The following is a 115,343-nucleotide window of genomic DNA, read 5'->3' on the forward strand; positions in this document are numbered from 1 at the left end:
AACGCCCGGTTACATTCCGAACCCGGAAGCTAAGCCTCACAGCGCCGATGGTACTGCAGGGGGGACCCTGTGGGAGAGTAGGACGCCGCCGAACTCCTTTTAATAGAGCTGGTCCCTGAACTTCGGTTCAGGGACCAGCTCTTTTTTGTTTTCTGTCACTTGCCGTTCACGTTGCGCAGCCAACATCCGCGTCATGGGGACAGTTGCAATGTTGCGCGCCGCCGGCGTCGGTACCGGTGACGAAGTCGTCGTGCCGGCCTACGGCAACACCGAAGTGACCGAAGCCGTGACCCTCACCGGAGCGGTGCCCGTCTTCGCCGACATAGAGCCCACCACGTACTGCCTCGACCCCGCCGCCGTCGCCGCCGCGGTCACCCCGCGCACCGCCGCCGTCGTCGTCGTGCACCGCTTCGGCAACCAGGCCGACGTGCGGCGGCTGAGAGACGTAGGACAGCGGCACGGGCTGCTCGTCCTGGAGCAAGGAGAGTCCGACGCCACGTACGACGGGCTGTCGCGCCGACGGCAGCATGCCGCCTACCTCAGCGGACGGCTCAACGGTGTCGTGACGCCCGACGGCGGCGAAGGACACAGCTACGAGCAGTACGTCGTGCGGGTGCCCGGGAACGGGCGGCCCGACCGGGACGCGTTCGCACGTGCCGTACGGGCCAAGGGCGTCGACTGCCACGTGCCGGTGAAGACGCCCGTCCACCGTCTGCCGCGGTTCTGGCGCGACGTGCGGTTGCCCGAGACCGAACGGGCCGCGGACGAGACGCTGGCACTTCCCGTCGAGGCCTCCATGACGCGGCGTGAACTCCAGCGCGTCGTATCCGCGTGCAATGCGCTCGGTGGGCTTCTCCAGCCGGCCTTCTGAGCTCTATTCGGCCTCCCTGGTGTGGGAATCGAAGAACTCCCACATCACGTCGGTCGCGTTGACGCCCGCCGTCGGATCGGACATTCCTCCACCCGCCCCCTCCGGCCAGGAGTGGCCCATGCCGGGCAGTCGGTAGACGACCACCTCCGAGCCGTCTCGGCACTTGGCCCGGGTCTTCCTGATGGTGGTCCCCTGAAACTTGTCGGGGCTTCCCGCCGTGCAGGACAGGCGTTTCTGCCAGGTCTTGATGCCCTTGTCCAACGCGGTGAAGTTCTGGTCCGCGCCGCCGAGGAAAGTGATCACCGAGACCGGGGTCTTCGGCTCGTAGGAGGCCTTTGCTGCGTCCGGGCCGAGGAATCCGCCGCTGACCGGGGCTATGGCCGCGAATGTGTCAGGGAGTTCGACGGCGAGCTTGTACGCCATGTCGCCGCCGTTGGAGATGCCCGTGGCGTAGAGGCGGTCCGGGTCGGCGTTCCAGGTGCGGGCCAGCCGCTTCGTGATCGTACGGATGAACCCCACGTCGTCTTCCGTGCCGCAGCAGAGCATCGCGTTGAAGCCCTTGTCGAGGCCGTCCGGATAGGCGACAAGGAAGTTCTCGTCATCCGCTTTCGCGTTGAGGCCGCTGATGACTGCCGCGACTCTGCCGTCTCCCGGATACGGGTGCATCGCGACGACGAGCGGGAGGCTTTCGGTACGGGAGAAGCCGGGTGGGGCGTGAACGGTGTAGACGCGCTTCTCGCCTCTCCAGGAGAGCGTGACCTTCTGGTCGCCCGCGCGCGGGCGCTCCGCGGACGGCGGCTTCCTGGCGGGAGTCCCGTTCGAGGCCTTGTCGTTGCCCGATCCGCAGGCAGCAAGGGGGAGGAGCATGGCGATGAAGGCGAGACGACGGGCGTACCGCGCATGCGTACCGCGTTGGGTCGGCATGGGCGCAGAGTGGCAGCGTCGGAAGGGGCGGTCCAGAGGAAGGGCGGTTCGGGGCACCTTCGATTTCAGGTATGATCTATTCCGTTGCCGCGGGGAAAACCCCCGAAGGGCAGCAGGCCCCTATAGCTCAGTCGGTAGAGCGTCTCCATGGTAAGGAGAAGGTCAGCGGTTCGATTCCGCTTGGGGGCTCAAGCAGTAAAGGCCTCCGCCCAGTTGGGCGGAGGCCTTTTGCGTATCCGGAGTTGTCGGGAGCGGCCGGGGCACCGTGCGGTGCCCCGGGGCGTCAGTCCTTCTGCAGGCCGGGGACCCGCATCGCGAGAATTGCCATGTCGTCCGACGGCGCGTCCGTCGCGAAGCGCTCCACCGCGCGCATGATGCGGGCCGCGACCGCGCCGGCCGTCAGACCCGTGCAGGTCGTGAGGACGTCGGCCAGACCGTCGTCGCCGAGCATGCGCGTGCCCTCGCGACGCTCGGTCACCCCGTCGGTGACGCACAGCAGGACGTCGCCGGGGTCGAGCGTCGCCGTCTGCTCGTACAGCTCGAGGTCGTCCATGACGCCGAGCAGGGGCTGCGGCTCCGCGTACGGCTCGACCGTGCCGTCCTGGCGCAGGCGCAGCGGCAGCGGATGGCCGGCGCACACGATCTTCAGGACAGCCGAGCCGTCCTCCTGCGGCCACAACTCGCCGTACAGGAGCGTCAGGAAGCGGCTGCGGGCTCCCTCGTCGAGGATCGCGGCATTGAGGCGTTCGAGGACCGCCGGGCCGCCGAAGCCCTCACGGGCGAGCAGGCGCAGGGCGTGCCGGGCCAGGCCCGTGACGGCCGCGGCCTCCGGGCCGGTACCGCAGACGTCGCCGATCGCGAAGCCGTATGCCCCGTCGCGGATCGGGAAGAGGTCGTAGAAGTCACCGCCGACTTCGTTGCCCTCGCCTGCCGCGCGGTAGATGACATCGACCTCGACGCCCGGCACCTGCGGCAGCCCCGGCGGCAGCAGGCTGCGCTGGAGGGACTGGCTGATCGCCATGCGCTCCGAGTAGAGGCGGGCGTTGTCGAGGGCGAGAGCCGCCCGGCGGGAAAGATCTTCGGCCAATTCCAGGATCTCTTGGCGGAAGTGCTCGTCGGCGGGCTTGCCGAGGGTGAGCATGCCGATCACGCGGTTGCGGGCGACCAGCGGGAGGACCACGGTCTCGCCGCCCACCGCCGAAGCGGTGGAGAGCGTCGTGCCGATGCCCGAGCCGAGGCCCGGGGTCTCGCCCAGGCCCAGGTTGCGCATGGACGTGCGCAGGGCGGCCTGGTGGGCGGCTTCGGAGGGGGCCGCCCAGATACGGGCGCCGGGGGTGGGCACCGGGTCCGGCGGGGCGATCTTGGAGAGGAGGGCCTTGAGCCCGTCGATGCGCTCCTCGTCCTCGTGCAGGACGTACGACAGGTAGGGCTCGGCCGACTGGTCCGCGATGGTGTAGACGGCGCACCAGGTGGCGAGTGTGGGGACCGTCATCTGGGCCATGAGGGCCAGCGTCTGGTCGCGGTCGAGGGTGCCCGCCAGAAGGTCGGAGGCCTCGACGAGGAACGAGAGGGAACCGCGGCGGAGCCTTTCCAGCTCGCCGAGGCGGGCGGATTCCACGGCCAGGGCGATGCGGTCGGCGGCGAACTGGAGGCGCAGGGCCTCCTCGTTCGAGTACCGCCCCGCTGCCTCGGCGGCGACGCCCAGAGAGCCCGTGAGGCGGCCCTCCACCTTCAGCGGAACGGTGACCACGGAGCGCATGCCGGTGCCGGAGAGCAGGGGGACCGCGCCGGGCACCACCGTGAGGTCCTCGTGGACGGCCGGCATGCGGGCGGAGCCGTAGCGTCCGGGGGCCGACTCGACCTGGACGCGGGCGAAGCGCTGACGGGCCGAGGGGAGGCCCGTGGAGGCACGTACTTCGAGCTCGGTCTCGTCGTCGGTGGCCAGGAGCAGGAACGCCGCGTCGCCGTCGAGCATGTCGCGGGCGCGCTCCACGGTGCGCTGCAGCAGGCCGTCGAGGTCGTCCGGAGCGGGGGAGCCGATGAACACCTCGAAGGGGTCCGCGGCGTGCGGCTCGCTGAGGGAGCCGGGCTCGGGGGCCGTGCCCCGCAGCGGGGTCTGGAGGACGGCGCGCTCGTCGTCGCGTACGAGGAGACAGACCGTGGAGGGTTCGCCGTCGGCGTCGCGCACGCGCAGGTGCGAGGCGTAGACGGGGATCACGCGGCCGTGGGCGTTGCGGACGCCGTAGCTGCCCTCCCAGCGGGAGAGCTGGAGGGCCTCGGCGATGCCGGTGCTGGTGCCCGGGGTGTGCGGCCAGGCCGCGAGGTCGTTGAGCGGCTTGCCCATGACCTGCTCGGCCACGTACCCGAAGAGATCCTCGGCGTCCTCGTTCCAGGCGGAGATGGCGCCCAGGCGGTCGATCTGGATGACGGCGACGCGGACCCTGCCGTCGGCGATGGGCAGCAGGTCGGCCGGGAGCGAGGGCCCCGCGGCGCGGGTGCCGACGGAACGCTGGGGCAGGTCGAGCTGGAACCAGACCAGTTTGTGCGTGGGGGTGTAGTCGACGCCCCAGCGGGTGGCCAGCGCGGCACAGAGCTGGAGGCCGCGGCCGCCCTCGCGGTCGGGGCTGCCCATGTTCACGGAGGACTGCTGGAGCGGGATCTCGCGTTCCGGATAGCGGTCGGAGACCTCGATGCGGACGGCGTCCTCGCTGCGCAGGCACTCGACGTCGGCGGCCGTGCCGGCGTGCACCACGGCGTTGGTGACCAGCTCGCTGGTGAGGACGACGGCGTCGTCGATGACGTCGGAGAACCCCCACCCCTGGAGGGTGTCGCGCACGAAGGAGCGGGCCGTCGCGACGGAACGTCCGACGGGTTCGAAGGTGGCAGCCGCGCGCGCGGTGATCACAGCACTCCTCGTACGAGTATCGACGGCGTCGACAGCGGCAACTGTCTCGACGCCCAGTTCTCCCGAACCCATGGTGCGGCCGCCCCTCCGATGCCCGCTTGTGTTTCGTGTACCACCGCCCAGGCCGGGCAGGACCGGGGTGGTTGGACAGCCGGATGCAAGGTTACTTACCTTCGCCGTCCATGCTGATGCCGGTCGTCAGTGTTTCCGCCCGGAGGGTGTGCGGACGGTGTGCGAAGCTGCCGAACTGTTATGGCCTGGTTCGGCCATGGTGAAACACTGGGCAAGCTTCATGGAGACAGGGCAGAACAACCCGAGCAGTACCGGTCGACCCTTGCGGGAGGGACACAGTGGAGTCTGGCGCAGCGACGCGGGGCACTAAGACGCGCGCGAAAGACGGACAGTCCCTGAGTAAACAGCGCAAACCGCGCAATGGGACGACGGCGTCCGTCGATGCGGCGGCTCTGAACAGGCTGCTCGCGGCCCTGGTGGCGATGCGGGACGGCAATTTCCGCAAGCGGCTGACGGTCTCCGGTGACGATGTGATGTCGGAGATCGCCGCCGTCTTCAACGAGGTGGCTGACCGGAATCTGCATCTGACCGGAGAGCTGTCGCGGGTGCGGCGCATGGTCGGACGTGAGGGAAAACTCACGGAACGGCTGGAGAGCGGCGCGAGCGAAGGATCGTGGGCGGCCGCGATCGACGCGTCGAACGCGCTTGTCGACGATCTTGTACGTCCGGTCTCCGAGGTCGGCCGGGTCCTGTCCGCGGTGGCGGACGGCGACCTGGAGCAGCGCATGGAACTGCGGGCGCAGGGGGCCGACGGAAACGGGCACCCGCTGCGCGGTGAGTTCCTGAAGGTGGGGCGGACGGTCAACAACCTCGTCGACCAGCTCTCCACCTTCACGGACGAGGTCACGCGCGTGGCCAGCGAGGTCGGCACCGAGGGCAAGCTCGGCGGACAGGCCCGGGTGCGCGGTATGTCCGGTTCGTGGAAGGACCTCACGGACTCCGTGAACACCATGGCGTACCGCCTGACCGCTCAGGTGCGGGACATCGCCCTGGTGACGACGGCGGTGGCCAAGGGCGACCTGTCACGGAAGGTCACCGTGCATGTCGCGGGCGAGATGCTGGAGTTGAAGAACACCGTCAATACGATGGTGGACCAGCTCTCGTCGTTCTCCTCGGAAGTGACGCGCGTCGCCCGCGAGGTCGGCACGGAGGGCGAGCTCGGCGGCCAGGCGCAGGTGCCGGGTGTGGCGGGTGTGTGGAAGGACCTCACCGATTCGGTGAACCTCATGGCCGGCAACCTCACCGCCCAGGTGCGTGGCATCGCCGAGGTCACGACGGCGGTCGCCAACGGTGATCTGTCCCGGAAGGTGACGGTGAGCGCGCGCGGCGAGGTCGCCCAGCTCGCCGAGACCATCAACCAGATGACCGAGACGCTGCGCACGTTCGCGGACGAGGTCACGCGCGTGGCGAACGAGGTCGGCGCGGAGGGGCAGCTCGGCGGGCAGGCCAATGTGCCGGGCGCCGCCGGTACGTGGAAGGACCTGACGGACTCGGTCAATACGGTCTTCCGCAACCTCACCACGCAGGTGCGGGACATCGCGACGGTGACGACCGCGGTGGCGAACGGCGATCTGTCGCAGAAGGTCACCGTCGATGTCGCGGGCGAGATGCTCGAGCTGAAGAACACCGTGAACACGATGGTCGACCAGCTCTCGGCCTTCGGCTCCGAAGTGACGCGTGTGGCGCGGGAGATCGGTGTCGAGGGCGAGCTGGGCGGCCAGGCGCAGGTGCAGGGCGCGGCCGGCACGTGGAAGGACCTGACGGACTCCGTCAACACCGCTTTCCGCAACCTGACCGGGCAGGTCCGCAACATCGCGCAGGTGACGACGGCGGTCGCGAACGGTGACCTGTCGCAGAAGGTCACCGTGGACGTCTCCGGTGAGATGCTCCAGCTGAAGAACACCGTGAACACGATGGTGGACCAGCTGTCGTCGTTCGCCGACCAGGTCACGCGGATGGCGCGCGACGTGGGCACGGAGGGGCGCCTCGGCGGCCAGGCCCGCGTGGACGGCGTGAGCGGCACCTGGAAGGACCTCACGGACTCCGTCAACTTCATGGCGGGGAACCTGACGTCGCAGGTGCGTCAGATCGCGCAGGTGACGACGGCCGTGGCGCGCGGCGACCTCTCCCAGAAGATCGAGGTCGACGCCCGCGGCGAGATCCTGGAGCTGAAGAACACCATCAACACGATGGTCGACCAGCTGTCCGCCTTCGCGGACCAGGTGACCCGGGTGGCCCGCGAGGTGGGCACCGAGGGACGCCTCGGCGGTCAGGCGCAGGTGCCCGGCGTGGCCGGTGTGTGGCGTGATCTGACGGATTCCGTGAACGGCATGGCCGGGAACCTCACCGCGCAGGTCCGCAACATCGCTCAGGTCGCGACGGCGGTGGCCCGCGGTGACCTGTCCCAGAAGATCGACGTGGACGCGCGCGGCGAGATCCTGGAGCTGAAGAACACCCTGAACACGATGGTGGACCAGCTGTCCGCCTTCGCCGAGCAGGTCACCCGGGTCTCCCGCGAGGTGGGCACGGACGGCATCCTCGGCGGCCAGGCCGAGGTCCAGGGGGTCTCGGGCACCTGGAAGGACCTCACGCAGTCCGTGAACGGCATGGCGAACAACCTCACCCTTCAGGTGCGGAACATCGCCGAGGTCACGACGGCCGTCGCCATGGGCGACCTCTCCAAGAAGATCACCGTCGACGCGAAGGGCGAGATCCTCGAACTCGTCACGACCGTCAACACGATGGTCGACCAGCTCTCCTCGTTCGCGGAGCAGGTCACGCGCGTGGCCCGCGAGGTGGGCACCGAGGGGCAGCTGGGCGGTCAGGCGCGGGTGCCGGGCGTCACCGGCATCTGGAAGGACCTGAGCGACAACGTCAACCTGATGGCCAACAATCTGACCAGCCAGGTGCGGAACATCTCCCAGGTCTCGGCGGCGGTCGCCAACGGCGACCTGACCAAGAAGGTGACGGTCGAGGCGCGCGGCGAGGTCGCGCAGCTCGCCGACACGGTCAACACCATGGTGACGACGCTGAGTTCGTTCGCCGACGAGGTCACGCGTGTGGCCCGTGAGGTGGGCACCGACGGCATCCTGGGCGGGCAGGCGCGGGTGCCGGGCGTCTCCGGTACGTGGAAGGACCTCACCGAGTCCGTGAACTCGATGGCGTCCAACCTGACCGGCCAGGTCCGCAACATCGCGATGGTCACCACCGCGATCGCCAAGGGCGACCTGACCAAGAAGATCGACATCGACGCCCGGGGCGAGATCCTGGAGCTCAAGACGACCATCAACACGATGGTCGACCAGCTGTCGTCCTTCGCCGAGCAGGTCACCCGCGTCGCCCGCGAGGTGGGCACGGAGGGCCAGTTGGGCGGCCAGGCACGCGTGCGGGACGTCGACGGCACGTGGCGCGACCTCACCGAGTCCGTGAACGAGATGGCGGGGAACCTGACCCGTCAGGTGCGCGCCATCGCGAAGGTCGCCACCGCGGTGACCCGCGGCGATCTGAACCTGAAGATCGAGGTCGACGCGGCCGGCGAGATCCAGGTCCTCCAGGACAACATCAACACCATGATCGCGAACCTGCGCGACACGACGCTGGCCAACAAGGAACAGGACTGGCTCAAGGGCAACCTGGCGCGGATCTCCGGCCTCATGCAGGGCCGCCGCGACCTGGAGGACGTCGCCTCGCTGATCATGAGCGAGCTCACGCCGGTCGTCTCCGCGCAGCACGGCGCGTTCTTCCTGGCGATGCCCACGGACGACGGGCAGGATCTCGGGGGCGATCACGAGGACGGGTACGAGCTGCGCATGCTCGGCAGCTACGGCTACTCGATGGGGTCCATGCCGACGTCCTTCCGGCCCGGTGAGACGCTCATCGGGACGGCCGCCAAGGAGCGGCGCACCATTTTGGTGGAGAACGCGCCGTCCGGGTACCTGCGGATCGCGTCCGGCCTGGGGGAGGCGCCGCCCGCGCAGGTCATCGTGTTGCCGGTGCTCTTCGAAGGGACCGTGCTCGGCGTGATCGAGCTGGCCGCCTTCCAGCCCTTCACGCAGATCCAGAAGGACTTCCTCAGCCAGATCGCCGAGATGATCGCGACGAGCGTCAACACCATCAGCGTCAACACCAAGACCGAGGTGCTGCTCAAGCAGTCGCAGGAGCTGACCGAGCAACTGCGGGAGCGGTCGGCCGAGTTGGAGAACCGGCAGAAGGCCCTTCAGGACTCCAACGCGGAGCTGGAGGAGAAGGCCGAGCTGCTGGCCCAGCAGAACCGCGACATCGAGGTCAAGAACACCGAGATCGAAGAGGCCAGGCAGGTCCTGGAGGAGCGCGCCGAACAGCTCGCCGTCTCCATGCGCTACAAGTCCGAGTTCCTCGCGAACATGTCGCACGAGCTGCGCACGCCGCTCAACTCCCTGCTGATCCTGGCCAAGTTGCTCGCCGACAACGCCGACGCGAACCTCACCCCCAAGCAGGTCGAGTTCGCCGAGACGATCCACGGCGCGGGTTCGGACCTGTTGCAGCTCATCAACGACATCCTCGATCTGTCGAAGGTCGAGGCGGGCAAGATGGACGTCTCCCCGACGCGCATCGCCCTGGTCCAACTCGTCGACTACGTAGAGGCCACTTTCCGGCCGCTCACCGCGGAGAAGGGACTCGACTTCTCCGTACGGGTCTCTCCGGAGCTGCCCGCGACCCTGCACACGGACGAACAGCGCCTGCTCCAGGTGCTGCGCAACCTGCTGTCGAACGCGGTGAAATTCACCGACTCCGGAGCGGTCGAGCTGGTGATCCGGCACGCCAGCAACGACGTGCCCAACGCGATCCGCGAGCAGCTCCTGGAGGCGGGCTCGCTGCGGGACGCGGACGCCGATCTGATCGCCTTCTCGGTGACGGACACCGGCATCGGCATCGCGGCCAGCAAGATGCGCGTCATCTTCGAGGCGTTCAAGCAGGCCGACGGCACGACGAGCAGGAAGTACGGCGGTACGGGCCTCGGCCTGTCCATCAGCCGGGAGATCGCGCGGCTGCTCGGCGGCGAGATCCACGCGCAGAGCGAGCCCGGACGCGGCTCCACGTTCACGCTCTATTTGCCGCTGCACCCGAGCGAACTGCCGCCCCAGGGTTACGCGCAGCTGGCTCCCACTCCTCAGCCGCGGGAGCTGCCCGCTCTGGAGGAGGCCCCCGCGGCCGAGGGCGCCGCACAGCAGGAGGCCGCTCCGGCGCGCCGTGAGGAGCCCCTGGGGTCCTCCGCGCTCTTCCGGCGGCGCCGCCGTCCCGCGCCCGTACAGGAGCCCTCGGCGCTGCCCGGGCAGCCGGCTGGCGGAGCCCAGGAGGAGCAGCGGACGCAGGAGCCGTGGCCGACCGCGGGCCAGGAGACGCCGGTCGCGGCGCGGTCCGGTTTCCACTTCGGCGGCGAGAAGGTGCTGATCGTCGACGACGACATCCGCAACGTCTTCGCGCTCACCAGCGTCCTGGAACAGCACGGTCTCGCGGTGCTGTACGCGGAGAACGGCCGGGAAGGCATCGAAGTGCTGGAACAGCACGACGATGTGACGGTCGTTCTGATGGACATCATGATGCCCGAGATGGACGGGTACGCGACGACGACGGCGATCCGCAGGATGCCGCAGTTCGCCGGGCTCCCGATCATCGCGCTCACCGCGAAGGCGATGAAGGGCGACCGGGAGAAGGCGATCGACTCCGGGGCTTCCGATTACGTCACGAAGCCGGTCGACCCGGATCACCTGTTGTCGGTCATGGAGCAGTGGATGCGCGGCGAGTGACCGAGAACCGGCTTCGTCACACGGAGTTGCTGACAGAGTGTGGCCGAGGTCGTGTAGAACGGCGGTATTCGGGGAACCTTCTGGTCTCCCACCGCGTTTCTGCTACGTGCACAGTGACATCGCGGTGACAGGGTGTGGCGACAGGCGGGGTGCGGCTACCATGACCGGCACAAGGACGGGCGGCGCAAGGGAGTCGTCCCCTGGGGCGGCACCCGGTGTTTCGCCGGGGCGAGGAGGGCGGGCCATGGTGCAGAAGGCCAAGATCCTCCTGGTCGATGACCGGCCGGAGAATCTGCTGGCGCTGGAGGCGATCCTCTCTGCGCTCGATCAGACGCTGGTGCGGGCATCGTCCGGGGAGGAAGCGCTCAAAGCACTACTCACGGACGACTTCGCGGTCATTCTGCTGGACGTCCAGATGCCAGGAATGGACGGTTTCGAAACCGCGGCGCACATCAAGCGGCGGGAGCGGACCCGGGACATCCCGATCATCTTCCTCACCGCGATCAACCACGGGCCGCATCACACCTTCCGCGGGTACGCCGCGGGCGCTGTGGACTACATTTCCAAGCCGTTCGACCCGTGGGTGCTGCGCGCGAAGGTCTCGGTGTTCGTCGAGCTGTACATGAAGAACTGCCAACTGCGGGAGCAGGCGGCTCTGCTGCGTCTCCAGCTGGAGGGCGGCGGCAAGGCGACGGCCGGCGACACGAAGGAGCCCGCGGGGCTGCTCGCCGAGCTGTCGGCGCGGCTCGCCGCGGTCGAGGAGCAGGCCGAGGCGCTGTCCAAACAGCTGGACGACGAGTCGGCGGACGCGGCGGCGGTGGCCACGGCCGCCCATCTCGAACGCAAACTCACCGGTCTGCGGCGGGCTCTTGACGCCCTGGAACCGGGCACCGGCACCGGCGCCCCTTCGGTGCCCTCGCAGAACTGACGCGGCACGAAGCCTCACTGACGAGGTTTCGTGCCGTCGGCATCCGGTGAACCACCGTCAGTTCCAGGCCTCCGCAGAGGCGACACGAACGGGTGAAGCAGTGGGCACACGTGTCCACAGAGGCCCGCACCGGTAACCTCACACCCATGGCCTCACGTCAGTCCGCAGCCAAGAAGACGCCCGCGAAGAAGGCGGCCGCGCCGACGAAGGCTCCGGCGAAGAAGGCCGCCGCCAGACCTCCCGCGAAGAGAACCGCGGCGAAGAAGGCGCCCGCGAAGAAGGCACCGGCCAAAAAGGTCGTCGCCAAGAAGCCCGCACCCAAGCCGGCGCCCAGCCCCACCGGGGGGCTGTACCGGCTCGTGCGCGCCGTCTGGCTCGGCCTGGCGCACGGGGTCGGCGCGATGTTCCGCGGCATAGGACGGGGCGCCAAGGGCCTCGACCCGGCGCACCGCAAGGACGGCCTCGCGCTCCTGCTGCTCGGCATCTCGCTGATCGTCGCAGCGGGCACCTGGTCGAACCTGCGCGGCCCGGTCGGCGACCTCGTCGAGGTCCTGGTGACCGGCGCCTTCGGCCGCCTCGACCTGCTGGTGCCGCTGCTGCTCGGCGCCATCGCCGTACGCCTCATCCGGCACCCGGAGAAGCCCGAGGCGAACGGCCGCATCGTGATCGGCCTGTCCGCCCTCGTCATCGGCGTCCTCGGCCAGGTCCACGTGGCCTGCGGGTCGCCGGCCCGCAGCGACGGCATGCAGGCGATAAGGGACGCCGGCGGTCTCATCGGCTGGGGCGCCTCCACACCCCTGATCTTCACCATGGGCGAGATCCTCGCGGTGCCGCTCCTGGTGCTGCTCACCGTCTTCGGGCTGCTCGTCGTCACCGCGACGCCCGTCAACGCCATCCCGCAGCGGCTGCGGCTGCTCGGCGTGAAGCTCGGCGTGGTCCAGGCGGAGCCCGAGGCCTACGCATACCCGGACGACGACGAGCGGTACGACGAGCAGTGGCGCGAGGCGCTGCCCGCACGCCCCGCGCGCAGGCGCTCCGCCGCCCCCGACGCGTACGACCCCGACCACGCCGAGGAAGAGGCGCTCACCAGGCGCCGCAGGCCGCGCAGGACCCCCGTACAGCCGGACATGGACCGGCCCATGGACGCCGTGGACGTGGCGGCCGCCGCGGCCGCGTCCCTGGACGGCGCGGTGATGCACGGCATGCCGCCCTCGCCGCTGGTCGCCGATCTGACACAGGGCGTCTCCGGGGAGCGCGAGGAACGCGAACAGAGCCGGCAGCGCGAACAGAGCCAGGAGCAGGAGCGCAAGGCACCTGTACCGACCGCGCGCGCCACGGACGCGCCGGTGCCCGGCAAGCTCAAGAAGAAGCCGCAGGCGGCAGCGGACAGCGCCGTCCCCGACCTCACCAAGTCCACGCCCGAGACCCAGCGCGAGCTGCCGCCGCGCGCCGAGCAGCTCCAGCTCTCCGGCGACATCACCTACTCGCTGCCCTCGCTCGACCTCCTGGAGCGCGGCGGCCCCGGCAAGACCCGCAGCGCGGCCAACGACGCGGTCGTGAACTCGCTGACGAACGTCTTCACCGAGTTCAAGGTCGACGCCGCCGTCACCGGCTTCACGCGCGGCCCGACGGTCACGCGCTACGAGATCGAGCTCGGCCCCGCCGTGAAGGTCGAGAAGATCACGGCGCTGGCCAAGAACATCGCGTACGCGGTCGCGTCCCCGGACGTCCGGATCATCTCGCCCATCCCCGGCAAGTCCGCCGTCGGCATCGAGATCCCGAACACCGACCGCGAGATGGTCAACGTGGGAGACGTGCTGCGCCTGGCCGACGCGGCCGAGGACGACCACCCCATGCTCGTCGCGCTCGGCAAGGACGTCGAGGGCGGCTACGTGATGGCCAACATGGCGAAGATGCCGCACATCCTGGTGGCCGGAGCCACCGGATCCGGCAAGTCGTCCTGCATCAACTGCCTGATCACGTCGATCATGATAAGAGCGACGCCCGAGGACGTACGGATGGTCCTCGTGGACCCCAAGCGCGTCGAGCTCACCGCGTACGAAGGCATCCCGCACCTGATCACGCCCATCATCACCAACCCCAAGCGGGCCGCCGAGGCGCTCCAGTGGGTCGTCCGTGAGATGGACCTGCGCTACGACGACCTCGCGGCGTTCGGCTACCGGCACATCGACGACTTCAACCAGGCCGTGCGCGAGGGCAAGCTCAAGACGCCCGAGGGCAGCGAGCGGGAGCTCAAGGCCTACCCGTACCTGCTCGTGATCGTCGACGAGCTCGCCGACCTGATGATGGTCGCGCCGCGCGACGTCGAGGACTCCATCGTGCGCATCACGCAGCTCGCGCGCGCGGCCGGCATCCACCTGGTGCTCGCCACCCAGCGTCCGTCCGTGGACGTCGTGACGGGCCTGATCAAGGCGAACGTGCCCTCGCGGCTCGCGTTCGCGACCTCCTCGCTCGCCGACAGCCGCGTCATCCTCGACCAGCCGGGAGCGGAGAAGCTCATCGGCAAGGGCGACGGCCTCTTCCTGCCGATGGGGGCGAACAAGCCCACCCGTATGCAGGGCGCCTTCGTCACCGAGGACGAGATCCACGCCGTGGTGCGGCACTGCAAGGACCAGATGGCGCCCGTCTTCCGCGACGACGTCACCGTCGGCACCAAGCAGAAGAAGGAGATCGACGAGGACATCGGCGACGACCTCGATCTGCTGTGCCAGGCCGCTGAGCTGGTCGTCTCCACACAGTTCGGGTCCACGTCGATGCTGCAGCGCAAGCTGCGCGTCGGCTTCGCCAAGGCCGGCAGGCTCATGGACCTCATGGAGTCGCGCTCCATCGTGGGGCCCAGCGAGGGCTCGAAGGCACGTGACGTTCTTGTGAAACCTGACGAGCTGGACGGCGTGCTCGCGGTGATCCGCGGGGAGGCTCAACCAGAAGGGTGAGCGAGGCTCACCCGTAAGGGATCGGCAGGCAACCGTTTCTCTTCGGCATACGTCAAGTTGAGGAGAGAAGAGCACGATGTCCCGCCATCAGGATGTCCGGCCATTCTGATGGCGTACAAAGTCCGTCCGCCCGGTTGCCCCACCGTTTCGGGACCCCCCTAAAATGAACCTCCGGCAGGTGGCTACACGCTCGAAAGGCGCCCCCGTGTCCATCGGCAACTCCCCTGAAGAAGACCGACCTTCGGACAACCGCCTCGACCGCACCGACCGTGTCACGGACGAGAGTCCGGCAGACGGGAGCCGGGCAGGCGACCGCCCGGCGGACGACCGCCCGGCCGAGCAGCGGCCCTCGATCGGCCACGTCCTGCAGCAGGCCCGTATCGACTCCGGCCTGACCGTCGACGAAGTGAGCACCTCCACGCGCGTGCGCGTCCCGATCGTGCACGCGATCGAACAGGACGACTTCTCACGCTGCGGCGGCGACGTGTACGCCCGCGGACACATCAGGACGCTGGCCCGCGCCGTCGGCCTCGACCCGACCCCGCTCGTCGCCCAGTACGACGAGGGACACGGCGGCCACCCGCCCGCGCCCACACCGGCGGCGCCCCTCTTCGAGGCCGAGCGCATCCGCTCCGAGCCGCGCCGTCCGAACTGGACCGCGGCCATGGTCGCCGCGATCGTCGCGGTGATCGGTTTCGTCGGTTTCACCGCGTTCAGCGGCGGCGACGACAGCGACGAAGGCTCCAAGTCCGTCGCCGAAGGCGCCACCGCGGCGCCCACCAAGACCAGCGAGAAGCCGAAGCCCAGCAAGCCCGCCGACCCCAAGCCCGACCCCTCCGACAGCGCCATCGCCGGAGTCCCGCGCGACAAGGTCACGGTCAAGGTCCAGGCCGCCGACGGCCGCAGCTGGATCTCGGCCAAGGACCACAACGGACGCACGCTCTTCGACGGCGTCCTGGAGCAGGGCCAGGACAAGACGTTCCAGGACAAGCAGAAGGTCGACCTCGTCCTGGGCGACGCGGGCGCGATCGAGCTGTACGTGAACGGCAAGCAGGTCGAGAACGAATTCGAGCCCGGCCAGGTGGAGCGCCTCACGTACACGAAGGGCGACCCCGAGGTCGGCTGACCGCCCTCCGCGCGCCGCTGACCAGCGGTTCCGTGGGGGACGGAGTGACGGCAGGGTGACGCGCCGACGGCTGCGGGCCGACCGCCGGGTAACCCTGGCGGCGGGGGCCGAGGCGCGGACGAAGTAGTCTTGAGACCATGCCCGAACGCCGCACTGTCGCCCTTGTCACCCTTGGCTGCGCCCGTAACGAGGTGGACTCGGAGGAGCTCGCAGGCCGCTTGGAGGCGGACGGCTGGCAGCTCGTCGAGGACGCCGAGGACGCGGACGTCGCCGTCGTCAACACCTGTGGCTTCGTCGAAGCCGCCAAGAAGGACTCCGTCGACGCCCTCCTCGAAGCCAATGATCTGAAGGGTCACGGCAAGACCCAGGCCGTCGTCGCGGTCGGCTGCATGGCCGAGCGGTACGGCAAGGAGCTCGCCGACGCGCTGCCCGAGGCCGACGGCGTGCTCGGGTTCGACGACTACGCCGACATCTCCGGCCGTCTGCAGACGATCCTCAGCGGCGGCAGCGTCGAGGCCCACACCCCGCGCGACCGGCGCAAGCTGCTGCCGATCAGCCCCGCGGAGCGCCAGGGCGCCCAGGCGGCCGTCGCCCTGCCCGGCCACGGCCCCGCCGAGCCCGCCCCGGCTCCCCAGGACCTCCCCGAGGGCGTCGCGCCCGCGTCCGGACCGCGCGCCCCGCTGCGGCGCCGCCTCGGCACCAACCCCGTCGCCTCCGTGAAGCTGGCCTCCGGCTGCGACCGGCGCTGCTCGTTCTGCGCGATCCCGTCCTTCCGCGGCTCCTTCATCTCGCGCCGCCCCTCCGACGTCCTCGGTGAGACCCGCTGGCTCGCGGAGCAGGGCGTCAAGGAGGTCATGCTCGTCTCCGAGAACAACACCTCGTACGGCAAGGACCTCGGCGACATCCGTCTCCTGGAGACTCTGCTTCCCGAGCTGGCCGCCGTCGACGGCATCGAGCGCGTGCGGGTCAGCTACCTGCAGCCCGCCGAGATGCGCCCCGGCCTCATCGACGTCCTCACGTCGACGGAGAAGATCGCCCCCTACTTCGACCTGTCCTTCCAGCACTCCGCGCCCGGCGTCCTGCGCGCCATGCGGCGCTTCGGCGACACCGACCGCTTCCTGGAGCTCCTGGACACCATCCGGTCCAAGGCGCCGCAGGCCGGCGTCCGGTCCAACTTCATCGTGGGCTTCCCCGGCGAGACCGAGGCGGACCTCGCGGAGCTCGAGCGCTTCCTGACGGGCGCGCGCCTGGACGCCATCGGTGTCTTCGGATACTCCGACGAGGAGGGCACCGAAGCGGCCACGTACGACGCCAAGCTCGACCAGGACGTCGTCGACGCGCGGCTCGCCCACATCTCCCGGCTCGCCGAGGAGCTCACCTCGCAGCGCGCAGACGAGCGGCTCGGCGAGACCGTCGAGGTCCTCGTCGAATCCCTCGACGAGGAGGAGGGCCCCCTCGGCCGGGCCGCGCACCAGGCACCCGAGACGGACGGCCAGATCCGCTTGACGGGCGCCATGGGTGGGGATGCCCTGCAGGTCGGCCGTATGGTCGTGGCAAAGGTCGTCGGCACGGAGGGCGTGGACTTGGTGGCCGAGTGTCTCGAGGAGGCCCGCAGATGACAGGAGTCCCGGCACCCGCGGGCAGCTCCGGCGCTCAGGGCGCTTCGAGCGCCAAGCCGGTGCGCGGCGGGAAGCTGGGCGCCGCGGCGGTCAATCAGGCCAGCCTGTGGAACGTCGCGAACCTGCTGACCATGGTGCGGCTGCTGCTCGTGCCCGGCTTCGTGATGCTGCTGCTCGGCAACGGCGGGTACGACCCGGCCTGGCGCTCGTTCGCCTGGGCCGCCTTCGCCGTCGCCATGATCACCGACCTGTTCGACGGTCATCTGGCGCGCACGTACAACCTGGTCACGGACTTCGGGAAGATCGCCGACCCCATCGCCGACAAGGCGATCATGGGGGCGGCACTGATCTGTCTGTCCTGGCTCGGCGATCTGCCCTGGTGGGTGACCGGCGTGATCCTCGGGCGCGAGCTCGGGATCACGCTGCTGCGGTTCTGGGTGATCCGCTACGGCGTCATTCCGGCCAGTCGCGGCGGGAAGATGAAGACGCTGGCGCAGGGCACGGCGGTCGGGATGTACGTTCTTGCCCTGACCGGGCCGCTCGCGACCCTGCGGTTCTGGGTGATGGCCGTCGCCGTCGTCCTGACCGTGGTGACGGGGCTCGACTATGTGAAGCAGGCCATCGTGCTGCGCAGGCAGGGTAGGGCCGAGGCGCGTGCGGCGGCTGCGGAGTCCGCCCGGGAGGCAGCGAAGTGACGTCCCGCGGGCTCTCGGCCGACGACGTGCCGGCGGCCGGTCTGGTCCGGCTCCTGGCCGCGCGCGGTGAGACGCTTGCCGTGGCCGAGTCGCTGACCGGAGGCCTGGTTGCCGCCGAGATCACGTCGGTACCGGGCGCCTCGAAGGTCTTCCGGGGGTCGGTCACCGCGTACGCCACGGAGCTGAAGCGGGACGTGCTCGGGGTCGACGGCACTCTCCTGGACGAGCGCGGGGCCGTGGATCCCGAGGTCGCGCGGCAGATGGCGGACGGTGTGCGCAAGGTTCTCGGCGCGGACTGGGGCATCGCCACGACCGGGGTCGCCGGGCCCGAACCGCAGGACGGCCGACCGGTCGGGACCGTTTACGTGGCGGTCGCGGGGCCGGATGACGCCGCTGACCGGCCGGATTTCGAAAGCATGCGCGGTTACGCCGTTGGCGGAGCGCATGGGAAAGTCGCCGCTCTGCGGTTGAACGGTGACCGTTCGGAAATCCGTATGGAGAGCGTACGGAGCGTGCTCACGCTGCTTCTCGAGCAGCTGTCCGGAGAACGCTCCGGGAATGGGCGGGCACAGGATACGGAACAGAACGGGGGGAATTGATGTTTGCAGCCCTGAGTGAACACGACATCGCTCCCCGCACGGCCGCCGCGCAAGGCGGTACGGTGGGGCGTGAAGGATGCGGCTACGCGGTCCGAGGAGGGAGCCACCGATGATTCTGCTCCGTCGCCTGCTTGGTGACGTGCTGCGTCGGCAGCGCCAGCGCCAGGGCCGTACTCTGCGCGAAGTCTCCTCGTCCGCCCGAGTCTCGCTCGGCTATCTCTCCGAGGTGGAGCGGGGGCAGAAGGAGGCTTCCTCCGAGCTGCTTTCCGCGATCTGCGACGCGCTTGACGTACGGATGTCCGAGCTCATGCGTGAAGTGAGCGACGAACTGTCGCTCGCCGAGCTGGCTGAGTCTGCAGCAGTCCCGGAACCGGTGCGTGCGCCGGTTCGTTCGATGCTCAATTCCGTGTCCGTGGCCGGCGTGCCACCGGAGCGGGTCACGATCAAGGCACCCGCAGAGGCGGTCGACGTCGTCGCGGCGTGATGCGACGCTGCTCCTGAGCAGCTCTGGGAAGTGTGTGGAAGCCCCGCCCGGGTACCCGGTCGGGGCTTTCGTTTGTTGAGGTAAGCCCGCCTGGCCCCTATACCGGATGGTCTGGGGACAGCCGTTCGCGAATCGACCTATTTGGTCATTTTGTGACATGGTTGGTGGGGATTTACCTCATTCGCTCGTGTGTTGGAGGAGACAGATGTACGTCGTGAAGAGCCCGCTGTCCGATGCGGATCTCAAGGCGGTCTCGGAGGCCCTGCAGGGCGCGCTCGTGGACCTGGTCGACCTGTCGCTGGTCGCGAAGCAGATCCACTGGAATGTGGTCGGCCCGCGCTTCCGCTCCGTGCACCTGCAGCTCGACGAGGTCGTGGACACCGCCAGGCAGCACTCGGACACCGTCGCGGAGCGTGCCTCCACGCTGGGTGTCTCGCCCGACGGGCGTGCGGCGACCGTGTCCCAGAGCAGTGGCATCGGCAAGGTTCCCGAGGGCTGGGTCAAGGACGTGGACGCGGTCGGGACGCTCGTGGACGCGCTCGGCGCGGTGATCACGCGGATGCGTCAGCGCGTCGAGGCGACGGGCGAGGCCGACCCGGTCAGCCAGGACATCTTCATCGGCATCACGGCCGACCTGGAGAAGCACCACTGGATGTTCCAGGCGGAGAACAGCTGACCCCGCGTGTGAGGGTGCTCCCCATGGGGTGGCGTGGCCGTTCGGGCGCCATGGAGCGTGCGGCGGGACAGAGGCTCCCGGCCGCGCTCCAGGCGCCGCCGATACGCCCTCCCATGGGGTGAACCCCGCCGTTTAACGTCGATCTCGCGTTGGGCGGGAGGTGGCATCTGTGGCAGCCGTGAACGGGAAAGCCGTGACATGGCGGGCCGTACGGTGGGTGCCCTTCCTGGCGCTCGGCGTGCTCTGGTGGTGGGGCGTGCTGCGGCTCGCCTTCTCGCCCGACGCGGGAGTTCTCGAGGGAGCGGTCGCGGCCGGCGGATGGGGACTGAGCGTGCTGCCCGTGCACTGCGTGCCCAGGGCCCGCGCGCTGGGCGAGGCGAGGGCGGCCAGGGGAGCGGATCCCGCGCAGTACGCGCGGCGTCCCGACGGGGAATTGCGGTGGCCGGGGGAGCGTACGGCTCTCGCGTGGTGGGGACGGGCGGTCGTGTCGGCGGGGCGGGTGCGGGGGCGCGCTCTCAGGGCGCGGGCTACCAGGGCATGGCGACGCCGCCGTTCGGGCGGAGGATCTGGCCCGTCGTGAAGGACGCGGCGTCCGACGCCAGGTGCAGTACGGCGTGCGCGATGTCGTCCGGTTCGCCCACCCGGCCGAGCGGTGACATGCGCAGCATCGTGCGTTCGGTGTGCGCCTGCTTCTCGGTGTCGAAGCGCGTCGTCATGGGAGTGCGGATCCACCCCGGTGCGACGGCGTTCACACGGATGCCGTGCGGGCCGAGCTCTGTGGCCAGTGTCTTCGAGAGCTGCACGACGGCGGCTTTTGCCGCTCCGTAGCAGAGGAGCCCGGGGGCGCCGGTGTCGACGGCGCCCGACGCCATCGTGATGATGCTGCCGCCCGAGCCTGTGTCGATCATGGCGCGGGCCGCGGCCTGGCAGGCGTACAGGACGCCCTTGAAGTTGATGTTCAGGACGCGGTCGAGGTCTTCGTCGCGTGTCTCCAGGACCGGGCTGCTGTGCATGACGCCGGCTATGGCGGCGAGGATGTCCAGGCGAGGGGTGGCTGCGGTGGCTATGGCCCGGTCGACCTGTGCCCTGTCGGTCACGTCCAAGGGGTACGTGCAGGCGGTGCCGCCCGTCTTGGTGATGAGTGCGGCCGTTTCCTGGAGTCCCTGCTCGTCGCGGTCGGCGCAGTGCACGGCGGCGCCCGCTTCCGCGAGGAGTCGAGCCGTCGCGCGTCCGATGCCGCTGGCGGCGCCGGTGATGAATGCGGTGCGTCCGGTGAGGTCGTACGCCTTGACGGGCATGAGGGGACGGTACGGCGGCGTCTGACGAGGCGTCAACTGGCGTGACGGTGCCGGGTCGTTGGCGGTGTAGGTGTGGTTGGCGGTGCGTGCTGCTGTGGTGCTCGTCAGGGGGCCGGGCCCTGTTGACAGGTGGGGCACCAGTAGGTGGGGCGGTCGCGGGAGCCGTCTCCTTGCTGGGCGCGGCGGATCGGGGTGCCGCAGCGCAGGCAGGGGCGGGGCGCGCGGCCGTAGACGAAGAGGCGCTGGCCCGGTCGGTCGCGGCCCGTGGTGGTGCGGTTGGGCTGGTTCCGGTTCGCTTCCAGGAGCTTCTTGGCCAGGCCCGGCACCCGGGCGGCCGTCTCTTCGGAGAGCTCGCCGACGGGGAGCCAGGGGGTGACGCCGAGTACGAAGCAGATGTCGCTCTTGAACACGTTGCCGATGCCCGCGAGGTTGCGCTGGTCCAGGAGGGCTTCGCCGAGGGCGCGGTCGGGCACCGCCAGGATGTTGCTCAGCGCGCGCTCGGGGTCCCAGTCCGGGCCCAGCAGGTCGGGGCCCAAATGACCCACGGCCTTGTCCTCGTCGGCAGTGCGGAGCAGCTCCAGGACGGGCAGGCGGTAGCCGACGGCGGTGCGCTCGGCGGTGCCGAGGATCGCCCGGATCTGGTACCCGGGGCCGCCGCGCCAGCGCTCCCCGGGGGCGTACAGCTGCCAGGAGCCGTCCATCCGGAGGTGCGAGTGGAGGGTGAGGCCGCCCTCGATGCGGGTGAGGAGGTGCTTTCCGCGCGGGGTGACGTCCAGGACGGTGCGTCCCGTGAGGTCGACCGTCGCGAGTTTGGGGACGCGGAGGTCGGAGCGCGTGATCGTGTGCCCGGCAAGGGCGGCGTGCAGGCGCCGGCACGCCTGGTAGATGGTGTCACCTTCGGGCATGGGTCCAGGGTGGCACGGCGGGCGTGACGGGGGCGCGGGCGGCGGTCGCTCGGGTGATTCCGCACGTGGTTCTCATGCGCGCAGCCGTAGGCCGCGAGGAGTGGCGTGGAAACCGGCTCCCTCCAGGAGGGGCGCGAAGGGGGACGTCAGCGCGGCGGCGCCGTTGACCCGCTCCACCGTGACCGTGCCGAGGGAGCCCGCGCGGGCGGCCCCGGCCAGCGCCTCGGAGGCGGCGTGCAGGCGGGGATCGTCGGCGATCGGAGCGTCCGGGGCGGCGGGCCAGGCGAGGAGCGTCTTGCCGCCGCGCTCCATGTAGAGCGTCAGCTCGCCGTCGACCAGGACGACCAGGGAGCCGGCTTTGCGGCCCGGCTTGTGGCTCGCGCCGTTCGGCGGCTCGGGCCAGGGCAACGCGGCGCCGTACGCGTTGGCGGGGTCGGCGGCGGCGAGGACCACCGCTGCCTGCGCGTCCGAGGGACGTGCGCCGTCCGTGCGGTCGCGGGAGTTCGCGGTGGCACGCAGACGGTCCACCGCGCCGTCCATGGCGAACTGCGCGGCGCCGAGCCCCTCGACCACGTAGCCGCGACGCGCCTGGCCACTGTCCTCGAAGGCCGACAGGACGCGGTACGTCGCCGAGAAGCCGCCCTCGACCCCCTCGGCCGCGACCGCGCCGCGCGTGACGACGCCGTGCCGGTCCAGGAGTGCGCGGGCCAGGGCGTGGGCGCGCAGGGTCGGGTCGGGCTCTCGGGGAGGGAGCAGGGACCAGCGGCCCGCGACGGTGGGCGGGCCGGTGCGCGAGGCGGTGCGAGCGGCTGCGGTGAGGCTTCCGTAGCGCCCGCGCGGGACGCCGCGTTTGGCGCGGTGGGCCGTGGAGCCCGCGGTGCGCCCGGAACCCAGGAGCGAGCGCATCGGGCCGAGCGTGTCGTTCGTGAGCAGACCGGACCAGGACAGCTCCCAGATGGAGTCGGCCAGTTGGGGATCCAGCGCGTCCGGGTGGGTGGTGGCGCGCACTTGGTCGGCGATCTGGCGGAAGAACAGTCCGTACCCTCCGGAGAGGGTGTCCAGGATCGACTGGTGCAGTGCGGTGAGCTCCAGGGGGTGCGGGGGCGGCAACAGCAGGGGCGCGGTGTCCGCCAGGTACAGGGAGACCCAGCCGTCCTTCCCCGGCAGGGAGCCGGCGCCCGCCCAGATGACTTCACCGGCCGCCGTCAGTTCGTCGAGCATGGCCGGGTTGTAGCCCGTCACGCGCGAGGGCAGGACGAGCTTCTCCAGGGCGGAGGCGGGGACCGTGGCGCCCTGGAGCTGCTCGATGGCGCGCACCAGGCCGTCGATACCGCGCAGGCTGTGCTTGCTCAGGTTCTGCCACTGGGGCAGGAACTGGGCCAGGGCGGCGGGCGGCACCGGTTCCAGTTCGTGCCGCAGGGCGGCGAGGGAGCGGCGGCGCAGGCGGCGCAGCACGGCGGCGTCGCACCACTCCTGGCCGATGCCCGCCGGGTGGAACTCTCCCTGCACCACGCGGCCGTTGGCAGCGAGGCGTTGCAGCGCACCCTCGGTGACCGCCGCGCCCAGCCCGAAACGGGCCGCGGCCGCGGCGGACGTGAACGGGCCGTGCGTGCGGGCGAAGCGGGCGAGGAGGTCACCCAGGGGGTCCTTGACGGGCTCCGTGAAGGCCTCCGGGACGCCCACGGGCAGGGCAGTGCCGAGGGCGTCCCGCAGCCGTCCCGCGTCCTCGATGGCCGCCCAGTGCTCGGCGCCCGCGATGCGGACCCGGATCACACGGCGGGCCGCCGCCAGCTCCTGTGCCCAGTCCGGTTCGGCGCCGCGCTCGGTCAGCTCGGCCGCCGTGAGCGGTCCGAGAAGCCGCAGCAGGTCGGCGACGCCTTCGGCGTCCTTGACGCGGCGGTCCTCGGTGCGCCACTGGAGCTCCTGCTCCAGCTCCGCCAGGACGTCGGCGTCGAGCAGTTCGCGCAGCTCCGCCTGGCCGAGGAGCTCCGCGAGCAGCCGCGAGTCCAGGGAGAGGGCTGCCGCGCGCCGCTCGGCGAGGGGGGAGTCGCCCTCGTACAAAAACTGTGCCACGTACCCGAACAGGAGGGAGCGGGCGAAGGGGGAGGGCTCGGGGGTGGTGATCTCGACGAGCCGGACGCGGCGCGACTCGATGTCGCCCATCAGCTCGGTCAGTCCCGGCACGTCGAAGACGTCCTGGAGGCACTCCCTGACCGCTTCCAGGACGATGGGGAAGGAGCCGAACTCGCTCGCCACCTCGAGGAGCTGGGCCGCCCGCTGACGCTGCTGCCACAGAGGCGTGCGCTTGCCGGGGCTGCGGCGCGGCAGCAGCAGCGCGCGGGCGGCGCACTCACGGAAGCGCGAGGCGAACAGCGCCGAGCCGCCCACCTGGTCGGTGACGATCTGGTTGACCTCGCCCTTGTCGAAGGTGACGTCACCGGCGCCCACGGGCGGCTTGTCGGCGTCGTACTCCACAGGGGGAGCGGTGGGCTCCTGGTCGAGCAGGTCGAAGCCCATGAGGTCGGCGTCGGGGAGCCGGAGAACGATGCCGTCGTCGGCGTGCATGACCTGGGCGTCCATGCCGTACCGCTCCGTGAGGCGGGCGCCGAGGGCGAGGGCCCACGGAGCGTGCACCTGGGCTCCGAAGGGGGAGTGCACGACGACCCGCCAGTCGCCCAGCTCGTCGCGGAACCGCTCGACCACGATGGTGCGGTCGTCGGGGATGTGCCCGCAGGCCTCGCGCTGCTCGCGGAGGTACGCCAGGACGTTGTCGGCGGCCCACGTGTCGAGACCGGTGGCGAGGAGGCGCTCGCGCGCGTCCTCCTGCGAGAGCGCCCCGACCTCGCGGAGGAACGCGCCCAGAGCACGGCCCAGTTCCAGCGGGCGGCCCAACTGGTCGCCCTTCCAGAAGGGGAGGCGGCCCGGGACGCCGGGTGCGGGGGAGACGAGGACCCGGTCGCGCGTGATGTCCTCGATGCGCCACGAGCTCGTGCCGAGGGTGAAGACGTCTCCGACCCGCGACTCGTACACCATCTCTTCGTCGAGCTCTCCGACGCGGCCGCCGCCCTTCTTGGGGTCGGCGCCCGCGAGGAACACCCCGAAGAGACCGCGGTCGGGGATCGTGCCCCCGGAAGTGACCGCGAGGCGCTGCGCCCCCGGCCGCCCGGTGACCGTGCCCGCGACGCGGTCCCAGACCACGCGCGGCCGCAGCTCGGCGAAGGCGTCGGAGGGATACCGTCCCGCGAGCATGTCCAGCACGGCGGTGAACGCGGACTCCGGGAGCGAGGCGAAGGACGCCGCGCGACGGACCACCGCCAGCAGGTCGTCGACCTGCCAGGTGTCGAGTGCGACCATCGCGACCAGCTGCTGGGCCAGCACGTCCAGCGGATTGGCCGGGATGCGCAGGGACTCGATGGAGCCGGTCCGCATCCGTTCCGTGACGACCGCGGCCTGCACCAGGTCCCCCCGGTACTTCGGGAAGACGACTCCTGTCGAGACAGCGCCCACCTGGTGGCCCGCGCGGCCCACGCGCTGGAGCCCGGAGGCGACCGACGGCGGCGACTCGACCTGCACGACCAGGTCGACCGCGCCCATGTCGATGCCCAGCTCCAGACTGGACGTGGCGACGACGGCCGGCAGCCTGCCCGCCTTCAGGTCCTCCTCGACCTGCGCACGCTGCTCCTTGGAGACGGACCCGTGGTGGGCGCGCGCCAGGACCGGTGGGGCGCCCTTGGCGGCGCCCGACTCCGCCATCAGCTCCGCGGGGGAGTGGTCCTCGGGCAGTGCCTCGCCCGTCGCCCTCTCGTACGCGATCTCGTTGAGGCGGTTGCACAGGCGCTCGGCGAGACGGCGGGAGTTGGCGAACACGATCGTCGAGCGATGCGCCTGCACGAGGTCGGTGATGCGCTCCTCGACGTGCGGCCAGATCGAAGGGCGCTCCGCCTCGGCCCCCGACCCGTCCCCGGAGTCGCTGACCGGGGATCCGCCCAGCTCCGCGAGGTCCTCGACCGGAACGACCACCGACAGGTCGAACTCCTTGCCGGAGTCCGGCTGGACGATCTCCACCTTGCGCTTCGGGGAAAGATAGCGCGCCACCTCGTCCACCGGGCGCACCGTCGCCGACAGTCCGATGCGCCGCGCGGGCTTGGGCAGCAGCTCGTCGAGCCGCTCCAGGGACAGGGCGAGATGGGCGCCGCGCTTGGTGCCCGCGACCGCGTGCACCTCGTCGAGGATCACCGTCTCGATGCCGGTCAGCGCGTCCCGCGCCGCCGACGTGAGCATTAGGAAGAGCGACTCGGGCGTGGTGATCAGGATGTCCGGCGGGCGGGTCGACAGCGCGCGGCGCTCGGCCGCGGGGGTGTCACCCGAACGGATCCCGACCCGCACCTCCGGCTCGGGCATGCCGAGGCGCACCGCCTCCTGACGGATGCCGGTCAGCGGGCTGCGCAGATTGCGCTCCACGTCCACCGCGAGCGCTTTCAGGGGCGAGATGTACAGCACCCGGCAGCGCTTCTTCGCGTCGGCAGGCGGTGGTGTCGACGCCAGCTGGTCGAGGGCGGCGAGGAACGCGGCCAGGGTCTTCCCGGAGCCCGTGGGCGCGACGACGAGCACGTCCGAGCCCTCGTGGATGGCCTGCCATGCCCCGGCCTGGGCGGACGTGGGCGCGGAGAAGGCCCCCGTGAACCAGCCGCGGGTCGCGGGTGAGAAGCCGTCAAGAGCGCTGGAGGCGCCGGGAGCACTGGACGCGGAGCTGACCATGACCCCATCGTGCACCCCGCCACTGACATCGGCGCCGACCTGCGGAAAAGAGGTGGCGCGTCCGTCGCAGAATGGAGGCGTGGCGGGTTCGGCGGAGCAGGCGCGGCACTGGCGGTACGCGGCGCTGCCCGATGTCGATCTGCTGCGTGCCCGCTACGTCAGCCGGACTTTCGCGCGCCACACCCACGAGCACTTCGTGATCGCGGCGATCGCCGAGGGCGTCGACGTCTTCCACCACAGCGGGGCCGACCGGCACGCAGGGCCGGGCTCCCTGGCCCTGGTCAACCCCGACACCCCGCACACGGGCCGGGCCGGCGACCCCGGGGGCTGGCGCTACGGAGCGGTCTACCCGGCACCGGACGTGGTCGCCGCCATCGCGGCCGAGACGACGGCCCTTCGCGGTACGCCCGGCTTCATCCGTCCTGTCCTCGACGACCCGTACGCCGTGGCGCTCGTGCACCACGTGCTGCGCGCGGCGGAGGAGGGCAACGCGCTCGCCGCCGACACGCTGCTCCGGGTGGCGGTGACCCGGCTGCTGCGGCTCAACGGCGGGCCTCTGCCGCAGCGCACCGTGCGCACGGCGGGCGCCAGGACCGCGGCACGCGCGCGTACCGTCCTGCAGGAGAGCCTCACGGATCCACCGAGCCTGGAGCGGCTCGCCACCGAACTCGGCACGAGCCCCTTCGCGCTGCTGCGTGCCTTCCGGGACGCGTACGGGATGCCGCCGCACGCCTGGCTCACCGACGCGCGCGTGCGCCTGGCCCGCCACCTGCTCGGCGCGGGCACCTCACCCGCCGCCGCGGCCGCCGCGGTGGGCTTCACCGACCAGCCGCACCTCAACCGGCACTTCACGCGCATCGTCGGGGTGCCACCGGGGGCGTACCAACGCGAGCGCAAGAACGTACAAGACCCGGCAGCGGACCTGCTCGTACCGTCCGACGCGTGGCAGAACAGAGGCCCCACACGGGCATAGACCAAGAAGAGCCCTCCCGGGCGGAGGAAGAGTCCTCGCAGGCGGAGACAGAGGCCTCCCCGGTGGAGGAAGAGGCCGCTACGGAGAAGCCCGATACCGCTGTCGTCCGGGACGCGCTCGGTGTCGGCGTCGCCGTCGGACTCTCCGGCTTCGCCTTCGGAGTGACCTCCGCGGGCAGCGGTCTCACCCTGCTCCAGACCTGTGCGCTCAGCCTGCTGGTGTTCACCGGAGCCTCGCAGTTCGCCCTGGTCGGCGCGCTCGCGGGCGGCGGGAACCCGTTCACGGCTGCCGCGGGCGCCTTCTTCCTGGGGGTGCGCAACGCGTTCTACGGGCTCCGCCTCTCCCAGCTGCTCGTCCTGCCGCGCGCGGTACGGCCGTTCGCCGCGCACTGGGTCATCGACGAGACCACCGCCGTCTCGCTCGCCCAGCCCACGCGGCACAGCGCCCGGATCGGCTTCACGGTCACCGGGCTCAGCCTGTACGCCCTGTGGAACGTCACCACCCTGCTCGGAGCCCTGGGCGCAGAGGCGATCGGCGACACCGACGCGTGGGGGCTCGACGCGGCGGGACCCGCGGTCTTCCTGGCGCTGCTCGCACCGATGCTGCGGACTACGACGGAACGCGCCGTCGCCGGCATCGCCGTCCTCCTCGGGCTCGGTCTGCTGCCGGTGCTGCCGGCGGGAGTGCCCGTGCTCGTGGCGGCGCTCGCGGTGCCGATCGTCCTCTACGTAGAAGGCCGACGGGCCCACCACGACGACGCGCGGAGGGAGGACCGTTGAACATATGGATCGCCATCGGAGCGACCGTCGTCGGCTGCTATCTCGTCAAGCTCGCAGGGCTGCTGGTGCCGGCGGGGGCACTGGAACGCCCACGCGTCCGACGGATGGCTGCCCTGCTCCCCGTGGCTCTCCTCGCCGCGCTCACGGCCCAACAGACCTTCGCCGACGGGAGGGTGCTCATTCTTGACGCGAGGGCGGGAGGGCTCGCCGCGGCGGCCGTGGCGCTGCTGCTGCGCGCGCCGTTCCTCGTCGTCATCGCCGCGGCCGTCGCTGTCACGGCGGGGCTACGGGCGCTGACGGGGTGAGGAGGCGAGCCCTGGTGCCCTCTCTCAGGCGATGTCCCGTCCGTACGCCCGGAGCGTGCGCAGCGCCTGGATGGTGACGACGGGCCGCGCCTCCATGGCCGTGCCGGGAGCCCACTGCCGCCAGCGCACCGGCCAGCCGCCGTCCGCCTCCTGGTCCCGCGCCAGGAAGTCGAGGGAGCGTTCCATCTCCGCGTCGGTGAACCACGAGCGCGCGAGCGACTCCGGGACCTTCGCGAAGTCGTGCGGGAAGTGATGTTCCCCCGGTGCGTAGCCGGACCGCACCGGATACGCGTCGAGGTTCTCCGGATCAAGCGCCGCCAGCCGCTGCTCGCGCACGAGGCGACCCAGACGGTCGGCGGCGGCACGCGCGCGTGAGCGGTCGGGTGCACCGTCCAGGAAGGCGACGGCGGCCTGGATCTCGTAGGGATGCGACTTCTCCAGAGATTCGACCGCCGTCCAGCAGAAGTCCGTGGCCCGGAAGAGCCAGGCGTGCCACACCTCGTTGCGGTGCAGCAGACCCACCACGGGGCCGGTGGCGAGCAACTCGCTGGGCGGGTCGTCCACGATCGGCATGAACGGTGCCGAGGGGTAGCCGCGCTGGCTGGGATGGATCGCGGGAAGGGCGCCCTCGGGCGTCGACACCGACGTCAGATAGCGGCACACGCGCTCCACCCGCTGCCCGCCGCAGCGGCGGATCGAGTCCAGGACGTTCAGCGCGTGCCCGGTGTGCAGCGGCTGGCTCACAGGGCCGCGCAGATCGGGCTCGAGCGCGTAGCCGTACCCGCCGTCCGCCGTGGCGTACGAGGTCAGGGCGGTCTCCACCGCGTCCGCGGCCGCGTCGCCGCCCGCGCCGTCGAGGAAGTGGTACGCGAACCGTCGCTGCTCCAGGACGCGCGCGGTGAGCCAGACGAAGCGCTCGGCGCGGGCGAGCGGGGAGAGCGCCGCGTCGGGTGAGGGCACTGCGGGGGATGCTCCGGTTTCGGCCATGCACCGACCGTAGGACGGAAAGCGTTCTCGACGAGGCCCCTGCGCCCGGCTGCACCCTCGGGGGCGTGATACTTGAGTCATGCGGTTGACGGTCTTCTGGCAGCGGATGGCGGCCCACTTCGGTGCGGGGTACGCCGACTCCTTCGCGCGCGATCACGTGATGGCGGAATTGGGCGGCCGTACGGTCCATGAGGCGCTGGAAGCGGGCTGGGAGGCCAAGGACGTCTGGCGTGCGGTGTGCACGGCGATGGACGTACCCGCCGAAAAGCGCTGACCAGGCCGGTTCGGCGGCGCCGGAGGGGATCCACGCACGCGTGGGCCGTCCCAAGCCCGTCCCAAGATGTGGGGGTGGCGTCCGATCGACGCCGACGTGGGCGAGACTTGCCCCGTGGCACCGACAGACGAGACCGCGCAGGTCACCCAGGACACCGCTCCGCCCGGCACGACGCCGCCCGCACAGCCCCCCACGGGGGCCGAGGCAGGGCACGGCGCCCGCATGCCGCGCTGGCTGCCGCGCGCCATGGTTCTCGCCCTCGCGCTCGTCGCGTGCTTCCAGCTGGGCAGTTGGGCGTTCCATCAGCTGACCGGCCTGTTGATCAACGTGTTGATCGCGTTCTTCCTGGCGCTTGCGGTCGAGCCGGCGGTGAGCTGGATGGCCGCGCGCGGGGTGCGCAGGGGCTTCGCCACGTTCCTGGTCTTCCTGGGCGTCGTGATCGCCAGCGCGGGCTTCGTCGCATTGATGGGATCGATGCTCGCGGGCCAGATCGTGGACATGGTCGAGGACTTCCCCGACTACCTGGACAAGGTCATCAGCTGGATCAACCAGACCTTCCACACGGACCTCTCCCGCGTCGAGGTCCAGGACAGCCTGGTCCACTCGGACTGGCTGCAGAAGTACGTACAGAACAGTGCCAGCGGTGTCCTGGACGTCTCCGCGCAGGTGCTGGGCGGTCTCTTCCAGCTCCTGACGATCCTGCTGTTCTCGTTCTACTTCGCGGCCGACGGACCGAGGCTGCGGCGCGCGCTGTGCTCGGTGCTGCCGCCCGCCAAGCAGGCCGAGGTGCTGCGGGCCTGGGAGATCGCGGTCGACAAGACCGGCGGGTACCTCTACTCGCGCGGCCTGATGGCGCTGATCTCCGGGATCGCGCACTACATCCTGCTCCAGGTGCTCGGAGTCCCCTACGCGCCCGTGCTCGCCGTGTGGGTGGGCCTCGTCTCCCAGTTCATCCCCACCATCGGCACGTATCTGGCGGGCGCCCTGCCGATGCTGATCGCCTTCACGGTCGATCCCTGGTACTCGCTCTGGGTGCTGATCTTCGTGGTCGTCTACCAGCAGTTCGAGAACTACGTGCTGCAGCCCAAGCTCACCGCCAAGAGCGTGGACATCCACCCCGCGGTCGCGTTCGGTTCGGTCATCGCGGGCACGGCGCTCCTCGGCGCGGTCGGGGCGCTCATCGCCATCCCCGCCGTCGCGACGCTGCAGGCGTTCCTCGGGGCGTACGTGAAGCGGTACGACGTCACGGACGACCCCCGGGTGCACGGGCACCGGCGCCAGGTCGGAGCACCCCTCCTCGCCCGGATGCGGCGAGCGCTGCGGGGGCCGAACGGGCCGGAGGCCCCGGCGGAACCCGGCGGCTCCTCGCCGAAGCCGGGCAAGCGCCGGTAGGAGAGAACGGACGCCGGGGGAGGAGCGGGCAGAAGCCGGGGAGGCGCCGGCAGGCACCTGCCGACCCCGGCGTGCCACGCTTGACACTAAATTCGAACATCCATTCTCATGGGTGGTCCGGCGGCGATTCTGCGGGGCGGGCGGGGGCATCCTCGGGACGCTCCAGGGGATTTCGGTAGGCGATGGCCTCGAGTTATCCACAGGCTGGACGGGCGTCGGGGCGGATTGTCAGTGGCAGGCGTTAGCGTCTTTGACGTGAAGCGATCGACTCAAGCAAATCGGGTGGAACCCATGGCAGGAACCGACCGCGAGAAGGCGCTCGACGCCGCGCTCGCACAGATTGAACGGCAATTCGGCAAGGGCGCAGTGATGCGCATGGGCGAGCGGCCGAACGAGCCCATCGAGGTCATCCCCACCGGGTCGACCGCGCTCGACGTCGCGCTCGGCGTCGGCGGCATCCCCCGCGGCCGTGTGGTGGAGGTGTACGGCCCGGAGTCCTCCGGTAAGACGACCCTCACCCTCCACGCCGTGGCCAACGCCCAGCGGGCGGGCGGCGCGGTGGCCTTCGTGGACGCGGAGCACGCCCTCGACCCCGAGTACGCGAAGAAGCTCGGCGTCGACATCGACAACCTCATCCTGTCGCAGCCGGACAACGGCGAGCAGGCCCTCGAGATCGTCGACATGCTGGTCCGCTCCGGCGCCCTCGACCTGATCGTCATCGACTCCGTGGCCGCCCTGGTGCCGCGCGCGGAGATCGAGGGCGAGATGGGCGACTCGCACGTGGGTCTGCAGGCCCGCCTGATGAGCCAGGCCCTGCGAAAGATCACCAGCGCGCTCAACCAGTCCAAGACCACCGCGATCTTCATCAACCAGCTGCGCGAGAAGATCGGCGTGATGTTCGGTTCCCCGGAGACCACGACCGGTGGCCGTGCGCTGAAGTTCTACGCGTCGGTGCGCATGGACATCCGCCGCATCGAGACCCTGAAGGACGGCACGGACGCGGTGGGCAACCGCACCCGAGTCAAGGTCGTCAAGAACAAGGTCGCGCCGCCCTTCAAGCAGGCCGAGTTCGACATCCTCTACGGCCAGGGCATCAGCCGTGAGGGCGGTCTGATCGACATGGGCGTCGAGCACGGCTTCGTCCGCAAGGCGGGCGCCTGGTACACGTACGAGGGCGACCAGCTCGGCCAGGGCAAGGAGAACGCCCGCAACTTCCTGAAGGACAACCCCGACCTCGCCAACGAGATCGAGAGGAAGATCAAGGAGAAGCTGGGCGTCGGCGTGAAGCCCGAGGCCCCGACCGAGGAGCCGAGCGCGGGCGCGGCGGACGTGGCCCCGGCTGCCGACGACGCCAAGACGGTGCCCGCTCCGGCGGCCAAGGCCGCCAAGTCCAAGGCCACGGCGGCCAAGAGCTAGTCCGTGACGCGACGAACCGACTGGGCGGACCACACCGCCCCCGAAAGCCGCACCGGCGCTGCCGGGCGGGGCCACGGGGGCGGTGTGGATCAGGATGGCGCGGGCCGGTACGCCGACCGGGGTGACGGTGACGGCTTCCAGGACGGAGAAGGCTTCCAGAAGGGTGGCGACTTTCCGGACGGTGGCGGCTACCGGGACGGAGAAGGTTTCCGCGACGGCGGCGGGCGGAGCCGCGGGCAACGGCGTCGCCGCGGCCGATTCGGGGACTCCGACAGCCCCGACGGCCACCAGGACAGCGGTTCCCCTTCCTCGTCGAGGGCCGAGAAGGGGGAACCGCCCACAGATCCGGCCGAGCGGGCGCGGGCGATCTGCCTGCGCCTCCTCACCGGCACCGCCCGCACGCGCAAGCAGCTCGCCGACGCGCTGCGCAAGCGGGAGATCCCCGACGACGTGGCGGAAGAGGTCCTCTCCCGCTTCGAAGAGGTCGGTCTGATCAACGACAGCGCCTTCGCGGACGCGTGGGTGGAGTCCCGGCACCACGGCCGGGGTCTGGCCCGCCGCGCGCTGGCGCGGGAGCTGCGCACCAAAGGCGTGGAGTCCACGCTGATCGACGAGGCCGTGGGGCAGCTCGACGCGGAGCAGGAAGAGGCGACCGCGCGCGAGCTCGTCGCGCGCAAGCTCCGCTCCACGCGGGGCCTCGACCGCGACAAGCGCCTGCGCCGCCTCGCGGGCATGCTCGCCCGCAAGGGATACGCGGAGGGCATGGCGCTCCGCGTGGTCCGGCAGGCGCTGGAGGAAGAGGGCGAAGACACCGACGACCTGGGGTACGAGGGGTTCTGAGCGGGCCGCTCCCACGGGGGTGGGGCGGCAGCCGGAACGATCCGCGTACCCCGGCTCGCGCTCCGCAGGGTGGGGGTAACCCCCCTGCGGAGACGCCGGGTTGCCGCAGTGCACAGGGACTTGTGCACAGGCGACTGTGTACGCATGGCAGAGGAACCCGGCAGGACCGGCGCGGAACGGCCCGCGATCCGGGTCGACGGCTCGCAAGAGCTGAGTGCGGCCGAGGGCCCGCAAGAGCTGAGTGATCTGCGCGTTCTGAAGGCGCTCGCGCAGCCGCGGCGGCAGCAGATGCTGCAGCACCTCACCGTGCACGGTCCGGCCACCTCCGCGACGCTCGCCAGAGCCCTCGGACTCAACACCGGTGCGACCAGCTACCACCTGCGCGAACTCGCGCGCTACGGCTTCGCCGAGGAGACATGCGGCTCCGGGCACGGACGTGAGCGTTGGTGGCGCGCCGTCCCGGGCGACCGGCGCTTTCCGCCGCGGAGCCGGCAGAGCCCCGAGATGCGGCTCGTCATGGATGAGCTCAACCGCCTCTCGTACGCGGCCGACCTGGAGCTCTTCGCGCAACTGCTGCGGGAGCGCAGCCAGGGACGGGAGCGGCCGGACGATTCCGGCACCGGCACCGGCACCGGCACCGGCACCGGCACCGGCACTGGCACCAGCACCGAGCCCAGCCCCGATGAGTGGGCCGACGCATTGCCCCATTCACGAGGCACGATCCGGCTGACCCTGCCCGAACTCCGCGAGTTCTTCGAGGAGTACATCGCGCTGCTCAACCGCTACAAGCGGTCCGATGCCGACACCCCGGACGGCGCCCGCACCGTCCTCACCCGCTTCCTGGCCTTCCCCACACCCGCAGCCCCCTCTTACAACAACAGAAAAGAGTCCGAGCCCTCATGATGCTGCGCTACGCACTGCAGACCGTCAGGGACCGCAAGGGCGGATTCGTCGGCGCCTTCCTCGCGCTGATGTGCGCCGCGGCCCTCATCACGGCATGCGGCACCCTCCTGGAAACCGGCCTGCGCGGCACGATCAGGACGGAGCGCTACGCCGCGGCCCCGGTGATCGTCTCCGCGGACCAGAACGTGCACCAGACCACGGTCAAGCACAAGAAGGGCAAGACCAAGGTCAAGCACAAGGCGAAACCGATCGCCGAACGCGCATGGCTGCGTGCCGGCGACATCGAGAGCAGGATCAGAGCCGTCCCGGGTGTACGTGCTGTCGTACCCGAACTCACCTTCATCGCCCAGCCGTTGACCCCGGGAGGCGGAAGGGGAGCGGGACCCGCCGACGGCCCCGACACACCCACGTACGGGCACGCCTGGGAGTCCGCCGCCCTCACCCCCTTCCGCCTCGTCGACGGCAAGGCCCCACGGACCTCGCACGATCTCGTCATCGACCGCGGCCTCGCCGATCGCGCAGGGCTGCGGCCCGGCGACCGCCTCACCGTCCAGTCGACGCAGAGCCCGCGCGACTACCGCGTCACCGGAGTGGCCGCGCCCGAGAGCGGCGCGCTGACCCACCAGACCTCGCTCTTCTTCTCCGCCGAGGAGGCCGAACGGCTCGCGGCGCATCCCGGGAAGGTCACCGCCTTCGGCGTCGTACCGGCCGAGGGCACCTCCGTCGCTGATCTCACGAAGGCGGTGGAGCAGGCTGTCGAAGGGACGACGGCGCAGGTCAGTGCTGGGGACGACCGAGGGCCCGTGGAGTTCCTGGACGCGGCGGGAGCGCGCGTCAAGCTCGTCAGCATGGGCGGGGCCATGGGCGGTACTTCCCTCCTCGTCGCCGTCCTCGTGGTGGTCGGCACCTTCGCTCTCTCCATCCAGCAGCGCCACCGTGAACTCGCCCTGCTGCGTGCGGTCGCCGCGACCCCGAAGCAGATCCGCAGGCTTCTCGGGCGAGAGGCAGTGATCGTCGGCACGGTGGCGGGTGCCGTCGGTGCGCTCGCCGGGATCCCGCTCGGAGGCTGGTTGCACGAGCGGTTCGTGGCCATGGGGGCCGTACCCGCCACCCTTGAGCGCACTGTCAGTGTCTTCCCGCCCCTCGTCGCCGTCGGGGCCACCCTGCTGGGAGCCTGGGCCGCCGCTCGCGTCGCCGGGCGCGGGATCGTGAGCATTCGCCCGGCGCAGGCCCTCACGGAGGCGCGGGTCGAGCGGCGGCGGCCCGCCCGGAGCCGGATCGTCGCCGGGCTGGTACTGCTCACCGGCGGCATCGTCCTGGTCGCCGTGCTGAGTGTGCTGCGCACCGAGGCGGCGTCGACCCCCGTGACGTTCCTGACGGTGGTGGTCTTCGCCGGCGCCATCGCACTCCTCGGCCCGTTCGTCGTCCGAGCGGCGGCCGCACTCCTCCGGGGCCCGCTCCGGCTGACCGGCCCCGGCGGCAAGCTCGCCCACGCCAATCTGCGCGGCAACGCGGCCCGCATGGCCGCCGTCGTCACGCCGCTCGCCCTCCTCACCGGCATGGCCTGCACCGTCCTCTTCGTCCAGCCGACCCTCGACGACGCCGCCCGTGCCCAGGCCCGCGACGGCATCCGCGCGAACTGGGTGCTGGCCGCGCAGGGCCCTGGCGTTCCGGCGGAGGCCGCGCGGAAGCTGCGTACGGCCGACGGTGTGGACGCCGCCACCGAAATCGTCCGCACGACGGTGCGTGTGGGGCTCGACAAGTACCCCGCCCAGGGCGTCACCCCTGAGAACCTCGCCCGGACCTGGGACCCGGACGTCACCGCCGGATCGATCCAGGACTTCGGCGCGGAAAGCGTCGCCGTCAGTGAACTGGCCGCCGACCGGCTCGGGCTGAAGCCGGGCAGCACGCTGAAGGCCACCCTGGGAGACGGTACGAAGGCCGAACTCACCGTGCGCGCCATCTACGCACGCGGGCTCGGCTTCGGGGATCTGACCATGGCGCACGATCTGATCGCCCGCCACGTGGACAACCCGCTCGCCGCCACGGTCCTCGTCACGAGCGACCGTACACAGGAACAACTCGCGGCAGTCGTCGACAAGTTCCCCGGCATGCGTGTGCTCACCCCGGCAGCCGCGGACAGCCTCCAGGCACAGAGCCGAAGGACCAACGCCGAGGTGAACCTGCTGGCGATGGGGCTCGTCCTCGCCTTCACCGCCATCGCCGTCGTCAACACGCTGGCGATGTCCGTCTCCGAACGCATCCGTGAGTTCGCGATGCTGCGTCTGGCCGGAGCGACGCGCCGCCAGGTGCTGCGGATGCTCCGGACCGAGGCCCTGGCGGTCCTGTTCATCGGCACCGCGCTCGGCAGCGGGGTGGCGCTTGCCGTCCTGACGGCGTTCAGCGTCGGCATGACCGGAAGTGCGACGCCGACGGTCGTCCCTCTGGTGTACGTCTCCGTGCTCACCGTCGCCGGACTGCTCGCCCTGACCGCGACCGCCCTGCCGGGCCGCGCCGCCCTGAGGCCGCTCCCCGTCACGGTGGCGACAGCCAAGGAGTAGGCGGCACGGTCAGGGAGTGGGCGGCACGGTCAGGGGTGGGCGGCGCGGTCAGGGAGTGGGGCGAGGCCGGCTTTCACGCCTCGGCGGTCACCACAGGCAGCCCCGCCGCCCGCCACGCCTGAAAGCCTCCCGTGAGGTCGGTGGCGTGGCGGAGGCCCAACTGCTGCAAGGAGACGGCCGCGAGGCTGGACGCGTACCCCTCGTTGCAGACCACGACGACGCGCAGGTCGTGGCCCGTGGCCTCCGGAGCACGATGGCTGCCCCGGGGGTCGAGCCGCCACTCCAGCTCGTTGCGTTCGACGACGAGCGCGCCGGGGATCAGCCCGTCCCGCTCCCGCAGCGCCGCATAGCGGATGTCGACCAGCAGGCCGCCGGCTCCGGCGGTTTCGCACGCCTCCTCCGGAGAGAGCCGGTCGAGACCGAGCCGTACGCGTTCCAGCAACTCGTCGATGCCCACCGGTCGGTCCTCGCCCCCGGGCCGGCCCTCGCCCACCGCCTGTTCGTAGCTCACTGCCAGTCCTCAGGGCGCTCGACGGACTCCAGGCGGAGCACGTCACCGGTACGGCTGTAGCGGCGGATCCGCGGCAGCGGCGGGTAGTACGCGTGCACGGAGACGGCGTGCTCGGTCGTCGACTCGTTCAGGACCTCGTGCACGTGGTTCCGGCCGAAGGCGCGGCCCTCACCGGACGTCAACTCCCGTTCGCGGTCCACGTCGTCGGAGAGCTCCAGGGTCTTCCACCCGTCGGTGGGCAGGCGCGCGGCCAGGGAGTTCTCCTTGAGGGTGCCCGCCGCGGTGAGGAAGGCGCCGACCGACTCCGCGTGGTCGTGCCAGCCGGTGCCCGTGCCGGGCGGCCAGCCGATCAGCCAGGCCTCACTGCCACCGGGCCCCTCCAGGCGTACCCAAGTACGGCCTTCGGGGTCGAGCGGCAGGGCGGCGATGAGTTCGGAGTCGGCCGCGGTGCGGCGGACGAAGGCGAGGAGGTCGGCGGCGGTGGGCGCCGAGGAGCGCCCCGAAGGGGGCGCGGTGGAGGAAGGGGCAACAGACACGGATACCGTCCTGGAGGTTCGCGGAAAGCGCGCACGACACAGCCCGGAGCGGGGCTCGGTGCGCGAGGGAAGATGCGAATTCAGCAGGACGGGTGACACACGCAGCCTGCGTAGCGGACTAGGTCCATGTGGACCCTCCGCCACAGGCGCACATCGGTGTCGGTCACGATCCGGAGTAGACCATGGGGGTGCGGACCGGTCAACCCCGGCTCAGCATGCGAACGGGGACCGTCCACGCACGCCGTTCGGGCCGCACGCCGCCGGGCCGGCGCCCGCCCCCCGGCACGCCCTCGCCCCGCAGACCGGCACTCGCCGACGCTTCCCTCACCCCGAACGCCGTGCCGCCCCCGCGGCCCCCGCCGAGCTCTCCTCCTCGCCCGTGCCGGTGCGGTCGGGCCGCTCCGCGCCGTCCCCGCGCCCCGTCGGAGCAGGGCCGCCCAGCGCCGCCTCTGCCGCCGCGTACAGCTCGGCCGGGCGTACCCCCGACAGCGCGGTGACCAGGTGGCCGTCGGGTCGTACGAGCAGGATCGAGTGGGCCGCGGCCCCGGGGTAGCTCTCCGCGACGAGCAGCTCGGCGGCGTGCGGCAGGGCCGTGACCGCGGCGGCGAGCCGAGGCATGATCCCGGCGGTCACCCAGTGCCGCCGCTCCCACACCACGGTGCCCGGCGCGACGAGGACGACGATCAGGTGCCCGAGCCCGAGGCGGTCGCGCAGCTGGACGAAGGACCCGTCCGGCGCTGTCACCCGCACATCGGCGACCGGCGCGCCGGGCTCCGTTCCGACCGCGGTGACGGACTCGGAGGGAGCGGGCGCGAGCGGCGAATCGGCGTACGACGAGGGCGCGCCGAGGGGGCCGCGCCCGACGTGACCGTCCGTGAGGAGAGTGTCGTGCCCGCGGGCCGCCCCGGGTACGTACGAGCGCAGGTTCTTGCTGCCGCGCAGCGCGGGCAGCGACTGATCGGCGGCGCGCAGCCGCGCGGCCACCCCCGCCCGGCGCTCGACCTGGTAGCTGTCGAGCAGCGCTTCGCGCGCGCCGTGGTGCCAGGCGAGTCCCAGCTTCCACGCGAGGTTGTCGGCGTCCCGCAGCCCTTCGTCGAGCCCCTGCGTGCCGAGCGCGCCGAGCAGGTGCGCGGCGTCCCCGGCGAGGAAGGCACGGCCGACCCGCCACCGGCGGGCGAGCCGGTGGTGGACGGTGTGCACGCCCGTGTCGAGCAGTTCGTACGGCGGTGTGGAACCCCCGCACCAGCCCGCGAGGGTCTCCCGGATGCGGACGACGAGGGCGTCGGGCGTCACCAGGTCGCCGCGCGGCGGAAGCAGCCAGTCGAGCCGCCACACTCCGCCGGCCAGCGGCCGCCCCACCACCTCGGCGCCCCCGTGGCGCCACGGAGGCATCCGATGCAACAACGCCTGACCGGGCCACGGAAGTTCCGTGCGCAGCGCGGCCACGGCGTGTCGCTCGACGGCCGTACGTCCGGGGAAGCGGACGTCGAGGAGTTTGCGCACGGTGGAGCGCGAGCCGTCGCAGCCCACGAGATAACTGCCGCGCCACCAGGTTCCCTTGGGCCCGCGGGTGTGTGCGGTCACACCGCCGGCGTCCTGTTCCAGGGAGTCGACTTTGCTGTCCACCGCGATCTTGACCAGCCGCTCGTCGGCGATGGCTTCGCGCAGCGCGGCGGTCAGCTCGTGCTGCGGCAGGTGCAGCGGAGCCGGGGTCGTCTCGTCGAAGTCGAGCTCCCGCATCAGTTGCTTGCGCCGCACCGAGCGCCAGCCGGTCCACCGCGCGCCTGTTTCCGTGTCGCCGAACGAGTGACCCGCGAGCCGCTCGGCGAACGCCGCGGTGTCGTCGCGGAGGACGGCGGTCCGCGCCGGTCGCTGTTCGTCCTTGCCGGGTCCTTCGTCGAGGACGACGGTGGGCACCGAGTGGCGGGCGAGGGCGAGCGCGAGCGCGAGTCCGACCGGGCCCGCGCCGACAACGATCACCGGGTCCACGGCGCACATCCTCCGGCCCGGCGGGCTCCGAGGGTCCGGGCTGCCCGGATGCTCTGGACGTACGTACAGGAACTGGCAGTTGGAGCCCGGTGCACGATCACAGAACGTATGCAACCTATTGCCGGTGCTTGCGTCAAGCGACGGCGGCCCCGACGGGACCTTCGGCGGCGCCGCTCCGTCCGATCGTCACATCGCAGGTCGGAGAACCGGTCCGGAATGGTAAGAGGCGGCGTCCCAGGGACGCCGCCTCTTACCTCGACTCGTTTCTGAAACCCACTCAGTCCGTCTTGCCGGGCGGCTCGTCGGCCTTGGCGGTCGCCCGTTCGGCATCGACCGCCGGACCCTTGGGGGCGGACGGGTCGAGCACCCCCGGAGCCTCGGCGGGCTCGGCGGCCGCGGCGACGGCGATGCCCGTCTTGGTGCGGCGCCCGCGCTTCTCGACCCAGGTGGCGAGGCCGGAGAGCGCCATGCACATCGCCACGTAGATCGTGCCGACGACCATGATCACCGGAACGTAGATGTACTGGCCGTTGACGAGGGTCGTGTTGGCCAGCTGCCGGGCCGCGTACAGGAGCTCCGCGTAGGTGATGATGTAGCCGAGCGACGTGTCCTTGAGCGTGACCACCAGCTGGCTGATGATCGTCGGCAGCATGGACCTGACGGCCTGCGGCAGCAGCAGCATCGTCATCACCTGGGACTTGCGCAGTCCCAGTGCGTACGCCGCCTCCACCTGACCGCGCGGCACGGCGTTGAAACCGGCCCGCAGCACCTCTGCCTGTACGGCGCCGTTGTAGACGGCCAGACCGATGACCAGGGCCCAGAAGCCGTTGTTCTCCCCGACGATGCCCAGGTCACTCTTGTAGGTGAGGAAGAGCACCCAGAGGGCGTAGATCGTGATCAGCAGCGGGATGGCACGGAACAACTCGATGAACGCCGTGGCCAGCCAGCGGACCGCGCGGTGATCCGACGCCCGGGCGACCGCGAGCAGCGCGCCGAGCACCAGGGAGAGCGCGCCGGCGAGCACGAAGACCTTCAGCGTGGTGAAGATGCCGTCACGGATCGTGATCCGCACGTTGGCGTAGTTGAAGGTGTTCCAGACCTCGGATGCGAAGTGGCCACGGTCGGCGAGCCGCATGATCACGAAGGTGATGAGGCCGAGGATCGCGACCGTGCCGATGACCGAGTAGATGCGGTTGCGCATCCGGGCCTTGGGGCCCGGAGCGTCGTACAGGACGCTGGAGCTCATCGTGCGACCTCCAGGCTCCGCTCGAGCAGCCGGAACAGGCCGCTGATGGTGAATGTGATCACGAGGTAGCCGAGCGCCACCCAGAGGAAGAGCCAGCCGATGGCGAAGCCCTGGTCGCTGAGGACCTTCTGCCATCCGAACAGTTCCGTCACGCTGAATGCGCCCGCGATGGCCGAGTTCTTGGTCAGCGCGATGAAGATGCTGCTCAGCGGCGGCAGGACGGTGCGCACGGCCTGGGGCAGGACGATCGTTCCGAGCGTCTGGAAGAACGTCATGCCGAGAGAGCGGGCGGCCTCGGCCTGCCCGATCGGCACGGTGTTGATACCGGACCGTACGGCCTCGCAGACGAACGACGAGGTGTAGACGCTGAGCACGATCAGCGCCTTGGTCCACGGGTCGAAGCCGAAGTCGAAGACCTGCGGCACGGCGAACCAGATGGTGAGGAAGAGCAGCGTGAGCGGCGTGTTCCGGAACAGGGTGACCCAGGCGGTGCCGAAGAACCGCAGCGGCGGCACCGGGGAGACCCGGAAACCGGCGAGCACGACGCCAAGGAACAGCGCGAGCACGCTGCTGGCCACGGTCAGCCAGACCGTGCCTATGAATCCCTCGCGGAATTCCGCAAAGTGGTCGAGCAGTACATTCACGGGGATGTCCTCGTGGGCGGCAGTGGTCGGGCAGGGTGAGCCGGCCCCCGTACGCACCGGGATGCGTACGGGGACCCGGTCAACTCACTGCCGGGGAGTGGGACGGACGGTTCGGCGCGATCAGTAGCGCTCGAGGGCCGGCGGCTCGGTGTACTCGGACTTCGACAGGCCGAGCGTCGCGTCGTACGCCTTCTTGTAGTCGCCGTTCTTCTGGTGCGCCTCGACGGCGTCCGCCACGGCGTCGCGCAGGGCCTTGTCGTCCTTGCTCATGCCGATGCCGTACGGCTCCTTGGTGAAGGGCTTGCCGACGACCTTCAGCGCGTCCGGCTGCTGCGCCGCGTACCCCTTGAGGATGGCGTCGTCAGTGGTGACGGCGTCGACCTCCTTGTTGATGAGCTGCTGTACGCACTCGGAGTACTTGGCCAGCTCGACGGTCTTCGCGCCGTACTTCGACTTCTTGATCTCCTGGAGCGGGGTGGAGCCGACGATCGAGCAGACCTTCTTGCCCTTCACGGAGTCCGGACCGGTGATGTCCTTCTCATCCGAGCGGACGAGAAGATCGGCGCCCGCCATGAAGTACGGACCGGCGAAGCCGACCTGCTTCTTGCGCTCGTCGTTGATCGTGTACGTGCCTACGTAGAGGTCGACGTCGCCCTTGGAGATGGTGGTCTCGCGGACGCCGGAGTCGATCGTCTTGAACTCGATCTGGTCGGGCTTGAAGCCGAGGTCGGCGGCGACCATCTTGGCGATCTCGATGTCGAAACCGGAGCGCTTGCCTGCACTGTCCTTGAAGCCCAGGTACGGCTGGTCGTCCTTGGCACCGATGACGATCTTGCCGGACTTCTGGGCCTTCTTCAGGACCGAGGAGTCGACCTTCACGCCGGACTTCACGTCGTACGTGGGCAGCTTGGGCGCGTTCTTGCCGCCGGTCGGGTCCTTCGGCTTGTCGCCGGCCGTGCCCTCCTCGCCGCCGCAGGCCGTGGCGGTCAGGGCGAGAGCGGCGACGACGGCCGCCGCAGCAGCGGACTTGCGGAGCTTCATGGTGAACATCCTCTGTTTCGACTGGTGTGGAGACGGCGTGGGAGCCTCAGTGCTTAAGGATCTTCGACAGGAAGTCCTTGGCCCGGTCGCTGCGCGGGTTGTTGAAGAACTGGTCCGGCACGGCCTCTTCGACGATCCGGCCGTCCGCCATGAAGACGACACGGTTGGCCGCGGAGCGTGCGAAGCCCATCTCGTGGGTGACGACGACCATCGTCATCCCGTCCCGGGCGAGCTGCTGCATGACCTCGAGGACCTCGTTGATCATCTCCGGGTCGAGCGCCGACGTGGGCTCGTCGAAGAGCATCACCTTGGGGTCCATCGCCAACGCGCGCGCGATGGCGACGCGTTGCTGCTGGCCGCCGGAGAGCTGCGCGGGGTACTTGTCGGCCTGGGAGGCGACGCCCACACGGTCGAGCAGACCGCGCGCCTTCGCCTCCGCCTCCGCCTTGCCGATCTTGCGCACCTTGGTCTGGCCCAGCGTCACGTTCTCGAGCACGGTCTTGTGCGCGAAAAGGTTGAAGGACTGGAAGACCATGCCCACGTCCGCACGGAGCTTCGCGAGCTCCTTGCCCTCCTGGGGCAGCGGCTTGCCGTCGATCGAGATGCTTCCCGAATCGATCGTCTCCAGGCGGTTGACGGCGCGGCACAGGGTCGACTTGCCGGACCCGGAGGGGCCGATCACGACGACGACCTCACCGCGGGCGATGGTCAGGTCGATGTCCTGGAGCACGTGCAGAGCGCCGAAGTGCTTGTTGACGTTCTTCAGCACGACCAGGTCGTCCGCCCCGGGCGGTATCGCGTCCTTGGTCACCGATACTTCGGTCACGGCTTGTTGCTCCATCCTCCTCGGTTGGGAGGACAGTAATAACCCAGTGCGACCAGCGTCATTACATCTGAGGGGAAATTGAGCATAACGATCCGGCCGCAACCGGACACACCGTGTGAAGAGGGTCCACGGAGCGCGTACCGGGTGGGTAACGGAACGTGCTCGTGACCTGAACCCTCTTGACGTGGTCCTTATGCATCGGCGTGGATGCCTTGATGGCTCGCGCCCCGGCGACCCGCCCTGGTGCCTCGCGCGGGCACCGGCCATGATGACCTGCCGCGACGGAACGACCGATGAACCGAAGGGGGCCCCTATGAGACTGCTTCTCGTCGAGGACGACGACCATGTGGCGGCCGCCCTGTCCGCGGTCCTGGCCCGGCACGGCTTCGACGTCAAGCACGCCCGCAACGGAGAGGAGGCTCTGCAGGCCCTGCTGCCCGCGGAAACGCCCCCCTTCGGAGTGGTGCTTCTCGACCTGGGTCTGCCCGACCAGGACGGCTACGAGGTGTGCGGAAAGATCCGCAAGCGCGGCTCGACACCCGTGATCATGGTGACGGCCCGCTCGGACGTACGCTCCCGGATCCACGGCCTCAACCTCGGAGCCGATGACTACGTAGTGAAGCCCTACGACACAGGGGAGCTCATCGCCCGCATCCACGCCGTCATCCGCCGACCCACCCCCGGGAGTACGCCGGCATCGGAGGACAGCGAACTGCGGCTCGGGTCCGTTCACATCGAGCTGCCCACGCGACAGGTCACCGTCGACGGTTCGGTTGTCCAACTGACCCGCAAGGAGTTCGACTTGCTCGCTCTCCTCGCGCAGCGCCCCGGAGTGGTCTTCCGTCGGGAGCAGATCATCAGCGAAGTGTGGCGCACCAGTTGGGAAGGGACCGGGCGCACGCTGGAGGTGCACGTGGCCTCCCTGCGTTCCAAGCTGAACATGCCGGCCCTGATCGAGACCGTACGCGGCGTCGGCTACCGCCTCGTCGCCCCGGCCGCGTAGCCAGGAGCAAGGACCGGTGCGTTCCCGCCTCCTCCCGCTGCTGATCGTCCTCATGGCGGGTGTACTGCTCGCGCTCGGCTTTCCGCTCGCCGTCAGCGTTGCCGCGGCCCAGCAGCAGAAGGTGGTCGTCGACCGGATCGACGACACGGCCCGCTTCGCCTCGCTCGCGCAGTTCGTCACCAAACGCCCCACAGGCCCACTGGGATGGGGCGGCACGGACGAACGCCGCGAAACACTGCAGAACGAACTGGACGACTACTACGACGTCTATGGCATCCGCGCGGGTGTCTTCTACCGCGACGACGGTGCCATGGCCCAGTCCCCGAACGACTGGTTCCTGCCCCGCCAGGGAGCCCTGCGCAGCGCCTTCGAGGAGGCGCTGCGCTCCCGCGGCAGCCACGACCCGGAGCAGGTCTGGCCGTGGCAGCGGGGGCGGCTTGCCGTCGCCTCCCCGGTGATCAAGGACGGCGACGTCATCGCAGTCGTCGTCACGGACTCGCCGACCGGACGCATGCGCTCCAAGACGCTGCACGGCTGGCTGCTCATCGCCGCGGGCGAGTCGGCGGCGATGCTCCTGGCCGTCGGAGCGGCCCTGCGGCTCACCGGCTGGGTGCTGCGCCCGGTACGGATCCTGGACGCGACCACGCACGACATAGCGACAGGACGCCTCAAGTCCCGGGTCGCGGCAGCGGGCGGACCACCGGAACTACGCCGCCTCGCCCGTTCGTTCAACGAGATGGCCGACAACGTCCAGGACGTCCTGGAGCAGCAGCGCGCCTTCGTCGCCGACGCCTCCCACCAACTGCGCAACCCCCTCTCGGCGCTTCTGCTCCGCATCGAGCTCCTCGCCCTCGAACTGCCGGAGGACAACGAAGAGGTCGCCTCGGTCCGCACCGAGGGCAAGCGGCTGGCCCAGGTCCTCGACGATCTGCTCGACCTCGCGCTCGCGGAACACGCCGCGGCGGACCTGAGCGTCGTCGACATCGGAGAGCTCACCGCCGAGCGTGTCGCTTCCTGGCGGCCGCTCGCCGACGAGCGGGGCGTGCGGCTGACGGGCGACTGCCCGGCCACCACCGGCTGGGCCGACCCGATCGCCCTCTCCAGCGCACTGGACGCGGTGATCGACAACGCCCTGAAGTTCACGCCCGAGGGAGGGGCCGTGCAGGTGGTGGTCGCGTCCAGCAACGGAACGACGACCGTCGTGGTCGCCGATGGCGGGCCCGGCCTGACCGAGGAGGAGCTCTCCCGGGTCGGAGACCGTTTCTGGCGCAGCAACCGCCATCAGAACGTGCAGGGCTCGGGGCTCGGCCTGTCCATCTCGCGGACGCTGCTCGCGGCGGGCGGCGGCTCCATCGCGTACGCACGTCACGAACCGCACGGCCTGCGGGTGACGGTCAGCGTCCCGCGCAGCGAGCCCCTGGGGGCGGCCTGAAGGGCGGCTCGGCGCCTCACGCGACGGGTCAGGGCTTGACCGAGCGGTAGTAGCGGCGAGCCCCGTCGTGCAGCGGGAGCGGGTCCGTGAACAGCGCGGTGCGCAGATCCACCACCTGCGCCGCGTGTACCTCATTCCCGATGCGGTCGCGGCTGTCGATGACGGTGCGGGTCAGCTGCTCGGTGAGCTCGGGGTCGGTGCGGTCCGTGGTCACCAGAAGGTTCGCCACGGCCAGCGTCGGCACGGCGGAACCCTGTTGGGCCTCGGGATACGCGTCCGCCGGCATCGTCGCGGCCCGGTAGTAGCGCGAGCCGCCGCCCTGCTTGTGCAGGGCCTCTACGAGGTATCCCAGCTTCACGAGCTTGATGTCCATCTCCTTGGAGAGGGCACGCACGGAGTTGGTCGGGAGCCCGCCGGACCAGAAGAACGCGTCGATGGAGCCGCTCTTCAGGAGGCCGGGCATGGTGTCTATCCCGGCGGCCACCGGCTTGATGTCGGATTCCGGTTCGAGGCCTGCGGCATCCAGCACCCGGTCGGCTATCAGCCGCACCCCGGAGTGGTCCTGGCCCACCGCCACGCGCTTGTCGCGCAGATCGGCGACATTCTTGATCTTCGAGGACCGGGGCACGATGAGCTGTACGTAGTCGTCGTATAGGCGCGTACAGCCCCGCAGCCGGTACCAGCCCGGTGCGGCGTCCAGACGGTACGTCTCCACCGCGTCCGCGGCCGCGATGGTGAAGTCGGACTTCCCGGTGGCCACGCGCGCGACGTTCTGCTGCGATCCCTCGCTGTTGAGGAGCTTGACGTCGACGTCCGGCATGTCCTTGGAGATCGCCGCCTCCAGGAGCTTGCCGTACCGCTCGTACACGCCCTCCCGTACGCCCGTGCTGAACGCGATCCGCCCGCTCGGAGACTCCTCACCCACCGGCAGCAGCCACCACATCAGCAGGCCGAACACCACGAGGGACGCGGCGGAACCCTGCAGGGCGCGGCGCCTGCTGATCCGGGGGAGTGCCTTGAGCATGCGCGCGATCCTGCCAGCCCACTCACCGTGATGACCAGGGGAGAGGTCACACCGGCCGTCGCGGAGCCCGGTCGTCGGATGCCGCGGTCGCAATCCGCGGGCACGCGCGCGTGGCGACCCCGTACCCTGGGGGGCGAGATGAGCGCGAAGACTTACGAGGTGCGCACCTACGGGTGCCAGATGAACGTCCATGACTCCGAGCGGCTTTCCGGGCTGCTGGAGGACGCCGGCTACGAACGTGCGCCCGAAGGAGCCGACGGCGACGCCGACGTCGTCGTCTTCAACACGTGCGCCGTGCGCGAGAACGCCGACAACCGTCTGTACGGCAATCTCGGCCGCCTGGCGCCGATGAAGACCAAGCGTCCCGGGATGCAGATCGCCGTCGGCGGCTGTCTGGCCCAGAAGGACCGCGACACCATCGTCAAGCGGGCGCCCTGGGTCGACGTCGTCTTCGGCACGCACAACATCGGCAAGCTGCCGGTCCTCCTGGAGCGCGCCCGCGTCCAGGAGGAGGCGCAGGTCGAGATCGCCGAGTCGCTCGAAGCCTTCCCGTCGACGCTGCCGACCCGCCGCGAGAGCGCGTACGCGGCCTGGGTCTCCATCTCCGTCGGCTGCAACAACACCTGCACCTTCTGCATCGTGCCCGCGCTGCGCGGCAAGGAGAAGGACCGCAGGACCGGCGACATCCTCGCGGAGATCGAGGCGCTCGTCGGCGAGGGCGTCTCCGAGATCACGCTTCTCGGACAGAACGTGAACGCGTACGGCTCGGACATCGGCGACCGCGAGGCCTTCAGCAAGCTCCTGCGGGCCTGCGGCAAGATCGAAGGTCTGGAGCGGGTCCGCTTCACCTCCCCGCACCCGCGCGACTTCACCGACGACGTGATCGCCGCCATGGCCGAGACGCCGAACGTGATGCCGCAGCTCCACATGCCGCTGCAGTCCGGATCGGACCCGATCCTCAAGGCGATGCGCCGCTCCTACCGGCAGGATCGTTTCCTGGGCATCATCGAGAAGGTCCGCGCGGCCATGCCGGACGCGGCCATCTCGACCGACATCATCGTGGGCTTCCCCGGCGAGACCGAGGAGGACTTCGAGCAGACGATGCACGTGGTCCGCGAGGCCCGCTTCGCGAACGCCTTCACCTTCCAGTACTCCAAGCGCCCCGGGACCCCGGCGGCCACCATGGAGGGGCAGATCCCCAAGGAGGTCGTCCAGTCGCGGTATGAGCGTCTGGTGGCCGTCCAGGAGGAGATCTCCTGGGAGGAGAACAAGAAGCAGGTCGGCCGCACCCTGGACCTCATGGTCGCCGAGGGCGAGGGCCGCAAGGACGGCGCCACCCACCGCCTCTCCGGCCGCGCACCCGACAACCGCCTGGTCCACTTCACCAAGCCGGACACCGAGGTACGCCCCGGTGACGTCGTGACCGTCGAGATCACCTACGCCGCGCCGCACCACCTGCTCGCCGAGGGCGCCGTCCTGAACGTGCGTGCCACGCGCGCGGGCGACGCCTGGGAGAAGCGGAACACCGAGGCGGCCGCGAGGCCCGCGGGCGTGATGCTGGGCCTGCCGAAGATCGGCGCTCCGGCACCGCTGCCGGTGGCGACGGGCAGCGGCTGCGGCTGCGACTGACGGAGTCAGGTCCTACCGGGGCGCGTTACGCTGCGGATCATGCTTGTCGCCGCAGCCGTCTGCCCCTGTCCGCCGCTGCTCGTTCCCGAGGTCGCCGCGGGTGCCGCCCCTGAACTCGACGCCGCGCGTGCGGCGTGTTCGGACGCCATCGGGGTGCTCGCCGCCGCACGGCCCGACCTCCTCGTCGTGATCGGGCCCGCCGAGCAGAGCGGGCGCGGACCGCATCCGCAGGGCGCGCGCGGCTCGTTCCGGGGCTTCGGAGTCGACGTGGACGTCCGTCTCGGCCCGGTGCCGACCGGAGCGGAAGCGGAAGCCGCTCCCGGGGCCGCGCAGCGTGAGCTCCCGCCGTCGCTCGCTGTCGCGGGCCGGCTGCTCGAGCGCGCGCAGTGGTCGAGCGCGCCGGTGGAAGGCCTCGGTGTGGGGGAACCACTCGAGGCCGAGCGGTGTGTCCAGGTCGGAGGGGACATCGCGGCCCGGGCCGCCCGGGTGGCACTGCTGGTGATGGGCGACGCCAGCGCGTGCCGCACGCTGAAGGCGCCGGGGTACCTCGACGAGCGGGCGGCCGGCTTCGACGCGGAGGTCGGGCGCGCCCTCGGAGAGGCCGACGTCGAGGCGCTGAAGGCACTGGACGCCGGCCTCGCGTACGAACTGAAGGCGGCGGGCCGTGCACCCTGGCAGGTGCTCGCCGGGGCGGCGGACGGCGCGGCGCTGAGCGGCGAACTGCTCTACGAGGCCGCGCCGTACGGCGTGGGGTACGTGGTGGCTGCTTGGTCCTAGCCGGGCTTCCGGGGCGGTTCGGCGCGCGCGGACACACGATGGCGGCCGCGAAGCGAGATGCTTCGCGGCCGTCCGCCGCTGCGGTTCAGGAAGCCGGAGGGGGCGGGGGAGGCGACTGAGGAGTCGAAGGGCCGGCGCTGCCGCCCGCGTCCTTGTCCCCGTCGGCCCCGGCGATGCGGTCGAGGGCGTCCTTCGCCTTCCCCGTGCCCGCCTGGATCTTGTCGCTGTACTTGCCCTTGGTCTTCTCGTCGACCACCTTCGCAGCCTTGTCCAGGCCCTGGTCGATCTTGCCCCCGTGCTGTTGCGCCAGGTCCGAGACCTTGCCCTTCGCAGGGGCGAGTTTGGCTTTCAGTTGGTCCAGGAAGCCCATGGGTCCACCTTCCCTCACTGGGGAGCTACTTGCGGGCGCCCTCGTCGGCCTCGTTGTCGGCCGCCTCCTCAGCGGACTGCTGCTTCGGAATGTCCACACCCTCCGCATCAGTTGCCTCAGAGGCTTCCGCGGACTTGTCCTCGGCAGCGCTGTCGGTGTCGGTATCGGCACTGGCCTCGGCGGCGGGTTTCGCGTCGCTGTCGGCCTCGGAGGCGGCCTCTTCGGCTGCCTCGGGTTCGGCTGTCGGCGTGGCTGCTGCCGCGTCAGTGGTCGACGCCTCTTCGCTTTCCTTGGACTTCCGGCGGAAACGTGCAAAAACGCCCATATCTACTCCATACGTTACTCGTGTGGGCGAAATCCCGCCCCACCCGGTGCGTCCCATTGCGTCGCCCGGGTCATCGGTCCTCGAAACCGGCGGCCGGAACCTCGCAACAGGCAACGACCCCAGAGCCGTGCCGTCACGTAGCTCGTTCGGGGACGGGGGCCGATGTTTGCGAGACTGGGGCGGTGAGTAGCACTGCCCCCGCCCCGCGGGTCATCGCCGTCGTCGGTCCGACCGCGGCAGGAAAGTCCGATCTGGGCGTTTTCCTCGCCCAGCGTCTCGGCGGCGAAATCGTCAACGCCGACTCGATGCAGCTCTACCGAGGGATGGACATCGGTACCGCCAAGCTGACGCCCGAGGAGCGCGGTGGCGTGCCCCACCATCTCCTCGACATCTGGGACGTCACGGAGGCCGCCAGCGTCGCCGAGTACCAGAAGCTGGCCCGCGCCGAGATCGACCGTCTCCTCGCGGAGGGACGCTGGCCGATCCTCGTCGGCGGTTCAGGCCTCTACGTCAGGGGGGCCGTGGACCACCTGGAATTCCCCGGCACCGACCCCGACGTACGGGCCCGCCTGGAGGAGGAGCTCACGCTGCGCGGCTCCGGAGCCCTGCACGCCCGTCTCGCCGCCGCCGACCCCGAGGCGGGCCGGGCCATCCTGCCCAGCAACGGCCGTCGGATCGTCCGCGCCCTCGAGGTCATCGAGATCACCGGCAAGCCCTTCACCGCCAACCTCCCCGGCCACGAATCCGTGTACGACACGATCCAGATCGGCGTCGACGTGGCACGCCCCGAACTCGACGAACGCATCGCCACGCGCGTGGACCGCATGTGGGATCGCGGCCTGGTCGACGAGGTGCGCGCGCTGGAGGCTCGGGGGCTGCGCGAGGGGCGCACAGCGGCACGCGCGCTCGGCTACCAGCAGGTGCTCGCGGCGCTCGCGGGAGAGTGCACCGAGGACGAGGCGCGGGCCGAAACCGTGCGCGCCACCAAGCGCTTCGCGCGCCGTCAGGACTCCTGGTTCCGCCGTGATCCGCGGGTGCACTGGCTCAGCGGGGCAGTGGCCGACCACGCGGAACTCCCGGCACGCGCGCTGACGTTGGTCGAACGACCGGTCACAGCCTGATCACGTGATGGCATCGGGACGCTCCGGCGGTCATCCCGGCACCTGTCACCGTGCCATCATCGACCATCGATCGACCGGTGGAGTCCGAAGTGGGAGGGCGCGTGGCGATGGAGGCCGGCCCTCGTGACACCGCACATGACGGTGGAGACCAGCTCAGTCCCGACGGTCCCGACGAGACGTCAGGTGGCGTGACGTCGGGTGGCGTGGTGGACGACGGTCCCGACGCGGACGAGATGTCGGCGGCGGCCGAGGTCGAGGTCGAGCTGCGACCCCAGCCGCGTCTGCGCATCTGGCAGCTCGCGCCCATCGTGATCCTGGCCGCTGTCGGCTCCCTGATGTTCGCCTTCCCGCTCGCCTTCGAGTTCGGCGACGGCGGCGCGGTGGTCGCCATGCTCGGTCTGCTGATCAGCTGCTGCGCGGCCGGGTGGGGCATGATGGCCGCCCGCCGCGTCGGCCACACCTGGCCGGGACTGCCCGAGCGAGGCTCCGGGAGCCGCCCGGACTGGCGCGTCGTCTCCGGGTACGCCGTGCTGTTCCTGAGCGCCGTGGTCCTCGCTGTGTGGCGGGTGGCCAGGCTCCGCTGAGCACACCGCGCGGACCGGGTGTCGTACCCACACCGTACGATCGAGGAATGAGCACGCGGATCGCCTTCCTCAAGGGGCACGGGACCGAGAACGACTTCGTGATCATCCCCGACCCCGACAACGCCATCGAGCTGTCCCCGTCGGCCGTGGCCGCCCTGTGCGACCGCCGCGCGGGCATCGGTGGCGACGGCCTCCTCCATGTCGTACGCTCCGCGGCCCACCCGGACGCCCGCCACCTGGCGGACCGCGCCGAGTGGTTCATGGACTACCGTAACGGCGACGGATCCATCGCGGAGATGTGCGGCAACGGAGTGCGTGTCTTCGCCCGGTACCTGCAGCGCGCGGGGCACGCCGCCGAAGGTGACCTGGCGGTGGCCACCCGCGGAGGCGTGAAGACCGTGCACATCGCCAAGGAGGAGTCCGGCGGCGACATCACCGTCGGCATGGGCAAGGCGGCCCTTCCCGAAGGGGACGTCACCGTCTCGGTCGGCGACCACCGATGGCCCGCGCGGAACGTGAGCATGGGCAACCCGCACGCGGTCGCCTTCGTCGACGACCTCTCCGAAGCGGGCAACCTCTACGAAGCACCCCCCTTCAGCCCGGCGTCCGCCTACCCGGACGGGGTCAACGTCGAATTCGTCGTCCCGCGGGGCCCGCAGCACGTCGCCATGCGCGTGCACGAGCGCGGCGCGGGCGAGACCCGCTCCTGCGGCACCGGCGCCTGCGCCGTGGCCGTGGCGGCGGCCCGTAAGGACGGCCTGGACCCGGCCGTGACCGGGACCCCGGCCACGTACACCGTCGATCTGCCCGGTGGGCGCCTGGTGATCACCGAGCGGCCCGACGGCGAGATCGAGATGACGGGCGCGGCCGTGATCGTCGCGGAGGGCGAGATCGCGTCCGAATGGTTCGAAACGGCAAGCGCATGAACTGTCGCTCGAATGGGTGATCCGTTTCACGCTCGGCGAGAGGCGGTCAGCGCCACGTGATGGGCTCGGTAGCATCAAGCACCGGCCCGGACGGAGTACGCCGCCGTCCGCACACCGCCGGTCGAAGCAGCCGGAGGTGCTCATGAGTGCGGAGGCCACGAACCCTGCCACGCCCGGCCCCGTCGTGTCCGGGGTCCAGCGCAAGCGCGGCCGTGCGCGTCTCGACCTGCGCAGGCTCGGCAGGGCCGCCCTGCTCGGATCCGGCACCCGGGACCGCCTGCCCGACGCGATCGGCCATGTGGCGGAGGCCCATCGGAACCACTATTCGGACGCCGATCTGGAGCCGCTGCGCCGCGCGTACGTGCTCGCGGAGTCCTCGCACCGCGGCCAGACACGCAAGAGCGGTGAGCCGTACATCACACACCCGCTCGCGGTCACCCTGATCCTCGCCCAGCTCGGCGCGGAGATCACGACCTTGACCGCCTCCCTGCTCCACGACACCGTCGAGGACACCGACGTCACTCTGGACCAGGTGCGGGCCGAGTTCGGCGACGACGTCTGTTACTTGGTCGACGGCGTCACGAAGCTGGAAAAGGTCGACTACGGAGCGGCGGCCGAACCCGAGACCTTCCGCAAGATGCTCGTCGCCACCGGCAACGACGTGCGCGTCATGTCGATCAAGCTCGCCGACCGCCTGCACAACATGCGCACCCTCGGTGTCATGCGCCCCGAGAAACAGGCCCGCATCGCCAAGGTCACCCGGGACGTGCTCATTCCGCTCGCCGAGCGACTCGGCGTGCAGGCGCTCAAGACCGAGCTGGAGGACCTCGTCTTCGCGATCCTTCACCCGGAGGACTGCGCCCGGGTCAAGGCCATGATCGCCGCCAACGCGGAGAGCGACGGGGACCCTCTCGGGGACATCGCGGGCGAGGTGCGCAGCGTGCTGCGCGACGCGGGCATCACCGCCGAGGTGCTCATCAGGCCCCGGCACTCCGTCTCCGTTCACCGCGTGCACCGCAAGCGGGGCGAACTGCGCGCGTCCGACTTCGGCCGCCTCCTCGTGCTCGTCAACGAGGACGCCGACTGCTACGGAGTCCTCGGCGAGCTGCACACCTGCTTCACGCCGGTCGTCTCGGAGTTCAAGGACTTCATCGCCGTACCGAAGTTCAACCTCTACCAGTCGCTGCACACGGCCGTGACCCGGTCCGACGGCGAGGTCGCCGAAGTCCTCATCCGCACGCACCAGATGCACCAGGTCGCGGAGGCGGGCGTCGTCGCGCTGCACAATCCCTACGCTCCTCCTTCGGAGGAGCCGTCCGACGGCGCCGACGACGAGCGGGTGGACCCGACCAGGCCCGGCTGGCTCTCCCGGCTCCTCGCCTGGCAGCAGGCCGCCCCCGACCCGGACACGTTCTGGTCGACGCTGCGGGAGGACCTCGCCCAGGACCGCGAGATCGCCGTCTTCCGGCCCGACGGCGGCACGCTGGGCCTGCCCGCCGGCGCCAGCTGCGTGGACGCCGCCTACGCCCAGTACGGCGAGGACGCCCACGCCTGCATCGGCGCACGCGTGAACGGCCGTCTGGCGACGCTCAGCACGGTCCTGAGGGACGGCGACACCGTCCAGCTGCTCATGAGCCAGGACCCCACGTCCGGGCCCTCACGCGACTGGCTGGACCACGCGCGCACGCCCGCCGCGCGGATCGCCATCCGGCGCTGGCTCACCACGCACCCCACACCGGCACCCGCGGCCGCCGCGCCGACGTCGTCCGCGCAGCGGCCGCCGCAGCAGACGCCCGCGGCCGTGCCCAAGCCGGACGACTCCGAAGCCCTGCGGCCCGCCGCGGCGAACGCCGTCGTGGACCGCGAGGGCGCGAGCGTGCGCCTCGCGGGCTGTTGTACGCCGGTGCCTCCCGACGACGTCACGGCGTTCGCCGTGCGCGGCGGCGTCGTGACCGTCCACCGGGTCGGCTGTCCGGCCGTGGAGCGCATGAAGGAAGTGGGGCGCCCGGAGATCGGCGTGCGCTGGGGTGACACTGCCGAGTGCCGTGTCACCCTGATCGCCGAATCGTTCGGCCGGGCGCATCTGCTCGCCGACCTCACCGAGGCGATCGCCCTCGAAGGCGTGGCGATCATCTCGGCGACCGTGGAGCCGCCGACCCAGCAGCGCGTACGCCATACGTACACGCTCCAACTCCCCGACGCCGCACACCTCCCAGGGCTGATGCGCGCGATGCGCGAGGTCCCCGGCGTGTACGACGTGAGCCGCGCGCAGCATCCGGCGGCCGCCGCCCACTGAAGCGCGGCCCGCCGCCCGCCGCCCGCCGAGAGGCGGCCGACGCGTGCTGAAGGACGGCCGACACGTGCTGAAATGGGGACGCACGGCGTCTCGGCGGCGACTCGTTCGAGTGGCCCGGCGCGCGCCGTCACCACGCGGAAGACGCGCGCTGATAGCGGTTGTTCATGCTGCTCACCCCTCGGACCACGGCCTCAGGGCCGAAGGCCCTCCGCCCCTCTCGTCCCGCCGCCGCACTCATCGCGGCGACCGTGTCCGCCGCCCTCCTCGCGGCGGGCGCACCCTCGCCGGCCACCCCGCTCGGTATCGGCGACCGTCTCTTCCCGCACCTGGGCAACCCGGGATACGACGTGCAGTCGTACGACATCGCCTTCACCTACCGCGGTGACAACCGCAAGCCGCTGGACGCCGTCACCAAGATCGACGCCACGGCGACCGAAGCCCTGGACCGCGTGAACCTGGACTTCGCGCACGGCAAAGTGGGCTCCGTCGAGGTGAACGGCGAGCGCGCACCCTTCGAAAGCAGCGGTGAGGACCTGGTCGTCACGCCGTCCGCGCCCGTCGGACGAGGCGACCGGATGCGGGTCACCGTCCGCCACACCAGCGACCCCACGTATGCGAAGGGCACCCAGGGAGGCTGGGTGCGCACCGACGACGGTCTCGCCATGGCCAACCAGGCCGACGCCGCCCACCTGGTCTTTCCGTGCAACGACCACCCGGCGGACAAGGCGAGATTCACGTTCCGCGTCACCACGCCCAAGGGGTACACCGCCGTCGCCAACGGTCTCCCCGTCGGCACGACCCGGCACGGCGCCGCCACCACCTGGGCGTACCGGCACCAGCACCCCATGGCGACCGAGCTGGCCCAGGTGTCCATCGGCCGCTCCACCGTGCTGCAACGGAAGGGGCCGCACGGCCTCCCCGTACGTGACGTGGTGCCCACACCGGACCGCAAGGTCCTGGAGCCCTGGCTGAAGAAGACCCCCGCCCAGCTCGGCTGGATGGAGAAGAAGGTCGGCCGCTACCCCTTCGAGGTCTACGGCGTCCTGATCGCCCAGGCGAAGACCGGCTACGAACTGGAGACGCAGACGCTCTCTCTCTTCGAGAGAGAGCTCTTCACCCGACCCGAGTTCCCGGAGTGGTACGTCGACTCGATCATGGTGCACGAACTCGCGCACCAGTGGTTCGGCGACAGCGTCAGCCCGAAGTCGTGGTCCGACCTCTGGCTGAACGAGGGCCACGCCACCTGGTACGAGGCCCTCTACGCCGAGGAGAAGGCGAAGAAGCCCGTGGCCGACCGGATGCGGCAGGCCTACCGCCAGTCGGACAGCTGGCGCGCGGCAGGCGGGCCACCGGCCAGACCGAAGGCGCCCGCACCCGGCAAGAAGATCAGCATCTTCCGTCCCGTCGTCTACGACGGCAGCGCCCTGGTGCTCTACGCCCTGCGCCAGGAGATCGGCCGCACGGCCTTCGAGCACCTGGAACGGAACTGGGTCCGCGTGCACCACAACGGCAACGCCGAGACCGCCGACTTCGTGCGCCTCGCCTCCCGGATCGCCGGGCGTGACCTCACCGGATTCTTCGACAGCTGGCTGTACGGGAAGAAGACCCCGCCGATGCCGGGGCATCCGGACTGGAAGGCCGGGAAATAACCCGGATGACGAGACGGGCCGTGTCGTGCAACCATCGTCAGGTCGACGGCACGGGCCCGTCAGGGACATCCCCTCGGGGACATCTCAGGGCACGATCGGCCGGTTCCGGGAATCTCCGGACCGCATCGGGCGTTGTCGACTGTGACGGATCCCGCATCCGTCGCCTTTCCACCGACGGATCGACGTAAGGACCCAATGACCTCCTCTTCTTCCCCTTCCCAGGACGCACAGAGCTTCGCGCAGAACTACCCCGAAGGTCTTCGGGCCGATGCCCTGATGGAAGAGGACGTCGCCTGGAGCCACGAGATCGACGGAGAGCGGGACGGCGAGCAGTTCGACCGCTCCGAGCGCGCGGCTCTGCGCCGCGTCGCGGGCCTCTCCACCGAGCTCGAGGACGTCACCGAAGTCGAGTACCGGCAGCTCCGTCTGGAGCGGGTGGTGCTCGTCGGCGTATGGACTTCCGGCACGGTCCAGGATGCGGAGAACTCCCTCGCCGAGCTGGCCGCTCTCGCCGAGACGGCCGGCGCGCTCGTGCTCGACGGCGTCGTCCAGCGCCGCGACAAGCCCGACCCGGCGACGTACATCGGCTCCGGCAAGGCCCTGGAGCTGCGTGACATCGTGCTGGAGACCGGAGCCGACACCGTCGTCTGCGACGGTGAGCTGAGCCCCGGCCAGCTGATCCACCTCGAAGACGTCGTCAAGGTCAAGGTGGTCGACAGGACCGCCCTGATCCTCGACATCTTCGCCCAGCACGCCAAGTCCCGAGAGGGCAAGGCGCAGGTGGCCCTCGCGCAGATGCAGTACATGCTGCCGAGGCTCCGCGGCTGGGGCCAGTCGCTCTCCCGTCAGATGGGTGGCGGCGGCGGTGGCGGCATGGCCACCCGTGGTCCCGGTGAGACCAAGATCGAGACGGACCGGCGACGGATCCGCGAGAAGATGGCGAAGATGCGCCGGGAAATCGCGGAGATGAAGACGGGCCGCGACATCAAGCGCCAGGAGCGCAGGCGCAACAAGGTGCCTTCGGTCGCCATCGCCGGATACACGAACGCGGGCAAGTCCTCGCTGCTCAACCGCCTCACGGGCGCGGGCGTGCTGGTGGAGAACGCACTGTTCGCCACCCTGGACCCCACCGTCCGCAGGGCGGAGACACCGAGCGGCCGGATCTACACCCTGGCGGACACCGTCGGGTTTGTCCGGCACCTGCCGCACCACCTCGTCGAGGCCTTCCGCTCCACGATGGAAGAGGTCGGCGACTCCGACCTGATCCTGCACGTGGTGGACGGTTCGCACCCGGTGCCCGAGGAGCAGCTCGCCGCCGTGCGTGAGGTCATCCGTGACGTGGGCGCGACCGACGTGCCCGAGATCGTGGTGATCAACAAGGCGGACGCGGCGGACCCGCTGGTCCTCCAGCGCCTGCTGCGCAACGAGAAGCACGCCATCGCGGTCTCCGCGCGAAGCGGAGCCGGTATCGCGGAGCTGCTCGGGCTCATCGACACCGAGCTGCCGCGGCCCGAGGTCGAGATCGAGGCCCTCGTCCCGTACACGCACGGGCAGCTCGTCTCACGGGCGCACGCCGAGGGCGAGGTGCTCTCCGAGGAGCACACCGCCGACGGCACTCTGCTCAAGGTGCAGGTGCACGAGGAACTGGCCGCGGAACTCGCTCCGTACGTGCTGGCCGCGCACTGAACCTCGGCGCACCACGTGCAAGCGCGCGAGGTGTACCCGCATAAGTGAAGGCCCGCCCCCTCTCGCAGGGGGCGGGCCTTCGCCGTGTCAGTGGCGCCGCGCGACGGTGAGGCCGCGCGGCCGTGTGCTTACTGAGCGCCGTACTTCTTGCTCATCATGGTGTAGACCTGCTCGGCGCCACGGCCCAACTGCGGGCCCGCCAGCCAGGTGTTCTCGGCCGGGCCGATCGAGGTGTTCGACACGAGCTTGGTCTTGCCGCCGGACACCCGGAACCAGCCGCCGCCGGACGAACCGCCGGTCATGGTGCAGCCGATGCGGTACATCGTCGGCAGCGACGGCGACAGCGAGAGACGCCCCGGCTTGTCGACGCACTTGTGCATGATCAGGCCGTTGTACGGGGGAGCGGCCGGGTAGCCCCAGGCGCCCATCGAGCTCACGCTCTGCGCGGCGGGAGTCGAGAAGTCGACGTCGAGCGCGTTGCCGACGGTCTCTTCGAGGGACTTGCTGCCCTGCTCCGGCTTCACGTGCATGACGGCGTAGTCGTAGGTCGCACCCGCGCCGCCCGTCGGACCGCCGCCGTTGATCCACTCGTTGGAGGTCGAGACCCAGTCGGCCCAGTACTGGCCGTAGGGGGCGATCTCCTGCGGAGCCGCGTTACGCAGGTCGGTCTCGGACTTGCCCAGGTCGTTGTACGAGGGCACGAAGGCGATGTTGCGGTACCAGCCGCCCTTCTGGCCGGCGTGCACGCAGTGGCCCGCGGTCCAGACGAGGTTGGACTTGCCGGGGTTGCGCGGGTCCTTCACCACGGTGCCCGAGCAGACCATCGAACCCTCGGGGGAGTCGAAGAAGATCTTGCCGACCGGAGCGGCGTTCTCGTGGTACGGCGTCTTCTCCTGCTTGGCCCGGACCGGCGTCGGCTCCGGGTCGGTCGCGCCCTGATCGGCGGTCGCGTCCTTCGCGGCGATCGTCTTGTTCGGGTCCTTCGCCTTCTTCATCCGCTCGGGCTTCCAGAGCCCTTCGATGACCGGGTTGGCGAAGTCCTTGGCCTCCCGGACCCAGTCGTCCTTGTCCCAGTTCTTCCAGGCGCCGTTCTTCCAGTCGTCCAGGTCGATGCCCTTGTCCTTGAGCTTGTCGGCGAGGCCGTCGGGAAGCCGGACATCGGAACCGGAGTCGGAGCCGTCGGCCCCCTGGGACGTGGTGGCGTCCGGCTTGTCGCTCGCCTTGTCGTCGCTCGGGCCACAGGCCGTGGCGGTGAGCGCCAGGGTGGCCGCGAGCCCGGTGGCGGCGAGCGCCACCCGCCGTCCGCGGCTGCGCGCGAACGGCGCACGAGTGGAACGCATGGTGCTGGTACCCCCGATGGAACGTGAATTTGCCATGTGCGTGTCATCTCTGCCGACGCGGATCTTCGTGCCCGGCGTCGACGCAACACCCCACTATGCCTGTGAGGTTGGGGACGAACGGCGGCGGGGGCGTGAAGGTTTCCGGCGCCCCGCCGCCGTTCAGAAGTCCCTGTGGGAACGACCTACTTGTCGGCGAACTTCTTGCTCACCGCGCTGTAGATGCCCTTGGCCTCCTTGCCGAGGCGCGGACCGGCCAGCCAACCCGCCGTCACCGGACCGATGGAGGTGTTCGACACGAGCGCGGGCTTGCCGTCCTGGCCCTTGGCGGCCCAGCCGCCGCCGGAGGAGCCGCCGGTCATGGTGCAGCCGACGCGGTACATCGTCGGGTCGGGCTTCGTCAGCGAGAGCCGGCCCGGCTTGTCGGCGCACTGGAACAGCTTCTGGCCGTCGAACGGCGGCGCCGCCGGGTACCCCGTCGCCGTCATGGTGTCGATCTGCGGCACGGCCGGGGCATTGAAGTCCACCGGGAGCGCGGAACCGACCGTCTCCTCGAGCGACTTGCCCTCACTGCCCTTCTCCGGCTTCACGTGGATGACCGCGAAGTCGTACGGTGCGCCCGCACCGCCGGTCGGGCCGCCCTGCTCGATCCACTGGTCGGAGGTCTGTGCCCAGTCGCCCCACCAGACGCCGTACGGAGCGACCTCTTCCTTCGGAGCGTTCTGCAGCTCCGCGGCCGACTTGCCGCTGTTGTTGTACGACGGCACGAAGACCATGTTGCGGTACCAGCCGCCCTTGGCGCCCGCGTGCACGCAGTGGCCCGCGGTCCACACCATGTTGGACTTGCCCGGGTGGGCGGGGTCCTTCACGACGGTCGCGGAGCAGACCATCGAACCCTCGGGGCTGTCGAAGAAGAGCTTGCCCGACTCGGCGACCTGGTCGTGGTACGGCGCCTTCACGGCGGCCGCCTCCACAGGCTTGGGGGTCGGGTCGGTGACGCCCTGGTCACCGGAGATGTCGTTGTCGTCGACGCCCCGGTCGGGGTTCTTGTCGGCGTCCCGCATCCGGTCGGGGTCCCACAGGTCCTCGATGATCGGGTTGACGAAGTCGCCTGCCTCGCGGAGCCAGTCGTCCTTGTCCCAGTTCTTCCAGGCGCCGTTCTTCCATTCGTCCAGATCGATCCCGTTTGCCTTGAGCTTGTCCTTCCAGGCGTCCGGGATCTGGATCTTGTCGTCACCGTTGCTGTCGCCGGGCTGGGCCGAGGACGAGTCACCACCGGCGCTGTCCTCGGTGGGACCGCAGGCCGTGGCGGTCAGTACGAGCGCCGCGCCGAGCGCCACAGCCGCCACAGGGGAGGTTCTGGAGCGCAGGCTCCTCCTACTGCGAACAGTGAAGAGCGGACGTATGGGTCGCATCGTGAGATTCCCCCTGGGCCTCGAAAATGTTCCAAAGTGCTGGCCATCCGGGTACGGAGCACCCGTTGCCACCGGTGCGGCACCCCTTCGCTCGATTTGCTCGGGTTTGCTCGGGGGAGCGGCGCCACCTGTGGCTGATGAACGGCCCCCACACTATGCCGGTGCCGTTGGGGACGGCCGACGGAAGGGCAACGGTTCCGTCACGGCAAGGATCTTCCACTTGCCCGTGTTCACCCGGGCCTCTCGTCGTTGGTACGTACGGGGGAGTCGCCGCATGCGTTCATCCCCCTGCCCAACTCGCCTGCGCGCTCGCCCACATGACGCCCTCCGGGGCGTCATGGGACGGCCGTATTCGTCCACAGCGGGAGGACCAACAGTCGTGGCCGTGACCGAGCCTGCGCCCGCGGCGGCGTCCGCGGTGAATTCCGTAACGCAGCCCGTGACTCACGTCGGGGCGCACACCGTGGCGGCTCCTGCGGCGCAGACCACAGCCCACGAGGGCATCCTGCGCCGCCAGGCGGCACGCGAATCGGCCGCCCGCACCTACGCGCGAGCCCTTCCGATCGTCCCGGTCCGGGCACGCGGCCTGACGATCGAGGGCGCCGACGGCCGCCGCTACCTCGACTGCCTCTCCGGCGCCGGAACCCTCGCGCTGGGCCACAACCACCCCGTGGTGCTCGAAGCGATCAGGAAGGTCCTCGACTCCGGGGCTCCGCTGCACGTCCTCGATCTTGCGACGCCGGTCAAGGACGCCTTCACCACGGAGCTGTTCCGCACGCTGCCGCCCGGCCTGGCGGACCACGCGCGGATCCAGTTCTGCGGCCCCGCCGGGACGGACGCGGTGGAGGCGGCGCTGAAACTGGTCCGCGCGGCCACCGGCCGCGACGGGCTGCTCGCCTTCACCGGCGCGTACCACGGCATGACCGCCGGGGCGCTCGAGGCGTCCGGCGGCGCTTCGACCGTCCGGGTCGGGCGCCTGCCCTACCCCCAGGACTACCGCTGCCCCTTCGGGCTCGGCGGCACGCTGGGCGCCGAATTGTCCGCCCGATGGACCGAGAACCTCCTCGACGACACCAAGTCGGGCGTACCGGCTCCCGCCGGCATGATCCTCGAACCCGTCCAGGGAGAGGGCGGGGTCTATCCCGCACCCGACGCCTGGCTCCGCCGGATGCGCGACATCACGGCCGCCCGCGGCATCCCGCTCATCGCGGACGAGGTGCAGACGGGCGTCGGCCGCACCGGTGCCTTCTGGGCCGTCGAGCACAGCGGCATCGTCCCGGACGTGATGGTGCTCTCCAAAGCGATCGGCGGCAGCCTGCCCCTGGCCGTCGTGGTCTACCGCGACGACCTCGACGTGTGGCCCCCGGGCGCCCACGCGGGAACCTTCCGCGGAAACCAGCTCGCCATGGCGGCCGGCGCGGCGACCCTCGCGTACGTCCGCGAGAACGGCCTCGCCGAACGAGCTGCCACCCTCGGCGCCCGCATGCTCGCCCAACTCCGCACCCTGGCCGCGCACCACCCCTGCATCGGCGAGGTCCGCGGCCGAGGCTTGATGATCGGCGTGGAGCTGGTGGACCCCAACTCCGAACCGGGGGCGGGCCGAGAACCGGAGCCGTACCCGCCGCTCGATGAGCCGCAGCCGACGCCGAGCTCGCCGCCACCTGGGCTCCCGTCACAGGCCGCAGCCTCCGGCACCGCACACATGGGGGCCGCAGACACGAGGGCCGATCGCTCGGGGGGCGATCGCAGGGGTGCCGCGCGTGCCGAAACCGCACGTGCCGGCGAGCACCTCGATGCGTCCCTCCCCGACCTCGCCCCCACCACACGGCCTCACCCCCCGGCGCCCGAACTGGCCGCCGCCGTGCAGCGTGAGTGCCTGCGCCGAGGGCTCATCGTCGAACTCGGCGGCCGTCACTCCAGCGTCGTACGACTCCTGCCTCCCCTCACCCTCACCGACGAACAGGCGGCCGCGGTCCTCGACCGCCTCGCCGACGCGCTGGCCACCGCGGCGCGTGCCCACCTCAGATAGCCAAGACGGGCCCGGGCGGCCGCCCTGCCGGACATGAACCGCTGAGCACACCCCGGGCCGCGTCTCCACACGGAGACCCGGACAACCTCACAAGGAAGCCCTCTTGAACGCCACGCCCGCATCCGAAGGCCGCCCCCAACCCGACGTCCCGGGGGCGTGCGGCACGCACACCTCACTGGTGGCGGAGTCCGGTACGGTCCCCCGGCAGAAGGGTGGCGGCCAGGAGGCCGAGCGCCTGCGCGGGGTATCCACCGACCTGTTGGAACACCCCGACCCGCACATCGCGGCACAGGCCGCGGCCGTCGAGAACCTCCTCCGCTGCTGGGTCAGGGAGAACAACCTCCCCGCTCCGGACCAAGGCATCCTGCGGGTCCCCCTCGACGCCAGCGGAACGGCCCTGCTCGTCCCCGTGCACTACTGGTCGGCCACCGGCTGGCACCGCTTCAGCCTCCCCTACCTGGAGGACGGCCCCGCGAGCGCCCCGCCCGTAGACGCCGTCACCGTCGCCGCCCTCCTCGGCCGCGAGACGGCTCGACGCGAGACGGAACCGTTGGTGGGAGGGACGGAGGATGTGGGCCCGGCCGACCCCGCTCGCCCGGCTCATCCCACCGACCCGACTGCTCCCGCCGGTTCAAGCGGTACAGCCTGGACTGCCACCACTTCTGAAGCGGCCACCGCGGCCGACACTGCGGGCGCGGCCGAGGCAGCCGACGTATCCGCGCCGGCCGACGCTTCCGAGCCGGTCGACGGCGCCGACCTCGTCGGCCGGGTCGCCGACTCGGTTCGGCGCACGGCCACCTTCATCGCCGACCGCCGCGACCGGCCCGCCGATGAACCCGACCTCTTCCTCGCCGCCGAGCAGTCCCTCCTTCTCGGGCACCCCCTGCATCCGACCCCCAAAAGTCGCGAGGGCCTGTCCGACACCGAATCCCGCCTCTACTCACCGGAGTTGCGCGGCGCTTTCGTGCTCCACTGGCTGGCCGTCGACCGCTCCGTACTCGCCTCCGACTCGGCGTGGACCGAGCGCGGCCGCACCGTCCCCGCCGATCAGCTCGCCGCCGGCCTCGTCGGCGCCGAGCTGCCGCTCCCGGACGACCGCGTCGCCCTTCCCGTGCACCCCTGGCAGATCCGCGAGCTCCGGCATCGGCCCTCGACCGCAGCGCTCTTCGACGCAGACCTGCTCCAGGACCTGGGTGCTCACGGCGCCCCCTGGCGCCCCACCTCCTCCGTCCGTACCCTCTACCGCCCCGGTGCGGCCGCCATGCTGAAGCTGTCGCTCGGCCTGCGTATCACCAACTCCCGTCGTGAGAACCTCCGCAAGGAACTCCACCGCGGCGTCGAGGTCCACCGGCTGTTGCGCAGCGGTCTCGCCGAGGAGTGGCAGTCGGTCCACCCCTGTTTCGACGTGGTCCGCGACCCGGCATGGCTCGCCGTCACGGGGCCCGACGGCGCGCCCGTCGCCGGACTCGACGTCATGATCCGACACAACCCCTTCCAGCCCGGAGACGACGCCACCTGCATCGCCGGGCTGGTCTCGCCCCGTCCTTCGGCACTGCCCTCCTGCCAGGACAGCCACGCGATGCACTCCCGGCTCGGCGAAACCGTCACCCGCCTGGCCGGGCGAACGGGCCGCTCCCGAGGCGCAGTTGCCACCGAGTGGTTCCTGCGCTACCTGGAAACCGTCGTGCGCCCCGTGCTCTGGCTGGACAGCGAAGCAGGTGTCGCCCTGGAGGCACACCAACAGAACACCCTCCTCCTGCTCGACCCCGACGGGTGGCCGGTGGGCGGCCGGTACCGCGACAACCAGGGCTACTACTTCCGAGAGTCCCGGCGCGCCGAACTCGAACGGCGACTTCCCGGCATCGGACGGGACAGCGACACGTTCGTATCCGACGAGGTGACGGACGAGCGGTTCGCCTATTACCTCGGCATCAACAACGTCCTCGGCCTCATCGGAGCCCTAGGCGCGGAACGGCTCGCGGACGAACGGCTGCTGCTCGCGGCCTTCCGTCGCTTCCTCGGCGACGTGGCATCGGGCCCCGCCAAGCTCCGTACCCCGCTGCCCTCGACCTTGCTCGACTCGCCCGTGCTGCGCTGCAAGGCCAACCTGCTGACCCGATTGCACGGGCTCGACGAGCTCGTCGGTCCGGTCGATACCCAGTCCGTCTACGTCACCATCCCCAACCCCCTCCATTCCTGAGGACATGCCCCACCTCTGCTGACAGGAGCGACGTCGTGCCTCCCACCGATGCGAGCACCGATGCCGGGACCGATGCCGGATTCGATGCCGGGATCGAATCCGCCACTGCCGGCGCCGATTGCACGGACACCCTCGACCTGCGGCTCCCCGACGAGCTCATTGCCCTGATGGCAGAGGGCGAACGGCGGATCGGTGGGATGCAGGACGATCTCCTGGACGGCGTCGGGGACTGGGGCCCTGTCACCACCGGCGCCGGTGTCTTTCAACTCGTACCCGTACGTCTCGAACGTGACCTCCCGGCGATCAGCCGCTGGATGAACGACCCTGCCGTGGCCGCTTTCTGGGAGCTGGCCGGACCCGAAGCCGTGACGGAGGTCCACCTCCGGACACAGCTGGACGGGGACGGACGCAGCGTTCCCTGCCTGGGCGTGCTGGACGGCATGCCGATGAGCTACTGGGAGCTGTACCGGGCGGACCTGGATCCGCTGGCCCGGCACTACGCCTCGCGGCCCCACGACACCGGTATCCACCTCCTCATCGGCAGTGTCGCCAACCGCGGCCGTGGCCTCGGCACTTCGTTGCTCAGAGCCGTGGCCGACCTGGTGCTCGACCACCGTCCCTCGTGCGCACGCGTCGTAGCTGAACCCGACCTGCGCAACACCCCCTCCGTCTCCGCCTTTTTGAGCGCCGGCTTCCGCTTCTTCGCCGAGGTCGATCTGCCCGACAAACGCGCGGCTCTCATGGTCCGTGACCGGGCCCTGCGCGCCGTGCTCTGACCCGTCACTCTTAGTAACTCCGCTCGACCCGATCCGGTTCCCCTCACTGAGGAGTCCCCGTGCCGAATCCGCCCGCCAGCCCTACCCCCCGCCCCTCCACCGAGCTCCACGACCCGCCCGAACTGACCCAGGACAGATGGCGAGAGGCGGGGCGCCGCCTGCTGGCCAAGATGATCGGGGAGTTCGCTTACGAGGAGATCATCCGGCCCGTGCCCGTGGCCGAAGGGGGCCGGGGCGGGGGCGGGGAGACGGTTACCTACCGGCTTCGCCTGGAACCGGTCGGACAGGACGAAACCGGAGACGAGGCGCAGTGGCGGCGTGAGATCGATGCGGGGGGTGAGCGGGAGGGGACCGTAGGTTTCCAAGGGGCCGGCGGCTCCCAAGGGACAGTCGGCTCCGCGGAACAACAGGGCACCGTCCTCACCTTCCGGGCCCGCCGCGGATCGTACGGAAGCTGGTATGTGGACCCGGCCGGCCTGACCCTCACCGAGGGCAACGGGCCGGCCGTCGCATTGAGTGACCCCCTGCGCTTTCTCGTACTGGCCCGCCGGACCCTGGGCCTGGACGGTGCCACACTTGGTCATCTCATCCGCGAGCTCACCGTCACCCTCAGCGCCGACGCCCGGATCGACCACACGGCGCTCAGCGCGGCCCAGCTCGCCGACCTCGGTTACGCGGAACTCGAGGGGCATCAAACGGGCCACCCCTGGCTCGTCCTGAACAAGGGACGGATCGGATTCTCCGCCGGTGACACCGACCGTTGGGCCCCCGAGGCGCGCCGCTCCACGACGCTTCCGTGGATCGCCGTCCACACCGACCTTGCCGTGTACCGGGGCGTCGCGGGACTGGAGACCGCCCCGAAGCTGTACGCGGGCGAGCTCTCCGCCGACATCCGGAAAGCCTTCGCGGACTTACTGCGCGCACGCGGATTGGATCCGGCGCGCTATCTCTACCTGCCCGTCCACCCCTGGCAGTGGGACGAGACCGTGCTGCCGCTCTTTGCGCCTTCCATCGCCGCGGATGCCATCGTCCCGCTTCGCAGCGACGGTGACCTGCGCCTTCCCCAACAGTCCATCCGCACGTTCCTCAACACCACTCGCCCCGACCGGCACACCGTGAAGCTGCCGCTGTCGGTCCTGAACACGCTCGTGTGGCGTGGTCTGCCGACAGGCCGCACGGTCGCCGCGCCCGCCGTCACGGCCTGGATGCACGCGCTGCGGGACGCGGACCCCTTCCTTCGTGACGAATGCGAGGTGATTCTGCTCGGCGAGGTGGCGTCGGTGGCCGTCGAACACCCTGTGTACGACGGGTTGCCGGAAGTCCCGTACCAGTACAGAGAGCTGCTCGGCGCCATCTGGCGGGAGCCCCTCCACCGGTACCTCGCGCCCGGTGAACGCGCCCGCACCCTCGCCTCCCTCGCGCACACCGACGTCGACGGCCGCGCGTTCGTCGCCGAGCTCGTGGAACGCTCGGGACTGGCACCCGCGGTCTGGCTGCGACGGCTCTTCGCCGCGCTACTGCCGCCCCTGCTGCACTTCCTCTACCGCTACGGAACGGTGTTCTCCCCTCACGGGGAGAACGCCATCGTCGTTTTCGACGACAAGGACGTGCCTGTCCGGCTCGCGGTGAAGGACTTCGTGGACGACGTCAACGTGAGCGCGGTACCGCTGCCCGAGCACGATGCGATGCCCGGAGACGTGCGCGACGTCCTGCTCACCGAGCCGCCCGGCTTCCTCACCCAGTTCATCCACTCGGGTCTTTTCGTGGGTGTCTTCCGGTACCTCGCACCCCTGTGCGAGGACCAACTAGGCGTTACGGAGGCCGACTTCTGGTCCTTCGTGCGCGCCGAGATCCTGCGGCACCAGGCGCGCGCTCCCGAGCTGAAGGAACGGTACGAGATGTTCGACCTGCTCACCCCCCGTATCGAGCGGCTCTGCCTGAACCGGAACCGTCTTCACCTCGACGGATACCGCGACAGGCCCCAGCGTCCGCACGCCGCCGTGCACGGAACCGTGGCCAATCCCCTCCACCAGCCTTGATCGGCGGATTGTCAGTGGGGCACCGTAGGGTGGTCGCGCTATGACGAAGCCCTCGCTCCCCGAGCTCCTGCACGCCGCCGTCGCCGCTGTCGGTGGTACGGAACGCCCTGGCCAGGTGTCCATGGCCGAGACCGTCGCCGAGGCGATCGACGACGGCTCCCACCTGCTGGTCCAGGCCGGCACAGGCACCGGTAAATCCCTCGGCTATCTGGTGCCGGCCCTCGCCCACGGTGAGCGTGTGGTGATCGCCACGGCCACCCTCGCCCTGCAGCGCCAGCTCGTGGAGCGCGATCTGCCGCGCACAGTGGAGGCGCTGCATCCGCTGCTGCGCCGCCGACCGCAGTTCGCGATGCTCAAGGGGCGCTCGAACTATCTCTGCCTGCACCGCCTCCACGAAGGCATGCCGCAGGACGAGGAAGAGGGCCTTTTCGACCAGTTCGAGGCGGCCGCCCCCACCAGCAAGCTGGGGCAGGACCTCCTGCGGATGCGGGACTGGGCGGACGAGACCGAGACCGGTGACCGTGACGACCTGACCCCGGGCGTCTCCGACCGGGCCTGGTCGCAGGTATCCGTCTCCTCCAGGGAGTGCCTGGGAGCTTCGAAGTGCGCCTATGGGGCGGAGTGCTTCGCCGAGGCGGCCCGCGAGCGCGCCAAGCTCTCCGAGGTCGTCGTCACGAACCACGCGCTGCTCGCCATCGACGCCATCGAAGGCGCTCCCGTCCTGCCTCAGCACGAAGTGCTGATCGTGGACGAGGCCCACGAGCTGGTCTCCCGCGTCACCGGTGTGGCCACCGGAGAGCTCACACCGGGGCAGGTCAACCGTGCCGTGCGCCGGGCCGCGAAGCTGGTCAACGAAAAGGCGGCGGACCAGCTCCAGACCGCCTCGGAGGGCTTCGAGCGACTGATGGAGCTCGCCCTGCCCGGTCGCATCGAGGAGGTTCCCGAGGACCTCGGCTATGCGCTGATGGCCCTGCGGGACGCCGCGCGCACGGTCATCAGCGCGCTCGGCTCGACCCGGGACAAGTCGGTCCAGGACGAGGACGCGGTCCGCAAGCAGGCTCTCGCCTCCGTGGAGTCGATCCACGACGTGGCGGAGCGCATCACGAACGGTTCCGAGTACGACGTGGTCTGGTACGAGCGCCATGATCGCTACGGAGCCTCTCTCAGAGTGGCCCCCATGTCCGTGTCGGGGCTCCTCAGGGAGAAGCTCTTCGCCGACCGTTCGGTGGTCCTGACCTCCGCCACGCTCAAACTGGGCGGGGACTTCAACGGAGTGGGGGCCTCGCTCGGTCTGGCCCCGGAGGGCACCGAATCCGACGACGCGCCCGTCTGGAAGGGGCTCGATGTCGGCTCGCCCTTCGACTACGGCAAGCAAGGCATCCTGTATGTCGCCAAACACCTGGCCCGGCCGGGACGCGAGGGCACCCGCGGCGACATGCTGGATGAGCTGGCCGAGCTGATCGAGGCGGCCGGTGGACGCACGCTCGGCCTGTTCTCCTCGATGCGAGCCGCCCAGGGGGCCGCGGAGGAGCTGCGGGAGCGGCTGGACATGCCGATCCTCCTGCAGGGTGAGGAGACGCTGGGAGAGCTGATCAAGGGCTTCGCGGCCGACTCGAAGACCTGCTTGTTCGGGACGCTCTCGCTCTGGCAGGGCGTCGACGTGCCGGGCCCCAGCTGCCAGCTGGTGATCATGGACAAGATCCCGTTCCCGCGTCCCGACGATCCGCTGATGAGCGCACGACAGAAGGCGGTCGACGAAGCCGGGGGCAACGGGTTCATGGCGGTCGCGGCGACCCACGCGGCCCTGCTGATGGCGCAGGGCGCGGGACGTCTCGTACGGGCCTCCGGAGACCGTGGAGTGGTCGCTGTCCTGGACCCCCGCCTGGCCACCGCGCGCTACGGCAGCTACCTGCGGGCTTCGCTGCCCGACTTCTGGTACACGACGGACCGCAACCAGGCCCGTCGCTCGCTGGCCGCGATCGATGCGGCGGCGAAGGCGGACGAGGCCTGAGCCTTGGTGCCGGATCGCCGGGCCTCAGCTCTACGAGGTGCGGCGATCCGGCGTAGGCCTGCGGAAGCTCGGGCTGCCGGAGACACAGCAGGGCCCCGGAACCGGCGCAGTTGGTTCCGGGGCCCGGTCAGGGGCGGAGTCACACCCGCCGGAGCACCGCCACGACCTTGCCGAGGATCGTTGCCTCGTCGCCGGGGATCGGCTGGTACGCGGAGTTGTGCGGGAGCAGCCAGACGTGGCCGTCCTCGCGCTTGAACCGCTTGACCGTCGCCTCGCCGTCGAGCATGGCTGCCACGATGTCGCCGTTCTCCGCGACGGGCTGGCGGCGCACCGTGACCCAGTCGCCGTCGCAGATCGCGGCCTCGATCATCGAGTCACCGACGACCTTCAGTACGAAGAGCTCGCCGTCACCCACCAGCTGGCGGGGGAGGGGGAAGACGTCCTCGACCGATTCCTCGGCGAGGATCGGCCCGCCGGCGGCGATACGGCCCACCAGCGGGACGTACGACGCGGCCGGCTTGCCGGTGGTGTCGGTGGGCTGGCTGCTGGGCTGGTCCGAGCCCCGCACCTCGTACGCCCGCGGGCGGTGCGGGTCGCGGCGCAGGAAGCCTTTGCGCTCCAGAGCCATCAGCTGGTGGGCGACGGAGGAGGTGCTGGAAAGCCCGACCGCCTGACCGATCTCCCGCATGGACGGCGGGTAGCCACGCCGCTGCACGGAGTCCCTGATGACCTCGATCACTCGGCGTTGCCTGTCCGTGAGCCCCGAGCTGTCCGCGCGGATGCCTGGAGGTCGGCCCGGCAGGGAGCGAGTGGGCTTGGGCCCCTCCTGGTTCGTGGCTGCGTCATTCATGGCATGCACCGGCTCGAGTCGGCTCTGGGAGCGGTCCTGGGCAGTGATGGTGGCGCTGTCTGCGGTGGTGGTCACGTCGGTCGGCCCCTCTCGAGATGTTCTCTCCCTAGCTAGCCAACGGTAGTTGCTTTCGAAAGGTTGCGCCAAACACACGTTCGAGTGAAAAACCGGTGATTACCTACCGTGATCATGTGTTTGGGTGTATGGCTAGCGCTTGGGCCGAACGGCAATTCGGTTCATTACGGTACGCTTCACCGCTGGGACAGTGAGCCCCTCAGTGGGGCTCCCATACTGCCACCCGGCACCCCGTCAACCCGGCACCGGCCCCCGCCCAGAGCGGCGCGAGCGGCCGTTGCGTGCGCCCGGGGTCGCCTGATGCGCCACGACACGCGCGATGCCGAAAAAGAACGCAAACCCCAGATCTAGTGGTTGGATTGCGGCAGCAGCCCAGAAGTTGTGGTCCCTGGTCTTTCAGGGGCTCCGGGATCGCCTATGCTTGGGGCTGCTTCGAGGGCCCCAAGGGCCTGTTGAAGCTTATGAGTCGTGCCGTGAAGGAGGGTTGGAAGTTCCATGCACTGCCCCTTCTGCAGGCACCCTGACAGCCGCGTAGTCGACAGTCGCACCACTGACGACGGCACGTCGATCCGGCGGCGCCGTCAGTGCCCCGACTGCTCCCGTCGTTTCACGACTGTGGAGACGTGCTCACTGATGGTGGTGAAGCGCAGCGGCGTGACGGAACCCTTCAGTCGCACCAAGGTCATCAATGGCGTCCGCAAGGCATGCCAGGGACGGCCTGTGACCGAGGACGCCCTCGCCCTGCTCGGCCAGCGGGTCGAAGAAGCGGTGCGGGCCACCGGAAGCGCCGAGCTCACCACTCACGACGTGGGCCTTGCCATACTCGGCCCGTTGCAGGAGCTCGACCTTGTCGCCTACCTGCGCTTCGCGTCCGTGTACCGGGCCTTCGACTCGCTCGAGGACTTCGAGGCTGCCATCGGGGAACTGAGGGAACAGCGGCTCGAGGCCGAGCCGTGCGACGCGGGCGGAGAGCGCGTCGTGAACGACTGCGGGCCCGGCGGGACTGTCGAAGTCCCGGTGCCCGCCACTGCCGCCGACTGACCGGCTGGCCGACGGGCCGGCGGCGAACCAGACCTGTTGAAGGTGCCCTCCGGGGTGCCCTCGACACCAGACACACATCCGTGCCATGGGAACAACGTGGCACTTCAGGGCGTTTTAGCCTGATATAGGGAGGCGGCATGACCGAGACGACGAGCGGCCCGGCACGAGGTTCCCGCGCCAAGGGTTCCAAGGCCAGCAAGGGTCTGCGTATCGAGCGCATCCACACGACCCCCGGCGTGCATCCGTACGACGAGGTCGTCTGGGAGCGCCGTGACGTCGTCATGACCAATTGGCGCGACGGCTCGGTCAACTTCGAGCAGCGTGGCGTCGAGTTCCCCGACTTCTGGTCGGTGAACGCGGTCAACATCGTCACCAGCAAGTATTTCCGCGGGGCCGTCGGCACCCCGCAGCGCGAGACCGGCCTCAAGCAGCTGATCGACCGCATCGTGAAGACGTACCGCAAGGCTGGTGAGGACTACAGCTACTTCGCCTCGCCCGCCGACGCGGAGATCTTCGAGCACGAGCTGGCCTACGCCCTCCTGCACCAGATCTTCAGCTTCAACTCTCCGGTCTGGTTCAACGTCGGAACGCCCCAGCCCCAGCAGGTCTCCGCCTGCTTCATCCTGGCCGTCGACGACTCCATGGAGTCGATCCTCGACTGGTACAAGGAAGAGGGCATGATCTTCAAGGGCGGCTCCGGCGCCGGCCTGAACCTGTCCCGCATCCGTTCCTCCAAGGAACTGCTGTCCTCCGGAGGCAACGCCTCGGGCCCCGTCTCCTTCATGCGCGGTGCCGACGCCTCCGCCGGAACCATCAAGTCCGGTGGTGCCACCCGTCGCGCGGCCAAGATGGTCATCCTCGACGTCGACCACCCCGACATCGAGGGCTTCATCGAGACCAAGGTGAAGGAAGAGGAGAAGATCCGCGCCCTGCGTGACGCGGGCTTCGACATGGACCTGGGCGGCGACGACATCACGTCCGTCCAGTACCAGAACGCCAACAACTCGGTCCGTGTGAACGACACGTTCATGAAGGCGGTCGAGGAGGGCGGCAAGTTCGGCCTCACCTCCCGTATGACGGGCGACGTCATCGAGGAGGTCGACGCCAAGTCGCTCTTCCGCAAGATGGCCGAGGCCGCCTGGGCGTGTGCCGACCCCGGCATCCAGTACGACGACACGATCAACGCCTGGCACACCTGCCCGGAGTCCGGCCGCATCAACGGCTCGAACCCGTGCAGTGAGTACATGCACCTGGACAACACGTCCTGCAACCTCGCCTCGCTGAACCTGATGAAGTTCCTGAAGGACGACGGTAAGGGCAACCAGTCCTTCGACGCCGAGCGCTTCTCCAAGGTCGTCGAGCTGGTCATCACCGCGATGGACATCTCGATCTGCTTCGCGGACTTCCCGACGCAGAAGATCGGCGAGAACACCCGCGCCTTCCGTCAGCTGGGCATCGGCTACGCCAACCTGGGCGCCCTGCTCATGGCGACCGGCCACGCCTACGACTCCGACGGCGGCCGTGCGCTCGCCGGTGCCATCACGTCGCTGATGACGGGCACCTCGTACAAGCGCTCCGCCGAGCTCGCCGCGGTCGTCGGTCCGTACGACGGCTACGCCCGCAACGCCACGCCGCACAAGCGCGTCATGAAGCAGCACGCCGACGCCAACGCCGCGGCCGTCCGCGTGGACGACCTGGACACGCCGATCTGGGCCGCTGCCACGGAGGCCTGGCAGGACGTCGTCCGCCTCGGCGAGAAGAACGGTTTCCGTAACTCGCAGGCGTCGGTCATCGCCCCGACCGGCACCATCGGTCTCGCGATGTCCTGCGACACCACGGGCCTGGAGCCCGACCTCGCCCTGGTGAAGTTCAAGAAGCTCGTCGGCGGCGGCTCGATGCAGATCGTCAACGGCACCGTGCCGCAGGCCCTGCGTCGCCTGGGCTACCAGGAGGAGCAGATCGAGGCGGTCGTCGCCCACATCGCCGAGAACGGCAACGTGATCGACGCCCCGGGCCTGAAGCCCGAGCACTACGAGGTCTTCGACTGCGCCATGGGCGAGCGTTCCATCTCCGCGATGGGCCACGTCCGCATGATGGCCGCGATCCAGCCGTGGATCTCGGGTGCCCTCTCCAAGACGGTCAACCTCCCGGAGACCGCCACCGTCGAGGACGTCGAAGAGGTCTACTTCGAGGCCTGGAAGATGGGCGTCAAGGCGCTCGCCATCTACCGCGACAACTGCAAGGTCGGCCAGCCCCTCTCCGCCAAGAAGAAGGAGGAGAAGGCCGAGATCACCGAGAAGACCGAGGACACGATCCGTGCCGCGGTCGAGAAGGTGGTCGAGTACCGCCCGGTCCGCAAGCGCCTCCCCAAGGGTCGTCCCGGCATCACGACCTCCTTCACGGTGGGTGGCGCCGAGGGCTACATGACTGCGAACTCCTACCCGGACGACGGTCTCGGTGAGGTCTTCCTGAAGATGTCCAAGCAGGGCTCGACCCTCGCGGGCATGATGGACGCCTTCTCCATCGCCGTCTCCGTCGGTCTGCAGTACGGCGTGCCCCTGGAGACGTACGTTTCCAAGTTCACGAACATGCGCTTCGAGCCGGCCGGCATGACGGACGACCCGGACGTGCGGATGGCGCAGTCGATCGTCGACTACATCTTCCGTCGCCTGGCGCTGGACTTCCTGCCCTTCGAGACGCGCTCCGCGCTCGGCATCCACTCGGCCGAGGAGCGTCAGCGCCACCTGGAGACCGGGTCGTACGAGCCGGCCGAGGACGAGGTGGACGTCGAGGGTCTGGCGCAGTCCGCCCCGCGGCAGCCGGAGACCCTGAAGGCGGTCTCCACGCCGAAGGCTGAGGCCGAGGCGGTCAAGGAGGCCCCGCAGCAGGCGCACACCAGCGCTGAGCTCGTGGAGATGCAGCTGGGCATCCAGGCAGACGCTCCGCTCTGCTTCTCCTGCGGTACGAAGATGCAGCGCGCCGGTTCCTGCTACATCTGCGAGGGCTGCGGCTCGACCAGCGGCTGCAGCTGAACCTGGGTGGAACGGCGTCGGACGCACCATCCGACGTAGCCCGCACACGTAGCTGACCTGCAACAAACGAAGGGGACCGGCCTTTGGCCGGTCCCCTTCGTCGTGCCCACGACCGGAACAGGACTGCCGGGATGACCGACCTCGACAGCGAGAAGTTCGGCCATGGCGGGCACCCGCTCCATGAGAAGGGTCTCCGGCTGCCGCGGGAAGGATGGTGCAGCCGACAGCGATGGGTCAGTGCTCGCTGCCCATCAGGGACGCGAAGGTCGTCGGGTCGACGTCGAAGCCCCGGACGAAATCGCGGAACGACCATGCTCCGGCCTCGTCCCGCGTGAACTCGGCGATCGTCGCGGCCGTGCTGCCTGAGACGCCGGCAAGGTTGCTCTCCGCCAGGTGGTTGTGACCCTCGCGGATGCGGAACGCGGCATTCGAAATGTCACCGAAGACCTTCTGCCCCGTCTCCTGCTGTATGGCCACGCCCACCACGACCCGGATGAACGTCGGGCCGAGTCGGTCCAGCTCCAGCGTCATGACCTCGTCGAAACCGAAACCCTGTCCCGTCCTGCTGTCGCGGTTGAGGGTGATCGTGCCGTCGGGGGAGCGGCTGTCGAAGTGCACGAGGTACACAGGGGCGCCGTACGGAGCGTCGGCCGCGTACGTCGCCGCGATGATGTCGAGGTCGTTGGGCGGCGTTCCGGCCGGGCTCGGGTCCCACTTGAGACCGACTTCTACCTTCTTGATGCCCTTGTGGACACTGTTCACTGGACTTCCCTCTCCTTGTGCCCCGGCCGCTCTGACTTCACCAGGCTTGTGCCACCACGCGCGCGCCATGACGTAACGCACACGCTACGACGTACGACTGACAACGTCGTAGTGCCCCAGGTCAGAGACTGGGCAACTGAGCCGCGCCCAAACCTGATTGGTCCCGGCGCGCGACCGCGGAGATCATGGACCCATGACATGGAACGGGGAAGAACTCGACATCGACGCCTACTTGGCGAGGCTCGGGCATAGGGGCAAAACAGAGCCGGACCTGGAGACTCTGCGCACACTCCACAGAGAGCATGTCGCAGCGATCCCCTTTGAGAATCTCGAGCTGATGCTCGGCCGGCCGGTTCCGCTGGACCTGGCCGCCCTGCAGGACAAACTGCTGCGCCGGCGGCGGGGCGGTTACTGCTACGAACAGAATCTGCTCTTCGCGGCGGCCCTGGAACGCATCGGCTTCGACGTCACCGGACTCGGGGCACGCGTCAGGGCCGGGTCGACCTCCACGCGTGCGGTGACCCACATGCTCCTCAAGGTTGAGGTGGACGGCCATGCGTGGCACTGCGACACCGGGTTCGGAGCCGATGGTCTGCTCGAGCCGATTCCGCTGCGCGGGGGTGCGGAAATGCAACAAGGAGAGTGGCGTTTCGGCCTCCACCAGGAGGATGAAGGCGAAGGTGTCCTGGTGCTGCGGACATGGCGTCCCGGAGACGGATGGTTCGACCTCTACGCGTACACCCAGGAGCGGAGACTCCCGGTCGACTACGTAGTGATGAACCACTACACCTCGACCCACCCCCGGTCGTCGTTCGTTCGCCGGCCGGTATTGCAGAAGGCCGGCCCCGAGGTGCGGCGCAGCCTGGTGGGCGATCTGCTGACCCTGACCCGCCCGGACGGTGCGACGGACGAACGAAGCGTTCCTGTGGGCGAATTGATGGACACTCTAGACCGCGAGTTCGGTATTGAACTCGATGCTGAGGACTCTGCCGAGCTGATCCGGGTGCACTACGCCGGAGCGTGACCCGGACCGTGCTCCGCGCCGTACGATGGCGCGGTGCTGGTCAAGTGGATTCGCTGCTCCGTGGTCGATCGTCGGGGGTTCGAACGAGGACAGCGGAAGTGGGCGGGGCTCTTGGGGGAGCCGGGGTTCCGGGGGCAGGGCGGGGGGTGGAGTCGAGGGCGGCAGGGTGTCGCTCATGTCTTCACGTTCTGGGAGAGTCGAGCCTTCTACGACTCCTTCATGGCCCGCTCGCACGATCGGCTGGCCGCGGGGCAGTCCGGCACCTATAAGGACCTCCGCGCCAAACTCTTCGACCACCGTTTCGATGTGAAGACCGGGTTCGAGCCACGATTCACCGACGTGGATGTGGTGCGCGTCGCGCACTGCCGGGTCCGTGAGCCGCGGGTGGAGCATTTCGCGCTGATGCAGGAGAAGGTCTGGAACCCCGCCATGGCCGGCTCGCCCGGCATGGTGCGCGGTCTCTTCGGCGAGGCGCCCGGACATGAATTCCTGGTGCTCTCCATGTGGTTGTCGGCGGCCGAGCACGGCAAATACCGCGCAGAGCGGGTGGAGCGTCTCTCGTTGCGCGCACAGACGGAGGCCGATGTCGCCGCGCTCGCGGGGGACATCGTGGAGTTGGAGCCGTCCTGGACGGTGTGACCCCTTCTTGAGCCCAGGACAGTCGGCTTGACTCCAGAGCGGCCGGGCTTGCTGGGGACTGGATTCCTCGGCTTGTCGGGTTCACTCCGGTTGACCGTCCGTGCCGCCTGAGTCGGTCCGGCTCGTCTCGGCCCGTGCCGCCCCCGACCTCAGCGCCGAGCGAACGCACCCTCGCGGGTGGCGGCGATGGCCGCTGCCGCCGCCTGGTCCGCGAGTGCCGCGTCGACCGGTTCCCGCGTGATGAAGACGCGGAGCAGCAGGGGCGCGGATACGGCACGGACGAGCGCTGCCGCGTCGGTGTCCGGGGATGCCTCGCCGCGTTCCACGGCACGCTCGACGACCGCCTCGCAGCGTCCGAAGCGCTCGGCGTAGAAAGCGTGGAGGGCGTCGGCCGCCCGCGCCGACTGGAAGGCCGCCGCGACGAAAGCGGTGGGGGCCGCCGCAGACGCGTCGTCGGAGAAGGACTCGACCACTTCGCGGGCGAGTTCCCGGAGATCGCCCTCGAGGCTGCCGGTGTCCGGCGGAGTCCACGTGTCCTCGCCCGCCATTTCCAGGGCGTCGGCGACCATGCCTTCGAGGCCGCCCCAGCGGCGGTACAGCGTGGTCTTGTGGACTCCCGAGTGATCGGCGACGTATTCGACGGTGAGCCCGGGATACCCGTGGTCGGCCAGGCCGCTCAATACGGCGTCGCGGACGGCTGCGCGGGTCCGGGCCGTGCGGCCGCCGGGGCGACGGGTGCCCGGGGCCGCCGAGGACGACGAAGCGGGCGGAACGGGCCCCGGTCCGGTCGACTCGGCTGCTGCGGTCCGCTTCCGCCCGTTCGGGTCGCGGCCTTCCGTGCCCGGTGCGCCACCGCTCTGACCGGCAGCAACAGCTTTTTCCTTCATCGACCCGCCCCTTCCTCGCCGTCCCGCCAGGATGTTAATTGCTACTCGGGTTGCATTAGGTGTGCCAGTCTGTCACACTCATCGTAATGCGACAGACGTTGCGTTTGCTTGAGTGGATGGAAACCGGGGGTTCCTGTGCCTACTCAGATTTCTCTGCGCGGTGTGACCAAGAGCCGTGGGGATCGGCTGATCCTCGACGCGGTGTCTCTCGCGATCAGGCCGGGTGACCGTATAGGCGTTGTAGGGGAGAACGGTGCGGGCAAGTCCACGCTGCTGCACCTGATGTCCGGTGACCTGCGGCCCGACGAGGGTGAGGTGGTCACCGTCGCCGAACGAGGGGCCGGCTTGCTCGCGCAGACTCCCCAGCTCCCGCCGGACCGGCACGTCGGCGACGCCATCGACGCCGCTCTGGCTGAACTCCGGGCAATGGAGCGCCGGTTGCGGGCACTCGAAGCGGAGCTCGGTTCCGCGAGCGAGCGTGACCTGGGCGAATACGGGGATCTGCTCACCGCCTTCGAGTTGCGCGGTGGCTATGAGGCGGACGCGCGCGTGGACAAGGCGATGCACGGCCTGGGGCTCGGCCACATCAGCCGGGACAGGGTGCTGGGCAGCCTGTCCGGCGGTGAACAGGCCCGGCTCGGCCTCGCCTGCCTCATAGCGGCCGCCCCCGAGGTCATGTTCCTGGACGAACCGACCAATCACCTCGACGAGAGTGCACTGGACTGGCTGGAGAGCGCCCTCTCGGTGCATCGCGGGACGGTCGTCGCGGTCTCCCATGACCGTATGTTCCTGGAGCGCGTGACCACCGCGATCCTCGAAGTGGACGCCGACCGTCGGTCAGTGGTTCGGCATGGCGGTGGCTACCAGGGACTGGTCGCGGAGCGGGCGGCCGCCCGGTTGCGCTGGGAGCAGCAGTACGCGGAATGGTGTGAGGAGACGAGCCGCCTCCAGGAGTTCATGGCGACCACGGCCCACGCGGTCGCCGGTGGTCGGGGCATGAAGGACAACAACAAAATGGCGTACGACCGTGCCGGGGGGCGGGTCCAGGCCTCGGTCGCGGGGCGCGTCAGGAACGCTCAGGAACGGCTCCGAAGGCTGCGGGACCAGCCGGTCGAGCGGCCGCCCGAACCGCTCAGGTTCACGGCACGCCCCATGACAGGCGCGACCCAGGGTGAGCTGGTGAGTCTGCGGGACGTGAAGGTGGCAGAACGGCTCGCCGTGAGGTCGCTCACCGTCTCGGCGGGCGAGCGACTGCTGATCCACGGAGGCAACGGCGCCGGCAAGTCCACTCTGCTGCGCACCATGGCGGGAGTGCTCCAACCCGACGCGGGCACTGTCGTCCGCAGAGGACGCATCGGCTACCTCGCCCAGGAGATACCGGTACGGCGCCCGACCGAGCGCGTCCTCGAAGCTTTCGGGAAAGGCCTCGGGCTGGCCGACGACGAGCAGAGGGAGCTGCTCCTCTCATACGGCCTGTTCAGGCCGCGCGACCTGCACGTCCCGGTTGGCTCCCTGTCCGCGGGGCAGCGGCGGAGACTGGCCCTCGCGCGTCTGCTCGCCCGACCCGCCGACCTGCTGTTGCTGGACGAGCCGGCGAACCACCTGGCACTGGGCCTGGTCGAAGAACTGGAGGCAGCCCTGGAGCAGTGGACGGGAGCGCTGGTCGTCGTCTCGCACGACCGATTGCTCCGACGGCGCTTCACAGGTCGCATACGCCGGATGGAGTCCGGGCGGCTACCCGACTGAGCAGCCCACCAGGGACCCGATCTAGGGTTTCCCTATGGCACGCCCGCGGCGCATCATCCTGGTCAGGCACGGCGAGTCGGCAGGCAACGCCGACGACACCGTGTACGAGCGCGAACCCGATCACGCCCTCGAGCTCACCGAAACGGGGTGGTCGCAGGCGGAGGACACGGGGAAACACCTGCGCGAACTGCTCGGTCGCGAGCGCGTGAGCGTGTACGTGTCGCCGTACCGCCGCACCCATGAAACGTTCCAGGCGTTCCGGCTCGATCCGGAACTGGTGCGGGTACGGGAGGAGCCGAGGCTGCGGGAGCAGGACTGGGGCAACTGGCAGGACAGGGACGATGTGCGGCTGCAGAAGGCGTACCGCGACGCGTACGGGCACTTCTTCTACCGATTCGCACAAGGAGAGTCGGGGGCCGATGTCTACGACAGGGTGGGGGCCTTCCTGGAAAGCCTCTACCGGAGCTTCGAAGCGCCGGACCATCCGCCGAACGTCCTGCTGGTCACGCACGGACTCACCATGCGGTTGTTCTGCATGCGCTGGTTCCACTGGTCGGTGGCCGAGTTCGAGTCGCTGTCCAACCCGGGCAACGGGGCGATGAGGGTGCTGGTGCTCGGCGACGACGGCAAGTACACGCTGGACCGGCCGTTCGAACGCTGGCGTGAGCCTGAGTCGTACGGCGTCACTGGGTAGGCCGGGTTAGGCAATATCGGAGAGGGGTGGATGCCGTCCCGGTCCGGAGCTGTGAGTCCGGAGCCTGTGATTCCGGGGCTGTGACGGGGATATCACCGGGCGGCGGTTCCGGCAGGGTCGGAGGAAGCGATTGAGTGGTGCTGGATCCGTTGGCAACGAATTAGAGTGGCAGGGCGATGACCGCAGATTCCTCTCCCGACCGGCGCCTCGAGCGCGCTCTGGCCAGCCTGCGCGGACTGGCGGTGGGGGACGCGCTGGGCTCACAGTTTTTCGTCCCCGCGCATTACCCCCTGCTCAAGCGTCGGGAGCTGCCCGACGCGCCCTGGCAGTGGACCGACGACACGGAGATGGCCTGCTCGGTACTGGCCATCCTTACCAAGCACCGACGAATCGATCAGGATGCCCTCGCCCTGTCGTTCGCCGAGCACCATGACTTCGACCGTGGCTACGGCCCCGCCGTGAACAGGCTGCTGCGGCAGGTCCGCGAAGGCGAGGACTGGCGGGAGCTGGCCTCCGCGCTCTTCAAGGGGCAGGGGTCATGGGGGAATGGTGCGGCCATGCGGATCGCCCCGCTCGGCGCCTGGTACGCGGACGACCCGGAGCAGGCGACACACCAGGCGGAGATCTCGGCGTATCCCACGCATCAGCACCGTGAGGCCGTCGTCGGAGCCATGGCGGTAGCCGCGGCCGCGGCGCTGGCGGCCGCTCCCGAGGGACCGCCCGCGCCGAAGGAACTGCTCGACGGCGTCATCGACCTGGTGCCGCGCAGTGCGGTGGGGGCGGGGCTGCGCAGGGCGCGGGACATGCTCGACTACGGCGATGCCGGGACGGTCGCGGCGGTCCTGGGGTGCGGCCGGCGGACGACGGCGCACGACACGGTGCCGTTCGCGCTGTGGTCGGCCGCTCGTCGGCTCGGGGCGTACGAGCGGGCGATCTGGGACACGGCCCGGGTCGGCGGGGACATGGACACGACGTGCGCCATCGTCGGTGGTGTCGTCGCCTCCGGTGAGGGCGGCGCGCCGCCCGAGGAGTGGCTGGAGCGGACGGAGGCGCTGCCGGACTGGGTTCTCGCCGGGACGGTCTGACCCTCCGCTCGGCACGTATCCCACGGCAGACGGTGCGCCGCGCGCAGGACCGGCTGCGGCTCGTGGCCCACACACCGTGCCCTGTGGCCGCCGTTGGACCACGGCGGCCTCCGGTGCTCACGCCCCTCACGCCACTCGCGCCGTGAGTGGTGCAGGTGTCGACCCATCGCGCCGTGAGTGGCGCAGACGCCGACCATCCGCGCCGCGAGTGGTGCAGGTGCCGCCCAGCGTGGCGTCCCAGTTCGCCACGCCGTCCGGCGCCCGCGCCCGCCCCGCATCCGCCACGCCGTCCGGCGCCCGCGTCCGCCCCGCATCCGCCCCGCCCTCCGGCACCCGCACCGCCCCGCGCCCGCCCCGCCATCCGGCGCCCGCACCGCCCCGCGCCCGCTGAGCGTTGTCCGTCAGCCGGCTGCCGGGCCTGCCGCGCTGGCTGTGCCTGCGAGAGCGTCGAGGTCGCTCTTGCGTACGCGGATCACCAGTACCGCGGTGATCAGGGCCACGACAGCCATCGCCGCGGCCGGGATGAAGGCGGTGGAGATGCCCTCTGCCAGGATCTCGTGGCTCCAGGGGGCCGGGAGCTCGTGGGTCTTGGCGAACTCGGCCTTCTGCTCGGGGGAGGCGTGGACCATGAAGTCGGCCACCTGGTCCCTGCCTTCGTTCCGGCTCGCCGTGCCGAAGACCGTGGTGAGGATGGAGAGGCCGAGCGAGCCACCGACCTGCTGGGTGGCGTTGAGGAGGCCGGATGCCGCGCCCGCCTCGTGGATGGCCACTCCGGAGACGGCGGTCAGGGTCAGGGTCACGAAGTTCAGGCCCATGCCGAAGCCGAAGAGGAGCATCGGGCCGAGTACGCCGCCGACGTACGAGCTGTCGGGGCCGATCAATGCCTGCCAGCCGAGGCCGACGGCGACGATGGCCGAGCCGGTCACCATGAACGGCTTGGGACCGAGCACGGGGAGGAACTTCTGCGACAGGGTCGCGCCGAGCGCGATGACCACTGTGACCGGCAGGAAGGCCAGGCCGGCTTCGATCGGGCTGTAGTTCAGGATGTTCTGGACGAAGAGGACGATGAAGAAGAACATGCCGAACATCGCGGCGGCCAGGCTGAGCATGATCACATAGGTGCCGGAGCGGTTGCGGTCGGCGAACATGCGGAGGGGCGTGATCGGCTCCTTCGCCCGCTTCTCGACGAACACGAAGGCCGCGAGCAGGACGACCGCGGCGGCGAAGGAACCCACGGTGATGCTGTCGCGCCAGCCCTCTTCGGCGGCGCGGATGAACCCGTAGACCAGGGAGGCCATGCCGAGCGTCGACGTCAGGGCGCCCAGGATGTCGAAACGGCCGGGGTGGCGTTTGGATTCATTGATGTAGAGCGGGGTGAGGACGGCGATCAGGATGCCTATGGGCACGTTCACGAACAGGACCCAGCGCCAGTTCAGCCACTCGGTCAGCATGCCGCCCGCCAGCAGGCCGATGGCGCCGCCACCTGCGGAGACGGCGGCGAAGACGCCGAAGGCGCGGTTCCGTTCGGGGCCCTCGGGGAAGGTCGTCGTGATCAGCGCGAGCGAGGTGGGCGAGGCGATGGCACCACCGACGCCCTGCAGGGCGCGCGCGGCGAGCAACTGCCAGGGCTCCTGGGCGAATCCGCCGAGGAGCGAGGCGAACGTGAAGAGGAGGATGCCGGCCATGAAGACACGGCGGCGTCCCAGGATGTCACCGGCGCGACCGCCGAGGAGCAGCAGTCCACCGAAGGTGAGGGTGTACGCGCTGACGACCCAAGTGAGGTCGGTCGTCGAGAAGTTGAGGGCTCCCTGGATGTGGGGGAGCGCGATGTTCACAATCGTGGCGTCCAGTACCACCATGAGTTGGCAGGCCGCGATGACAGTGAGAGCTAAGCCGGGGTGCCCCTCTCGGCGGGCGGTACCGGGCTTTTGATCCTTCGTCAGCTGAGAGGTGGTCGTCATGATCCCCCACAAGTTCCTTAGTGAACGCTTCCGTTCACTGTCAATCACGAAGGTAGTGACACCCCTTGAGTGAACGCAACCGTTCACTGATCCTTCTTCCGTTCTCTGCCTTCCTTGTGTGCTCCATGGAGAGAAATTGATGGCTACTTCTCGTTGGTCCGCGGCTCCCGCACGGACGGCGGTACCGCGCCGCCGGGGGCCCGTCCTGGAGCGGGCGATCCTCGACGCCGCCCTGGAGCAGCTCAGTACGGTCGGCTGGAGCGGGCTGACGATGGAGGGCGTGGCCGCGGGCGCGCAGACGGGCAAGGCCGCGGTGTACCGCCGGTGGCCCTCCAAGGAGGACCTCGTCGTCGACGCGCTGCGGGCCGGGCTGCCCCGGCTCGACAGCCCTCCGGACTGCGGCAGTGTTCGTGAAGACCTGTTGCAGCTGTGCAAGGAGATGCGGGTCTCGATGTTCTCGCGCACCGGCTCCGCCCTGCGCGCGGTGCTTCACGAATGCGACACGACAACGGCTGAGCGTTTCCATGACGTGATCTTCCAGGGCGTGATCGAGCCGAGCGTCCAATTGATCAAGGCGGTCGTGCGTCGAGGAATTGAGCGTGGAGAGGTGCGTTCCGGGGGAGTGGACGCGTACGTCTGTGATGTCATTCCGGCGATGCTCATGTACCGCTCGAAGGTGTGCGGAAGCGAATGGCGTGACGAGGAATTCGAGGCCTTGATCGATCAGGTGATGGTTCCCATGCTGCGCCCCTGAGGGGCCGGGCGCCCGAGGTGCGGGGCTGGGTGTCGCGGGCGGGCCCGGGCGGCGTAGGCTATTGCCGCCATGCCGTACGAACCACCCACCCACACCGTCGAGCGCTCCTTGCGCGCCACCACCGGAGCGAAGATCGTCGCCGGTGTCGACGAGGTCGGGCGCGGCGCGTGGGCGGGACCGGTCACCGTCTGTGCGGCGGTCACGGGCCTGCGCAGGCCGCCGGAAGGGCTCACCGACTCCAAGCTGATCACTCCCAAGCGGCGCACCGCGCTCGCCGAGGAGCTGGCGGGCTGGGTCACGGCGCACGCCCTCGGTCACGCCTCGCACGAGGAGATCGACGACATGGGGATGACGGCCGCGCTGCGGCTCGCCGCGGTGCGTGCTCTGGAGGGGCTGCCGGTCCGTCCGGACGCGGTCATCCTCGACGGGAAGCACGACTACCTCGGCAATCCCTGGCGGGTTCGTACGGTGATCAAGGGCGACCAATCCTGTGTGGCCGTCGCCGCGGCTTCGGTGATCGCGAAAGTTCAGCGCGACAAAATGATGGCCGAACTGGGCATCGAACATGCAGACTTCGGTTTTGCGGCCAACGCCGGCTATCCGTCGCCGGTGCACAAGGCCGCGCTGGCGGAGCGGGGGCCCACCCCGTACCACCGGCTCACGTGGGCGTATCTTGATGCGTTGCCCCAGTGGCGGCACCTCAAGAAGGCCCGCAGCTGGGCGGACGGAAATGTTCCGGAAAATGAGGGTCAGCTCGGCTTTGAGTTCTGACGCTTTTCCGGGCCTTCCCGTCGCACTCATGTGCCACCCGCCGACGCGAGTCGCATCGGCGTTTGATAGACAACACTTCATGCCTCTCATTCCCGAGGAGCCTCAGATTCACGAGAGTGCCCAGGGTCCCCGCGCCACGCCGGCCAGCGGCCGTACCGCGCCGACCCCCCGCCCCGTACCCGGACCGCGTCCCGCGGCACCGCCGCGCCCCGGCCGTCCGGGTCCTGCCCGGCCGATGCCGCCCGCGCAGCGCACGCCGCGTGACGCGGCCGCCAAGCCCGGGCCCGCCGCTCCGGCTGCCCCCGGTCCCGCCGCTTCCGGTGCCTCGGCATCGGTGCCGCAGATCCAGCTGATCCCGGCCTCGGCCGAGGGCGCGCTGGACGCGGCCGAGGAAGCGGTCGACCTTCTTCTCGACTCCGGGCGTGCCCCCGGCGAGGTCCTGGTGATCAGCACCGGTGACCCGCACCCGTGGGCCGCGCACGAGCTGTCCTTCGGTGAGGCCTCCTACTGGGCCCAGCACGACGCGGGCGACGACGTCTTCTACGCCGACGCCACCGCCCTGGATCGTGCCGCGTCCCGGCCCGTGGTCGTCGTCGCCCTCAACGGAGGCAGCGAAGAGACCGCGGCAGCGGCCCTGCCGACGGCTCTCACCCGAGCCGGCACCCTGTTGATCGTCTGCGGCGACCCGCAGCGGATCAACTCGATGCTGGGCGCGGGTGTCTGAGACGACGTTCGTCGGCCGACGTCATGGCCGACGCGGGGTCGTAACGGGCGTGGAGTCGTAGTCGACCGCGCGGTGGTGCCGTCAGGCACCGACCGCGCGGAAGCGCGGTGTCACAGCCGACGTGTGCCGTGGCGCGCGGTACCGGGTGTGGCCAACGGGCCGTGCGTCAGCGTGCCGCCGCGCGGCGCAGCACATCGGAGGCGGCCCCTCCGGTGCGTATCGCCGGCGGATCGGTGCCGGTGAAGGGCTCGGGCCGTGAGCCGAGGCTCGGCTGTCGGCCGCCGCGTCCCTCGCCGAGCACCTGCCAGCCGTCGGACGTCAGCGTGATGTACGCGCCGCAGCGCAGTCCGTGCAGCGTGCAGGCATCGCGCAGGCCCCACATCCAGGCCCCGTCCTCCTGGGTCCAACGGGCGTCCCCTTCACGGCAGTAGAGCAGTACGGCGGTGCGTACCGGAGTGCGGCGGCGCAGGTCGTGCGGGATGACCCGGCGCAACTGCGCGAGCAGCGCGTTGCGGAAGACCCACCCGTCCGTCGCCGTCGCGCGCCTGCTGAACGAGGCGCTCGCCCGCAGGCGTTCGTCGGGATCGAGCACGGCCACTACCGCCGTCGCCGGGGCCGGCAGATGGCGCGCGTGCAGACCGCTGACGACCTCGCGCGGGTTGCGCAGCAGAGGAATCCCCGCCGCCGACCACTCGGCGGGTTCCAGCATCCGCGCCAGTCGGTGGGCGGAGTCGGCGGAGTCCGGGGAGAACTCGGCCGAAGTCGAGGCCGAGGTCGAGGTCGATGCCGATGAGCCCGGCGTGGATGCCGCGCCGGACGAGACGAATCCGAAGGTCACGGTCCTCCCTTCGGCTACGCGCCCGTACGAGGGCGGGGTCGGGCTGGGGGAGCGCACCGCGGCACAGCCCTACCGGACCACGTGGCCGCACGGGAGCGCTTCCAATTGTTCCCGCCGCGATCGCCGGGGGCAATGAACAATCGGCACGGGATGCCGCTATCGGTCGGTGCGCTGCCTCTATCCCTGCCCAGATCATCCGCGTCCGAGTCCTCCATCCTCCGAGTCCTCCGAGCCGTCCGAGTCCTCCGGGGCTCTGGAGTCCGCCGGGTCCTCGGCGTCCTCCGAGTCCTCCGCGCCCCGTGGGGCCGTGGCGGATTCGGCGATTGTCAGTGGCATCGGGTTGCATGGAGACATGGACACCCTGGAGCTCCGCACCGAAGCCGACGCCATCCTCGCCGAGCTCGTCGGCGACCCCGGGGGTTCGGCCCGGCTGCGCGAGGACCAGTGGCAGGCGGTCGCGGCGCTGGTGCAGGAGCGGCGGCGCGCCCTGGTGGTGCAGCGCACCGGCTGGGGCAAGTCGGCGGTGTACTTCGTGGCCACGGCCCTGCTGCGCCGCCGCGGCGCGGGCCCCACCGTGATCATCTCCCCGCTCCTCGCCCTGATGCGCAACCAGGTCGAGTCCGCGGCGCGCGCCGGCATCCAGGCGCGCACCATCAACTCGGCCAACCCCGAGGAGTGGGAGACGATCTACGGAGAGGTCGAGCGCGGCGAGACCGACGTCCTCCTCGTCAGCCCGGAACGCCTCAACTCGGTGGACTTCCGCGACCAGGTGCTGCCCAAGCTCGCGGCCACCACGGGTCTGCTGGTGGTCGACGAGGCGCACTGCATCTCCGACTGGGGCCACGACTTCCGGCCCGACTACCGAAGGCTGCGCGCGATGCTGGCCGAGCTCTCGGCCGGCGTGCCCGTACTGGCCACGACCGCGACGGCCAACGCGCGCGTGACGGCGGACGTGGCCGAACAGTTGGGCACCGGCGCGGGCGAGGCCCTGGTGCTGCGCGGCGCACTGGAGCGCGAGAGCCTGCGCCTCGGCGTCGTCCAGCTGCCGGACGCCGCCCACCGGCTCGCCTGGCTCGCCGAGCACCTGGACGGACTGCAGGGCTCCGGGATCATCTACGCACTGACCGTCGCCGCCGCCGAGGAGGCCACCGCCTTCCTGCGGCAGCGCGGCTTCAAGGTGGCGTCGTACACGGGACGTACGGAGAACGCCGACCGCTTGCAGGCCGAGACCGACCTCCAGGAGAACCGGGTCAAGGCGCTGGTCGCCACCTCGGCGCTGGGCATGGGCTTCGACAAGCCGGACCTGGGTTTCGTGGTGCACCTCGGTTCGCCGTCCTCACCGATCGCCTACTACCAGCAGGTGGGCCGTGCGGGACGAGGCGTCGAGCACGCCGACGTGTTGCTGCTGCCGGGCAAGGAGGACGAGGCCATCTGGCGCTACTTCGCCGATACGGCGTTCCCGCCCGAGGCGCAGGTCCGCCAGACCCTCTCCGCGCTCGCCGACGCGGGGCGGCCGCTGTCCGTGCCGGCCCTGGAGGCCGTGGTGGAGCTCCGCCGCACCCGTCTGGAGACGATGCTGAAGGTCCTCGACGTGGACGGGGCGGTCAAGCGGGTCAAGGGCGGCTGGATCTCCACCGGCGAGCCGTGGGTCTACGACGCCGAGCGGTACGCGTGGGTGGCCAGGCAGCGGCAGGCCGAGCAGCAGGCCATGCGTGACTACGTGAGTACGGATCTGTGCCGCATGGAGTTCCTGCGTCGGCAGCTGGACGACGAGGGTGCGGCTCCGTGCGGCAGGTGTGACAACTGCGCGGGCGCCTGGACCGACGCGTCCGTCTCCGAGGACGCGCTGTCGGGCGCGGCGAAGGAGCTGGACCGTCCCGGCGTCGAGGTCGAGCCGCGCAGGATGTGGCCGACGGGCATGGCCGCGCTGGGTGTCGAACTCAAGGGACGCATTCCGGCCAAGGAGCAGTGCTCCACCGGGCGGGCCCTCGGCCGCCTCTCGGACATCGGCTGGGGCAACCGGCTGCGTCCGTTGCTGGCCGAGAACGCGCCGGACGGGCCGGTCCCCGACGACGTGCTCAAGGCCGCGGTCGCCGTCCTCGCCGACTGGGCGCGCTCTCCGGGGGGATGGGCGACCGGCGCCGCGGACGCCGCGGCCCGGCCGGTGGGCGTCGTGGCCGTGCCGTCGATCTCCCGTCCGCAGCTCGTCGGCTCGCTCGCGCAGGGGATCGCGACCGTCGGCCGCCTTCCCTTCCTGGGGACGCTGGCGTACGCCGGGCCGGGCGGCGCGCACGCGGCGCGCCGGAGCAACTCCGCCCAGCGGCTGCGGGCGTTGTCGGACGCGTTCACCGTCCCGGAGGAGCTGGCTACCGCGCTGGCCGCCTCGCCGGGGCCGGTCCTGCTCGTCGACGACTGCACCGACTCGGGCTGGACCCTCGCCGTCGCCGCGCGTCTCCTGCGGAGGGCGGGCGGCGGGGAGGTGCTACCTCTGGTGCTCGCGGCGGCGGGCTAGAGCCTGCCGGCCGGGTCCAGGTCCCGCGCCAGGAGGGGGGCGGCGCGGGACCTGAGGCCAGGAGGAAGGGCCGGCACGGGGCCTGAGTCCTCAGCTCGCGGACGGCTCGGCAGTCCTCAGTTCACGGACGGCTCGTCAGGTACCCGCCCATGGAGGTGAAGTACTCCGTCGCGGGCAGCTCCTGGCCGTCCTCGGTCCGTACGCGCGTGATGGCCAGACCGTGGTTGCGGCCGAAGCGCGCGTCGGCTCCGGCGACGATCACCACGCCCTCGCCCTCGCGGTAGAAGATGCGGCCCGGCGTACCGCCGTAGCGGTTCTCGGACACCACCGCGGAGACGATCTCGATGCGCTTGCCCTTGTGGAAGGCGTAGGCGCTCGGGTACGGCGCGGACTGAGCGCGCACCAGGCGCTCCAGGTCCTCGGCGGGCCAGTTCCAGTCGATGCGGATGTCCTCGGCGGATCGCTTGTGGAAGAAGCTCGCCCGGGAGCGGTCCTGCTTGGTGAACTCCGTCTGCCCGCCGTCGATGAGGTCGAGCGCGCCGATGGTGACCGGGGCGATGAGGTCGACGGTCTTGTGGAAGAGGTCGGTGGCGGTGTCCTTGGGGCCGACCGCGACCGCCTCCTGCCGGACGATGTCGCCGGCGTCGAGCTCGTCGTCCATCATGTGCGCGGTGACGCCCACTTCGGACTCACCGTTGATCATCGCCCAGATGATCGGGGAGAAGCCGGCGTACTTCGGCAGCAGCGAGTCGTGGACGTTCAGCGTGCCGTGGCGCGGGAGGCCGAAGATGCGCGGGGGGATCCAGGTGCGCCAGTTGTTGGCGACGATGATGTCCGCGTCCGCCTCCTTGAGGCGCTCGAACAGCTCGTCGTCGTCGGGGCGGTTGCGGATCAGGACCGGAACGCCGTGCTCCTCGGCGAGGTCGGCGACCGAGTCGCTCCAGATCTTCTCGTACGCGTGCTCGCTCTTGGGGTGGGTCACCACCAGCACCACGTCGTGCTCGGAGTCCAGGAGGGCTTGCAGGGTGCGGTGCCCCCAGGTCTGGTAACCGAACATGACGACCCGCATGGGGGTTCCTCCTCAGGGCAGGGAATAACTGACGATAAGTAAAGCAAGGCTTACCTTACTGTGCAACGCGTCTGCTCGGCACCCCAGTTGACGGGGTGGCTGCCCGCCCGATATGCCCCAATGTCCGTTTCGCCCGGTCGACAGTCGTCGCGGATTAGCTTAGGCTCACCTAAGTTCGAGTGGGCCGCCCGTCGACGTGCCCACTTGTCGTACCTTCCCCCACGCCTGACAGGCGGCTTCCCCGCACGATGGGAGTGACATGTCACAGGTTCTTCCTGGCGACGACGCACCACTGGTCCACGACCTCATTGGCATCGGCTTCGGCCCGTCCAACGTGGCGATGGCGATCGCGCTCAGCGAGCACAACGCGAGCGTCGGCAGGGAGGAGACGGTCACCGCTCACTTCTTCGAGCAGCAGCCGAGCTTCGGCTGGCACCGCGGCATGCTGATTGACGACGCGACCATGCAGGTGTCCTTCCTCAAGGACCTGGTGACACAGCGGAACCCCACCAGCGAGTTCAGCTTCCTCTGCTACCTGAAGAGCAAGGGCCGCCTGACCGACTTCATCAACCACAAGAACCTCTTCCCGCTGCGGGTGGAGTTCCACGACTACCTGGAGTGGGCCGCGGCCAAGGTCGACGACCAGGTCTCCTACGGCCACGAGGTCGTCGGCGTCACGCCGTTCGTACGGGACGGAGCGGTCGAGTACCTGGACGTCACCGTCCGCTCGGCGGAGGGCCTCGCCGTCCACCGCGCCCGCAACCTCGTCATAGGCACCGGCCTGCGCCCCCTCATGCCGGAGGGCGTGGAGCGCGGCGACCGCGTCTGGCACAACTCCGAGCTGCTGGCCAAGGTCGAGGGCCTGGAGGGCACTTCGCCGTCCCGCTTCGTCGTCGTGGGCGCCGGCCAGAGCGCCGCCGAGAACGTCGCCTACCTGCACCGCCGCTTCCCCGAGGCCGAGATCTGCGCCGTCTTCTCGCGCTACGGCTACAGCCCCGCGGACGACAGCTCCTTCGCCAACCGGATCTTCGACCCCGACGCCGTCGACGAGTACTTCGAGGCACCCGAGGGCGTCAAGCGCCGCCTGATGGACTACCACGGCAACACCAACTACTCCGTGGTGGACATCGACCTGATCGACGACCTGTACCGGGAGTCGTACCGGGAGAAGGTCCTCGGCACCGAGCGCCTCCGCTTCCTCAACGTCTCGCGCCTCACCGGCGTCAAGGAGACCCCGGACGGCGTCCGCGCCACCGTGAAGTCCCTCGTCACCGGCGAGGAGAACCCCGTCGACGCCGACGTCGTGGTCTTCGCCACCGGCTACAGCCCCGCCGACCCCGTCGGTCTCCTCGGCGAGGTCGCCGACCGCTGCCTCCGCGACGACGAGGGCCGCGTCCGCGTCGAGCGCGACTACCGCGTCGCGACCGACGCCGACCTGCGATGCGGCATCTACCTCCAGGGCGGTACGGAGCACACGCACGGCATCACGTCGTCGCTGCTGTCCAACATCGCGATCCGGGTCGGCGAGATCCTGGACTCGGTCCGCGAGCGGAGCGCCGCATCCGCCGAGGCCCGCCCGGTCGCCGACGAGACGGGCAGCGCCGCGCGCTAGGACGCAGGTCTCACCACCCGCCGTACGGCACGATCCGATCAAAAGGACAACGGATCAAAGGGATAACGTACGTCGACATGAGCACGACTGCAGTGGAGCGCCCCGTGCCGAGGGGCCCAACGGAGTCCCGTCGTCGGCGGGTCGTGGGTCTGACCGTCCTCGCCGCGGTCCTGGTGATCGCGGCGGCGGCGTCGCTGGCCGTCGGGGCCCGCGCGCTGACCCCGGCCGAGGTGTGGCACGGGCTGTTCGCGGGACCGGAGTCCGACCAGCGGCTGACCGAGATCCGGCTCATCGTGCAGACCGTGCGCGTGCCGCGGACGGTGCTCGCCGTGGTGGCGGGCATCGCGCTCGGTGTCGGTGGCGCGCTCATCCAGGGGTACACCCGCAACCCCATCGCGGACACGGGCCTGTTGGGCGTGAACGCCGGCGCGTCGTTCGCCGTGGTGACGGTGGTCGCCGTGTTCGGGTTCTCCAGCCCGTTCCAGTACGTCTGGTTCGGCTTCCTGGGGGCGGCCGTCTCCGGTGTCGTCGTGTTCGGCCTCGCGAGCATCGGCCGGGGAGCCGGCAACCCCCTGACGCTCGCCCTCGCCGGGCAGGGCATCACGGTGTTCCTCGCGGCGATGACCACGGCCGTCTCCCTCTCGGACCAGCAGTCCCTGAACGCCCTGCGGTTCTGGAACGCGGGCTCCGTCGCCGGCGTCGACTTCGACGTGATCTGGCCGGTGACCGCGTTCATCGCGGTCGGTCTCGTCCTCGCCCTCACCACGCTCCCCGCCCTCAACCTGCTCAACCTGGGCGAGGACGTGGCGCGGGGGCTCGGCGTGAACATCGCGCTCAGCCGGACCGTGGGCATCCTCGCCATCACCCTGCTCGCGGGAGCGGCGACGGCGGCCTGCGGCCCCATCGCGTTCCTCGGCCTGATGGTGGCTCACGTGGCCCGCTACCTGACAGGGCCGGACTACCGCTGGCTGGTGCCGTACGCGGGACTGCTCGGCGCGGTCGTCCTGCTGGTCTGCGACATCGTGGGCCGACTGGTGGTGCGGCCCGGCGAGTTGGAGGCCGGTGTCGTCGTGGCCCTGCTCGGGGCGCCGTTCTTCGCGGTCCTGGTCTGGCGAGGAAAGTTCAAGAACGCATGAACGAGACAGATGTGAAGCCCGCGGTGACGCCGGGCGTGCGGCTCGGTTCCCTGTCCTTCGTCTGGCGGCCCTGGCTCGTCCTCGTCACGCTGGTGCTCGCGGCGGCGGCCTTCCTGGTGTTCTGCCTGTCCATCAGCGTCGGCGACTTCCCGATCGGCCTCTCCCGCGTGCTGGCCACGCTCGTCGGCCGCGGCGAGCAGGTCGACGAATTCGTGATCATGGACCTGCGGATGCCGCGCGCCCTGGCCGGGCTCGTCGTGGGGATCGCGCTGGGGGTCTCCGGCGCGATCACGCAGTCGGTCGCGCGCAACCCGCTGGCCAGCCCCGACATTCTCGGCATCACCGGCGGCGCCGGCGCGGTCGCGGTGTTCTCGGTGACGGTGTCGGGCGGGGCCGCCGCGGCGGTCGTCGACTCCATCGGGCTCTCCGCAGCGGCGCTCGCCGGTGGCCTCTGCACGGGCCTGCTCGTGTACTTCCTGGCGTGGCGGCGCGGGGTCGACGGCTTCCGGCTCATCCTCATCGGGATCTCGGTGAGCGCTGTGACGCAGGCGATCACCACCTGGCTCCTCGTCTCCGCCGACATCAGGGATGTGGCCCGCGCCCAGGCGTGGTTGGTCGGCTCGCTGGAGAACCGGTCGTGGGACCAGGTGTGGGTGGCGCTCTGGTGCTCGCTCGGCCTGCTGGTCGTCGTGGCCGCGGCCGCGTTCCAGTTCAAGCCGCTGCACCTCGGTGACGACGTCGCCGCCGGGCTCGGTGTCCGCTTCGGGCGGGTGCGTGCGGTGCTGCTGCTGTGCGCGGTGCTGCTGGCGGCCGTGGCCGTGAGCTCGGCGGGGCCGATCCCGTTCGTCGCGCTCGTGGCGCCCCAGGTGGCCATGCGTCTGACGCGCCGTCCGACGCCGCCGCTGATCGCGTCCGGTCTGTTCGGGGCGCTGCTCCTGATCGGCGCCGACCTGATCGCGCGCACGGTGCTGCCGAACAACCTCCCCGTCGGCGTGGTCACCGCCGCGATCGGGGGCCCCTTCCTCGTCTACCTGTTGGTGCGGGCGAACCTCAAATAGCGGGCTCGGCTCGCATAGCTGGTACAAAGGTGAGGCAAACCTAACATTAGGGGGGGCTTGTGGTCGCTCAGTACATCACCGAGATCGAGCCGGCGGTCCAGGACGCCGCGCGGCTCGCCGCCAGGGGCGTCTCGGTCGGATACGGCAGCCGTACCGTCATCGACGACCTCGACGTGTCCATCCCGCCCGGGGTGATCACGACGATCATCGGCCCCAACGGGTGCGGCAAATCGACCCTGTTGCGCACCCTGACGCGGCTGCTGAAGCCGGCCAGCGGCTCGGTCGTCCTGGACGGCCAGGACATCGTCAAGCTCAAGACCCGTGACGTGGCGAAGAAGCTGGGGCTGCTGCCGCAGACGCCCGTCGCGCCGGAGGGGCTCACGGTGGCCGATCTGGTCGCCAGGGGGCGCCATCCGCACCAGAGCTGGCTGCGCCAGTGGTCCTCGGACGACGCCGGAGTCGTGGAGCGCGCGCTGGCCATGACCGGCGTCTCCGACCTGGCGGACCGCCCCGTCGACTCGCTCTCCGGCGGCCAGCGCCAGCGCGTCTGGATCTCCATGACCCTGGCCCAGGGCACCGACCTGCTGCTCCTCGACGAGCCCACCACGTACCTGGACCTGGCGCACGCGATCGACGTGCTCGACCTGGTCGACGATCTGCACGAGTCGGGACGCACCGTGGTCATGGTGCTGCACGATCTCAATCTGGCCACGCGGTACAGCGACAACCTCGTCGTGATGAAGGCGGGTGCGATCCTTGCGCAGGGGCATCCGCGCGACGTGATCACCGCGGAGCTGCTGCAGGAGGCGTTCGGGCTGCGCGCGAGGGTCGTCGACGACCCGGTGGGCGACCGCCCGCTGATCGTGCCGATCGGTCGTACGCACGTCCAACTCGACTGACCCCACTGCGGAACGGTGGGTAAGGCTAGGCTAACCTCATCTCCTCGGGATAAGGTTTGGCTGCCCTGAGTCCGGGGTGCAGCGGTCAGCGCGACAGCAAGGGAATGCGGATGCTCCTCCACCGAACGACGCTCACGAAGCCCCGGCGGCTGGCGGCCGTACTGACCGCCACGGCGCTCGGTGTCGGCCTCCTCGCGGGCTGCGGTTCCGACTCGGACGACAAGGCGGACGACACCACCCCGGCGGCCGCCGCCGGCGGCACGTTCCCGGTCACCGTGGAGCACGCGTTCGGGTCCACCAAGGTCTCCAAGGCCCCCAAGCGCGTCGTCACCGTCGGCTACACCGACGACCAGACCGCCCTGGCCCTCGGCACCAAGCCGGTCGGCATGGTCGACCAGTACCCGAACCCGGAGGGCAAGTCCCCCGACATCAACACCCAGTGGCCCTGGGTGAAGGACAAGTGGGGCGACACCAAGCCCGACGTCATCATGAAGAACGGCGACTCCGGCCCGAACTACGAGAAGATCGCCGCCCTGCGCCCGGACCTGATCATCGCGGTGTACTCCGAGATCGACAAGGCCGCCTACGACAAGCTCTCGCAGATCGCCCCGACGGTGGGCCGCACCAAGGGCGAGAAGGAGCTCTTCAGCGCCCCCTGGCAGGACAACGCGGTGCACATCGCCAAGGCGCTCGGCAAGGAGGACGAGGGCAAGAAGCTCGTCGAGGGCATCGAGGACAAGCTCGCCGAGGCGAAGAAGTCGCACCCGAAGTTCGCGAACCAGACCTCCGTCGCCCTGTCCTGGTACAAGGACTCCATCAACCCGTTCACCTCGAAGGACGTGCGCGGACGGCTCCTCACGGGCATGGGCTTCACGTACCAGACGAAGATCGACAAGATCGCCGGCGGCAAGTTCTCCACCGAACTCTCGCCCGAGCGCACGGACCTGGTCGACGTCGACCGCATCGTCGTCATCAACGACAAGGCCGACACGGCGGCGCTGAAGAAGTTCAAGCTGTTCGCCAACCTGGACGCGGTGAAGAAGGGCAACGTGTCCTACCTGCTGGACAGCGAGGGCCCGGCGGTCGGCGCCGCGATGTCGCAGGGCACCGTCCTGTCCCTCCCGTACGCGATCGACGAGCTCGTCAAGTCGGTCGAGTAGCAGTGACGTTCCACCTCCCCCGTCCCCGGCTCGACTTGGTCCACGTGTGAGCACCGCCGAAACATCCACCACCGCAACCCCCACGACCGGGGTGCCCGCCGCCCCGGCGACGCTGCGCACCGCGTCCGGACGCGAGGCCACCCGGTGGGTCTCGGCCCACTGCCGCGAAGTCCCGTGGCTGACGACGGCCACCGTGTTCACCACGGTGGCCGGAGCGGCGCTCCAGGTGCTGCCGGTGCTGCTCCTCGGCCGGGTGGTCGACGCAGTGGTCGGCGGGGACGGGCGCTCGGTCCTCGTCACGATCGGCGTGCTGATGGGGGTCGCCGCGCTGCTCGGTGCGGTGGCCACCGCGGCCTCGACCTATCTGATCGGACGCCTCGGCGCGGATCTGCTCGCGCGGCTGCGCGAGGGCGCCGTCCGTGCGGTGCTCGGCATGCCGAGCGCGCGGATCGAGCAGGTCGGCCGCGGGGACGTGCTCTCCCGGGTCGGTGACGACGTGGCCGTGCTGTCCAAGGGCATCCGCACGGCCATCCCCACGGTGTTCTCGGCGAGCGTGCTGGTCTTCATCGCCACGGTCGGCATGTTCGGCCTCGACTGGCGGCTCGGCCTCGCGGGCGCCGCCGCGCTCCCCGCCTACGCGCTGGCCCTGCGCTGGTACCTGCCGCGCTCTGCCCCGCTCTACCGCAAACAGCGGGTGGCCCAGGCCGACCGTGCCCAGGCGCTGATCAGCGGTCTCAACGGGATCGACACCGTACGTGCGTACCGCCTCGAGGACGACGTACGGGAGAAGGTCACCGCGGAGTCCTGGCGGGTGCGCGACCTCGGGATCGACGTGTTCCGGTTCTTCGGACGGTTCGTGGGCCGGGAGAACCGCGCCGAGTTCATCGGGCTCGTCCTCATTCTCGTGGTCGGATACGCCCTGTTGGAGGCCGGCGCCGCCAGTCTCGGCGAGGTGTCCGCGGCCCCGCTGATGTTCCACCGCCTGTTCACCCCGCTCGGCGCCATCATGTTCACCTTCGACGAGGCGCAGAAGTCGGGCGCCAGCCTCACCCGCCTGGTCGGGGTGCTGGGGGAGTCGGCCGAGGAGCGGCTCGTGGGCGACACATCCGTCGCCGTGGCCGACGACGTGCCGCATCAGGTGACGGTGGAGGGCCTGACGTTCACCTATCCCGGCACCGAGGAACCGGTGCTCAGGGACGTCGACCTGACGATCCCGGCGGGCGGTTCGCTGGCGCTGGTGGGCGCGACGGGCGCGGGCAAGTCGACGCTGGCCGCGCTGATCGCGGGCATCGGGACGCCGCAGACGGGTTCGGTGCGCATCGGCGCGCACGACCTGGGCGGTCTCGACGAGGCCGGGGCGCGTGCTCTGGTGAGCATCCTGACGCAGGAGACGCACGTCTTCTCGGGCCCGCTCGCCGACGACTTGCGGCTCGCGGCCCCGAAGGCGACCGACGCCGAACTCATGGACGCGCTGCGCACGGTGGGCGCGCACGGCTGGGTCGAGGCGCTGCCCGAGGGCCTGCGCACCACGGTCGGCGAGGGCGGTGAGCGCCTGGACGTCACCAAGATCGCGCAGATCGCGCTGGCCCGCCTCGTGCTGGGCCGGGCGCCGGTGGTCGTGCTCGACGAGTCGACCGCGGAGGCGGGCAGTGAGGGCGCCGCCGAGTTGGAGCGTGCCGTGCTTGCCGCGTGCGCGGGCCGTACGACGCTGTTCGTGGCGCACCGGCTCACCCAGGCGATGGCCGCGGACCGGATCGCCGTGCTCGACGCGGGGCGTGTGGTGGAGCAGGGCACCCACGACGAGTTGGTGGCACTGGGCGGACGGTACGCGCGACTGTGGCGGGCCTGGCGAGAGGGTAGTTAGGCGACCCTAATTTAGGTTAGCCTAACTGCGATTACCTGGAAGGGACGCTGTGTCTTCGATGATGGAACCGAGCGCTCGCCTCGTGCTGCTTTCCCCCCACCGCCTGGCCGATGTGCGTCGGCGTGCCGGCGGTTACTCCGACCGGACCATCGCCGATGCCTGCGCCATCGGCCTGTCGTACTGGGCGACCGGCCGCAGTCCGGAAGGCGTCGAGCTCACTCCGGGCACGCTCTTCGCCGACGTCCTCGGCTGGGTCGACAACGGCGGCACGGGGCCCGGCAGTCGGGAAGCCGGCACCCAGGGCTGGCACATCCCCGTCCCCGACGGCGCCGACCCCGAGGACGCGCAGCTCGCACTCGACGACCTCGCCGACTTCCCCGACCGGCCCCTCGGCACCATCGGCCCGGCCGACGCGGAGACACGCCTCAGGACTCTCGCCGAGTGGAACGACACCGGCGCGGACCGGACCCGCCCCACCATCGTCGAGATGTTCCGCGAGCAGGCCCGCACCAGGCCGGACGCCGTCGCCATCGTCGACGAGCACCGCTCGCTGACCTACCGCGAGGCGGCCGAACGCTCCGCCCAGCTGGCCCACCACCTCCGTTCCCGCGGCCTCGCCCCCGAACAGGTCGTCGGCATCTCGCTGGACCGCTCCGCCGACATGGTGATCGGACTGCTCGCCGTGGTCCGTGCGGGCTGCGCCTTCGTACCGCTCGACCCGCAGTGGCCCGCCGCGCGCCGCTCGGTCGTCATCGAGGACGCCCGCGTCGTCCTGCAGCTCAACTCCTCGGGCGAGCACGACCCGCGGGAGCCGGAAGCCGTCGGCGTCGACCTCGCCGACTGGGCGTTCGCCTCCCTGCCCACCACGGAGCCCGACATCTCCGTGGACGGCGACTCACTCGCGTACGTGATCTTCACGTCCGGTTCGACCGGGCGGCCCAAGGGCGCGATGATCCGGCACGCGGCGATCAGCGAACGCCTGCTCTGGCAGGTCGACGAGATCCTGCACTTCGGCCACGACGACGCGTCCCTGTTCAAGGCGCCGCTCTCGTTCGACATCTCCATCAACGAGATCTTCCTGCCCCTGGTCAGCGGCGGCCGCCTCGTCGTCCTGCGGACCGGCGGCGAGCGCGACCCGCACCACCTGCTGAGCGTCATCGCCGAGCAGCGCGTCACCTTCACGTACCTCGTGTCGTCCATGCTGGACGTGCTCCTGGAGATGGCGGGCGACTCCGGCCGTCTCGACACCCTGCGCCACGTCTGGTGCGGTGGCGAAGTGCTCACCCCCGAGCTGTACGAGCGCTTCCGCACCCAGCTCGCCATCCCCCTCTACCACGGCTACGGCCCGGCCGAGACGACCATCGGCGTCTCGCACGTCATCTACCGCGGCGAGGCCGAGCGCCTGTCGACGTCCATCGGCAGGGCCAACCCCAACACCCAGCTGTACGTCCTCGACGACGAGCTGCGCCCGGTCCCGGTCGGGGTCGGCGGCGAACTGTACGCGGGCGGCCTCCTCCTGGGGCGCGGCTACGTCAACGCGCCCGGCCTGACCGCCTCCCGCTTCGTCGCCAACCCCTTCGCGTCTGACGGGTCCCGGCTCTACCGCACCGGCGACCTCGCCCGGTTCGCGCCCGACGGAACCCTGGACTTCCTCGGCCGCGCCGACAACCAGGTCAAGATCCGCGGCATGCGCCTGGAGCTCGAGGACGTCGAGGCCGGCCTCGCCGAGCACCCGCGCGTACGCCACACCTGCGTCGTCGCCAAGAAGAACACGGCGGGCGGCACCTACCTCGTGGGATACGTGATCCCCACCGCCGGCAACGAGACCCTGCGGGCCGACGAGGTCAAGGCGTGGGCCGTCGACCACATGGTCGAGTACATGGTGCCCACCCACATCGTCGTGATGGACGCGTTCCCGCTCACCGCGAACGGCAAGCTCGACCGCAAGGCGCTGCCCGAACCCTCCACCGCCACCGGCGCGGTCGCCCCGCCCACCACCGAGAACGAGCGCGTGGTCTGCGCGGCGGTCGCCGCGGTGCTTCAGCTCGACGAAGTCGGGGTCGACCAGGACTTCTTCCAGCTCGGCGGCGACAGCATCCTGACCATCTCGCTGCTGAGCGCACTGCGCGAGGCCGGGCTCTACGTCACCGCGCGGCAGATCTTCACCCACAGCGTCGTCGGCGCCCTGGCCGCCGTCGCCAGCCGTGAGGACGTCTCCACCGCCGACCACGGCGACGTCGCGACCGGCGCCGTCGTGGGATCGCCCATCGTGCAGTGGCTCGGCGAGACCACCGACGCCGTCGACGGCTTCGTCCAGTCGGTCGTCCTCAACACCCCCGAGGAACTCACCCCCGAGGCGCTCGACGAGATACTCGGCGCCGTCCTCGGACGGCACGACATGCTGCGCGCGAAGCTCGTGCGCGGCGACCGCTGGAGCTTCGACATCCCGGAGGCCGACCGCACCGCCGCCGCCGTGTGGCAGGAGAGCGACCGGCCGCTGGACGCCTGCGTCGAGCTCGCCACCGACGGGCTCGACCCGGACGACGGCGTGATGCTCCGCGCCGTCTGGCGCCGCGCCGAGCACCAACTGGTCGTCGTCGCCCACCACGTGGTGATCGACGGCGTGTCCTGGCGGGTCCTGATGGAGGACCTGGCCACGGCGTGGCGCCAGTTCACCTCCGGCACGCCCGTCGAACTGCCCCCGGTCGGCACGTCGTTCCGGCGCTGGACGCAGCTCCTGGAGCGTGCGGACTTCGCGGCCGACCTCGACTACTTCCGGCGGCCCCTGCCGGGCACCGACCAGCCGGTGGGCCGGCGCGCGCTGACCGCCGCCGACACCGTCGCACGTGAACGGATCCAGACCGTCTCCGTCGGCCCCGAGGTCACGGCCGCCCTCCTCGGCGAGATACCCGCCAAGTTCCACGCGGGCGTCAACGACGTGCTCCTCACCGCGCTCGCCGTCGCCCTCGCCCGGTGGCGCCGCGACCTCGGACAGGACCAGACGTTCGCGCACATCGAGCTGGAGGGCCACGGCCGCGAGGGCCGGTACGTGGCGGACAGCGCGGGCTTCGAGCCGGACCTCTCGCGCACCGTGGGCTGGTTCACCACCCTGTTCCCGGTGACCGTGGACCCGGGCACCGCCCCCGACCTCACCGCTCCCGAGTACCTCGCCGCCGCCCTCAAGGCGGTCAAGGAAGACCTGTCCCGCGTACCGAGCAACGGCATCTCCTACGGCGCCCTCCGCTACCTGAACGACACCCCGTTCGACGCCCCCGCCCCCCAGGTGCTCTTCAACTACCTGGGCCGCTTCGACGCGGGCGCCGCGGGGGAGTGGCAGCTCACGGGCGCCACCGGCCAGCTGGGCGAGAAGCGCGACCCGGACATGCGCCTGCCGCGCGCCCTGGAGTTCAACGCCATCGCCGAACCCGGCTCGGCCGGCGGCGAATACGAACTGGTCACCACCGTCTCCTGGCCCGACGGCATGTTCACCGACGAGGACATCGCGACGCTCGGCGGCTACTTCCGCGTGGCCCTCGCCGGTCTGGCCGCGCTCGACGAGGGCGGCCACACCCCCAGCGACTTCCCCCTGGTGCCGCTCACCCAGGCCGACGTCGACAGTCTGGACGGCCCGGAGCTGCGGGACATCCTGCCGCTGACCCCACTCCAGGAAGGCCTGTACTTCCACTCGGTCTTCGACGACGACTCGGCGGGCGCGTACGTCGAGCAGCAACTGCTCACCCTCGACGGGCCCGTGGACGCGGACCGGCTCGCCGCCGCCGCGACCCGGCTGCTCACGCTCTACCCCAACCTCGCCGCACGTTTCACCGCCCTCGCCGACGGCCGCGTGGTCTCCGTCCTGGAGAACGGCGTCCAGGCGCCCTTCACGACCGTGGACCGCCCCGGCATCACGGACGCCGGGATACGCGACCTCGCCGAGCGGGACCGCCGCGCCGGATTCGACCTGGCCACCGGGCCGCTGATGCGGTACACGCTCGTCCGGGCGGGCGACGACCGCACCGTCCTGGTGCAGACCGTGCACCACATCATCGCCGACGGCTGGTCGGTGCCGCCGATGCTGCGCGCGCTCCTCGCCGAATATCACGCGCCGGGCACCGTGTACCCGGTCGGCGGCTTCCCCGACTACGTGCGCTGGCTCGCCGGACGGGACGACGACGAGAGCGACCGGGTGTGGCGCGAGGAACTCGCCGGGCTGCCCGGGGCGTCACTGGTCGCCGAGGGGCACACCCCGTCGGACCGGTTCGCCGACACGGCCATCGAGGCGGAGGACGACGTCGACGCGGCCGTACGGGCCGCAGGCGTGCCGCTGAGCGTCGCCGTGCACAGTGCGTGGGCCGTGACACTGGGCGGCATCCTGCACACCGACGACGTGGTGTTCGGCTCCACGGTGTCCGGGCGCGACGCGGACGTGCCCGGCATCGGCGACATGGTGGGCCTGTTCATCAACACCATTCCCGTACGGGTCCGTTGGACCGGCACGACCACGGCCGGCGACCTGCTCGCCCGGGTGCGGGAGCACCAGAGCGCCGTGCTGCCGCACCAGCACGTCTCGCTCGCGCGGATCGGCCGCCGGGCGGGTGCCGGTTCGCTCTTCGACACCCTCGTGGTGTTCGACGTCGCGACCGACGTGGACAGCCTGCGGACCCCCGACGCCGAGCTCGTCATCACCGACATCGTCAACGAGGGCGCCCCGCACTACCCGCTCACCCTCGTCGTGGAGCGCGCCCTCGACGGGCGTCCGCGCTTCAACCTCATCCACGACGGCGAACTCGTCGGCGAGAGCACCGCCCAGGACATCCTGCGCACCTTCACCCTGGCCCTCACCGGCCTGCTCACGCGCCCGGACGCCGTCGTCGGCGACCTGGTGCCCGAGGACGCCCGGCGGCCCGCGCACATCGAGCCGACGACCCTCGGCGGCCTCTTCGACGCCGCCGCGCGCCGCGACCCGGCGGCCACCGCCGTCACCCAGTGCGCACTCGACGGCGGCACCAGGGCGCTGTCGTACGGCGAACTGGCCGACGCCAAGAACGAGGTGGCGGCAGGGCTGCGCGCCGCCGGGGTCGGCCCCGGCAAGCGCGTCGCCGTCGCCGTCCCGCGCTCCGTGGAGCAGGTCGTCGCGCTGGTCGCGATCGTCTCCGCGGGCGGTGCCTACGTACCGCTGGACCTGGCGTACCCGGACGAGCGCCTGGAGTACATCCTGGCCGACGCCGCCCCGCAGGTCGTCCTCGTCGACCGCGAGCAGCGCGACCGCTTCACCGGGCTCCTGGAGCGGGCGGGCGTACCGGCCCGCGTGCTCGTCCAGGGGGACGAGACGCCGCGGGAAGCCGCCACGGACGGGCCCGCGCGGGGGGAGGCCCGCTGGCACGACCCCGCGTACGTCATCTACACCTCCGGCTCGACCGGCCGCCCCAAGGGCGTCGTCGTACCGCACTCCAGCGTCGTCACCCTGCTCGCCAACACCCGGCCCGACATGGGCTTCGGGCCGCACGACGTATGGGTGCAGTTCCACTCCTTCTCCTTCGACTTCGCCGTCTGGGAGCTGTGGGGCGCGCTGGCGCACGGCGGTGAGCTGCTGGTGCCCGAGTACGCTCTGACCCGCTCCCCGGTCGACTTCCACCGGCTCGTCCGCGAGCGCGGCGTGACCGTGCTCAACCAGACTCCGTCGGCGTTCTACCAGTTCATCGAGGCCGACCGGCACGCCGGTGAACCGCTCCCCGCACTGCGGAAGGTCATCTTCGGCGGCGAGGCGCTCGACCTCGGGCGGCTGCGCGGCTGGGTCGAGCGGCACGGCACGGCGTCGCCCGAACTGGTCAACATGTACGGCATCACCGAGACGACCGTGCACGTCACGCACCGGGTGCTGACCGACGAGGACTTCGCCCGCGGCCAGGACGTCAGTCCCATCGGCGGCCCGATCCCCGGCCTCGTCACCTATCTGCTCGACGACCGGCTCCGGCCGGTGCCGCCGGGCCGCGTCGGCGCGATCTACGTCGCGGGCGACCAGGTGTCGCTCGGCTACCTCGGCAGGTCCGGCCTGACCGCGGGCCGGTTCGTGGCGAACCCGTTCACCGACGACGGCTCCCGCATGTACCACACGGGCGACCTCGCCCGCCGTACGCTCGACGGCGAGCTGGAGTTCGCCGGCCGTGCCGACGACCAGGTGCAGCTCAAGGGCTTCCGCATCGAGCTCGGCGAGGTCGAGGCCGCGCTCCGCGAGCTCGACGGCGTGGTCGACGTGGCCGTCACCGTCGCCGACAGCGGCGACCACCTCGTCGCGCACGTCGTGGGCCGCGTGCCCGGCGACCTCGCGGGCCTGCTCGCCGCGAAGCTGCCCGTGCACATGGTGCCGAGCCGGGTCCTGCCGGTCGACGCCCTGCCGCTCACCGTCAACGGCAAGCTGGACCGCAAGGCGCTGGCCGAGCGCGCCGCGGAAGAGGACGGCAACCCCTCCGTCGTCGCGAGCGATTCCGTGCTCGCCTCGCTGGTGGCCCTCTTCGCCGAGACGCTGCCCGGCTCCGCCGTTGTGGACGAGGACACCGACTTCTTCGTGGCGGGCGGCGACAGCATCGTCGCCATCACCGTGATCAACCGCGCGAGGGCGCTCGGCCTGCCGATCGCGCCCCGTGACGTCTTCCTGTTCAGGACGCCGCGCGCGCTCGCCGGGCACCTGGGTTCGAGCGCACCGCGGGCCGCGGCGCCCGCCCTCGCGTCCCCCGCCCGCCGCGAGGACGGCCCTCTCGCGCCGACGCCGATCATCCTGCGCCAGCGCGAACTGGGCGGATCCCTCGACCGGTTCGTCCAGGCCAGGACCCTTGAGGCCCCCGAGGGCACCGGATTCGCCGACGCCGAGCGCGCCGCGAACGCCGTCGTGGCCGCCCACCCGGCCCTGCGGACGCGACTGCGCGTCGAGCACGGCGTATGGACGCTGCGCACCGAACCCGCACGCGAGGTCGCCGTCGTCCGCACGGACGCCGCCGACGCCTCGGCCGCCGCGGACGAGGCCGCGGGACGGCTCGACCCCACAACCGGGGACGTCGTCGCGTTCTCGTGGCTGGAGGCGAGCCGGACCCTGGTCGTCACCGTGCACCACATAGCCGTCGACGCCGTGTCCTGGCTGGTCCTCCTCGACGACCTGGCCACCGCCGTGCGCGGCGCGGACCTGGCGCCGCCGACCACGTCCTACGCCGAGTACGCCGACGCGCTGACGCTCCGCGCCGCCTCCGACGAGGTGACCGACGGCCTTCCGCACTGGATCAGCACGCTCGACGCGCCCCCGCTGCTGCCGGGCGCCGACACCGGAAACCTGCGCGGGACCACCGTCGTCCTGCCGCCCGAGACGAGCGACCGCCTCACCCGCACCGCGCCCGCCGCCCTCGGCGTCGGCCTCACCGAGCTGCTGTGCGGCGCGCTCCGCACCGCCCTGACCCACGTACAGCCGTCGCCCACCGACCTCGCGGTCGAGCTGGAGCGGCACGGCCGCGTCCCGGCCCTCGAAGAGCACGACTACACCCGTACCGTCGGCTGGTTCACCTCCATCGCGCCCGTACGGCTCACCGCGCACACCGACCCCGTCGCCGCCGCGCACGAGGTCGCCGAGCGCCAGCCGGACGAGCGCGGCCACGTCGCGTACGGGCAGCTGAAGTACCTCAACCCGCAGACCGCGCCGCTGCTCACCGGCCGCCCCCAGGTCCTCTTCAACTACCTGGGCCGCGGCAGCGAGTCGCGGGCGGTGCACGTCACCGGTGGCGACCAGGGCAGCCCGTACGCCGTCGAGGTCAACGCCTGGACCGACGACGCCACCGGCAGCCTGCACACCGCTTTCACCCTCGCCGACGGCATCCCCGACGCCGTCACCGAGCACTGGCTCACCGCCCTGGAGCGCATCGCCGACGCCTCCGCGACCGCCGAGCGCACCGCGCCGGTCACACCGCTGCAGCGGGGCCTGTTCTTCCAGGCCCAGATGGCGGGCGCGGCCGGGCACTACGTCGCGCAGAGCTGGTTCACCTTCGAGCGGCGCCTGGACGCCGACGCGCTGGCCGAGGCCATGGCGCACGTGATCGCGCGGCACCCGGTGGTCGGCGCGGGCTTCACCACCGACGACGACGGCAACCCGATCCAGGTCCTCAAGGCAGGACGGCGGGTCGACGTCCGCACGGTGGAGCTCGCGGACGACGCGGCGGTCGAGGAGTTCCGCACCCGGGACCGCGACGCCGGATTCGACCCGGCCGAGGCACCGCTGATCCGCCTCACCGTGGTCCGCCTGCCCGGCGGCCACGACGGACTGCTGCTCAGCTACCACCTGCTGCTCTGGGACGGCTGGTCCCGCGAGATCGTGCTGCGGGACCTGTTCGACGCGTACGACGCCGTGGTGGCGGGCGAACCGTTCGACACGGCCCCGGCCACGCCGGGCTTCGAGGAGTACGCCAGGGCGCTCGACGCCAGGGACTCCGCGGCGTCGGAACGTTTCTGGGCGGAGCACCTGGCGGGCGTCCCGGGACCGACCCTGCTCGCCGGACCCGCTCCGGCCCTCTCGCAGGACCTGCCGCCCGCGCTCGTGCACCGGCTGACCGCCGAACAGTCCGACCTCCTGAAGGACGCGGCCAAGCAGCACGGCGTCACGCTGAACGCCGTCCTCACCGGCGCGTTCGGCCTCCTCCTCGGCGCCCGCACGGGCCGCAGCGACGCCGTGTTCGGCGTGACCGTGTCCGGCCGCGACGGCGAGGGCCTCTCCGACGTCGTCGGCGTGCTCCTCAACACCGTGCCGACCTGGACGAAGGCGCGGCCCGACGACACCGTCGGCGACTACCTGTCGGCCGTACAGACGGCCAGGGTCGAGGCGATGGAGCACGAGCACCTCGGGCTCGGCGAGATCCAGCGGGCCAGCGGCCACGACACCCTGTTCGACAACCTGTTCGTGCTCCAGAACTTCCTGGACATGGACGCCTTCGCCGAGATGAACGCCCGGCACGGCATCACCTCCGTGCGGGCCGACGACTCCACGCACTACCCGTTCACCTGGGTCGTGACGCCCGGCGACCAGCTCACGGTCAAGCTGGAGCACCGCTACGGAGACACCGACAACGCCCGCCGCCTCCTCGACGACTACGTGCGCGTACTCGAAGACCTGGCCCGCGCGACGGGCCCCCTCGGCGCGCTGCCCGGCCTCGGCCGTGACCCCGAGCCCGCCGAGCGCACGGAGGTGGGCACGGACACCGTCGTCGACCGGTTCGACCGGGCGGCCGACCGGGACCCCGAGCGGGTCGCCCTCGTCGCGCACGGCTCGACGATGACCTTCGCCCAGCTGCGGGACCGCAGCCGCGCGGTGGCCGGTGTGCTCGCCGGGCGCGGCCTGGGCCCGGAGACGACGGTGGGGCTCGCGATCCCGCGCTCCCTCGACTCGATCGTGGCGCTGTTCGCGGTGCTGCGCGTCGGCGCCGCGTACGTACCGCTGGAGCTCGACCACCCGGACGACCGGATCGCGGCGATCGTCGAGGACGCCCGCCCGGACGCGATCCTCACCGTGAGCGCGGTCTCGCCCCGGCTGACCGGTGCCCTGCGCGCGACGGACGGCCTGATCGAACTGGACCGTCCGCTTCCGGCGGCCGAACCGTTCGTGACGTTCGACCCCGACGACCCGGACCGGCTGCGGCACCCCGCGTACACGATCTACACCTCGGGATCGACCGGAAAGCCCAAGGGTGTGGTGACCGAGTACGCCGGACTCACCAACATGCTCATCAACCACCAGCGGCGGATCTTCGAACCGGTCCTCGCCGAGCACGGCCACCGGACCTTCCGGATCGCGCACACCGTGTCGTTCGCGTTCGACATGTCGTGGGAGGAGCTCCTCTGGCTCGCCGACGGACACGAAGTGCACATCTGCGACGAGGAGCTGCGCCGCGACGCGCCCGGCCTGGTCGAGTACTGCCTGGAGCACGGGATCGACGTCATCAACGTCACCCCGACGTACGCGCAGCAGCTGGTGGCCGAGGGCCTGCTCGACCAGCCGGAGCGGCGCCCGGCGCTCGTGCTGCTCGGCGGTGAGGCCGTCACGCCGACCCTGTGGCAGCGGCTCGCCGAGACCGAGGGCACGGTCGGCTACAACCTGTACGGCCCCACCGAGTACACGATCAACACCCTCGGCGTCGGCACCTTCGAGTGCCAGGACCCGGTGGTGGGCGTGCCCATCGACAACACCGACGTGTACGTCCTCGACCCGTGGCTGCGGCCGCTGCCCGACGGCGTCCCCGGCGAGCTGTACGTGTCGGGCGTCGGCATCGCGCGCGGCTACCTCGGCCAGTGCGCGCAGACCGCCCACCGCTTCGTCGCCTGCCCGTTCGGCGCCCCCGGCGAGCGCATGTACCGCACCGGAGACCTGGTGTTCCGCAGGCCCGACGGGAACCTGACGTACCTGGGCCGCACCGACCAGCAGGTCAAGATCCGCGGCCACCGCGTCGAACCGGGCGAGGTCGAGGCCGCGTTCGCCGCGCACCCGGCGGTGCGGTTCGCCGCCGCGGTCGCCCAGCCGGACCCGCAGGTCGACGGCGCGTACCGGCTCGCCGCCTACCTCGTGCTCGACGGCGCCGACCTGGCCGCCGTCGCCGCCGACGTGGGCACCGGCCTGCCGGACTTCCTTCGTCCGACACACTTCGCCGAGGTCGACAGCATCCCGCTGACCGTGAACGGGAAGGCCGACACCAAGGCGCTGCCGGAGGCCAAGCCCCTCGGCGCGCTGACCACGGCGGGGGAGCGCGGTCCCCGGACCGAGACGGAGACCGTGGTCTGCGAGTTCTTCGCCGAAGCACTGGACCTCGACGACGACGAGGTGAGCGCGGTGAGTGACTTCGTGTCCCTCGGAGGACACTCGATGCTGGCGGTACGGCTGATCGGGCTGCTCCGCCGCGAGTACGGTCCTGTGATCACCATCCGAGACCTTTTCACCCTGCGAACCCCGGAAGCGATTGCCCGCCACCTCGATGACGACCATGACAACGCCGACAACGCCGTCAACTCCTGACATGAAGCCGCCTCGACCGGGGGCCGACATCCTCCGGACCGCACTGCGCCGCAACGTCGGCGCGATGGTCCTCGGCACCGTCCTCATGGGCCTCTACCAGGCCGGCGAGACGGCGTTCCCCATCGCGCTCGGCATGATCGTCGAGCACACGATGCGGGACGACAGGACCCTCGGCGCGCTCGCGCTCTCCATCGGCGCGCTCGCCGTGATCATCACGACGGTCTCGCTGTCGTGGCGGTTCGGGATGCGCGTCCTCCAGAAGGCCAACACGACCGAGGCACACCGCTGGCGCGTGAAGGTCGCCGCCTGCGGGCTCCAGCCGGTGGCCAGGGACGTCGACCTCAAGTCCGGCGAGGTCCTGACCATCGCCACCGAGGACGCCGACCAGACCGCCGACATCATCGAGGTGGTGCCGCTGCTGATCAGCTCACTGGTCGCGGTGCTCGTCGCGGCGGTCGCGCTCGGCATGGCCGACTACCGGCTCGGGCTGCTCGTGATCGTGGGAACCGTCGCGATCCTGTCGATCCTCAGCGTGATGTCCAAGCGGATCGGGTCCAGCACGCGCGAGCAGCAGGCCAGGGTGGCGCGCGCCGGCGCGAAGGTCGCCGACCTGATCAGCGGCCTGCGCCCGCTGCACGGCTTCGGCGGCAACCACGCGGCGTTCCGCTCCTACCGGGCCGTCAGCTCGGAGGCCAAGCACCAGGCGGTCACCGTCGCCAAGGTCAACGGCGTGTACGCGGGCACGGCCCAGGCACTCAACGCCGTCCTCGCGGCCGCGGTGACCCTGACGGCGGGCTGGCTGGCCTTCGACGGCGGCATCACCATCGGCGAACTCGTCATGGCCGTCGGCCTGGCGCAGTTCATCATGGAACCGCTGAAGATGTTCTCGGAGATGCCCAAGTACGTGATGATCGCGCGGGCGTCGGCCGAGCGGATGGCACTCGTCCTCACCGCGCCCCCGGTGACGGCCCCCGGGGCCGGACGCCCTGCCGCGGGCGGGGACCTGGAGATCGACTGCGTCCGGTACGGGTCGCTGCGCGAGCTGAAGTTCACCGTGGCGGCGGGCGAGTTCGTGGCGATCGCCGGGTACCAGCCGCGCGCGGTCGCCGATCTGGCGTCGGTCCTCGCGATGAACGTGCCGCCGGACGCGTACGAGGGTGTGGTGCGGGTCAGCGGTCGGGAGATGGCGGACCTGTCGGTCGAGGCGGTCCGCGAGCACATGCTGGTGAACCCGTACGACGGGGAGATCTTCGCGGGCACCCTCCGCTCGAACATCGACCCGTCGGGCACCAGCCGGACGATCGCCGAGGCCGTCGAGGCGTCCATGCTCACCGACGTGGTCGCCCTGCACCGCGAAGGCCTCGACTACGGAGTGCGCGATCGGGGAGCGAACCTCTCCGGAGGACAGCGTCAGCGCCTCTCCCTGGCCCGCGCGCTGGCCGCCGACACGGACGTCCTCGTCCTGCACAATCCGACGACGGCGGTGGACGCCGTCACCGAACAGCTCATCGCGCGGAACGTCGCGAAGCTGCGCCGGGGCCGTACGACCGTCGTGATCACCAGCAGCCCGGCCATGCTGGACGCCGCCGACCGCGTGCTCGTCCTGGACGACGGCGTCATCACCGCGGAGGACAGCCACCGGAACCTTCTCGCCACCGACGAGGCCTACTGCACGGCGGTGGCGAGGTGACGGGCTGCCTCACGGCATGCGTCAGGCGAGGGCCCAGGCGACGTCCCTGAGGAGCGCGTGCCGCCAGCCCGCCCGGTCGTGGCCGGCGGCCGCCCGCGACACCTGCACGGTCGCACCGGCCTCCTGGACCAGCGTCTCGGTCAGCTCGCAGTGCGGGAGCATCCGCGGCTCGTGCTCGCCGAGGTCGAACGCGATGCGCAGGCCGGACAGGTCGGGGCGTTCCGTGCGCAGCCGCGCGGCGATGGTGCCGCCGACCGGGCCGCCCAGCGGGTCGTCCGACGCCATCGCGTCGGGCGTCCACCAGAACGACGGCGACTGACACGCCACACGGGACACCAGGTCGGGGAAGTCCAGCGCCGCGTACATCGCGCTGAGCCCGCCGAGACTCTGCCCGGCGACCACGAGACGCTCGGGCTCCGCGTGCACGCCGCTGTCGGCCACCAGAGGCAGCAGTTCGTCCCGTACCGCCTCCCACAGCGCGGGGCTGCACCCGAACTCTCCCAGCCTGTCCTTGGACGGCAGGAAGACGAGGGTGACCGGCTCCATCTCACCGCAGGCGACGGCCGACTCGAAGGCGGTCATGGCGGGGTGCAGATAGAGCCAGTCGTCCCCGTCGAGCAGCAGCACCAACGGCCCGCCGCCGCCCACCGCGTGGACGCGCACGGTGCGCCGCCCGCCGAGCCGCGCACTGGCCCAGCGGATCCGGGTGCCGGGCAGGGGGAGGGTGTCGTCGGCTCCGACGGCGGGCCAGTGGGGCTGGGCGGGGGCGTCGGGGGTCACGGCGATGGAGCGGTCGCCACCGGCACCGTGCGGGTTGAGCGGGTCGGCGTACGCGTCCTCGCCGTCACCCTCGCCCTCGCCCTCGCCCACGAGGAACTGATAGGTCACGCGCAGCCGCGCGGGCATGCGCACTTCGGCGTACCAGCAGTCCGTGTCGGCCCACCGGGTCAGCGGCACGGGCTCCGACCAGCTCTCGAAGCCGATGCTCGCCCGCGGCCCGCGCCACAGGAAGAGGGTCCGCCAACTGCTGTCGTCGGCCGGTACGGAGACGGGGCTCTGGGCAGCCGACCAGAAGGCTTCGGTGCCGGGTTCGCCGGACAGTCCGTACTCGGCGAAGGCGTTCCCGGTGTCGGCCGCGGGGCGCATCGACGTCTCCTTGTGAGAGGGAAGGAAGTAAGGCTAAGCTCGCATTTAATTAGGGGAGCCTAACCTAAATCCTCTGTACCGCCCAAGGAGGCACCGACACATGAGCACCAACCCCTTCGACGACCCCGACGGCCGCTTCCTGGTCCTGGTGAACGACGAGGGGCAGCACTCGCTCTGGCCGTCCTTCGCCGAGGTGCCCGGCGGGTGGACGACCGCCTTCGGCGAGGACTCGCGGGACGCCTGCCTGGAGTACATCGAGACCAACTGGACGGACCTGCGGCCGCGTTCCCTCGTGGCGTCGGTGGAGGGCTGACCGCACCTCTTCGACGAGTGGAGAGGCTCCTTCGATGCTCTGCAAGAGGCTGACGAACGCGCGTTTCCTCACCATGGATCCGGATCACCCCGTCGCCCACGACCTGGGCATCCGGCGGGGCCGGATCGCGGGCCTGGACGCGGCCGTGACCTCCCGGCCCGCGCGCGACGTGATCGACCTGCAGGGCGCCACCGTGCTGCCCGGCTTCATCGACGCCCATGTGCATCTGGCCTGGACCGGGCTCAAGGAGGACACCTTGAGCATCGCGGGCCGCACCAGGATCGACGACGTGCTCGCCGTCGTGGCGGCGGCCGCGGCCCGTGAACGCTCGCCCGGCTCCTGGCTGAGCATCGCCGGATACGACCAGCGGGCCCTGGGCCGCCATCTGACCGCCGCCGAACTGGACACGGTCAGCCAGGGCCACAAGGTCTACGTCCTGCACGACTCCGGACACGGCTGCGTGGTCAACTCCGCCGTCCTGGACCTGCTCCCGCCGGGCACCCCGCACGAGAACGGCTTCCTCGCCGAGGGCGCGATGGGTGCCGCCCGCGCGCTGCGTCTGCCGTACTCCCAGCGCGAACTGGCCGAGGCGATAGGGCGGGCCGCCCGGACCTGTCTGGCCGAGGGCGTCACCGCCTGCGCCGAGGCGGGCATCGGCGGCACCCTCTTCGGCCACAGCCCGGTCGAGCTCGGCGCCTACCAACTCGCCCGCGACGAGGGACTGCTGCCGCTGCGCGTGCAGCTGATGGTGGCCGCGGAACGGCTCCGGCCGGTCGCCGCGCACGAGGACGACGGCTTCCCCAGGGCCCTCGACCTGGGCCTGCGCACCGGCTTCGGAGACGACTGGCTCTCCGTGGGCGCGCTGAAGGTGTACACCGACGGCGGCATGATGGCCCGGACCGCCGCGCTCAGCAGCCCGTACGAAGGACTCGGCCACGCGGGCCAGTTGCAGGACGACCCGGACGCGCTCACCGACCTGATCGTCGACGGACACCTGGCGGGCTGGCAGCTCGCCGTCCACGCCATCGGCGACCGCGCGGCCGACCTCGCCCTGGACGCCCTGGAACGGGCCCAGCGCCTCCGCCCGCGGCCCACTGCCCGGCACCGTGTCGAACACGCGGGCCTGATCCGCCCCGACCAGCTCCCGCGGTTCGCGCGGCTCGGCGTCAGCGCCGTCGTCCAGCCCACTTTCCTGCACAGCTTCGGCGACGACTACGCGGCGATCATGGGCGAGGAACGGGCGCCCTGGCTCTACCGCGGCCGCGCGTTCCTGGATCACGGCATCCCGCTGGTCGGCAGCTCCGACCGCCCCGTCACGGACGGCGCCCCGCTACGGGCCGTCCAGTTCATGGTCGAGCGCGCGTCCGGGTCGGGGCGGGTGATCGGCCCGGACGAGGGCATCACCGTCGATGAGGCCCTGCACGCCTACACGGTGGCCGGCGCCCGCGCCTGCCACTGGGAGGACTCGCTGGGCACGCTCACCCCGGGCAAGCGCGCCGACCTGGTGGTGCTCGGCGACGACCCTCGACGTGTCGATACGTCACGTATCGGCGACATCGAGGTGGTGACGACGTACGTGGAGGGGCGCGAGACGGGGGCGTAGGCGAGACGGGCCCGGGGTCGTAAGCGGTACGGGGTCGGGGTCGTAAACGGTACGGAAGAGGCTTCAGGGGCTCGTGAGGATCACGAGTCGCTGCGTCGCGCGGGTCATCGCGACATAGCGGTCCACCGCCCCTTCGACGCCGTCGCCGAACGTCTCCGGGTCGACGAGGACGACCAGGTCGAACTCGAGCCCCTTCGACAGCTCCGGGGTCAGCGACCGTACGCGCGACGGTGCCTGGCACCGCTCCCGGAACTTCTCGTGGAAGGCCTGATCACCGATGACGCAGGCGACGCCGTCGTCGTGCGCGTCGAGCCAGCTGTCGAGGACCGAGTCCAGGTCCGCGACGGATCCGTGGACGACGGGAACGCCGTTGCTGCGGATGGACGTGGGCACGTTGGCGTCGGGGATCTCGGCACGGATGACCGGCTCGGCCTCCGCCATGACCTCTTCCGGCGTGCGGTAGTTGATGCTCAGGGCGGCCATCGTGACCCGGTCGACGCCGACCCGATCGAGCCGCTCCTCCCACGACTCGGTGAAGCCGTGCCTCGCCTGGGCGCGGTCGCCGACGATGGTGAAACTCCGCGACGGACAGCGCAGCAGCAGCATCTGCCACTCCGCGTCGGTCAGTTCCTGCGCCTCGTCCACCACCACGTGCAGGAACGGGCCCGCGAGCCGGTCCGGGTCCTCCGTGGGCAGCGCGCTCTCGTCGATCAGCGTGTCCTGGAGGTCCTTGCCGCGCAGCATCCGCACCGCGCCCTCGCTGTCGTCACCGGCCGACGAGAAGTCGGCGGCCGAGAGGATCTCGTCGATGACGCCCGCCATGCGCTCGCGCTCGGCGGCGACGGCGGCATCGTGGCGCCGCTTGCGCCGTGCCGCCTCCGGGTCGCCGAGCCGTTGCCGCGCGGCGTCCA

General features: G+C 70.6%; 84 protein-coding genes, 1 tRNA gene and 1 rRNA gene (1 of these 86 running past the window's edge). 59 read left to right on the forward strand and 27 right to left on the reverse strand.

Going from position 1 to position 115,343, the window contains the following annotated elements; translation table 11 throughout:
* A 5S ribosomal RNA gene (gene rrf, locus AC07DO_RS14810) occupies positions 1-94 on the forward strand; the annotation flags it as partial.
* Between the two features lie 114 nt (positions 95-208).
* Positions 209-871 carry a DegT/DnrJ/EryC1/StrS family aminotransferase gene (locus AC07DO_RS14815; RefSeq protein ID WP_479060684.1) on the forward strand — a complete coding sequence of 221 codons (663 nt, stop codon included), beginning with the start codon at positions 209-211 and terminating at the stop codon, positions 869-871.
* A 3-nt stretch (positions 872-874) separates the two neighbouring features.
* Here the strand turns inward: AC07DO_RS14815 and AC07DO_RS14820 are convergent, their stop codons facing one another.
* A complete protein-coding gene (locus AC07DO_RS14820) occupies positions 875-1,795 on the reverse strand; it encodes a CE1 family esterase (protein ID WP_479059760.1) in 921 nt (306 codons plus the stop codon).
* 116 nt (positions 1,796-1,911) lie between these two features.
* Between AC07DO_RS14820 and AC07DO_RS14825 the strand changes: the two genes are divergently transcribed.
* Positions 1,912-1,984 (forward strand) — tRNA-Thr (locus AC07DO_RS14825).
* A gap of 94 nt (positions 1,985-2,078) precedes the next feature.
* On the opposite strand, the gene AC07DO_RS14830 is transcribed toward AC07DO_RS14825, so the two are convergent.
* The gene (locus AC07DO_RS14830) at positions 2,079-4,700 is read right to left on the reverse strand and encodes a SpoIIE family protein phosphatase (protein WP_479060685.1); all 2,622 of its coding nucleotides are present in this window, start codon (positions 4,698-4,700) and stop codon (positions 2,079-2,081) included.
* A 350-nt stretch (positions 4,701-5,050) separates the two neighbouring features.
* Here AC07DO_RS14830 and AC07DO_RS14835 point away from each other — a divergent pair, with 350 nt between their 5' ends.
* From AC07DO_RS14835 to AC07DO_RS14880, 10 genes are all read left to right on the forward strand, one after another.
* Positions 5,051-10,558, forward strand: a complete 5,508-nt coding sequence (locus AC07DO_RS14835; protein WP_479059762.1) for a HAMP domain-containing protein — start codon at positions 5,051-5,053, stop codon at positions 10,556-10,558.
* 244 nt (positions 10,559-10,802) lie between these two features.
* Positions 10,803-11,486, forward strand: a complete 684-nt coding sequence (locus AC07DO_RS14840; RefSeq protein WP_399536459.1) for a response regulator — start codon at positions 10,803-10,805, stop codon at positions 11,484-11,486.
* 146 nt (positions 11,487-11,632) lie between these two features.
* Positions 11,633-14,440 carry a DNA translocase FtsK gene (locus AC07DO_RS14845; RefSeq protein WP_479059763.1) on the forward strand — a complete coding sequence of 936 codons (2,808 nt, stop codon included), beginning with the start codon at positions 11,633-11,635 and terminating at the stop codon, positions 14,438-14,440.
* Between the two features lie 205 nt (positions 14,441-14,645).
* Positions 14,646-15,566: a helix-turn-helix domain-containing protein gene (locus tag AC07DO_RS14850; protein WP_479059765.1), complete on the forward strand. Its 921-nt coding sequence runs from the start codon at positions 14,646-14,648 to the stop codon at positions 15,564-15,566.
* Positions 15,567-15,703: 137 nt separating this feature from the next.
* Entirely contained in the window at positions 15,704-17,185 is a 1,482-nt protein-coding gene (gene rimO, locus AC07DO_RS14855) for a 30S ribosomal protein S12 methylthiotransferase RimO (protein WP_479059766.1), read from the forward strand.
* Positions 17,182-17,880 carry a CDP-diacylglycerol--glycerol-3-phosphate 3-phosphatidyltransferase gene (pgsA, locus tag AC07DO_RS14860; RefSeq protein WP_479059768.1) on the forward strand — a complete coding sequence of 233 codons (699 nt, stop codon included), beginning with the start codon at positions 17,182-17,184 and terminating at the stop codon, positions 17,878-17,880. Before rimO ends, pgsA begins: the two co-directional genes overlap by 4 nt.
* Positions 17,877-18,479 (forward strand): CinA family protein, encoded by a 603-nt coding sequence (locus tag AC07DO_RS14865; RefSeq protein ID WP_479059769.1) that lies wholly within the window; start codon positions 17,877-17,879, stop codon positions 18,477-18,479. Before pgsA ends, AC07DO_RS14865 begins: the two co-directional genes overlap by 4 nt.
* Positions 18,480-18,588: 109 nt before the next feature.
* Positions 18,589-18,963, forward strand: coding sequence for a helix-turn-helix domain-containing protein (locus AC07DO_RS14870; RefSeq protein WP_055564110.1), 375 nt, complete (start codon positions 18,589-18,591; stop codon positions 18,961-18,963).
* 205 nt (positions 18,964-19,168) lie between these two features.
* Positions 19,169-19,639, forward strand: a complete 471-nt coding sequence (locus AC07DO_RS14875; RefSeq protein WP_479059770.1) for a Dps family protein — start codon at positions 19,169-19,171, stop codon at positions 19,637-19,639.
* A gap of 193 nt (positions 19,640-19,832) precedes the next feature.
* Entirely contained in the window at positions 19,833-20,219 is a 387-nt protein-coding gene (locus AC07DO_RS14880) for a hypothetical protein (RefSeq protein ID WP_479060686.1), read from the forward strand.
* On the opposite strand, the gene AC07DO_RS14885 is transcribed toward AC07DO_RS14880, so the two are convergent.
* From AC07DO_RS14885 to AC07DO_RS14895, 3 genes are all read right to left on the reverse strand, one after another.
* Complete coding sequence (locus AC07DO_RS14885; protein WP_479059772.1) at positions 20,167-20,937, reverse strand: SDR family NAD(P)-dependent oxidoreductase; 771 nt, start codon at positions 20,935-20,937, stop codon at positions 20,167-20,169. The two genes, AC07DO_RS14880 and AC07DO_RS14885, sit on opposite strands and share 53 nt — an antisense overlap.
* A 104-nt stretch (positions 20,938-21,041) precedes the next feature.
* Positions 21,042-21,842, reverse strand: coding sequence for an Fpg/Nei family DNA glycosylase (locus AC07DO_RS14890; protein WP_479059774.1), 801 nt, complete (start codon positions 21,840-21,842; stop codon positions 21,042-21,044).
* 72 nt (positions 21,843-21,914) lie between these two features.
* Entirely contained in the window at positions 21,915-26,600 is a 4,686-nt protein-coding gene (locus AC07DO_RS14895; RefSeq protein WP_479059775.1) for an ATP-dependent helicase, read from the reverse strand.
* Positions 26,601-26,679: 79 nt separating this feature from the next.
* Between AC07DO_RS14895 and AC07DO_RS14900 the strand changes: the two genes are divergently transcribed.
* The 3 genes from AC07DO_RS14900 to AC07DO_RS14910 all read left to right on the forward strand — a co-directional run bounded on the left by AC07DO_RS14900 (position 26,680) and on the right by AC07DO_RS14910 (position 28,657).
* Entirely contained in the window at positions 26,680-27,573 is an 894-nt protein-coding gene (locus AC07DO_RS14900) for an AraC family transcriptional regulator (RefSeq protein ID WP_479059777.1), read from the forward strand.
* A gap of 62 nt (positions 27,574-27,635) precedes the next feature.
* A complete protein-coding gene (locus AC07DO_RS14905) occupies positions 27,636-28,352 on the forward strand; it encodes an AzlC family ABC transporter permease (RefSeq protein WP_479060687.1) in 717 nt (238 codons plus the stop codon).
* On the forward strand, positions 28,349-28,657 hold the full coding sequence (locus tag AC07DO_RS14910; RefSeq protein WP_479059779.1) for an AzlD domain-containing protein: 309 nt from the start codon (positions 28,349-28,351) through the stop codon (positions 28,655-28,657). Before AC07DO_RS14905 ends, AC07DO_RS14910 begins: the two co-directional genes overlap by 4 nt.
* 24 nt (positions 28,658-28,681) lie before the next feature.
* Here AC07DO_RS14910 and AC07DO_RS14915 read toward each other — a convergent pair whose 3' ends face one another.
* Entirely contained in the window at positions 28,682-29,644 is a 963-nt protein-coding gene (locus tag AC07DO_RS14915; RefSeq protein ID WP_479059781.1) for a hypothetical protein, read from the reverse strand.
* 79 nt (positions 29,645-29,723) lie between these two features.
* Here AC07DO_RS14915 and AC07DO_RS14920 point away from each other — a divergent pair, with 79 nt between their 5' ends.
* The 6 genes from AC07DO_RS14920 to AC07DO_RS14945 all read left to right on the forward strand — a co-directional run bounded on the left by AC07DO_RS14920 (position 29,724) and on the right by AC07DO_RS14945 (position 37,030).
* Positions 29,724-29,918 (forward strand): DUF3046 domain-containing protein, encoded by a 195-nt coding sequence (locus AC07DO_RS14920; RefSeq protein WP_055564104.1) that lies wholly within the window; start codon positions 29,724-29,726, stop codon positions 29,916-29,918.
* Positions 29,919-30,032: 114 nt separating this feature from the next.
* The gene (locus AC07DO_RS14925; protein ID WP_479059782.1) at positions 30,033-31,310 is read left to right on the forward strand and encodes an AI-2E family transporter; all 1,278 of its coding nucleotides are present in this window, start codon (positions 30,033-30,035) and stop codon (positions 31,308-31,310) included.
* A gap of 291 nt (positions 31,311-31,601) precedes the next feature.
* Entirely contained in the window at positions 31,602-32,726 is a 1,125-nt protein-coding gene (gene recA / locus AC07DO_RS14930) for a recombinase RecA (protein ID WP_479059783.1), read from the forward strand.
* 3 nt (positions 32,727-32,729) lie between these two features.
* The gene (recX, locus tag AC07DO_RS14935; RefSeq protein ID WP_479059784.1) at positions 32,730-33,566 is read left to right on the forward strand and encodes a recombination regulator RecX; all 837 of its coding nucleotides are present in this window, start codon (positions 32,730-32,732) and stop codon (positions 33,564-33,566) included.
* A gap of 144 nt (positions 33,567-33,710) precedes the next feature.
* Positions 33,711-34,469 (forward strand): ArsR/SmtB family transcription factor, encoded by a 759-nt coding sequence (locus tag AC07DO_RS14940; protein ID WP_479059785.1) that lies wholly within the window; start codon positions 33,711-33,713, stop codon positions 34,467-34,469.
* Complete coding sequence (locus AC07DO_RS14945; protein WP_479059787.1) at positions 34,466-37,030, forward strand: FtsX-like permease family protein; 2,565 nt, start codon at positions 34,466-34,468, stop codon at positions 37,028-37,030. Before AC07DO_RS14940 ends, AC07DO_RS14945 begins: the two co-directional genes overlap by 4 nt.
* Before the next feature lie 73 nt (positions 37,031-37,103).
* On the opposite strand, the gene AC07DO_RS14950 is transcribed toward AC07DO_RS14945, so the two are convergent.
* The 8 genes from AC07DO_RS14950 to AC07DO_RS14985 form a co-directional block, all read right to left on the reverse strand.
* On the reverse strand, positions 37,104-37,541 hold the full coding sequence (locus AC07DO_RS14950; protein ID WP_479059789.1) for a rhodanese-like domain-containing protein: 438 nt from the start codon (positions 37,539-37,541) through the stop codon (positions 37,104-37,106).
* Positions 37,538-38,077, reverse strand: a complete 540-nt coding sequence (locus AC07DO_RS14955) for a cupin domain-containing protein (protein WP_479059791.1) — start codon at positions 38,075-38,077, stop codon at positions 37,538-37,540. Before AC07DO_RS14955 ends, AC07DO_RS14950 begins: the two co-directional genes overlap by 4 nt.
* An 80-nt stretch (positions 38,078-38,157) precedes the next feature.
* The gene (locus tag AC07DO_RS14960) at positions 38,158-38,313 is read right to left on the reverse strand and encodes a putative leader peptide (protein ID WP_479059793.1); all 156 of its coding nucleotides are present in this window, start codon (positions 38,311-38,313) and stop codon (positions 38,158-38,160) included.
* 88 nt (positions 38,314-38,401) lie between these two features.
* A complete protein-coding gene (locus tag AC07DO_RS14965) occupies positions 38,402-40,066 on the reverse strand; it encodes an FAD-dependent monooxygenase (protein ID WP_479059795.1) in 1,665 nt (554 codons plus the stop codon).
* A 277-nt stretch (positions 40,067-40,343) separates the two neighbouring features.
* Positions 40,344-41,312: an amino acid ABC transporter permease gene (locus tag AC07DO_RS14970; RefSeq protein ID WP_479059797.1), complete on the reverse strand. Its 969-nt coding sequence runs from the start codon at positions 41,310-41,312 to the stop codon at positions 40,344-40,346.
* Positions 41,309-41,956 (reverse strand): amino acid ABC transporter permease, encoded by a 648-nt coding sequence (locus AC07DO_RS14975; protein ID WP_479059799.1) that lies wholly within the window; start codon positions 41,954-41,956, stop codon positions 41,309-41,311. The genes AC07DO_RS14970 and AC07DO_RS14975 overlap by 4 nt, the downstream gene beginning before the upstream one ends.
* 120 nt (positions 41,957-42,076) lie before the next feature.
* The gene (locus AC07DO_RS14980; protein ID WP_479059801.1) at positions 42,077-42,997 is read right to left on the reverse strand and encodes a glutamate ABC transporter substrate-binding protein; all 921 of its coding nucleotides are present in this window, start codon (positions 42,995-42,997) and stop codon (positions 42,077-42,079) included.
* Positions 42,998-43,043: 46 nt separating this feature from the next.
* Positions 43,044-43,823 (reverse strand): amino acid ABC transporter ATP-binding protein, encoded by a 780-nt coding sequence (locus AC07DO_RS14985; RefSeq protein ID WP_321170618.1) that lies wholly within the window; start codon positions 43,821-43,823, stop codon positions 43,044-43,046.
* Positions 43,824-44,136: 313 nt separating this feature from the next.
* On the opposite strand from AC07DO_RS14985, the gene AC07DO_RS14990 reads away from it, so the two are divergent.
* Both AC07DO_RS14990 and AC07DO_RS14995 read left to right on the forward strand, forming a co-directional pair.
* A complete protein-coding gene (locus AC07DO_RS14990; protein ID WP_479059803.1) occupies positions 44,137-44,826 on the forward strand; it encodes a response regulator transcription factor in 690 nt (229 codons plus the stop codon).
* A 16-nt stretch (positions 44,827-44,842) separates the two neighbouring features.
* Positions 44,843-46,258 (forward strand): sensor histidine kinase, encoded by a 1,416-nt coding sequence (locus tag AC07DO_RS14995; RefSeq protein WP_479059805.1) that lies wholly within the window; start codon positions 44,843-44,845, stop codon positions 46,256-46,258.
* A gap of 28 nt (positions 46,259-46,286) precedes the next feature.
* Here the strand turns inward: AC07DO_RS14995 and AC07DO_RS15000 are convergent, their stop codons facing one another.
* Positions 46,287-47,282 carry a TAXI family TRAP transporter solute-binding subunit gene (locus AC07DO_RS15000; protein ID WP_479059806.1) on the reverse strand — a complete coding sequence of 332 codons (996 nt, stop codon included), beginning with the start codon at positions 47,280-47,282 and terminating at the stop codon, positions 46,287-46,289.
* Positions 47,283-47,420: 138 nt separating this feature from the next.
* Here AC07DO_RS15000 and miaB point away from each other — a divergent pair, with 138 nt between their 5' ends.
* Positions 47,421-48,911, forward strand: coding sequence for a tRNA (N6-isopentenyl adenosine(37)-C2)-methylthiotransferase MiaB (gene miaB, locus AC07DO_RS15005; protein WP_479059807.1), 1,491 nt, complete (start codon positions 47,421-47,423; stop codon positions 48,909-48,911).
* Between the two features lie 39 nt (positions 48,912-48,950).
* Positions 48,951-49,688: a class III extradiol dioxygenase subunit B-like domain-containing protein gene (locus AC07DO_RS15010; RefSeq protein ID WP_479059809.1), complete on the forward strand. Its 738-nt coding sequence runs from the start codon at positions 48,951-48,953 to the stop codon at positions 49,686-49,688.
* Positions 49,689-49,773: 85 nt separating this feature from the next.
* On the opposite strand, the gene AC07DO_RS15015 is transcribed toward AC07DO_RS15010, so the two are convergent.
* Together AC07DO_RS15015 and AC07DO_RS15020 are read right to left on the reverse strand one after the other, a co-directional pair.
* On the reverse strand, positions 49,774-50,058 hold the full coding sequence (locus tag AC07DO_RS15015) for an antitoxin (RefSeq protein ID WP_479059810.1): 285 nt from the start codon (positions 50,056-50,058) through the stop codon (positions 49,774-49,776).
* A gap of 25 nt (positions 50,059-50,083) precedes the next feature.
* Positions 50,084-50,383 carry a hypothetical protein gene (locus tag AC07DO_RS15020; RefSeq protein WP_479059812.1) on the reverse strand — a complete coding sequence of 100 codons (300 nt, stop codon included), beginning with the start codon at positions 50,381-50,383 and terminating at the stop codon, positions 50,084-50,086.
* A 182-nt stretch (positions 50,384-50,565) separates the two neighbouring features.
* On the opposite strand from AC07DO_RS15020, the gene miaA reads away from it, so the two are divergent.
* The 6 genes from miaA (at position 50,566) to hflX (ending at position 58,645) form a co-directional block, all read left to right on the forward strand.
* The gene (gene miaA / locus AC07DO_RS15025) at positions 50,566-51,504 is read left to right on the forward strand and encodes a tRNA (adenosine(37)-N6)-dimethylallyltransferase MiaA (RefSeq protein WP_479059814.1); all 939 of its coding nucleotides are present in this window, start codon (positions 50,566-50,568) and stop codon (positions 51,502-51,504) included.
* A 107-nt stretch (positions 51,505-51,611) separates the two neighbouring features.
* The gene (locus tag AC07DO_RS15030) at positions 51,612-52,088 is read left to right on the forward strand and encodes a hypothetical protein (RefSeq protein ID WP_479060688.1); all 477 of its coding nucleotides are present in this window, start codon (positions 51,612-51,614) and stop codon (positions 52,086-52,088) included.
* A gap of 47 nt (positions 52,089-52,135) precedes the next feature.
* Positions 52,136-53,014 (forward strand): diaminopimelate epimerase, encoded by an 879-nt coding sequence (dapF, locus tag AC07DO_RS15035; protein ID WP_479059816.1) that lies wholly within the window; start codon positions 52,136-52,138, stop codon positions 53,012-53,014.
* A 142-nt stretch (positions 53,015-53,156) separates the two neighbouring features.
* Positions 53,157-55,310, forward strand: a complete 2,154-nt coding sequence (locus AC07DO_RS15040; protein ID WP_479059818.1) for a RelA/SpoT family protein — start codon at positions 53,157-53,159, stop codon at positions 55,308-55,310.
* 164 nt (positions 55,311-55,474) lie between these two features.
* Complete coding sequence (locus tag AC07DO_RS15045) at positions 55,475-56,959, forward strand: M1 family metallopeptidase (RefSeq protein WP_479059820.1); 1,485 nt, start codon at positions 55,475-55,477, stop codon at positions 56,957-56,959.
* A 195-nt stretch (positions 56,960-57,154) separates the two neighbouring features.
* Positions 57,155-58,645 carry a GTPase HflX gene (hflX, locus tag AC07DO_RS15050; protein ID WP_479059822.1) on the forward strand — a complete coding sequence of 497 codons (1,491 nt, stop codon included), beginning with the start codon at positions 57,155-57,157 and terminating at the stop codon, positions 58,643-58,645.
* 128 nt (positions 58,646-58,773) lie between these two features.
* On the opposite strand, the gene AC07DO_RS15055 is transcribed toward hflX, so the two are convergent.
* Positions 58,774-59,985: a trypsin-like serine peptidase gene (locus AC07DO_RS15055; protein ID WP_479059823.1), complete on the reverse strand. Its 1,212-nt coding sequence runs from the start codon at positions 59,983-59,985 to the stop codon at positions 58,774-58,776.
* 182 nt (positions 59,986-60,167) lie between these two features.
* Positions 60,168-61,397 carry a trypsin-like serine peptidase gene (locus tag AC07DO_RS15060; RefSeq protein ID WP_479059825.1) on the reverse strand — a complete coding sequence of 410 codons (1,230 nt, stop codon included), beginning with the start codon at positions 61,395-61,397 and terminating at the stop codon, positions 60,168-60,170.
* Positions 61,398-61,734: 337 nt separating this feature from the next.
* On the opposite strand from AC07DO_RS15060, the gene AC07DO_RS15065 reads away from it, so the two are divergent.
* The 5 genes from AC07DO_RS15065 to AC07DO_RS15085 all read left to right on the forward strand — a co-directional run bounded on the left by AC07DO_RS15065 (position 61,735) and on the right by AC07DO_RS15085 (position 70,452).
* The gene (locus tag AC07DO_RS15065; protein WP_479059826.1) at positions 61,735-63,426 is read left to right on the forward strand and encodes a diaminobutyrate--2-oxoglutarate transaminase family protein; all 1,692 of its coding nucleotides are present in this window, start codon (positions 61,735-61,737) and stop codon (positions 63,424-63,426) included.
* Positions 63,427-63,529: 103 nt separating this feature from the next.
* Positions 63,530-65,626 carry an IucA/IucC family protein gene (locus tag AC07DO_RS15070; RefSeq protein ID WP_479059828.1) on the forward strand — a complete coding sequence of 699 codons (2,097 nt, stop codon included), beginning with the start codon at positions 63,530-63,532 and terminating at the stop codon, positions 65,624-65,626.
* A gap of 35 nt (positions 65,627-65,661) precedes the next feature.
* The gene (locus AC07DO_RS15075; protein WP_479059830.1) at positions 65,662-66,402 is read left to right on the forward strand and encodes a GNAT family N-acetyltransferase; all 741 of its coding nucleotides are present in this window, start codon (positions 65,662-65,664) and stop codon (positions 66,400-66,402) included.
* Between the two features lie 59 nt (positions 66,403-66,461).
* On the forward strand, positions 66,462-68,441 hold the full coding sequence (locus AC07DO_RS15080; protein ID WP_479059831.1) for an IucA/IucC family protein: 1,980 nt from the start codon (positions 66,462-66,464) through the stop codon (positions 68,439-68,441).
* Positions 68,442-68,481: 40 nt separating this feature from the next.
* On the forward strand, positions 68,482-70,452 hold the full coding sequence (locus tag AC07DO_RS15085) for an ATP-dependent DNA helicase (protein WP_479059833.1): 1,971 nt from the start codon (positions 68,482-68,484) through the stop codon (positions 70,450-70,452).
* 139 nt (positions 70,453-70,591) lie between these two features.
* Here AC07DO_RS15085 and lexA read toward each other — a convergent pair whose 3' ends face one another.
* Positions 70,592-71,377: a transcriptional repressor LexA gene (lexA, locus tag AC07DO_RS15090; RefSeq protein ID WP_030778599.1), complete on the reverse strand. Its 786-nt coding sequence runs from the start codon at positions 71,375-71,377 to the stop codon at positions 70,592-70,594.
* Between the two features lie 495 nt (positions 71,378-71,872).
* Between lexA and nrdR the strand changes: the two genes are divergently transcribed.
* Together nrdR and AC07DO_RS15100 are read left to right on the forward strand one after the other, a co-directional pair.
* A complete protein-coding gene (nrdR, locus tag AC07DO_RS15095) occupies positions 71,873-72,418 on the forward strand; it encodes a transcriptional regulator NrdR (RefSeq protein ID WP_365362934.1) in 546 nt (181 codons plus the stop codon).
* Positions 72,419-72,555: 137 nt separating this feature from the next.
* Positions 72,556-75,450 carry a vitamin B12-dependent ribonucleotide reductase gene (locus tag AC07DO_RS15100; RefSeq protein ID WP_479059835.1) on the forward strand — a complete coding sequence of 965 codons (2,895 nt, stop codon included), beginning with the start codon at positions 72,556-72,558 and terminating at the stop codon, positions 75,448-75,450.
* A 234-nt stretch (positions 75,451-75,684) separates the two neighbouring features.
* Here the strand turns inward: AC07DO_RS15100 and AC07DO_RS15105 are convergent, their stop codons facing one another.
* On the reverse strand, positions 75,685-76,281 hold the full coding sequence (locus tag AC07DO_RS15105; protein WP_479060689.1) for a TerD family protein: 597 nt from the start codon (positions 76,279-76,281) through the stop codon (positions 75,685-75,687).
* A gap of 124 nt (positions 76,282-76,405) precedes the next feature.
* Between AC07DO_RS15105 and AC07DO_RS15110 the strand changes: the two genes are divergently transcribed.
* A complete protein-coding gene (locus tag AC07DO_RS15110) occupies positions 76,406-77,236 on the forward strand; it encodes an arylamine N-acetyltransferase family protein (protein ID WP_479059837.1) in 831 nt (276 codons plus the stop codon).
* Positions 77,237-77,269: 33 nt separating this feature from the next.
* Positions 77,270-77,875 carry a YdbC family protein gene (locus AC07DO_RS15115; RefSeq protein WP_479059838.1) on the forward strand — a complete coding sequence of 202 codons (606 nt, stop codon included), beginning with the start codon at positions 77,270-77,272 and terminating at the stop codon, positions 77,873-77,875.
* 149 nt (positions 77,876-78,024) lie between these two features.
* Here the strand turns inward: AC07DO_RS15115 and AC07DO_RS15120 are convergent, their stop codons facing one another.
* Positions 78,025-78,762, reverse strand: coding sequence for a TetR/AcrR family transcriptional regulator (locus tag AC07DO_RS15120; protein ID WP_479059840.1), 738 nt, complete (start codon positions 78,760-78,762; stop codon positions 78,025-78,027).
* Positions 78,763-78,897: 135 nt separating this feature from the next.
* On the opposite strand from AC07DO_RS15120, the gene abc-f reads away from it, so the two are divergent.
* From abc-f to AC07DO_RS15140, 4 genes are all read left to right on the forward strand, one after another.
* Positions 78,898-80,508, forward strand: coding sequence for a ribosomal protection-like ABC-F family protein (abc-f, locus tag AC07DO_RS15125; protein ID WP_479059842.1), 1,611 nt, complete (start codon positions 78,898-78,900; stop codon positions 80,506-80,508).
* A gap of 34 nt (positions 80,509-80,542) precedes the next feature.
* Positions 80,543-81,202, forward strand: a complete 660-nt coding sequence (locus AC07DO_RS15130) for a histidine phosphatase family protein (protein WP_479059844.1) — start codon at positions 80,543-80,545, stop codon at positions 81,200-81,202.
* Between the two features lie 176 nt (positions 81,203-81,378).
* Entirely contained in the window at positions 81,379-82,287 is a 909-nt protein-coding gene (locus tag AC07DO_RS15135) for an ADP-ribosylglycohydrolase family protein (RefSeq protein ID WP_479059846.1), read from the forward strand.
* Between the two features lie 229 nt (positions 82,288-82,516).
* Positions 82,517-82,678 carry a hypothetical protein gene (locus AC07DO_RS15140; RefSeq protein ID WP_479059848.1) on the forward strand — a complete coding sequence of 54 codons (162 nt, stop codon included), beginning with the start codon at positions 82,517-82,519 and terminating at the stop codon, positions 82,676-82,678.
* A gap of 10 nt (positions 82,679-82,688) precedes the next feature.
* Here AC07DO_RS15140 and AC07DO_RS15145 read toward each other — a convergent pair whose 3' ends face one another.
* Complete coding sequence (locus AC07DO_RS15145) at positions 82,689-84,248, reverse strand: MFS transporter (RefSeq protein ID WP_479059849.1); 1,560 nt, start codon at positions 84,246-84,248, stop codon at positions 82,689-82,691.
* 139 nt (positions 84,249-84,387) lie between these two features.
* Here AC07DO_RS15145 and AC07DO_RS15150 point away from each other — a divergent pair, with 139 nt between their 5' ends.
* The 3 genes from AC07DO_RS15150 to AC07DO_RS15160 all read left to right on the forward strand — a co-directional run bounded on the left by AC07DO_RS15150 (position 84,388) and on the right by AC07DO_RS15160 (position 86,497).
* A complete protein-coding gene (locus AC07DO_RS15150; RefSeq protein ID WP_479059850.1) occupies positions 84,388-85,002 on the forward strand; it encodes a TetR/AcrR family transcriptional regulator in 615 nt (204 codons plus the stop codon).
* Between the two features lie 69 nt (positions 85,003-85,071).
* Positions 85,072-85,773 carry a ribonuclease HII gene (locus tag AC07DO_RS15155; protein WP_479059851.1) on the forward strand — a complete coding sequence of 234 codons (702 nt, stop codon included), beginning with the start codon at positions 85,072-85,074 and terminating at the stop codon, positions 85,771-85,773.
* Positions 85,774-85,852: 79 nt separating this feature from the next.
* Positions 85,853-86,497 carry a hypothetical protein gene (locus tag AC07DO_RS15160; RefSeq protein ID WP_479059852.1) on the forward strand — a complete coding sequence of 215 codons (645 nt, stop codon included), beginning with the start codon at positions 85,853-85,855 and terminating at the stop codon, positions 86,495-86,497.
* Positions 86,498-86,663: 166 nt separating this feature from the next.
* Here the strand turns inward: AC07DO_RS15160 and AC07DO_RS15165 are convergent, their stop codons facing one another.
* Entirely contained in the window at positions 86,664-87,335 is a 672-nt protein-coding gene (locus AC07DO_RS15165; protein ID WP_479059853.1) for a hypothetical protein, read from the reverse strand.
* A gap of 352 nt (positions 87,336-87,687) precedes the next feature.
* On the opposite strand from AC07DO_RS15165, the gene AC07DO_RS15170 reads away from it, so the two are divergent.
* A complete protein-coding gene (locus tag AC07DO_RS15170; RefSeq protein WP_479059854.1) occupies positions 87,688-89,847 on the forward strand; it encodes a RecQ family ATP-dependent DNA helicase in 2,160 nt (719 codons plus the stop codon).
* A 121-nt stretch (positions 89,848-89,968) separates the two neighbouring features.
* Here AC07DO_RS15170 and AC07DO_RS15175 read toward each other — a convergent pair whose 3' ends face one another.
* Entirely contained in the window at positions 89,969-90,916 is a 948-nt protein-coding gene (locus AC07DO_RS15175; protein WP_479059856.1) for a methionyl-tRNA formyltransferase, read from the reverse strand.
* Between the two features lie 259 nt (positions 90,917-91,175).
* Between AC07DO_RS15175 and AC07DO_RS15180 the strand changes: the two genes are divergently transcribed.
* From AC07DO_RS15180 to AC07DO_RS15215, 8 genes are all read left to right on the forward strand, one after another.
* A complete protein-coding gene (locus AC07DO_RS15180; RefSeq protein ID WP_479059858.1) occupies positions 91,176-92,528 on the forward strand; it encodes a lysine N(6)-hydroxylase/L-ornithine N(5)-oxygenase family protein in 1,353 nt (450 codons plus the stop codon).
* A gap of 77 nt (positions 92,529-92,605) precedes the next feature.
* Complete coding sequence (locus tag AC07DO_RS15185; protein WP_479059860.1) at positions 92,606-93,664, forward strand: FecCD family ABC transporter permease; 1,059 nt, start codon at positions 92,606-92,608, stop codon at positions 93,662-93,664.
* Positions 93,661-94,722, forward strand: coding sequence for a FecCD family ABC transporter permease (locus AC07DO_RS15190; RefSeq protein WP_479059861.1), 1,062 nt, complete (start codon positions 93,661-93,663; stop codon positions 94,720-94,722). Before AC07DO_RS15185 ends, AC07DO_RS15190 begins: the two co-directional genes overlap by 4 nt.
* Positions 94,723-94,781: 59 nt before the next feature.
* Positions 94,782-95,621, forward strand: coding sequence for an ABC transporter ATP-binding protein (locus AC07DO_RS15195; RefSeq protein WP_479059862.1), 840 nt, complete (start codon positions 94,782-94,784; stop codon positions 95,619-95,621).
* 110 nt (positions 95,622-95,731) lie between these two features.
* Positions 95,732-96,781, forward strand: a complete 1,050-nt coding sequence (locus AC07DO_RS15200) for an iron-siderophore ABC transporter substrate-binding protein (RefSeq protein ID WP_479059863.1) — start codon at positions 95,732-95,734, stop codon at positions 96,779-96,781.
* 46 nt (positions 96,782-96,827) lie between these two features.
* Positions 96,828-98,645 carry an ABC transporter ATP-binding protein gene (locus AC07DO_RS15205; RefSeq protein ID WP_479059864.1) on the forward strand — a complete coding sequence of 606 codons (1,818 nt, stop codon included), beginning with the start codon at positions 96,828-96,830 and terminating at the stop codon, positions 98,643-98,645.
* A 58-nt stretch (positions 98,646-98,703) separates the two neighbouring features.
* Complete coding sequence (locus AC07DO_RS15210) at positions 98,704-109,680, forward strand: non-ribosomal peptide synthetase (protein ID WP_479059865.1); 10,977 nt, start codon at positions 98,704-98,706, stop codon at positions 109,678-109,680.
* A gap of 1 nt (position 109,681) precedes the next feature.
* Entirely contained in the window at positions 109,682-111,370 is a 1,689-nt protein-coding gene (locus AC07DO_RS15215) for an ABC transporter ATP-binding protein (RefSeq protein ID WP_479059866.1), read from the forward strand.
* A gap of 21 nt (positions 111,371-111,391) precedes the next feature.
* Here the strand turns inward: AC07DO_RS15215 and AC07DO_RS15220 are convergent, their stop codons facing one another.
* Entirely contained in the window at positions 111,392-112,516 is a 1,125-nt protein-coding gene (locus tag AC07DO_RS15220) for an alpha/beta hydrolase-fold protein (protein WP_479059867.1), read from the reverse strand.
* Positions 112,517-112,616: 100 nt separating this feature from the next.
* Between AC07DO_RS15220 and AC07DO_RS15225 the strand changes: the two genes are divergently transcribed.
* Both AC07DO_RS15225 and AC07DO_RS15230 read left to right on the forward strand, forming a co-directional pair.
* The gene (locus AC07DO_RS15225) at positions 112,617-112,829 is read left to right on the forward strand and encodes an MbtH family protein (RefSeq protein WP_150186603.1); all 213 of its coding nucleotides are present in this window, start codon (positions 112,617-112,619) and stop codon (positions 112,827-112,829) included.
* 34 nt (positions 112,830-112,863) lie between these two features.
* Positions 112,864-114,432, forward strand: a complete 1,569-nt coding sequence (locus AC07DO_RS15230; protein ID WP_479059868.1) for an amidohydrolase — start codon at positions 112,864-112,866, stop codon at positions 114,430-114,432.
* 63 nt (positions 114,433-114,495) lie between these two features.
* On the opposite strand, the gene helR is transcribed toward AC07DO_RS15230, so the two are convergent.
* Positions 114,496-115,343, reverse strand: the final stretch of a protein-coding gene (gene helR, locus AC07DO_RS15235) for an RNA polymerase recycling motor ATPase HelR (RefSeq protein WP_479060690.1). Its footprint extends 1,462 nt past the window's final position; the window shows 848 of its 2,310 coding nt (coding positions 1,463-2,310); its start codon lies beyond the right edge, outside the window — the gene reads right to left on this strand; the stop codon is at positions 114,496-114,498.

This window comes from Streptomyces sp. NPDC045678 (assembly GCF_056432085.1).

Bases quoted from the DNA above. Each gene is read 5' to 3' on its own strand.
- AC07DO_RS15175 (WP_479059856.1), bottom strand. From the start codon at position 90,916: ATGCGGGTCGTCATGTTCGGTTACCAGACCTGGGGGCACCGCACCCTG.
- AC07DO_RS15100 (WP_479059835.1), top strand. From the start codon at position 72,556: ATGACCGAGACGACGAGCGGCCCGGCACGAGGTTCCCGCGCCAAGGGT.
- AC07DO_RS14990 (WP_479059803.1), top strand. From the start codon at position 44,137: ATGAGACTGCTTCTCGTCGAGGACGACGACCATGTGGCGGCCGCCCTG.
- AC07DO_RS14885 (WP_479059772.1), bottom strand. From the start codon at position 20,937: ATGCCCGTCAAGGCGTACGACCTCACCGGACGCACCGCATTCATCACC.
- AC07DO_RS14815 (WP_479060684.1), top strand. From the start codon at position 209: ATGTTGCGCGCCGCCGGCGTCGGTACCGGTGACGAAGTCGTCGTGCCG.
- pgsA (WP_479059768.1), top strand. From the start codon at position 17,182: ATGACAGGAGTCCCGGCACCCGCGGGCAGCTCCGGCGCTCAGGGCGCT.
- AC07DO_RS15145 (WP_479059849.1), bottom strand. From the start codon at position 84,248: ATGACGACCACCTCTCAGCTGACGAAGGATCAAAAGCCCGGTACCGCC.
- hflX (WP_479059822.1), top strand. From the start codon at position 57,155: ATGACCTCCTCTTCTTCCCCTTCCCAGGACGCACAGAGCTTCGCGCAG.
- AC07DO_RS15040 (WP_479059818.1), top strand. From the start codon at position 53,157: ATGAGTGCGGAGGCCACGAACCCTGCCACGCCCGGCCCCGTCGTGTCC.
- AC07DO_RS15130 (WP_479059844.1), top strand. From the start codon at position 80,543: ATGGCACGCCCGCGGCGCATCATCCTGGTCAGGCACGGCGAGTCGGCA.
- AC07DO_RS15215 (WP_479059866.1), top strand. From the start codon at position 109,682: ATGAAGCCGCCTCGACCGGGGGCCGACATCCTCCGGACCGCACTGCGC.
- AC07DO_RS15085 (WP_479059833.1), top strand. From the start codon at position 68,482: ATGACGAAGCCCTCGCTCCCCGAGCTCCTGCACGCCGCCGTCGCCGCT.
- AC07DO_RS15060 (WP_479059825.1), bottom strand. From the start codon at position 61,397: ATGCGACCCATACGTCCGCTCTTCACTGTTCGCAGTAGGAGGAGCCTG.
- AC07DO_RS14980 (WP_479059801.1), bottom strand. From the start codon at position 42,997: ATGAAGCTCCGCAAGTCCGCTGCTGCGGCGGCCGTCGTCGCCGCTCTC.
- AC07DO_RS14845 (WP_479059763.1), top strand. From the start codon at position 11,633: ATGGCCTCACGTCAGTCCGCAGCCAAGAAGACGCCCGCGAAGAAGGCG.
- AC07DO_RS15055 (WP_479059823.1), bottom strand. From the start codon at position 59,985: ATGCGTTCCACTCGTGCGCCGTTCGCGCGCAGCCGCGGACGGCGGGTG.
- AC07DO_RS15170 (WP_479059854.1), top strand. From the start codon at position 87,688: ATGGACACCCTGGAGCTCCGCACCGAAGCCGACGCCATCCTCGCCGAG.
- AC07DO_RS15180 (WP_479059858.1), top strand. From the start codon at position 91,176: ATGTCACAGGTTCTTCCTGGCGACGACGCACCACTGGTCCACGACCTC.
- AC07DO_RS14890 (WP_479059774.1), bottom strand. From the start codon at position 21,842: ATGCCCGAAGGTGACACCATCTACCAGGCGTGCCGGCGCCTGCACGCC.
- miaB (WP_479059807.1), top strand. From the start codon at position 47,421: ATGAGCGCGAAGACTTACGAGGTGCGCACCTACGGGTGCCAGATGAAC.
- AC07DO_RS15150 (WP_479059850.1), top strand. From the start codon at position 84,388: ATGGCTACTTCTCGTTGGTCCGCGGCTCCCGCACGGACGGCGGTACCG.
- AC07DO_RS14920 (WP_055564104.1), top strand. From the start codon at position 29,724: ATGCGGTTGACGGTCTTCTGGCAGCGGATGGCGGCCCACTTCGGTGCG.
- AC07DO_RS15155 (WP_479059851.1), top strand. From the start codon at position 85,072: ATGCCGTACGAACCACCCACCCACACCGTCGAGCGCTCCTTGCGCGCC.
- AC07DO_RS14945 (WP_479059787.1), top strand. From the start codon at position 34,466: ATGATGCTGCGCTACGCACTGCAGACCGTCAGGGACCGCAAGGGCGGA.
- AC07DO_RS15210 (WP_479059865.1), top strand. From the start codon at position 98,704: ATGATGGAACCGAGCGCTCGCCTCGTGCTGCTTTCCCCCCACCGCCTG.
- AC07DO_RS14870 (WP_055564110.1), top strand. From the start codon at position 18,589: ATGATTCTGCTCCGTCGCCTGCTTGGTGACGTGCTGCGTCGGCAGCGC.
- AC07DO_RS14820 (WP_479059760.1), bottom strand. From the start codon at position 1,795: ATGCCGACCCAACGCGGTACGCATGCGCGGTACGCCCGTCGTCTCGCC.
- AC07DO_RS15065 (WP_479059826.1), top strand. From the start codon at position 61,735: ATGGGACGGCCGTATTCGTCCACAGCGGGAGGACCAACAGTCGTGGCC.
- AC07DO_RS15000 (WP_479059806.1), bottom strand. From the start codon at position 47,282: ATGCTCAAGGCACTCCCCCGGATCAGCAGGCGCCGCGCCCTGCAGGGT.
- AC07DO_RS14940 (WP_479059785.1), top strand. From the start codon at position 33,711: ATGGCAGAGGAACCCGGCAGGACCGGCGCGGAACGGCCCGCGATCCGG.
- AC07DO_RS14970 (WP_479059797.1), bottom strand. From the start codon at position 41,312: ATGAGCTCCAGCGTCCTGTACGACGCTCCGGGCCCCAAGGCCCGGATG.
- AC07DO_RS15020 (WP_479059812.1), bottom strand. From the start codon at position 50,383: ATGGGCGTTTTTGCACGTTTCCGCCGGAAGTCCAAGGAAAGCGAAGAG.
- AC07DO_RS14875 (WP_479059770.1), top strand. From the start codon at position 19,169: ATGTACGTCGTGAAGAGCCCGCTGTCCGATGCGGATCTCAAGGCGGTC.
- AC07DO_RS15045 (WP_479059820.1), top strand. From the start codon at position 55,475: ATGCTGCTCACCCCTCGGACCACGGCCTCAGGGCCGAAGGCCCTCCGC.
- AC07DO_RS14915 (WP_479059781.1), bottom strand. From the start codon at position 29,644: ATGGCCGAAACCGGAGCATCCCCCGCAGTGCCCTCACCCGACGCGGCG.
- AC07DO_RS15105 (WP_479060689.1), bottom strand. From the start codon at position 76,281: ATGGCGCGCGCGTGGTGGCACAAGCCTGGTGAAGTCAGAGCGGCCGGG.
- AC07DO_RS15230 (WP_479059868.1), top strand. From the start codon at position 112,864: ATGCTCTGCAAGAGGCTGACGAACGCGCGTTTCCTCACCATGGATCCG.
- AC07DO_RS15110 (WP_479059837.1), top strand. From the start codon at position 76,406: ATGACATGGAACGGGGAAGAACTCGACATCGACGCCTACTTGGCGAGG.
- AC07DO_RS14895 (WP_479059775.1), bottom strand. From the start codon at position 26,600: ATGGTCAGCTCCGCGTCCAGTGCTCCCGGCGCCTCCAGCGCTCTTGAC.
- AC07DO_RS14840 (WP_399536459.1), top strand. From the start codon at position 10,803: ATGGTGCAGAAGGCCAAGATCCTCCTGGTCGATGACCGGCCGGAGAAT.
- AC07DO_RS15030 (WP_479060688.1), top strand. From the start codon at position 51,612: ATGGAGGCCGGCCCTCGTGACACCGCACATGACGGTGGAGACCAGCTC.
- nrdR (WP_365362934.1), top strand. From the start codon at position 71,873: ATGCACTGCCCCTTCTGCAGGCACCCTGACAGCCGCGTAGTCGACAGT.
- recA (WP_479059783.1), top strand. From the start codon at position 31,602: ATGGCAGGAACCGACCGCGAGAAGGCGCTCGACGCCGCGCTCGCACAG.
- AC07DO_RS15200 (WP_479059863.1), top strand. From the start codon at position 95,732: ATGCTCCTCCACCGAACGACGCTCACGAAGCCCCGGCGGCTGGCGGCC.
- AC07DO_RS15225 (WP_150186603.1), top strand. From the start codon at position 112,617: ATGAGCACCAACCCCTTCGACGACCCCGACGGCCGCTTCCTGGTCCTG.
- AC07DO_RS15185 (WP_479059860.1), top strand. From the start codon at position 92,606: ATGAGCACGACTGCAGTGGAGCGCCCCGTGCCGAGGGGCCCAACGGAG.
- rimO (WP_479059766.1), top strand. From the start codon at position 15,704: ATGCCCGAACGCCGCACTGTCGCCCTTGTCACCCTTGGCTGCGCCCGT.
- AC07DO_RS15015 (WP_479059810.1), bottom strand. From the start codon at position 50,058: ATGGGCTTCCTGGACCAACTGAAAGCCAAACTCGCCCCTGCGAAGGGC.
- AC07DO_RS15190 (WP_479059861.1), top strand. From the start codon at position 93,661: ATGAACGAGACAGATGTGAAGCCCGCGGTGACGCCGGGCGTGCGGCTC.
- dapF (WP_479059816.1), top strand. From the start codon at position 52,136: ATGAGCACGCGGATCGCCTTCCTCAAGGGGCACGGGACCGAGAACGAC.
- AC07DO_RS15120 (WP_479059840.1), bottom strand. From the start codon at position 78,762: ATGAAGGAAAAAGCTGTTGCTGCCGGTCAGAGCGGTGGCGCACCGGGC.
- AC07DO_RS15220 (WP_479059867.1), bottom strand. From the start codon at position 112,516: ATGCGCCCCGCGGCCGACACCGGGAACGCCTTCGCCGAGTACGGACTG.
- AC07DO_RS15135 (WP_479059846.1), top strand. From the start codon at position 81,379: ATGACCGCAGATTCCTCTCCCGACCGGCGCCTCGAGCGCGCTCTGGCC.
- AC07DO_RS15160 (WP_479059852.1), top strand. From the start codon at position 85,853: ATGCCTCTCATTCCCGAGGAGCCTCAGATTCACGAGAGTGCCCAGGGT.
- AC07DO_RS15010 (WP_479059809.1), top strand. From the start codon at position 48,951: ATGCTTGTCGCCGCAGCCGTCTGCCCCTGTCCGCCGCTGCTCGTTCCC.